The organism is Bradyrhizobium viridifuturi (genome assembly GCF_001238275.1).
Taxonomy (GTDB): Bacteria; Pseudomonadota; Alphaproteobacteria; order Rhizobiales; family Xanthobacteraceae; genus Bradyrhizobium; species Bradyrhizobium viridifuturi.
In genome coordinates this window covers 1-109,602 of the sequence record NZ_LGTB01000002.1, presented here as the reverse complement: position 1 = coordinate 109,602, position 109,602 = coordinate 1, and the positions used below count along the sequence as shown (strand labels likewise).

The following is a 109,602-nucleotide window of genomic DNA, read 5'->3' as shown; positions in this document are numbered from 1 at the left end:
GCAGTGGACCATGGGGTGAGCAAGGAGCAGCTCCAAGACTGGCGCGGGTGCCTGCCGCACAGCGGCCGATAATGGCAGTCGTGCACTGGCGTGAGCTTGGCGATCAGGCCTGATTTTGAAGCTGCAACCCGCCGGCCTCAAGCGGCGGGTCGCGGCCGGAATCAAGTACCCGTGAAATGTGAGGCAATTCACACGCGGCCATCGCGAGTTGGTCTAGCCAAAGGGCGGGTGGCGATCGGTATCGGAGAATTCGTGATGCCGTATTTCAGCAGCCAAAGCTTATCAGTAGGATCCACCGCTTCAGCGCTCAGTATTGTCATCGTTGCCGCGTCTGTCTTTGCAGTCGGCTATGTGGACTGGTCATCCAGCGTCAACCTAAGCCAATTCATGAGCCGCACGGCCACCGCGGATTACTCAGCGCCGAATCCACTTCCCAAGGGGCGAACAGGTTGCCCGCAAGGCAATAAGCCACTGCCGGCGCTTTCCCTACCGGTCGAATGAATCAGCCTAACGACAGGACGACCGAAATAGCCTCCCAAGGAAACTACGCCGCCGGGATCTGAAATACATGCCCGGCGGCGTTCACTCCAAAAACCTGGGCCCTGAAATTCCCAAGCGCGAGCAAACGTCAATGCCTGCCCGCCGGTTGCTTCATTGGCGGAATTTTCGGCGTTTGATCAGTCTGATAAGCGGGCTAGTAACGGTGCCGGAGGCACTATTGGGCTCACATAAATAAGTCCCAGCGCCCCGGGGAAGAGCGCTGGGACTGATGGCGAGGGCAGCGGGCTTGGGGGCGGGGTTGCGCCGTCGCCAATTGCATAATTTTCCCGACGCTGGATCGTTCCTAAGCAATTTTGAGGTCCGCCGGAGGCCTGTCCGGGCAGAACAAATGCTGAAGCGCCGTGGACGATCCGTGTACTATCGACTCAACGGGACTAGACGGGAAAGCCTGGAATTCAAGGGGTTTCCTTAACACGAAATGCGACACGGGATTTATGAGAACAGAACGCGCATCGCATTAAAATAGATGGCGATCCCAGCAGGAGCGCTACGAGCAAATCAATTCAAGAACTTAGACTGGATAACAGCGTTAAGCGCGCTTGCCGCCGTTAAAGGCCTTTCGCGACCGGTGGCTAACGGAGGCAGGCTCTATGCAGAGGCCTCCAACCCGGCACAGCAATCCGAACCGGGATAGCGGCTACCCATGCCCGGCATCTCCGGCGCAGATTCGCCCTGGCTAAACGATCCCACAAGAATTGCCAAAAATATTGCAGGCATCGCTTGGGAATGTCCAAGCACCTTTTTTGAAGAGGGAGCCGGCATGGCAACCATCACACTCTTACGCCGACAGGCAGCCTCCGACTATTTGTTCGCGAAGCACGGCGTCGCCCGATCCCGCCAAACGCTCGCCAAGTACGCCTGCCTTGGAGTGGGCCCGACGTTCCAGTACTTGGGACGGGTTCCCGTCGATACGCCGGCCGCGCTCGATGAATGGGTCGACTCGATGCTCTCGGAGCCGACGCGGTCCAGTTCGAAGGCACCTCCGTCTGCTGCATGCGGAGGGCGGGATGACCGTTGAAGCAACTGCTTCCTGCTCAAACTGTAGGTTCTGGATCAGTAATCCCGCCAAGTTGCGTGAGACGGGCGGAAACTGTCGTCGGGATCCACCGCGGATCAAGGACGGCTGGCTGACTGGCCAGTGGCCGAGGACCGATTGCGACGACTGGTGCGGCGCTTGGGAGATCGGTCCGGAGTCGCACCTATGACAGACGCGAAGCCGATGCTGTACTTTGCTTTGGATTATGCGGCACGCGGGTGGGCTGTTTTCCCTTGCAGCCCTCTCACGAAGCGGCCTCTTGTCGGCCGGGATGAAGTCAACGGAGTCAAGGTCGACGGCACCGGGGGCGTCAAGAAGGCCACGAAGGACCGCCTCCAAATTGAAAAGTGGTGGTGCGATTGGCCCAACGCCATGATTGGTGTTGCGTGCGGCAGCGCTTCGAACATTTGGGCGATCGATCCTGATGCGCCGAAAAAGCTTGGCTTGCCGGACGGCAGAGCAAATTGGGCGGCCCTGCAGCAGAAGCACGGTTGTGCTTGGGTTGGCGACCTCGTCTTGGCCCCAAACCGCGAGCTGCCGCGCGAGTGCCGCTCGAAGTGGCTCAACACGAGGGAGAGCGATCCGACGCTCTCCGAAGGAGCGCTGCAACAAGAAAGCCCGGCTCATCACCGGGCTTCTTAAGTCACTTTTGGTTTTTGCTCTTCGAGTGAGCCTGCTCGCTATGTTGATGGGCAGTTTGGGAGTGTTGCCTCGCGGTGTCGGCGTGCTCCATGCCTTTCGCGTGGTCTCCCTTGCCGTGGTGCTCCGCTGCCGATCGATGCGCTTTGGCGGCGTTCTCGTGATGCTCGGCGGCCTTGTTGTGTTCTTCATTTGCCATGTCGGGAATCCTTCGTTGGTCGTCGCTCCCAACGCATAAGGTCTCCAGCTTGGTTTCGTTCCTATGCGCGCTATCGACCGGCGTTGGTGTCAATCGAGGATGACGAGTCCGATTGAACCCGCCCTCGCCATCATTCCCAACGCTACCTCTCTGGGGCGCTGGGACTTACTACAGCGGATTTTGGGTATTTTGGTGCAAACGCCACAAGGTTCATTCGTGAATGAGCCAAGCCACGGCTGCGATTAAGATTACAAAGGACACCACCGCTACGCTGACAAAGGCTATCTCGATGCCATTGAATTGGCGACGATCCGCGCGCATCGGCGACCTCCTATCTAGATAGGAGGGCGGGGACCGGGAGACATAAGCCAATCGGTCAAATGAGCGGTGGCTTCACTATGCCGCGCCTTTCTCAGGAGCGCTTCCCGCTCTCGACTTGGCGGAAGCGTTCTGGCCCGTTGGCGCAGCTCTTGGGCTTCTAGGGAAAGACGTTCTGCAAGGGGGATAATCTGCTTAACTCGGCGGCGTCGCTTCATGGCTCCTCTCTCCAAAGCTGACCGTGTCGAAAGCGGATTCAAAAAGCACCAAAAGCCAGAAAAGTTCCCCTCGACTTCCTCCAAACCCCTGGTGGGTCTATGCCGCCTAGAAATACTGGAACATCCACAGCTTCCAACGCATCTTCTAAAAATGAGCTCGGAAGATTATCTGGAAAGGGCTGAACACTACCGGCGCGCGAAGGAATCGGCGGTGGACGACTTCACCCGTTACTATTTGGAACGGATGGAGCGCAGCTACCGAGTGCTTGCTGACAGCCACGCCGTGCTAGACCGATCAAAAAAGACCCACAAGCACTAGACGAAGAGTGCGCCAAAAAGGACCAACAGCAACCGGACTGATTGCGTGTCTCAGTCTGAATTTCTTCGCGATATTTCTTGATGCCGCTCGGCAGGCCCACGTCTGCCGGGCTTGTGAGAATGTAATGAAAGAGGCCGTGATCGTCCTGATAAGCGGGCCAAGCCTGGCCAGTCTCCCAGGCATTGCTTTGGCACCGCGATACCCTAATCGCCTTCGGGCTCCTTGTGATTTGCCACGGCTTCATTGACCGTCCGACGGTCAAGCCGATCTTCTGGCGAAAGCCGGGAAACGGGACGCCAGATCTCTACCGGGATTTCCACATGGCCCTCCAGCGGCTTCCTGCCATTCCCACCATTGGTCGAAAGCGTCTGGTTCGAGATTTGCGAATTCACATATGTTATCCACGAAGTCGCCCTTTCCGCTGATGATGGAGAATGGGCGCCCGTCGAAAGAACGCGTGCGTGAGGTCATTCAGGAGGTCGATGCGCTGGACCTTCCCGATGGCGCCCATTGGGCTTTGATCCATGAAAAGCTCGGCCTCAGCTACGGCGAGGTGTTCGACTACATCGCAGAGGACCCTGCGTTCTTCGGCGCAACACCCCATCCCGAGGATTGAGCGGCGTTGGAACTAGGACACTGTTACAAGCGCGCTATTGCGGGAGGCTGAGAGAGGGGCGCAATATCGAGGCTGCCGACCTCCAAGAATTATGATCGGCGGATCAAGTGACGGCCCCCGCACCGGCCTCTCGGCCCCCAGAGGTGCTGGGGCCGCTTCTTTTTGACCACAGGAACAGGCGCGGCACGCCTCGGGTTGTCTGATCTCCCAGCGCAGTCCAGACAGCGTTGGGACGCAAAGTGTAAACTTGGCCCCCGGCGCTTCCAAGCTCTGGGGCCTTTTCTTTCTTTTAGGAACGGGCGCGGCGCGCGCCGAGTTGTTCTTGCGTTCGGGTGCTGCGCCCTGCCGGGCGGCATCTGAACTGATGAGCACAACAGCGGCCTCAGCGTGTGCCCCTCGCTGGGGCCGTTTCTTTGGGGATGGGTTGAACTTATAGCCCACTTTTCCACACAGAATCACAATAGGCGGCCTTACTTTTTTGTGTCGTTGTTCTCCTGACGTCGTCGGTCGGGCTGTTTTTTCTTCGGTGCTGCCTGCTTTGCCAGCTTTGATTTGGCAAGCAACTCGCGCAACCTGGATCTGGTCCGCTTGGCGGAGGTATTTTGCTTCTCGCCCCGTTTGCTACCCATTTGATCTTCTCGATGGAGATCCGGCCATCCTGTATGGGCTCGAACGCTCGGGCGTGCTCCATGATCCTGCGGGCGGCTTTCTCAGGGCCGGAGTAGGGGCGGTCACCCTTCATCTTTGTCATCGGGCCTTACGTATTTCCAGTCAGAGTAACCTTAGATGCCAGCCCAAAGGTGTACGAGCGCTTTGCAATGCTCACAATGAAAGCTTCCTGACTTGCTGATCGGAGCAACGTCGCGCTCCTGGACTGTCGAATATAACGCCCCGCAATCATGGCAATTGAAAAAGACCTTCATCCCCAATCCTTGCCTCGTCCAAAACGCCCTTTAGCCGCGTCCTGGGCGTGGTGCCAGTGCTCGATGTCGTGCGGCGTCAGGCCAGCATAGAACCGCTCCCAGACCTCCCGGAAGGCCGTCTTGGCGCCTTCCAGATCTGGCGCGCCTCCCGTGGCGTTGGATCCCCACGCCGCCGACCCGGCTGGGCTGATCGCGGCTGCCTGTCAAGTCAGCGTCCACCGGGTTCGCAAGGCGCTATCGGTAGCGAGCCAAAGACGTTCATGGAAATGCAAGCCAGGCGAAAGCATCGTGAGTTTTCTTCGAGCGTTTAAAGACAGAAGCATCCGCTGAGTGGCGGGCCTACGCCGAGCATCCCTTCACGAACGGACTGGCAGACGGCTCGCTCCCCGAAGCGGCTTTTCGTCTCTGTCTTGTTCAGGATTACTTGTTCCTCATCGAGTTTGCTCGCGCCTACGTGCTCTCAGTCTACAAGTCGCCCAAACTTGCCGACATGCGCGAGGCAGCGGCCGGCCTTTCGGCCATCCTTGATGTCGAGATGAACCTGCATGTGAAGCTCTGTGCCGGTTGGGGCCTATCCCTGAGCGACCTTGAGCAGACCCCTCCGGCGGCCGAAATGCTGGCATATACACGCTGTGTGCTCGACGCAGGAATGCGCGGCGATCTGTTGGCACTCAAGGTGGCGCTTGCCCCCTGCGTGATCGGCTACGCGGAGATCGCAACGCGGCTCGCCTTGCGCCCCGATGCGGACGCTGCGACGAACCCCTATCGCGCTTGGATCGCCGAGTACGCCGGCGCGCCGTACCAGCAGGTCGCGGCAAAAGCGCGGGCGCACATGGAACGTCTCGCCGATCTCTACGCCACGCCGGCCCGCGAGGCGGAGCTGATTGCGATCTTCAAGGAAGCCACCCGACTCGAGGCAGATGGGCTGGCGCGCGGGCCAGCGTGTTAAATAGCCCTTTCGGCAATCATCAGGCTCGCAACCTGAAGGACATAGGTTCAAATCCCATCGCTGAGGCGGACGCCGCGCAATACCAAGTAGTCTGCTTTTGAGATGGGTTGTATGTAAGCCCCCTCACAGGTGAGAGGGGTCTTTCGGCCTCGTCCGCTGAACTTCCCTTAGCGGCGGATCGAACGAGAAGAATGCGATCAGGCCACCGCGAGCGCCGAAACGGGCAGGGCGGTCACCGACTTGATCTTCTCCATCGCAAATCGCGAGGTCACATTCTTCAGCGCGATCGAACCGATCAGTCTCTTGTAGAACTGATCGTAGCTGTGCATGTCGGCGACGACGACGCGCAGCACGTAGTCGACATCGCCGGCCATGCGATAGAACTCGAGCACCTCGGGCATCGCGCTGACGACTGCTGCGAACTTCTTCAGCCACGTCCCGGAGTGATCATCGCTCTCGACCGACACGAACACCGACAGGCCGAGGCCGATCTTGTTCTGGTCGACCAGTCTCTGTGTTTCCGGGCGAGACGCAATAGTAATCCGTCTCCCTGTGGGCCAGGGATCGCGGCAACCGCGGTTAGCACACGCTCCCACCGCTTTGCCAGTCGCGGCCGTAGAAAGCCTTTGCTTTGACCAAGCCTTCAAAAATGGCCTCAGGCCGGGTTGAGAACGGCAGAAGCTCCAGCCACGGTTCAATAACTCGATCCTTAACAGGGGCGCGACGAATGATCGTCATGTCATCCTCCTTTGCGCGGCAGGGTCACCACACCATCGGTATGCTGAGTGATCGCAATACAGCGCCGCGACACGACATCAATTCGTACCGGACATCTTTTGCCCGCTCTCGAAGAACAAGTCCGACAACTGTTCAACCATCGGTGCCCTCCGTTTCGAGTCTAGCCCGTTCCGTACGCACAATAGAGCTTTGATGGTCGGAAGAGCCGGCAGATAATATTCCTTAGCTCTGATGACAGAGGATGGGATCATGCTTTCGGGCACAGCGGTCAAGCCGATGCCCGCCTCTGCAGCTGCAAGGTTGGCATGATAGTCAAGGCTCTTGAATGCAATCTTGAACGATACCCCGTGCTTGATCAGGGTTCGTATCATCCAGTCGTCTCCTGGCCAAACGAGTATCGGTAACGGCGCGCGGCGCTTATGACAAAATTCCTCGCTCGTATCCACACCAGAGGATCGTTGAATTCCTTCACTGCCAGCTGGTCTATGTCTTCTTCGATCGCGGGGTATTTGTAAAAACAGGCGACATCGATGTAGCCAGCCGATACACCCTTTGCAATCTGGATGGAGTGATCAGCCTGAATAAACGTGTCACCCGGAAATGCCGTTGGACGACTTTGAAGAAACCTTTGCACAAACACCGTGCTTAGACCCAACCTCAAGGGCGTGACGGTTTCAGCGGAACCGCTGAGGCGCAGCAATTGGTCATTGGCCTCCAATATCCTGCGCGCCTGTTGCAGGGCCAACTTACCGAAGTCCGTCACCGTCGTTCCGCTTGCGGTCTTCGTAAACAACTCACCGCCTAGCAAGCTCTGGAGCCGCTTTACTTGGGAGCTTACAGCTGGCTGGCTTAGTCCCAGACGGTCACCTGCTTTGGAAAGACTTCCGGTTTCTGCGATCGCGATGACAGTTCGAACGAGTTCAATGGGCACGTTTTGGTGCCTTCGCCACATCATGCCCACTCCATGACAATCAATCCAAGCGATCCCTTCTCGATCCCTTTGAAATCATCTCCGAATAGATCACAATGGGAAACGACAACGAATGCAACTAAACTCCTAATCAATCCTATCGAGCTGAGTCTGGATCGGCTCTATGGGCGAACGGAATCGGCCAATAGGGCGTCGACTTATGAAGAAGCTCTTTTCGACGACGGATGTTGATCCTCGGCACCGCTTTGACTATTGGCATAGCGTCGCTTGTGACAATCTTGTCGGTCATTCCTCAACGCCTGAATGCCGACAGACGTTCAATGCCGAACTTCGATCCGGCATGCTGGCTGGCACAGGACTTGTGCTGTTCGAGAATTCGGCGATGGACGTAGCCCGTACGGCTAAGCACGTGGCGCAGGCTCAAAGTGACGACTTGTTTATCTGCCATCAGACCGCCGGTTTGCTCACGCTCGAACAGGACGGCCGCCAACTCATTCTTGGTGTGGGGGACGTAACTCTCGTTGATCCAAACTTGCCATATGCAGCAAAATTCTCGGCGGCTTCAAAGTTGCTTGTTGTCAAAGTCGCGCGGGGCGCGCTCGAAGCCCGTGTGGGGAGGATTCGCGATCTGACCGCGATTGCGTTGAGGCCATCCAATCCCAACAATCGTTGGACCTCGTCGTTCCTGGCGATGCTGCCCAGTATCTCGGATCGGCTGACGTTCACCGCACAGGAAATTGCCAGCAATCAGATTGTCGATCTAGTTGCAATGTCGCTACTCGGTACCTACGGCTCATCAAGGTCACGCATTTCTTCGTGGGCGTTGTCGCTGTTGCGCGTGCGTTCAGCAATTGAAGCGCGCTTGAGCGACCCTAAGCTCAATGCCGCGACCGTGGCCGAGGCTGCCGGAGTGAGCGTCCGTCACGCCAATGACCTACTCGCTAAGGAGTGCACCTCGATCATGCGGCTTGTATTGGCCATGCGGCTCCAACGCTGCCGACAAGCGCTGGAAGACCCGCTGCAAAACCATAGGACGGTGAGCGAAATAGCGCGAGGCTGGGGCTTTTCGGACATGACTCACTTCGGCCGAAGCTTCAAGGCCATGTACGGTGTGCTCCCGCGCGACTTCCGGAAGGCGGGAAACCCTAAGCGCAGTCTGCTCACATCTGGAGACTCCACGTCCTGAAGGAGAAGTCCGGCTGCAACGGCAATGCCGGACTGCCGACTCGTCGTCGTGCCGGGCGTCCGCGACTCGGTGAACGTGGAATGCCGCAACGTTACGTTGGACATTATTGCGCCTGGTTCGGTGAAATAGGCGCCCGCGAGAAGTGATAGGCCCGCCCGCAAAAACGTGATTTGTAGATATCCTCGCCGACGGACGAACCGAACGGCGCACGCGGGATCACGGAGCATCATCGGAAATTCAATGAATCTCGAATTGCCGGCCCCGCATGCCGGCTATTTTTACCCACCAGCACAAACGCCTCTCCCAGCGACTCCAGCACCGACGCGATCAGGAAATTGCCGGAAAGGGTTACCAGATTGGCCTCGGAGGGTTTGGTGCTGATGAAAAAGTCTCCTGACTCATCGCATCAAACAGTTGGTGGTAACGCGCGAGCATCGCGTCAACCGGCCGGGATGATGAAAAGCGTGGCTGCCGCCGCAGTCTCCGGACGCCCGAACACAGGGGAGGCGCCATAACCATGGCCGGCTTTGCCATGCGCTCGGTCAGGTGATCGGAAAGCCCTACGCTGATCGTGCTCGTGGAAATGTGGATAGCATTCCGGCGAAGCACGGAAAGCGCGCCGTAGTCTCCGAACACGACGTCCTCAACGGCGGGGTCGTCGGCGAGTATTGTGATGATAATTTCGCCTTGGCAGGCATCGACAACGCGATAGACGATTTGCGCGCCCTCGCGCGCCAGGGTTTTAACGTTGCTACGCGCGCGCGTGCTGAATTGTTCGGCGATCGCCAGGGGTCGATCGTTCGGTGGCAACAATGCTGCCGCTCGTCCAATTTGGAGCGAGTCTGGAGAATCCGTGGGCAATAGCTGAAATTGACGGTCGTCAAGGCGGCGCTTGTTGCATCGAGGTGTGATGAAAGTGAGTTGCTGCCCTCGAAACCGATCAACTGCACCGGGCACAACAATCATCACAGGAGTTCGACCCATGGTGAAATCACCCATTACGGGCGGAGGCGTACGGCTTCGTATCAACGGGTCCGAGCATCTGCTGCAGATCGAGCCTCGGGTCACGCTATTGGATGCGCTGCGAGAATACGTGCATCTCAACGGTACCAAGAAAGGATGCGATCAGGGCCAGTGCGGCGCTTGCACGGTTCACGTCGATGGACGGCGCGTCCTCGCTTGCCTGACGCTTGCGTCGCAGGTCGAAGGGCTGGCGATTACCACGATCGAAGGTTTGGCAGTCAACGGCAGCCTGCACCCGGTGCAGGAGGCGTTCATCCGTCACGATGCCTTCCAGTGCGGATATTGCACTTCTGGTCAGATCATGTCCGCTGTCGGCTGCATTGACGAAGGTCGGACCGAATCGGACACGACCGTCCGCGAATATATGTCCGGCAATCTGTGCCGTTGCGGCGCCTATCCGCACATTGTCGCGGCCGTGCGCGACGCAGCGCAGGCGATGGATTCGGGAGAGGGGCGATCACGATGAATAATTTCGAATATGTTCGGGCCACCGCTATTCCCGACGCACTGAAGGCTGTTGCCCGCCAGACTGGTTCCCGCTTCCTCGCTGGCGGCACCACAATGGTCGACCTCATGAAATGCGGGGTAGAGCTTCCTTCGGCGCTCATCGACATTACACGCTTGCCCGGCCTCGATACCATCGAAGCTGGTCCGACGAGCGTGCGCATTGGCGCTCTCTCAAGAATGAGCGATGTCGCCGATCACCCCACGATCCGAAAGGAATTCCCGGTTCTGTCGGAATCGCTGTGGCGCGGCGCCTCGGCCCAACTACGCAACATGGCCACCATCGGTGGCAATCTCATGCAGCGGACACGGTGCAGCTATTTCCGCGAACCAGGAGTTTACGGCGCCTGCAACAAACGCGATCCCGGTTCGGGTTGCGCAGCCCTTGAGGGCATTAACCGCGGCCATGCCGTCCTGGGCACGAGTCCAAGCTGCATCGCCACTAATCCCGGTGACTTTGCAGTTGCTCTCGTCGCCTTCGACGCTACTGTCCATGTTGAAAATGGAAAGGCACAACGTCGCATCCCGATCGATGACTTCTTCCTCCTGCCCGGCGACACGCCCGATCTTGAGCACCCGCTCTCATCCGACGAGTTGATCGTCGCGGTCGAGGTTCCAACCTCCTCCGCGCTGCGCCGCTCGCACTACCTCAAGGTGCGCGACCGCGAGTCTTACGAGTTCGCGGCGGCAAGCGCCGCTGTCGGCTTGGAACTCGAGGCGGACGGTCGCACGATTCGTGACGTCAGGATTGCGCTCGGCGGCATCGCCACGAGGCCGTGGCGGGCTCGTACCGCCGAAGAGGCGCTCGTCGGACGTACTTTCGACGAGCCGACCGTGCGGGGCGCAAGTCGCCTGGCCATTGAAGGCGCCGTCGACCATGGCGAAAATCGTTTCAAGATCGACTTGGCTCCCCGCGTCGTCGCGCGTGCGCTGCTGACCGTTGGAGGGATCACCTGATGGCTGTCCCAAATTCTGAATCGCTGAAGAGTAACGGAACGTATCTTGGTCGTCGCATCGCGCGTTCCGATGGCGTCGCGAAAGTGACCGGGCGAGCCGACTACGCCCTCGAACACGATTTGGCAGGCACAGTCCATGCCGTGATCGTCGAGAGCACCGTGCCATCGGGGCGCATCGGAAATATCGATCTTGCCGCGGCGCGGACGATGCCAGGTGTGCTGCGGATCTTGACCCATGCCGACGCCCTACCGCTCAAGAGCTGTCCCATGGTTCCCGCAGGTAGCGTGATGGAGAGCTTCTTGCCGCTTCAGGACGATCGCATCCGGTACAACGGTCAACCGATTGCCCTTGTGGTCGCCGATAGCTTCGATCATGCGACCGAGGCTGCAGGCCGCGTGCGCATCGACTACAAGACCGAGCTGGCCGTCGCCGACATCGATGACCCAACGGCTACATTGATCGACGTCCCCGGGGCGCCGTCATCGGGTCTGGCCCGGGGCGACGCAAAAGGTGCACTGGCGGCGGCAGCGGTGCGCATGGACGTCGTCTACACCACGCCGCGCGAATATTCTTGTCCGATGGAGCCGCTTGGAGCAATCGCAGCCTGGGGCAATGACGGCGGTCTGACCGTCTGGATGCCGAGCCAATGGGCAGAGGGTGCACGAAGGGCATTTTCTGACTGGTTTGCAATTCCGATGAACAAGGTGCGCGTCGTTTCACCATTCGTGGGCGGTGGCTTCGGAGTCAAGGTCACAGCTCACGCGGACTCGCTCCTCGCGGCGATGGCTGCGCGCGAAATGCGACGACCGGTAAAGCTGGCGCTGTCGCGTCCACAGAATTTCACTGGCAACGGCTTACGGCCCGCGATACGGCAGAAGCTTACGCTGGGCGCCAGCGAGGACGGAAAGTTGCAGGTGCTCATTCACGAGAACACCAGTGAGACCTCCGTCGATGACGATTATGTCGAGGGTGGCGCGGCCACCGCCAGGGTCATGTATGCCGTACCGAACCTGAGTTCGACGCAGAAACTGGTGCGGGTCAGTTCCTTTACTCCGAGTTGGAAGCGCGCGCCCGGAGAAGCGATCGGTGCCTATGCTCTCGAAAGCGCGATGGATGAACTTGCCTACAAGCTCAAGCTCGATCCGATCGAATTGCGGCTACGCAACTATGCCAGCCAGGATCCTGAATCGGCGAAACCCTGGTCGAGCCGCCGGCTCCGCGAGGCCTATGAAGCCGGCGCGCGGGCGTTTGGCTGGGAGCGACGCTCGCCGGAGCCGCGTTCGATGCGGGATGGCCGTGAATTGATCGGATGGGGCATGGCGGGAGGAGCTTTCCCGAACGTGCACACGCCCGGCGAGGCGAGGGTCACGATTGCCGCCGATGGTTCGATCGAAGTTGCATCGAGCGGCGCGGACATCGGTGGCGGTACCTACACCATCCTTGCTCAGACAGCCGCCGACGCGCTCGGCGTGCCATTCGAACAGGTGCGCGTTCGGCTCGGCGACACCAGCCTGCCGCGCGCACCGGTCGCCGGAGTTTCACAGATTGCCAATCTCCTCACCGGCGCCGTGGACAAGACCGCACGCGCCGCTCGCGAGGAGCTGTTGACGCTCGCGTCCAGTCATGCTGGTTCACCGTTCAAGGCCAAGCGAGTGAACGACTTCACGATCAAGGATGGAAAGATCGCGCCGACGGATGGCTCCGCAGAAGCCGTCATGATTTCTGAGCTGATGCGAATGGTCGGTCGTGATCGGATCGAGGTCACGCGCAACACCATGCCGGCCGAAAAGGCGTCATCCGAAGCAGAGCAGCGCGACGCTTATGATAGCTTCAAATATATGGGTCCACCATCGTCTACCCACGCGACTTATGCATGGTGCGCGCAATTCGTGGAGGTTCGTGTCGACGAGGACTATGGAACCGTGCGTGTCCGCCGCATGGTTGGAGCCTTTGATTGCGGCAGGCTCTACAACCCCAAGCTCGCCGAGAGTCAATGGAAGGGTGGCATGATCATGGGAATGGGAGAAGCGCTTCTCGAAGCCATACACATCGATCGCCGCTATGCGCGAATCACCAACAATAACCTTGCTGATTACGTCGTGCCGGTGAACGCCGATGTACCTGATATCGAAGTCATTTCAGTCGGCGAGCCCGACTTTCACGCCAGCGCCCTCGGCGGCAAGACAGTTGGTGAAATCGGCGTAGTCGGCGCCGCTGCGGCCATCGCCAATGCCGTGTTCCATGCCACCGGCAAGCGGGTACGCGACCTGCCGATCACGATGGAGAAGCTGATGTAGGTGCGCGATCGGCCAATATTGACGCCGCGTCAAGGTGCAAGTCTCCGATATTAATATCGGCTCCATCATATATGCCTTTAGAGGCCGGCCTTCGCATGCGGATTCCCCTGATCGCCCAGATAGGCATTGACCAGCGCGACAGCGACGACGTTGCGTTGCAGAAAATGATACTCGTCGGCGTTGTGTTGACATCCGCGGTTGCGGCGGCACTGTGGGGCTTCGTTTACATTGCCGTCGGAGCACGGACCGCCGGCGCCATCCCCGCGGCGTACAGCGTATTGTCGCTGGCCAACACCGTCCTGTTCGGCATGTTTCGCCGCTACCAGGTCTACCGGTTCACCCAGCTCATGCTGATTTTGCTACTTCCGTGGCTGATGACGATAAGTCTGGGCGGCTTCCATAATTCGAGCGCCGTAATCCTTTGGTCGACGCTTTGTCCTTTGGGCGCCCTTGTCGTCCATGATCTTCGAAGCGCCTCCCGTTGGTTCTGGGTCTTCCTCATTCTGCTCGTCGGCAGTGCGCTTCAACAATCCCCTGGCGCCTCCCTGCCTTCTTCGATGGTCACATTCTTTTATGTACTGAATATTGGCTGCGTCCTGAGCATTGTCTTTGTGATGCTCTACTACTTCGTCGACAAGAAAAACCTGTTCCAGGCACAGTCCGAAATGCTGCTGCTGAATATCTTGCCAATCGAGATCTCCAACATATTGAAAGGTGAGCACCGCACGATCGCCGATCAGTATGACGAGGTGAGTATCTTGTTCGCCGATGTGGTGCAGTTTACCCCCTTGGCCCGGTCAATGTCGCCCATGGAACTCGTAGGGCTGCTCGACGAGGTCTTCATGTGCTTCGACTTATTGGTCGAGAAGTATCGCTTGGAGAAGATCAAGACAATTGGCGATTGCTATATGGTCGTCGCCGGTGTGCCGCGCCCGCGTGCCGACCATGCCCACGCACTGGCGCGCTTGGCGCTCGAGATGCAAGCTTGTGTGGCCGAACGTGAGTTCCGTGGCCGGCGACTGACATTCCGCATCGGCATGAACTCAGGCCAGGTGGTGGCCGGCATCATCGGCCGGAAGAAGTTCATATATGATCTGTGGGGCGATGCGGTGAACATGGCCAGTCGCATGGAATCCTACGGCCAGAGCGAAGCCATTCAGATCACACACGAAACTTACGAACTGATCAAGGATGACTTCGTCTGCGAAACGCGCGGGACGATAGACGTCAAAGGATCGGGTGAAATGGAGATCTGGCACATCTTGGGTGAAAGGCCCAACGTTCCAAAATACTTGCCAGGCATGGCAGCTTAGTGAAGGAGCAGTGATTTCGCCGAGGCGTTCGCCCGGCACGACCAAGGGATGTTGGAGACCGATTGACGCCGATATTGCCAAGGCACTGCTTCGTTTCCGCCCTGAAAGGCGGAGCCGAGGACAGAAATCTTCATGCGCTCATGTCTGGCCATCAAGGGATATCCCGGAATCTCCATTCGCTGCTGCCGACCATTCGCCGCTGCCGAATGGCATGAGCGCGACCCCTCGATCTCTTCCATGCATTTGAACGATCTCGTTCGCCGATATTCTGGCATCGGTCAATGCAGCGCGCTTCTGCTCACGATACAAGCCAAGTGTCTGGTCGAGGTAAACGAGAGGAAGGACATGGCGCGGCCAATTCACGGGTGCCGTACGCATGTGCTACTGCATCCGTTTTTCGTTGGACTGGGGGGCGCGTTGCTCATGGGCGCTCTCTTCACCGACTATATGTATACGAGAAACTCGCTGCCGCAGTGGGCCAACTTCTCGGTCTGGCTGATCACAGGGGGGCTCGTGCTGGCGCTCATTGCCGCGATCTTCTTGGTAATTGACGTGGCGCTCGCAAGGGCCGGGCCGATCCGCTGGCTCGATTTTGGGTTGATTGGGACTGCCGCAATCCTCTCCGTGGTCAACGTCTTCGTTCATTCGCGAGATGCGTGGACTTCCGTTGTCCTGACTGGCATCGCCCTATCCACCATTGTCACGATCCTGCTGCTCGCCGCTGGTCTTCGGGGCTGGTGCGTCACCACCGCCGTAAAGACGGCGGGCCGGGGAGAAAGCGAATGATCGCAAGTCGGGTTCGAGCGACTTCGGAATTGATGTTTCTCGCGCTTCTCGCGGCCTGTAGTGACCAAGGCGGCGATCCATCAAAGCAATATGGACCGAATCCCGACCTTCCTGAAGCTCACCAATATCTCGTGCCGCCCATGAGCGTACCGCAGGCGGTTGGCTGGCAGACCGGGGAAACGCCCACCGTTCCCGCTGGCATGCGCATCCAAGCGATGGCAACCGGTCTGATGCATCCACGCATTGTTTACCCGTTGCCCAATGGCGACATCCTCGTCGTTGAAGCCAACGGTCCCGGCACCAAGCCATTCCGACCCAAGGATTACATCTCAGGCAAAGTGAAGGCACGGGCCGGAGCGTCCGACAAGGGCGGCAATCGCATCACTTTGTTGCGCGATGCCGATGGCGACGGCGTTCCGGAGATGAAGACTGTTCTGCTCGACCACCTGCACTCGCCATACGGCGTCGCATGGGTAGCCGACACTTTGTACGTCGCCAATACCGACGCGATCATCGCCTTTCCTCTCTCGCCGGGCCAGACGGAGATTGTGGCGCCCGGAACGAAGCTTGCCGATTTGCCGGCCGGCCCGATCAATCACCACTGGACCAAGTCGATGGTGGCCAGCCCGGATGGGTCAAAGCTCTATGTCGGAGTCGGCTCTAACAGCAACATCACTGAGAATGGGGTAGACATCGAAGAAGGGCGTGCAGCGATCTACGAAGTCGATCGGCTCACGGGTGCCAAGCGCCTTTTCGCGACTGGAACGCGCAATCCGACGAACCTCGCCATTCAGCCTGGAACAGGGCAGTTGTTCGCTGTGGTCAACGAGCGGGACGAGATCGGACCCGATCTGGTTCCGGATTATCTTACATCCATCAAGGACGGCGGTTTCTACGGCTGGCCGTATAGCTATTGGGGAGAGCATGTGGACGTGCGCGTCCATCCGCAGGACCCTGCGATGGTGGCGAAGGCGATCAAGCCGGATTATGGCCTCAGTTCCCATGTTGCGGCACTCGGCCTTGTATTCAGTCAAGGGGAAACGCTGTCACCGGACTTCACCAACGGCGCGTTCGTGGGTGAACATGGCAGTTGGGACCGCGATCCGCTGAACGGCTATCAGGTGATCTTCGTTCCCTTCGCGAACGAACGGCCGAGCGGGATGCCGACCCCGGTGCTGACGGATTTCCTTGCGCCGGATAAAAAAACGGTTCACGGGCGCCCGGTTGGCGTGGCACTTGACCGGACCGGTGCACTCATCGTCGCGGACGATGTCGGGAACGCGGTGTGGAGAGTGAGCCGCTCTGTCAACGGTAAATGAGCGCGCGATGCCGATATGGACCAAGCGGTGGCTTCGAACAGCAGAAAGCCAGTTTGCAGCGCTCGAATCCGTCTCGAGCGAACGTAATTTTGCGCGCCGGCTACCTTCATCACGTTGTCGCGCGATACTCGGGTTCGGATAATAGCGGCGGGTCCCTGGACATCGCGCGGGAGCAGTCACAGAAAGGAATTCCGAGTGAGCTCGAAGAGCGTTGTCATCGTCGCTGGTGTCCACGGCGTGTCCGGCAGGGCGGCGGCCACCGCGTGGGCCAATACACGGGACACCAAGGTCTACGGCCTGTCCCGCCGCAGCGCCGACCTTCCCGAATATGTCGAGGGCATTACGGTCGACCTGCTCGATCGGCAGGATGTCGAGCGCAAGCTCGGTGAACTCGACGGCGTGACGCACCTCGTCTTCGCTGCCTACATCGAGAAAGCGACTGCGTCCGAGCGGTCCAGAGTGAACGTGGCGATTTTGAAGCACCTCGTCGAGGTCGTCGAGGTGGCTTCGCCGGCTTTAAACCACGTGACCTTTTATCAGGGCGGCAAGGCGTATGGCTCCGACCTCGGGCCGTTCAAGACGCCGGCCCGCGAAGACGATCCGCGCCTGATGCCGCCGAACTTCTACTATGATCAGGAGGATGTCCTCCGGCGCCAGCAGGTCGGAAAGTCTTGGCATTGGACGGCTCTGCGCCCCGAAGCGATCATCGGTTACGCCACCGGCAACCCAATGAACCTGGGCGTGGCGATCGCCGTCTATGCGACAATCTCCAAGGCGCTTGGGATTCCACTGCGCTTTCCCGGCTCGCCCGAGGCCTATCGCGCTCTCTATCAGGCCAGTTCCGCAGACCTTCTTGCTGCGGCGACCGTTTGGGCTGGTTTCACTCCGGCTGCGCGCGACGAAATCTTCAATATCACGAACGGCGACCAATTCCGTTGGCAGTATATGTGGCCGCGCATCGCCCGCATGTTTGAAATGGAGATCGCCGAGCCAGTCCCGATGCCACTCTACTTATACATGACCGACAAGGCCGAGCTGTGGCGTGAGATCGCCACGAGATATGGTCTGCTCGACATCCCTTACGAGAAGCTGGTATCGTGGAACTTTGCCGACTTCATTTTCAATAGCGGCTTTGACAATGTGTCGAGCACGATCAAGGCGCGGAAGGCGGGCTTTGCCGACTGCATCGACAGCGAAGAGATGCTCCGCGCCTTCTTCGTCTCCCTGCGCGACAGGAAGGTCATCCCTTAACATCGGATCTCGCACCGTCGTAGTGATGGCGCGAGATTGGCTGTAAGCCGACTGCGTTGTTGGACTTACGCAGCCCGGCCACCTAACATCGGCCCGGTTCAGCGCGCATATGTTGCGAGGTACCCCATGCTGGGTGACCCATTCGATCGGATGAATGCGGCGTGGCTTAAGGGCGGTGGAGAACTGGGCGCGAGGCCGCGCAGAGATCCTCGTTGAAGTCCTCCTCTGGGCAATAGTTTGATCGCCCCGATCCCGGCCGCTTGCGCCCGGGGCACAACACGTCACGCCACGCCAATCACCTTGTCGAGCGTGATCGGCAGGTCGCGCACCCGCTTTCCGGTCGCGTGGTAGACCGCGTTGGCGATTGCTGCGGCGACACCGACGAGGCCGATCTCGCCCAGCCCTTTCACTCCGAGTGGATTGCAGTCGTCCGGCTCGTCGACAAAGATGACCTTGATGTCATAGACGTCGGCATTCACCGGGACATGATATTCAGCGATGTTGGCGTTCATCACACGGCCGAACCGGTGATCGATCAGCGTCTCCTCCTGCAGCGCCATGCCGATACCCCAGACCACGCTGCCGAGAATCTGGCTCGCCGCGGTCTTGGTGTTGAGGATGCGGCCGGCCGCGACCGCGCTGACCACCCGCGAGACGCGGATCACTCCGAGCTGCTCGTCTACCTTGACCTCGGCAAAGGCCGCCGAATGCGTGTTGTGCGCTCGGTCCTCGTCCTGGACAGGGGACGTGGTCATTTCCTGCTCGATGCGGTCGATGCCGCTATGCCGCATGACATCGGCGATCGCGACCGCGCGCGTCGCATCCTGCCGATTCACGAGCTTGCCGTCCGCGAGCACGACTTCGTCCGGCGCCACGTTGGCAAGCGGGGTGTTCGGCATTGTCTTGGCGATCCGCAACAGGTTGTCACAGATGGCGCCGGCCGTGGTCACGATGCCGTTCGACACCGAGGCCGCGATCCACGAGCCGCCTTCGACCGGCGACTGCGGGAGGGCCGAGTCGCGAGGTGGACGCTGACGTTCTCGAGCGGAAGCCCGAGCGAATCGGCCGCCACCTGGGCCATGATGGTGTAGGTGCCGGTGCCGATGTCGGAGGTCGCGCACGCGACCTCCGCATGGCCGTTGGCGCTGAGCGCGATCCGCACCGTGATCGGCATCTGCATCGCGTCCCACACGCCGGTCGCCATGCCCCAGCCGACCAGGTCCCCGTCGTCGCGCATCGAGCGTGGCGCCGGATTGCGCTTGCCCCAGCCGAAGGCCGCCGCGCCTTGAGCGTAGCATTCGCGCAGCGCCTTGCTGCTGTAGGGTCGGTCGCGGTTCTGGTCGCGATCCGAATAGCACCGCAGCCGAAGGTCGAGCGGATCGATCTTGAGGGCGACCGCGAGCTCGTCCATGGCGCATTCGAGCGCATAGACGGCGGTGGCGGCGCCTGGTGCGCGTTGATCGGAAGAGGTCGGGCGATCGAGCCGCGCGAGCCGGTGCGCGTATTTCGCGGTGGCGGATTTATAGAGCAGGCCCGACCAGCCGGTTCTGGCGGAAAAACGTTTCATTTTGCGAGGTCACGGTGATCGCGTCGTGGGTGATCGCTTCGAGACTTCCGTCGGTGTTGGCGCCGATTGCTATGCGCTGAAGCATCGCCGGCCGGTAGCCAAGCGCGTACATCTGCGGGCGGGTCAGTACGATGCGCACCGGCCGCCGCAGCGCGAGCGCAGCCTGCACCGCCAGCACGACCTCGAAATTCGGGCGCAATCCCGAGCCGAATCCGCCGCCCATGAAGGGCGACAGGACGCGCACATCCTCCGGTTTCATGCCGAGCGCGCCGCAGATATAGCGCTGGACGTTCTGGACGCCCTGCGTCTTGTCGTAGACTGTGAGCTTGCCGCCTGCCTCGTAGACCGCCGTCGCGGCAAAGAGCTCCATCGGATTGTGGTTCTCGATCGGAACGTAATAGGCCCCCTCATGGCGCACGGCCGCAGCGGCGAGCGCCTGTTCGGGCGTGCCGCGCGCTCTCGGCGGCGTGAACAAGGCCTCGGTCGGGTTTGTGGGTGGCGGAACCGGGATGGTCGCGTCGAGCTGCTGGAATAGGTCGGTGACGTGAGGCTCCTGGGCGTACTCGACCCAGACCCGGGATGCCGCGTCGCGCGCGACTTCCGACGTCTCGGCGACAACCAGCGCGATCGGCTGCCCGCTGAACATGACCCTGTCGTCGTAAAGCGGACGAAACGGCGATCCTAGCGGGGCCACGTCGTCCTTGTAGGCCTTGTCGTTATCGGCCATGGACGGACGGTTCTGGTGCGTGATCACGTCGATCACGCCGGCGACGCGCTTGGCACCACTCGTATCGAAGCGCGTGATGCGCCCCTTGGCGATCGTCGATGCGACAATACTGCCGTATGCCAGGCCGGGCATATTGAACTCGGCGGCATATTTCGCCGCACCGGTAACCTTTTTGACGCCGTCGATCCGGGACCGGGAGGTGCCGATATAGGCTGCCATGGCGTTACTCACGCGATCTTCTTATGCGACTGCGACTGCGGCGTGCCGCGCGCGGCCTGGCCAAGCGCGCGCACGATGCAGCGCCGCGCAAGATCAATCTTGAAGGTGTTATATTTGTAGCCGTGGGCGTCGCGCAGCAGCACGTCGGCCGCGCGGGCGAATGTCTCGGCGTTTGCCGGCTGGCCGCGCAGCACGGCTTCCGCCTGCGGATTGCGCCACGGCTTGTGCGCGACCCCGCCGAGCGCGAGGCGTCCCTCCTTGATGGTGTCGCCGTCGAGCTCGAGCCCGGCCGCGATGGCGATGAGGGCGAATGCATAGGAGAGCCGGTCTCGGATCTTCAGGTAGGTATGGTGGCTGGCGAACCCCTTCGGCGGCAACTCGACCGCAGTGATGATCTCGCCGGGGTTGAGGTTGGTATCGCGCTGAGGCGCATCCCCCGGCAGCCGGTGGAAGTCCGCAAACGGGATCGCGCGGTCGCCTGCCGGGCCCGTGACATGCACGGTCGCATCCAGCATCCTCATCGCCACGCACATGTCGGAAGGATGCACCGCGATACAGGCCTGGCTGGTGCCGAGGATTGCGTGGCCGCGGTTGAGCCCCTCGATCGCCGCGCAGCCGGTACCTGGCTTGCGCTTGTTGCAGGGCGTCGCGACATCATAGAAGTAGGCACAGCGCGTGCGCTGAAGCAGGTTGCCACCCGTCGATGCCATGTTGCGCAACTGCTGCGACGCGCCGGCCATGATCGCGCTGCTCAGGATCGGATAGCGCTTCTCGATCAGCGGGTGATAGGCAAGATCGGTGTTGGGCACGAGAGCGCCGATGCGCAGGCCGCCGCCCGGGGTGGGCTCGACCTGGCGGAGCGGCAGTCGCGTGATGTCGATCACCCGCGTCGGCTGCTCGACCTCCATCATCATCAGGTCGATCAGGTTGGTGCCGCCGGCGACGAACCTGGCGCGTGGATCGCTGGCGGTCTGGCGCACCGCGTCCGCCACATCGGTGGCCCGCACGTACTGAAAACTGATCATGATCGGCCCATCGCTTGCTGTATCGCTGCGACGATGTTCGGGTAGGCGCCGCAGCGACAGATGTTGCCGCTCATCAGTTCGCGGATCTCGTCCGGGGTCTTCGCCCGGCCTTCCGACATCAGCCCGGCCGCCGAGCAGAGCTGTCCCGGCGTGCAGTATCCGCACTGGAATGCGTCATGGTCGATGAAGGCCTGCTGCAGCGGATGCAGTGCGCCGTCCGCCGCCAGGCCCTCGATCGTGGTGATCTGCCGGCCGTCAAACATGACCGCGAAGGTCAGGCATGAATTGATTCGCCGCCCATCGAGCAGCACCGTGCAGGCGCCGCACTGGCCCTGATCGCAGCCCTTCTTGGTTCCGGTCAGGTCGAGATGCTCGCGCACCAGGTCGAGCAGCGTCGTGCGCGGATCGATCGTGAGGACATGCTGCGTACCGTTGATGGTGAGGCTCACCGCGACCGGCTCGGACGCCGCTGCCACCGCGGGCGACTGAGCCGCGGCGCCCGGCGGCAACGCCAGGGCGATGGGAACCACGGCACCCGCTGCGATGACGTCGCGGCGCGTCGGGTAGCTCAAGGAATGAAACGTCGGACCGTCTTCGGTATCGACCATCCTCGACTCCACGGGAGAGCGATGCGGGGGTACAACGTTGCATGCCAATCTCTGTCGGGTCTTGAACGAGTGCGCTCAAGATCATGCGCCGATCGAGCGCCCAGCATCCGCGCCGTTTTTTGCATCAGGCGAGGACGGCTGCCTTGATAACCGTCAATTTTTGTCGCGGCGAATGATTCGCGGCGCGCGATCGCGGTACGAATTTCGGCGCAATCGAATGCAAGCGAGTATCCCGACAATGTGGCTCGCGAAAAGGCAGGCGCCTTGGATTGTATCTGATACGCGAAAGCCTGCCGGAATATTGACGGTTGTCATGGCTGCGTAGAGTTAAGCTGCTTCGTTAGAAACTACGGTTGCGAGTTGAACGGGGGCTAACAATGACGCGTTAGTCTGAAAGATTTCGTGCGTTCAGTGTACGCCATCCGGGCCCCTATCCTGCGATTCATAGCTCTTTCGCAGGGCGTAATTGAAAGCTCAACCTTGCGAGGAGTCCTTGCCGAACAAAGAACCGTACATCAGGTTGCCGCATCGCGCTGTTGTTTTTGTCGGAGACGGCTGCAAGGCCCTTTTTCTATTTAATGAAGGGGATGGTCTAAAACCACGCCTGAAAGTCCAACAGGCGCTTAAAGATGAGAACCCACCGACCCATGAACAAGGATCGGACAAGCCGGGGCGAGCGCTGTCGGGCACCGAGCCGAACCGCAGCGCGGTGCAACAGACCGACTGGCATGACGTCGAGAAACATAGGTTCGCGCGCACAGTCGCCGGTGCTCTGGATCGCCTTCTGAGAGAGCTACAAACAGAGCATCTTGTTATCGTGGCACCGCCGCGAACGCTCGCAGATCTGCGTCGATCATTTTCTCCGACAGTCCAAAAGTCCATTGTTGCGGAGCTTGCAAAAGACTTGACCGGCCTGAGCGTCAGCGACATCTCGCAATATCTGGCCGCCCGATCGTAGGGCGGTTGTTATGCATGGTGAAGCAGGGGTGCACGCGGGGTGCCGGTTGACGGATACTTCTATCAGACGCTTAGCATGGGCTTGATCATGAAAATCGGGATCATCGGGGCAGGAAGAGTTGGATCAGCCTGTGCTCTCGCGGCGGTCGTGCGCGGCAGCGCCCGCACGATCGTGATCGTGGACCGAACCCGCAACCGCGCGAAGGCAGTAGCGACCGACCTTCGTTACGGAGCCCCGCTTTGTCCCAAGACCACGGTTGTCGATGGGGATTACGATGATCTCGCCGACTCGGACCTGGTGATGATCACCGCCGGCATCAACGAAAAGGCCGGGGGAGCCACCGACCGCAGCGACCCGCAAGGCAGGTTGCGGCTCCTCCATACCAACGCCGGGATCTATCGCGAGATCGTTCCGCACATTGTACGGGCAGCACCTCGCGCGGTCCTGCTGGCGGTCACCGATCCCCCGGAACCGCTCGCCGATATCACGCGCATCAGCGCGGGGCACGATCGCGTGCTGAGCACCGGCACCTTCCTCGACAGCCTGCGCTTCCGCGTTCATCTAGCAGAGCATTTCGAGCTCGATGCCAATCAGGTGGAGGCGCAGGTGATCGGAGAACACGGAGTCTCTCAGGTATTTCTTTGGTCAAGCGCGCGTATCGTCGGTGTACCGATTGGCGCGCTTGTCGAACGACGCGGCGAAACGCTTGACGGACTGCGCAAGCAGATCGAAGACAGCGTGCGTTACGCCAATATCACGATCATCGAAGGCAATGATGCCAGCCAGTTTGGCATTGGCATCGTGGCGGCACGGATCGCAGAGTTGGTGCTTCGCGATGAGCGAGTGGTCGTGCCGGTCGGAAGTTACAATGTAGGCTTTGGCGTCACCCTGTCGCTTCCGAGCGTGGTCGGACGCGCCGGCGTCATTCAAAGCTTCGAACCGGAGATGTCGGGCGAGGAGCGGCAGGCGTTGGAGGCGAGCGCCGCCAATCTAAAGAAATCGGAGTGCCGAGCCTGAGTCGTTGGCAGGATTTTGCGTCTGCGCGCCGCCCTGACCACGCTAGTTTGACCGTCAAAGCATCCGCAGCCCGCGGCGAAGCCGACCGCGCGGGAAGGCGGCATTGATCCGCGCGGCAGCGGACCGAGCCGCCGTTTTTGGACGCTGGTCCTCGTACAGCGCCGGGCATTATGCGGCATGACGATGCCCACGTGCGCCGCTGAACAACTTGATCGTTTCCCGGTTGAATGCCGGAATATCATCGGGGCTGCGGCTCGTGACCAAGCCCTTGTCCACGACCGCTTCCTGGTCCACCCAATCCGCGCCGGCGTTCTTGAGGTCGGTCTTGAGCGAGGGCCATGAGGTCATGCGCCGGCCGCGCGCCGCGCCGGTCTCGATCACCGTCCAGGGACCATGGCAGATCGCTGCAACCGGTTTTCCGGCATCGAAAAACGCCTTCGCGAAAGCAACTGCTTTCGGCTCTATGCGAAGCGAGTCCGGGTTGATAACACCGCCCGGCAGCAGGAGCGCGTCGAAGTCTTCCGGCTTGGCATGATCGAGCTCCACATCGACCGGCAACTTTATGCTCCAGTCAGTGAAATTCCACGCCCGTACGCTTTGATGTTTGGGCGAAACGATCTTGGTCGTGGCGCCGGCTTCGTCCAGGGCTTTGCGTGGCTCGGTGAGTTCGACCTGCTCGAAGCCGTCGGTGACCAGGATGGCCACCTTGAGTCCTTTGAGGGTGTCTTCTGCCATGATCTAGTGCCTTTCTAATCGTGGTGCTAAGTGAGCGCGTCTTCGTGAAAGTAGTGGACGTGGTGGCGCAATGCCCGGCTGGCGTGCGCGCGAGTCAGCGGTGCCTTGACAATGCGATGCCGCAGGTTGTAGGGGCCAAGCCGGTACGGCATGAACAGCACGTCCGTGTCCGCCGCCTGGATGGTAGGGGCTGCGCGCGCAATCGTGGTCGCCTCGTTCATATTCGCTCCGGCAGCGCAGGACATTGGCAGCCCGCTTGTTCTATTCAAGTGAAAATATTAGGAGCAAAGCGATCTGCCTCAACTGACTGCCGTCAATGCGGAGCGGGATTAGAACCTCCCTAGTAGGCTGGCGCTTGCAAGGTTCGCGCGCGGGCGGACGGGACCGAATATGTGACCAAAATGAACGCGGCCGACGCCATCCCCCTGATTGAGGGCTATGACGCGATACGAATCGAAACGGCTTCGTGGCAAGAGTGGCGGGCTTGAAATGGGCCGACGGCGTGCCCGTCGTTCGGCGATGTGGCAGCACTGGCTGGCGGACGAAGCTTGGTCGCATCTGGCCTGTGCCGGCGCTCCCTTTGGCCGCGAGATTATCTGAAAGCTGGAGATGCCGGTGATTCCCTTCTCGGTTTTGGACTTGTCGCCGATTAATCAAGGCAGCGATGCGGCCCAGGCCTTCCGCAATTCGCTCGATCTGGCGCAGCATGCCGAACGCTGGAATTACAAGCGGTTCTGGCTTGCCGAGCATCACAATATGCCAGGCATTGCCAGCGCTGCGACTGCGGTGGTGATCGGCTATATCGCCGGCGGCACCCGCATCATCCGTGTTGGATCGGGCGGCGTGATGTTGCCGAACCATGCGCCGTTGGTCATCGCTGAGCAGTTCGGTACGCTGGAATCGCTTTATCGGGGTCGCATCGATCTCGGGCTCGGCCGCGCACCCGGCACCGATCAGCGTACCGCGCGCGCGTTGCGCCGGGATCTGGCCACGACCGCAGAGAATTTTCCCCATGATGTCATGGAGCTGCAGGCCCTGCTGGGACCGCTGCAACCGGGCCAGATAATGCGGGCCGTGCCAGGTGCCGGATTGCGGGTTCCGATCTGGCTGCTCGGATCGAGCACGTTCAGTGCACAGCTCGCTGCGATGCTCGGCTTGCCCTTTGCGTTCGCGTCGCATTTTGCTCCATCGGAGCTGCTGCGGGCGCTCGGGGTGTACCGCGCCCGCTTTCAGCCGTCGGAACAGCTTCGTGAGCCTTACGCGATGGTCGGCGTCAATGTCTTCGCCGCCGATACCGACGCCGAGGCGCGCCGTCTTATCACATCGCTGCAACAGCAATTCCTCAGCCTGAGACGCGGCACGCCCGGACCGGTGCCGCCGCCGCTCGACAACATGGATGAACTCTGGTCTCCGCTGGAGCGGAAGGGTGTCGAGGAGGCGCTGGCCTACTCTGTGGTCGGTGCTCCGGCCGCCGTCGAGCGGGGGCTCGAAGCCTTCATCGCCCAGACAGGTGCAAATGAACTGATGTTGACGGCGCAAATCTACGACCACACGGCGAGACTCCGCTCTTTCGAAATCGCGGCCGAAATACGCCGCCGCATCGACTCCCGTCAGCCGACGTCCTTGCTGTGGTCGGATGCTTCCACCCCTTGAATATCCGGACCAGGCTGTGCAGCCCGTACAATTGATCGAGCAGCGGCGATCGAGAGGGGAGAACAGGCAGCCTCAGTCGATCACCTGGACGATCTTCGGCTGCTGGGGGTCAACAAGTACCACCTCGTCGCCGATGGCGAGATAACGATAGTTGGCGAGCTCTGGATGGTTACGCGCCAGCTCTTCCGGCATCGGCTGCAGCGACAGACAGTTCCGCGCGGAGGTTTCGCCTCCGCTGGCCGAAGGCGAGGTCGAGCCGACCGTTGTCGGAGAACTCCGCACCAATTCTCTGAGCCGCCTGCGCGTGTCCTCGCCGATGACGACACGATCGCGCCTGTCGCCGGCCGCCCTGCTGTAACCCGGCCCGTCGTCGAGAATATCCACGACCTCGCGCCGCCGGGGATCAATAATGGCAACGCGGTTGTCGATGACCGTATACTCATAGTCCCGGTATTGCGGCATGATCCGTACGATTTCGGGCGGCAATCGGCGCGCCTCCGCGCCTCGCGGCAACCGCGTGCCGACATTGACTTGAACATTGAGATTCTGGCTGGTGGCAGTCCTGTCGCGACGCAGCTGATCGACGACTTGCCTACGCTGATCGTCGCTGACCGCGGCCGAGCTAGTCTGGCGGCTCGATTGATCCGGCGCTTGACCGGTCCTCTGGGTTTGAGCGTTGTCGGCCGGCCGCGCGCTCTCCTGCGGCGAGGAGGACTTGGAGGACTGGGTGGCCTGATCGCGTTGTTCCTTGCGATCGCGATCGATCTGCTGTTGGGTCTGCTGCTGCTTCGTATCGGCCGGCCTGGCGGCGTCCTGAGAGCGGTCCGGCTTGCCCTGATCCTCGCGGCCCCGCAGCATTTCGTCAGCCTGTTGCTTCCGGTCGGCAGCCGGCTTGGCATCGCGGCCCTGTTGCAGTTCCTTCTGCGCCGTGCCCGAGGGCGTGCGCTCGCCGCGGCTGCGCTGATCCTGGCTCTGCCGGGTCGGCTGCTTGGACTCGCGGCCCCGCGGTTCCTGCGCCTCCTTGCTGCGCTCGGCCGGCGACGGGACCTCGCCGCGCTGCATGTCCTCGGCGCCCCCATTCGGCTCGGACTGCGCGCGCTCCTTGATGCGATCAGCCGCGCCGCCGCGATCGATCTCCTTCGACCGGGCGGGTGGACGGACCATTTCCCTAGATTGAGACGCCGGCGACTGGGCGCGGGGGCTTTCCTCGCGCTTCTGCGAACCTTCCGGCGATTGCGAAATGGCGGGACCGGCGCCAATCACCAACGCCATTGCCGTCGTGTAAAGCCAGTTAATCCTCATGGAAGAATCTCCTCTTGGTTCCCAGCCCGTCTCGCATTCGGCAAACTAGGTTGCGGCGTTTGGTTTCACCATGACGACGGTCAACCCGGACCCAGGGGGCGGTAGGGCGGTCACGCTGCTCGAGTGCGCACAGCTGAAGGCTGTGCGGCAGAACTTATGTCGGACTATCTGCACCGAAATTGAACTAAACGCATCTACGCAAGGTAGTCGCGCCTGCCGCGCTGACCTCGGTCAATTTCTCCGATCAAATGCGCTGCCGCCGATGCACGGCTTATCGAGACCGCGCTGCGTGCCGGTCCGTGGAGGCAGTCTGCGTTGCTTCGCCCAGATCCCACTCCTTGGCATCCGGTGGATTAAGGGATGCCTCGAGGGCATCGTCGACGCGCTCAAGCCACACGAAGCGTATCAGGCCTCGCGCCTTTTCCGGCACATCTTCCAGATCCTTGCGATTGCGTGCGGGCAGCATCACCGTTGCGATGCCGGCCTGGATCGCCGCCAGCACCTTCTCCTTTACCCCGCCGATCGGCAGCACCAAGCCGCGCAGCGAGATTTCACCGGTCATGGCCGTATCGCTGCGGACAGTGCGCCTGGTGAGCAACGACATCAGGGCCATGAACATGGCAACGCCCGCGCTCGGACCATCTTTCGGAATGGCGCCCGCCGGCACATGAATGTGGATATCCGACTTTTGCAGCTCCTTCGGATCGACGCCGAATTCAGCGGCGCGGGATTTCACTAGCGTCAATGCGGCCTGCGCGCTTTCCTTCATCACTTCGCCGAGTTGTCCCGTGAGGATGAGCTTGCCCCTGCCGAGCGTGCTGGACGCCTCGACGAACAGGATATCGCCGCCCACCGGTGTCCAGGCGAGTCCGGTCGCCACCCCCGGCACGCTGGTGCGCATGGCGGTCTCCGGCTCGAAACGTTTCGGCCCCAGGACGGCGCGAAGGTCCCCAACCTTCATGGTGACGCAGTTGGCAGCGCCTTCGGCAATCTGCATGGCGGCGTACCGGCACAGCGCGCCGATTCGGCGCTCTAGGTTTCTCACACCTGCTTCCCGGGTATAGTCGCGGATGATTGCGCGTAGCACGTCGTCGCCGATCCGGCATTGGTCATCGCGCAGCCCCGCCGATGCCAATTGACGCTTGACCAGGTAACGCTTGGCGATCGCCAGCTTCTCATCCTCGATGTAGCCGGGCAATTCGATGACTTCCATTCGGTCGCGCACCGGGCCCGGGATACTGTCGACGACGTTGGCGGTGCCGATGAACATGACTTTTGAGAGATCGAAGAGAAGGCCTAGATAATTGTCGCGGAAGGTCGCGTTCTGCTCGGGGTCGAGGACCTCTAGCAGCGCGGCCGCGGGATCGCCGTGGAACCCAGCACCCATCTTGTCCATCTCGTCGAGCATCATCACGGGATTGCGGGTGCCGGCCTTGTGGATTGACTGAATGATGTTGCCGGGCAGGGCGCCTACATAGGTACGACGATGTCCGCGTATCTCGCTCTCGTCATGAATGCCGCCGAGGCTCAGCCGGACGAATTTTCGGCCTGTGGCATGGGCGATGCTCTGGCCCAGCGAGGTCTTGCCGACGCCGGGCGGGCCGACGAAGCAGAGGATCGGACTGTTGCCGCCCGGATTCAGCTTGCGCACGGCTAGATATTCGAGGATGCGCCGCTTCACTTCCTCAAGTCCGTAGTGATCCTCATCGAGGATACGCCGGGCCTCGGCTATTTCGATGCGTTCGGAATCCGATTTCGACCAAGGCAGTTCGACCAGCCATTCGAGATAGCTGCGCGCCATGCCGTATTCGGCCGCGATCTCCGGCAGCCGCTCGAGCCGCTGCAATTCTCGTTTGGCTTGCTCCTCGACCTCCGGAGGCATGCCTGCCTTGTCGATCTTGTCACGCAGTTCCTTCAACTCGGCTGACTTGGGATCGTCGTCGCCGAGCTCCTTCTGAATCTGACGAAGCTGCTCGCGAAGGATATGCTCGCGCTGCTGCGACGATAGGGTTTGCTGTGTCTGCTCGCTGATATCCTTCGAAAGCTGCAGCACTTGAATTCGTTTGGCAATGAGGCCGAGCAGCTTGTCGAGCAACTGCGTGACGTCGAACGTCTCGAGCAGGTCCTGCTTCTCCTGCACCGGTATGTCCAGAATGCCCGCGAGGAAGTCGGCCAGGGCCGAGGGCGAGTCAATACTCTCGATCGCCGGAGCGATCTCCGGCGGCAGGTTCGGCAACAGCTGGATCGCGTCGCGCGCGCGCGTTTTTAGAAGCTGCATCCGCGCCTCAACCTCCGGCGTGACTACCTCGGAGACGCCGATCTCCTTGACCCGAGCGACGAGAAATGGATAACCCTCGAGAAATTGCTCGACGCGGAAGCGCCGCAAACCCCGGGCAATGACATAGTGGATCTGTTCGGACGTTACGTAGCGGAGGATCTCGGCGACGGCGCCGACGCGCCGCAGATGCTGAGGCTCGGGCTGTTCGATAGTGGGATCGTCCTGCAGCAGCAGGCCGACCTTGCGGCCGGCACGGACCGCTTCCTGGGCGGCTGCGATCGAGGCAGGTCGGCCCAGCGTCAATGGCAGCACCACGCCGGGGAAGAGCAACATATTTCGGATCGGAATGACGATTATTGCATCCGCAGGGATCGGCTGATGGTTTTGACTGGGCCCGGCGCCCGAAATCTCGGTTGCATCCGTCATTGATCTGCCTCCCGTCAAAGGCCTTCAAAAGGCTGCTTAGAGAAGCGAAGCGTGAGATTGCCATCGGCCAGTTCGGATTCGCCAAGCCGAAGAAACATGCCGGGAAGGGCTATCTGGCGCTCGAATCTGCCATACGGAATTTCGAGCCGATGGACTATGCTGCCGGCTGGGATGTTGCTTGGACGTCGCAAGCCGACCACGGAAACCTCGCCGGTACGAGCCGACACTTTGACTGCGCCGGCGTCAACGCCCGGAAGCGCTATAGTAACCAGAACGTCGGTCTCGGTTTCTACAATATCAACCGGCGGTTCCCAATAAAGGTCGCGGACCGGCTCGACCCTTGGCTGGAAGAACTGGCGATGCAACCGTTCGGCCCGATCGATCAGCTCGCAAGCTCTGGTCCACATCAGTGTTCTCGGATCGATCTGGGCCATCAGGCGCCTTCCTTGAATCGGAATCCTGGAGCCGGACCCGGTAGCCCTCCGCACCGCAAGCGCTTCGGCTATCATACTTTCCAGCGTACGGCGGTGGACTGATCGTCACCTTGACGACCGTCAATCAAGTGGGCACAGCGGCGTTCGCAATCTCGTGCGCGATCAACCGAAGGGACCGGCGAAATGCGCTGTGTCCGGAGATGGTGCTGCCCGGCGGTTGCCGAGGGCCGGGAGATTTCGACTGGTCAGACTGAGGGCGGTTCGCCATGCGAAGGCGCAGATTTGAGTCCACGCGTCAGCCGCGACAGAGTAGACAGGTTGCGAATCTCATGCCATCTCAAATTCTGGCAGTTCGATCGAGGCTTGGCCAAATTGCATGTCATAAGCCCCGCGAGCTAACAATGAGGCTGCACGACGTCGCCGGCGCGCCCAAGCGTAGATGCCTGCATTGTCGATGAGAGGCTCACGCTAGTGTTCACCCCAAATCGGAAGCGTCGATCCAATAGTATCTTACTTCCCAATAGTCGTAGACGTCCTGGTTGCGGGCCCGAGTTGTTTTCTCCCAGTCTTCCCCTGGCTCGATCTTCGGGGCGTTCTTGAGCTCCTCTTCGGTGATGTCCAGCTGGAAACCATCGGGCTTTTCGTTGTAGGTGAGCATCGACCACGGTATCGGATAGTGATCGGCGCCGATGCCGAGGAAGCCGCCGAAACTCAGAATCGCGTAGGCGATTTCGCCCGTGACCTTGTCGATCATCAGGCGTTCGACCTTCCCGATGCGCTTGCCGTGTACGTCATAGACGGGCATTCCTTCCACACAGTCGCTAGCGATGAGCGACGAAGTCTGGCCCTGTTGCTGCGGTCCGGGCTGCTCCCAATAACCATAGACTTCTTCGTCGCGGTCCAGATTAGCTTGGTCCCACCCATCCCCTTGTTCGATTTTCGGGGCGTTCTTGAGTTGCTCCTCGGCGACGTCCACTCGGTATTCGCCGAGCTTCTCATCGAAGTCCAACATCGACCAGGGAATCGGATAGTGGTGGGCGCCGATGCCAAGGAAACCTCCGAAACTCAGGACCGCGTACGCGACGCGGCCGCCGGCCTTGTCGATTACAAGCTGCTCGATTTTCGCGATGCGCTTACCGCTCGCGTCATAGACCGCAGTTCCTTCGACGCGATCACTTGCGATCAGGGATGACGTTGTTCCGCGCGCCGCGGTGGGTGCGTGCTGCGTTATAGTCGCCATATTGTCTCCTAGATTCGACTCAGACCAGTTGACTGCACAAGGCAAGTTTAAGCGTGGATTCATTCGCTCCGGAAATTTTTGCTCCGGAGGTCCTGTACTTTAATAAGGTATGCTGCCATCGCGCTCGTTGCATTGACGGTCGTCAGCGCCGGCGTGCGGGTCTTGCAAGCAATCAGGAGCGGCGATGCATTCGGATACGAGGCGTCGCCGCAGCTTATCGTAGGTCGGGTGCTACACCGTCGGCCGCGCTGCTCACGGATCGCACCAACGGGTGTCGATCTCCTCGATCAAAACCGTATCGACATGGCCCGTTTGTGCCGAAGTCGTATCCACTGTGGATCAACCAATTCTCTCATCGATGCACGTGATGTTTTGCACCTTCCGAGAAAGGGGTCATCGATGTCGGACAACGTCGCTTCGGCGGCAACGGCCAGTATAATCGCGCGCCCAAAATTACCACGCTATCAATGCTCGATGGCGGGCTTTCTGCCGCAGCGATGCGCAGTTGGGCCAGGTTTTGATGTGAGGAGGATTGCTGATTAACTATTCTACCCGCTGGATGAGTCGCTGTTGCTGCGGCGGCCGCAATTCGCCATCCATTAATCTGGAAAGATGGGGCCAACGTAGCGGATCGCTCCCCGGGCAATCGACACAAATCAAGTCAAGCCTGCCCGTCGGAGCGATCGCGAAGCGGAACGGCCTTACACATAGGGGACAGCGGATCGGAGCAACGTTTCTCTGCATGTGCTACCCAGGATTTGTATCATGTTGGGCATCTTTAAGATGCGAAGAGTGTGAAGGGCCTTGACGGTCATCAATTGGTCGTTCGGGGGACCCTTGCCGCGCGAGTTTTGCGGCAGCCGGCTCGCTGCTCATCCCGATGCCGCTTGCGAGTCAAATTCACGATCGCATGCTGACGGCCGAGGCATATGGCAGTGATACCAACCGGTCAGCCGCCCCAAGCAATCGGCACCGCAATGCCGCTCTCCATTCCTGAAATTGATAGCGGTCAAGGCGTGCGCGCCTAGAAGCAGCTAGAAGACCCCATTCGACCCTGGATTGGTCATGCCTGGATTGGTCATGCGAGGTTTGGTGCAAGACATCGCTATTGTTTTCGCGCTCACTGTCGCGCCGCCGGCGATCGCCCAAGGCATGCACTACGAGTTGTTCCCCGAGCCGGACGTGGGGGACACCGCGTCCAACCGAACAGCCACGGCCTATGTGGTCGACAAGAAGGAAAATCAATTCTGGGTCTGTTCAGTGCGCTACAGCTATCGCGACCTTACGGCGAACAATGGTTCGTGCGTCAAGGTCGACACGACGATCGGCCGGCCGTCGCTGAACGAGACGTATGTGGCGCATGCCGTGACGGGCTCCGCGACGATCAATCCGTTCCTGCCGGTGATCTGGTTTATCGATCCCGCGAGCGGCGACGTCCAATTTTGCGACATCCGTCACGCGGGGCTATGCGTGAAAATGGGTCTGCAGTGAACGCAAGGGAATCATACCATGACTGTGACTGAGGCCACGCGCACCATCGTGCTCCCTTCAGGGGAGCATGTTCCAATGCTTGGCCAAGGGACTTGGCATATGGCCGAGAATCCGCTGAACCGGACCAACGAGATCAACGCGCTGCGCCTCGGGATCGATCTCGGCATGAGCCTGATCGATACGGCCGAAATGTATGCGGACGGCGGCGCCGAAAGACTCGTCGGCGAGGCTATCAAGGGCCGGCGAGACGAAGTCTTTCTGGTGAGCAAGCTGTTGCCTCAAAATGGTACCCGGCACGGTACGATGGCCGCTTGCGACCGAAGCCTGGCTCGGCTTCGAGTGAATGAGATCGACCTCTATCTTCTGCATTGGCGAGGGCTGATTCCTCTGGAAGAGACTCTCGACGCCTTCGAAACTCTGGTGGGCGCGGGCAAGATCCGGTACTGGGGTGTCAGCAATTTCGACCTCGATGACATGCAGGAACTCGTCGACTTGCCCGATGGTTCGAACGTCGTGGCCGATCAGGTGCTCTATAATCTCGAGCGCCGCGGGATCGAGTACGATCTTCTGCCCTGGTGCCAGCGCAGCGGTGTCCCCGTCATCGCCTACTCGCCGATCGAACAGGGCCGCATGCTGGGTCATGCGGCACTCTTGAAAATTGCGGCGCGTCTTGGCGTGACGCCGGCACAAGTGGCGCTGGCCTGGGTACTGCGCCAGGAGGGAGTTTGTGCGATACCGCAGTCGAGCAAGCCTGAGCATGTTCGCGAAAACCGTGGGGCGCTCGACGTTCGCCTGACGCCACGGGATCTAGCCGACCTCGACAAAGCCTTTCCGCCGCCAGACCGCAAGCAACCTCTTGCGTCGCATTGATTCGGGATACATCGAACCATGAGCGAAGAGGCCCGCCACGTCGTTTGCCCGCATTGCACGAGAATCAACCGTTATCCGGCCAGGAAGGATGCGCGCCGGGCAAAATGCGGACACTGCCACCAACTCCTGTTTACGGGACATCCGACGCCGGCTTCCGCTAGCACCTTTGCGACCCACATCCAGCGCAACGACATTCCCGTCGTGGTCGATTTCTGGGCGGAGTGGTGTGGGCCCTGCAAGGCTATGGCACCGGTTCTCGAGCGAGTCGCTGGCGAGTTCGAACCTGAACTTCGCTTCCTGAAGGTCGACACCGAGGCGGAAGCAGAGTTATCGGCCCACTACAACATTCGAAGCATTCCAACCCTGATGCTATTCCATAAAGGGAATGTCGTCGCGCAACGTGCAGGCGCCATCCCCGCCGAGGCATTGCGCCAATGGTTGCGTCAGCACACACCATCGGCAGCGTCCGCAGTCTGAGCCGCAGAGGGCGCTTCACGCGACCATCACGGTCTTGATGTTGACGAACTCCCGGATGCCGTAGGCGGACAATTCACGTCCATAGCCGCTTTCCTTGATGCCTCCAAACGGCAGTCTCGGATCAGAATGAACGTTGTCGTTGACAAAGACCATTCCCGCTTCGATCTCGGTTTCGGCGATTATTTCTCCACGCGCAAGATCGCCGGTGATCACGGCGCCACCAAGCCCAAACGCGGTGTCGTTCGCGACCGCAATCGCCTCGACCTCGCTTCGGGTCGGAATGATGGCCGCAACCGGGCCGAACAATTCCTCTTCATAAGCCGGCATGCCCTTGCTCACGTCGGTAATGACGGTCGGCGGATAGTAAGCGCCCGGATGATTCGGCACAGTCCCACCAAGAAGCAGGCGGGCGCCCTTCGCGACACTGGAGGTCACTTGCCGGTGTAGCGTGTCTCGCAAATCGTGCCGCGCCAGCGGGCCCATCTCTGTCCCATGCTCGAACGGGTCTCCCATTCTGGTCCGGCTCATCAGCTCAACAAAGCGTTTTTCGAAAGCCGGCCTGACTTTTTCGACCACAATGAATCGTTTGGCGGCAATGCAGCTCTGGCCCGAATTCACCAGGCGGCCTCGGGCGCAGATGGCGGCCGCCAAGTCGGGATCGGCGTCTTCGAGGACCAGATAGGGGTCGCTGCCGCCGAGCTCGAGCACTGTCTTTTTGAGCATGGCGCCGGCCTTGCTCGCGACCGCGCGCCCGGCGGCGCCGCTGCCGGTCAGAGTCACCGCGCGCACGAGCGGATGCTCGATCAGGGCCGCGACCTGCTTGCTTGCGATCATCAACGTGCGGAACAGGTTTTGGGGAAAGCCTGCGTCGCGAAAGATCTGTTCGATGGCGAGCGCGCAACCGGGCACGTTCGAGGCGTGCTTGAGCAATGCTGCATTGCCCGCCATCAGGCTCGGCGCTGCGAAGCGAAAGACCTGCCAGAATGGAAAATTCCAGGGCATGACCGCGAGAACCACGCCGATCGGATTGAACGCTACGAAAGTCGTGCGTGCCTCCGTCCGTATCGGTAGACGTGACAGGAAGTTCTCCGCGTTTTCAGCAAAGTACTCGCAAGCTTGGCACATTTTTCGGCTTCTGCAACGCCTTCTTGCAGGGGCTTTCCCATCTCCTCCGCCATCAGCTTAGCATAGTCGCGCGCATTTCTGTTGAGGATGTCGGCGGCGTTGCGCATCAGCGAAGCGCGGTGGTCGAAACCGGTTTGGCGCCAGGCGAGGTAATCCCGGTGAACCTTACCGACGACGTCTTGCACGACCTCGGTCGGCCATTCATCATACGTTGCAAACGGCTCACCGGTGGTCGGGTTGATGGATTGAAATGTCATGGCTCATTGTCCTCACATCACGCTCGGCCAGGCGGCAGTCTTGGTCATCGCCAGCTTTGGTCGACGCACGGCTTGGGTTGTTCCCCTCGATCCTGGGCCAGCGATGGATAGTCGGTATATCCCTTCTCACCACCGCCGTAGTAGGTGCTGGGATCGTCGGTGTTGAGCTCCGCGCTGAGGCGCAGACGCTCCGGCAGATCAGGGTTGGCAATGAATTTCCGGCCGAACGCGATCAGGTCGGCCCATCCCTCGCGCAGCCACCGCGCTCCGCTCTCGGCATCGAAGCCGCCTGCCGCGATCAGGGTTCCCTTGAATTTCTTGCGAACCAGCTTGGCCATGGCGAGCGCGCGCGGATCCGGGTCCTTTGCGTTCTGCATCTGCTCCAGAGCGGGATTGACCATATGCAGATAGGCGAGTTCGTATTCGCTCAGCCGTTCGGCGACATAACCAAACGTGGCTTCAGGGTTCTGGTCACCGATGTCGTTCAGTTTTCCCATCGGGGATATGCGCACGCCGATACGATCCGGTCCCCAGATCGGCGTCAGGGCCTCAACGATTTCGAACAGCAGGCGGGCGCGGTTTTCCACTGGGCCACCATAGGTGTCATTGCGTCGATTGGTGCCGCTCTCAATGAACTGATCGAGCAGATAGCCGTTCGCCGCATGAATCTCCACGCCGTCGAAATCGGCCGCCACCGCATTCTTTGCGGCGCGCACGTATTGCGCCACTACGTAGGGCATCTCCTCGATATCGAGAGCGCGGGGGCGTACAAAGGGAACGAGCGTGCCTTCGCCGCGCTCATTTTCGATGAAGGCCTTTCCAGCCGGGATAATGGCTGACGGAGCGACGGGCAGCATGTTGTCTGGCTGTAGCGCCGGATGTGAAATACGGCCGACGTGCCAGAGCTGGCAGAACATCAATCCTGCCGACTGATGCACCGCGTCGGTGATGCGCCGCCACGCCTCAACCTGCTCGCGGCTGTGGATGCCAGGTGTCCAGGCATAGCCCTGACCCTGCATGGACACCTGCGTCGCCTCGCTGACAATCAGCGCGGCCGAGGCGCGCTGCGCATAGTAACAGGCCGCGAGCGAGCCCGGCACGTTGCCAGGCTGACGGGCACGCGAGCGCGTCAGCGGCGCCATCACCACGCGATGCGGCAGATTGAATGGACCAAGGCGGTAAGGCTGGAACAGCGGTCCGGCATCCCTCTCCCGGCTCGGTTCTTGCGTTGATATCGTGGTCACCATATCATCCATCGGGCTGCTCCTGGCAAAGGCAAATCTCGCTTGATGCTAGCCACGCGGAAGACGCTCCTCACTGACGATCGTCAACCAAATGGCTCCGAGCCAAATCACGGCCAAGGGGCAAGAGTGTTGCGTCGTGTCAGCCGCCCGTCACGGCGAGCACGGCTTCTTTGATCTTGGCGAGTGCAAAGCGCCCGACCTGCCCCAAATCGACATGAGGCAGGTTGGGCATCTCGTCGGCGACCACCACGGCCTCCACGATCGCTGGTCCTTCGACGGTGAACGCCTCGGCCAGTGCCGACATCAGCTGCGCTGGAGTTCTGGCCACGAAGCCATGACCGCCGCAGGCGCGCGCCAGCGCGGCAAAGTCCGGATTGGGAAACTCGATTGCCCGACGGAACGGCACCAGACCGACGCTCTCGGCCTCCAACGTGATCAGGCCAAGCGCTGAATTGTTGTAGACGACAATCTTGACTGGCAGCTTGTGTTGGACTGCTGTGAGGAATTCGCCCATCAGCATGTTGAAGCCGCCGTCGCCAGTCATCGCGATCACCTGACGCGACCGATCCAGGGCCTGCACGCCGTTGGCCTGCCCAAGCGCTGTCCCGACGGCCGCATTGTTGAAGGAGCCGATGATCCGCTGCGTGCCGGTCTGGCGGATCCAGTTGGCCGACCACAGCGTATTCAACCCGGTATCGAGAACGAAGATCGCATCAGGGCGGGCGAGATCGCCGGCCGCGCGCGCTACCGCCTGTGGATGAAGATTGTCCTTGCTGCGCCGCAGGTCGGCCTGCTTGTCGAGCATCTCGTCCCATTTCCGACGCTCTTTCGTGACTAGGTCCCAGAACAGGCCGTCAGTTTTCGGAGCGACCTTGCCAAGCAACAGCGCCAGCGTCGGCCGCGCCGAGCCAGTGACGCCAAGCGTCGTCGGCGCGCGCCGGCCCAGTACCTGCGGCCGCTCGTCGATCTGAATCACTTTGTCCTGGTCGGGTAGGAAATTGGAGTAGGGGTAATCGGTGCCGACCATCAGCAAAAGCTCGCAATCCTGGACGGCTTCGTAGACCGGCTTGGTCCCGATCATGCCGAGCCCGCCCATCCAGCGGGGGTCGTCATAGGCCATCAACTCCTTGCCGCGAAGCGAATGGACCAGGGGTGCCCTGAGATGGTCCGAGAGGTTACGCAGTTCGTCGATGGCGCCGTGACAGCCGGCGCCGCACATGATCACGATACGGTCGACGGCATCGATGCGGCGCGCCATCGCGGCAATGTCCTGCCCGCTCGCCGCAAATTCGGGCCGCCGTTTGAGCGTGGCGATGCTGGAGACGCTGCCTTCGGCTTTCGCGGCTAGCACGTCCTGGGGAAGCGTCAGATGCGCAACACCAGGCCCGGCATAGGCCGCGGCGATCGCCTGATGAATGACCGCTGGCGCTTGCGCCGCGGTCGCGATGGTTTCGGTGTAAAGCGAGACGTCGCGAAACAAGAGATCGGGCTCGGTACTCTGGATGTAGTCGCTGCCATGGAACCTGCGCGGCATGTCGCCCGAGAGTGCTAGCACGGGCGCATGGTCGCGGCAGGCCTCATAAAGACCGGCAACGAGATGGTTGCTGCCCGGGCCCGTTGTGCCCGCGCATACCGTGAGTTGTCCGGTCAGCTTGGCTTGTCCGGCGGCTGCCAGCGCCGCGCCTTCCTCGTGCCTGACTCCGATCCATTCGATCCTGCTGCGACGCACGGCGTCGGCAAGCGGATTGAGTGAGTCGCCGATCAAGCCGAAGATATGCCTGACGCCGATCTGCTCTAGCGTGCCAACCAGAACGTCCGCGACTGTCCTTGACATCTTGCGCTCCCTTATCGGCAACTCGCTTTTCCGGAGGATGAATAGCCATTTCGTGCCGCGACGATGTTGTATGTGCCTTGATGGGTGTCAACGTCACCTGCGGGTCTGACCTATAAAGCGGAGCAGCAGGACAACTGGTCTGGCCACGATGCAGCCCAATGACACAATCACGCTGGTTGAGGCTTACGATACGATGCGGATCTTCGTGGAGGCTGTATGGCGTCGCGTGGACAGGCCCCAGGAGGAGGTCGCATTCTTGCTCGCCGGGTTGAAATGGGCCGACGGAGCGCCGGTCGATCCAGCCATGTGGCAGGACTGGGTGGCGGCGGTGCACAGCGTGACGAAAGAAGCAATCGACCGACCCTAGTCTATCCGACGCGGTCTGCATCACGCTTGGCCTCGGCCTCGCGCTGGACCTCGCCAAACGGCAGGCGTATCCCAGTCTCAGTGAGACCCTGGTTGGTGATTAGAAGACTGGCAGCGCACAAAGGGCGCTTGCTTGTCTCACCAAGAGCACTCGCTACCAGAGTTTATTGGGATGGCGGCGTTTCCGGACATATCAATTGATAGCCGTCAAGGTACGGCAGGGCATGACGATGTGAGAACGTGGCGGGGTCTGTGATCTTACAAGGGCTCGCATCATGCTCACCACAATCTGTCGTCTCTACGATATTTACGTCGATGCCGACCGCATCATCCTCTTGTTGGAGGTTTCTGGTGCTCCGATTGCAGACAGCAGCCTGATTTCCAACAATTGCGATATCTGGTACCGCGGCCCAGTGGGGCTTCACGTGGTGCCTTTGCGCAAGCAGGGCGAACACGGCAGCGCAGGACTGAGGATCGAGGGTGCTGCGATCGGCGCAAGCGCGGCAATTGCCGCGAGCTTTGTCACCATACTTGCCGTGCCAGGGGTCGGACCTGTGGTCCGGGCCGGTCGGCTCGCGGCAATGCTGGGCAGCAGGGCGATTGGTGGGGCAAGCGGCAGCCTTCCGGGCGTGCTGACGAACGCAGGAATCAACGAAGAAGATGCGCAAGTTCTGGCCGAGGGCGTGAGGCGCGGTGGAACGCTCGTGTCCACGCGGGTAGCGCGGGAAGATGCACCGCGCATCGAAGCGCTGATGAGCCGCAACGCGGCAGATCTTCGCCAGCGGAGTGGAATCTATCGTAAGGCCGGCCGGCTCGCCTTCGATCCCGACGCGGCGCCCTACACCGCCGATCAGGTCCACTGCGAACGCGCTCTGCACGCCCGCCGAGTCGTCTCTTGAGGTGCGAGACGATCGGAAGCGATGTCGTATTGCACCCGCAGCAACGGAGCAAACTTACAGGAGCGAGCTATGAGCTATTATGTCCCTAATGATCCCCGATCATCGTTCGGAATGGCGCCGGAAGCTCGTATCGAAGCCGGGCTGCGCCAGCACATGCAGCGCGTCTACGGCTATATGGCAGGTGGGCTGATAGTGACCGGTCTCGTCGCCTATGGCGCCGCCGTTTCCGGCTTCTATCAGGCCATTGCCGGCACGCCGCTGCTCTGGATCGTCATGCTGGCGCCGCTCGGTTTCGTGCTGGTTTTGAGCTTCGGGATCGAACGCATCAGTACCGGCACCGCGATCTTGCTGTTCTGGATCTACGCCGCCATCATGGGGCTGTCGCTGGGCGGCATCTTTCTGGTCTTCACCGGAACTTCGATCGCACGCGTATTCTTCATCACGGCCGCAACCTTCGGTGCACTGAGTCTCTACGGATTTACAACGGGTGCCGATCTCTCGAGGTTCGGGTCGTTTCTGTTCATGGGCCTGATCGGCATTGTGATCGCCTCGCTGGTGAACATCTTCATCAGATCGGACGCCGTCCAGTTCGTGATCTCGATCGTCGGCGTGATCCTGTTTGTGGGCCTCACCGCCTACGATACGCAGCGCATCAAAGCTATGTATCTGGAATCCGATACGGAGGAGTTGGCTGGCAAGAAGGCCGTGATTGGGGCGCTGGCGCTTTACCTCGACTTCATCAATCTCTTCATGCTGCTGCTGCAATTGTTCGGCCAGCGGCGTCAGAATTGATCCGGGAGCCGGCATAGATGGCGGCGCATTCCGATCGTGCTCGGTCGTTCTATTTCCTCGCTGATGACATGCCTGCTCGTGAGAGCCTACTCAGCCTGGTGCTGTGGGCTCTCAACCTCTGATCGGGGCTATGCTCGTCATGATCCGACATTTATCGGCCCTTCCAAAAAAGTCCAGACGTTCGTTGACGGACGCCAATGCTGAAACGGCTGTGAATCACTAGGCTGGTGCTCCGATGGGTCCGAGACCAGCCAGAATGAGAGTCAGGAGATTCATCGCGGCAATAGCAGGTGGAGATCTTTGATGAAGAAGAACCTAATCACGATCGGGGTGGCCGCCACAGTTGCGGCGGGCGCTGCCATTTCCCCGACGGCCGCGCAGGCGCGATGGCATCGCGGCTTTCCCGTCGCTCCCGTTGTAGGTGGCCTGGCGGCCGGAGCATTGCTTGGCGCCGCCCTCGCTGCGCCGCATTATTACTATGGCTACGAGCCCGCCTACTACGGGTCGCGCTGCGTCTTCCGGCGTGAACGCTTCTGGGATGGATGGGGCTGGCATGTGCGCCGCGTCGAGGACTGCTACTGACACCCGGACACGGTTTGTCTCTTTTGCAGGAAACTTTCGATGATCAAAGACATCATCGTCAATCTGGAGCATGACGTTTCACGGGACCGGGCGCGCGATTTCGCGATCACAGTCGGGGAAACGTTCGACGCCCATATTGCAGGCGTGGCCTTTGCTTATGAACCGGAATTTCCAGGCTATGTCATGCTTGAGATTCCGCCCGATATCGTCGCGGCAATGGTGGAGGACAGCAAGAAAGCCGCTGAGGCGGCAATCAGGCGGTTCGACGAGGCCGCAAGACGGAGCCTGTTGTCGGCGGAACATCGTCTTGTCAGGACCGTAGGAGCGGAAGCTCCCACGTTGTTCGCAGCGCTCGCCCGGCGCTTCGATCTCAGCATATTCCTGCAGTCGAGCCCGGACGGGGCAGCCAATGACGATATAATCGAGAGCTCGCTGTTTGAGACGGGACGTCCGGTCGTCGTTGTGCCCTACATCCACAAGGACGGATTGAAGCTCGACCGCGTGGTGTGCTGCTGGGACGGCGGGCGAGCGGCAGCGCGGGCGATTAACGACGCGCTGCCGCTGCTGGCCAAGGCGGCCAAAGTCGATCTGCTGATCATCGAGAATGACAAGACCAAGAACGAAACCACCGAGATTCGCGGGGTCCAAATGGCAAGCCATTTGGCGCGCCACGACGTCAATGTCGAGATCGAGATCATCCCAGCGCCGGATATAGACGTAGCGGACGCGATCCTGTCTCACGTCGCGGATGAATCGGGAACCCTGATCGTGATGGGCGGCTACGGTCATGCCAAGCTCCGCGAGATCATTCTCGGCGGCGTCACCCGTGCCATCCTTAAGTCGATGACGGTTCCGGTCTTCATGTCGCACTGAATGCACCGTCAGCGATCCGCCGGCTCGGAGGTTTCATGCGGACCGGTCTATATGCATTCGCGATCGCCGCGGCGTTCCTGGGTGCGGCGATCTATATCGGCCTGGTGGAGCATCCGGCGCGGCTCAAGCTCGGCGCCCGTGCCATGATCCGCGAATGGGTGGTGAGCGATCACCGCGGCACGATCTTGCTGACCACTCTTTCGCTGCTTTCGGCGGCTCTCGCCTTCATCCAGTTTCGGATCAGCGGTGACGTGCGCTGGATTATCGGGGGGCTCGCGATCCTGACAAGCTGGCCCTATGAGTACTACGTGCTGGTCCCTTTGAGCATCTGGCTCTACGCCGTTCCGCCCGAAAGGGCATCTGCGCCGGCGCGCAAGTTGATGCGGGATTGGGGCGTGCTCGAATGGGGTTACGCCCTGATAGGGCTGGCCGCCTGCGGCGCATTTGCATGGGCGCTCCAGCCGTTACCGTGATTGACGGTCGTCAACGCTCTTCCGCAACGAAGCCGCGAATATTGCAAAAGCGTTTATCACCCATCGAGGACCCGATGCTTCACATTGATATTCCAACCATTGCGGACTTCAGGGACCTTGCACAGCTCAGAGTCCAGTCTTGTGTTTCCCTGTACATGCCGACGTCCCGCCTTGGCGAGAAGGCCGAATCCAACCGCACGTTGTTCAGGGATCTTGTGAAGGAGGCGCTCGCGCAGCTGAACGATGCCGGCACCGACAAGCGCGTCATCGAGGCGTTCCAAGGGCGCTTCGAGCAACTCGCCGGGGGCGAACGAGACCCGGAGCAGGACAAGGTCCGGCAGCGACAGCGGGCGAAGCCAGACGAGAGCCTTTCGTTCTGGCACCATCAAGCCAACGGGCTTGCGGTGCTTGCCGTCCCCGAAACGTTGCGAACCTTCCGGCTGGCGGAAGCGCCAAAGCCGCTGGCAGAGGTCGCGGATCGTTTCCATTTGACGCCCCTGCTGCGGTCGATGACCTCGCGGCACGATGCTTTCGTGCTTGCGCTGGCGGAAGAAAGCGTCCGGCTGATTCACGTCTTTGTCAATTTCCCGCCGTTGCGGGTACCGGTTCCGGGATTGGCGAAGAATGCGGAGGAAGCGACGCATCGTCCATCGTTTCACGTCCGAGCGCCGCGCGGACACCTGCAGAACCTCGAAGGCGAGAAAGTGCTCCTGCATCAATATGTGGAGAAAGTCGATCGCGCCGTCCGAGAAGCGCTACGCGGACATACGGCGCCGCTCATCCTCGCGGCCGTCGAGCCGCTGGCTTCCATGTTCCGCGTGGTCTGCGATTATCCGGGGCTGGCCGAGGAAGCCTTGGGAGGCAATCCAGATCGAATCACCGATGCCGAGATCGAGGATCGAGCAATCCCGATCCTCGATCGTCTCACTGCCCGGGAAGTCAGCGATTTGATCGCGCGATATGAGGAGCTGAAGCCGCGGCGCGCCACGACGGATGTTTCCTACGCAGCTCATGCGGCGACCGCGGGTGCGATCGAGCAACTACTTGTCGACTTCGATGCGGTGGTGCCGGGGCTCGTCAGCGATATTGACGGCAGCGTCACCTACGCCGCTTCCGATGATGCGGAAGTCTACAGCGTCGTCGACGAGGTGGCGCGGCGGGCGCTATGTACCGGGGCAAGGGTATTGGCGGCATCGCGAGAGGAACTGCCGGAGCGGGCGCCATTGACGGCGATCCTTCGCTATCAATTCCGTTGATCGCGGTCGGCTGACCCGTCTTCGGCTCGCTGTTCCGGTACCAGGACCGGTGGCTCGTCATAGCCCTTGCGGCTGCTGTAGAAGATCAGCGCCATCAATCCGATACCCACGATGAGCGAGAAGATCACGCCGAAGGCCATCGCGACATAGGCGGAGGTCGGAACATCCGCGTTATCGAACGTCAAACCCCGATAAGCCATGAAACCGGCACCTCCGAGCAGTAGCAACAACACTGCAATAACGACCCATCCGCCGACCTTCTTGGGAACCGAGATCGAATGTTTCATCTGTCGAATGATCCCGCGCGTGGAATGACTGCTAAGTCAGCCGTCATCTCGGCCGAATGCCAATGCATCCGCTGTCCGGATATTCTTGAGAAGGGAACGCAGGCCATGCAACTGATCAAGCAGGTGCAGGACGATGGCGATGCCTTCGTCGTTCACCCCAAAATCCACCTTGAGATCCTGGATGAATAGCGCCCGCGCGAGGTCCGCTTCCGAGAAATCGAACCCGGTTCTGACGCCCATCGGCAACAGCCATTCTGCTTCGATCCATGTGTTTACGACCTGCGGGTCGAGATGCGTTCGCTCGATCAACTGCCGCATTTCCATGTCCTATACTCCCATCGACTGCCGCGGACTTTCCTCCGCCGGCTGCCACCGGGCGACAAAGCCTTCGAGCTCCGGATCAGGTTTCTTGGGCAGCACAATCTTGAGCGTCACGTACTCGTCGCCCTTGCTCCCATCGGGACGAGGAACTCCGCGCCCCCTTAGCCGCAGCACGCGGCCGGTGTTCGACCATTTTGGCACCGTGGCTGCAATGGTGCCGCCAGGGGTCGGCACCGCGACCTTCGCGCCCACCACTGCTTCCTTGATTGAGATTGGCAGATCTAAATAGATGTCGTCGCCTTTGCGTTTGAAGTAAGCATGCGGGAGTACGCTGACCTCGATCAGCGCATCGCCCGGCGGGCCCCCGCTCGCAGCCGGCCGGCCCTTGCCCTTCAGCCGCAGGGTCTGTCCGTCCCGCGTTCCCGGCGGAATATTGACTTCTAGATTGCTGCCGTCGGGCAGGACCAGCGATTGCTTTCCACCATTGATGGCATCAAGGAACGAGAGTTCGAGATGATAGCGGACGTCCTGGCCACGCCTGCGGGCACGAGAGGAGCGTCCGAAGATTTCCGACAGGATATCCTCGCTGCTGGCGAAATCACCGAAATCGGCAAAACCGGAGGACGTGGTATAACCTGACCAGTCACCCTGATCGGCAAAATCCCGGTAGTAGCGCTGATGCGGCCGCTCGGTACCGGATGCGTCAATCTCGCCGCGGTCGAACTTTGCGCGTTTTTCAGGGTCGCTCAGGAGATCATAGGCGGCGGTAATCCCCTTGAATTTCTCTTCAGCGCTCGAGTTGCCGGGATTGAGGTCAGGGTGGTGCTTCTTGGCAAGACGTCGATAGGCCTTCTGGAGGTCGGCCTGGCTGACATCCTTTTTCACGCCCAGCGTCGCATAGGGATCTCCGGCCAAGGTCCGCTCCTGTCTCTACGCGCGCGGCTGCAAGGCCGCACAAACGCAACGTCATGGTTCCGTCGCCTGCGGTGGGGACGGCTGAGACTTCGCGACTGCAACGCGTGCCGGCCGCAGCAAGCGGTCGTGCAGCGAGTAGCCGTCCTCCAGCACCCCGACCACGCTGCGGGGTGGTTTGCCGGCTGCATCCACCTCAATGACGGCCTCGTGTCTCGCCGGATCGAATGGCGCATCAAGCGCATTGATCGGCTCTACGCCGAAACGCTTGAGGATTTTTGCGAGCAACTGATCGGTCGCTACGACCCCACTAACCAGGCCATCCGTCTCGGCCTTGGCCGGCTGCGCACCGCTTGCCTCGATCGCCCGATGGAGATTGTCAACAACCTCCAGCAATTCGCGGGCGAAATTGGCTATTGCATAGCGTTGCGCGTCCTCGGCGCGCCGCTCGGCCTGACGACGCGTGTTTTCGGTTTCTGCCAGCGCGCGCACCAACCGCTCTCGCAATGAAGCATTTTCGGCTGCCAGGTCTCTGGTACCCTGGTCGCCTTTCGTGTCATTGTTTGCGGCCTCGCTCGCCTGGTCCGGTTTGTTGTCGCGGACGATGTCATTCGGGTCAGCCTGGTCAACGACTTTGGACTGTCCGGCCATCTCTTGCTCCCTCTTCGCGTGAGCGCGCCTCAGGTGCGGCGCATTTGGCATCACGAGGCTCTGCGATCGCTGGGATTGACTTCCTCAAACTCGGCGTCGACCACGTCATCGCCGCCGGAAGAGCTGCTCCCTTGCGGGCCCTGACCGCCCGCACCCTGCGAAGCCGCCCTGTTGAGTGCCTCCCCGATCTTGGCGGCGGCCTGCTGCAACCGCTGCGTCGCCTGCTGGATCGACGCGACATTTTCGGAATTCAGGCTCTGCCTCGCGTCGGCGATGGCCTGCTCGACCTGCTGCTTGACGTCGGCAGGAATCTTGCCCTCCGCATCCTTGAGCGCCTTCTCCGTGCTGTAGATCGCCGCATCGCACTGGTTGCGCGCTTCGACAAGCTCCTTGCGATGCTTGTCTTCTTCGGCGTGCGCCTCAGCCTCCTTGACCATCTTCTGGATGTCGGCCTCACTCAGGCCGCCGGATGCTTGGATCCGGATGCTCTGTTCCTTGCCGCTGGCCTTATCCTTCGCCGAGACGTTGACGATGCCGTTGGCGTCGATGTCGAATGTCACCTCGATTTGCGGAACACCGCGCGGCGCCGGCGGGATTCCGACCAGATCAAATTGCCCCAACAGCTTGTTGTCCGCCGCCATTTCGCGCTCGCCCTGGAAGACGCGTATGGTGACAGCGGTCTGGTTATCTTCTGCCGTCGAGAACACCTGACTCTTTTTGGTTGGAATTGTGGTGTTGCGATCGATTAGTTTCGTCATCACGCCGCCCAGGGTTTCGATACCGAGTGACAAGGGTGTGACGTCGAGCAGCAGGACGTCCTTGACGTCACCTTGCAGCACCCCGGCCTGGATCGCGGCGCCGATTGCGACGACTTCGTCCGGATTGACACCCTTGTGGGGTTCGCGGCCGAACAACTTCTGCACGGTATCCTGTACCTTCGGCATGCGCGTCTGGCCGCCGACCAGCACCACTTCGTTGATATCGGAGGCCTGCAGACCCGAATCCTTCAGAGCAGCCTGGCACGGTCCGATCGTTCGCTCGACCAAGTCATCGACGAGCGCCTCGAGCTTTGCCCGGGAAAGCTTTATGTTGAGATGTTTGGGCCCGTTCTGGTCGGCGGTAATGAACGGCAGATTAACGTCCGTCTGGGTCGCGCTGGAGAGCTCGATCTTGGCTTTCTCGGCCGCATCCTTGAGCCGCTGCAGCGCCAGGCGATCCTTTCGCAGGTCGATGCCGTTCTCCCTGCGGAACTCGTCGGCGAGATAGTCTATGATGCGCTTGTCGAAATCTTCGCCGCCGAGGAAAGTGTCGCCGTTGGTTGCCTTGACCTCGAACACACCGTCGCCGACTTCGAGAATGGATACGTCGAACGTGCCGCCGCCGAGATCGTACACGGCGATCTTGGCATTCCCTTTCTTGTCGAGGCCGTATGCAAGGGCAGCCGCCGTGGGCTCGTTGATGATGCGTAACACCTCGAGACCCGCGATCCGACCTGCATCCTTGGTTGCCTGGCGCTGGGCATCGTTGAAATAGGCGGGAACCGTAATGACGGCCTGGCTCACCTTGCTACCGAGATTGGCTTCCGCGGTTTCCTTCATCTTTGTGAGAATGAAGGCGCTGATCTGGCTTGGGCTATATTTCTTGCCTCTGACCTCGACCCAGGCATCGCCGTTGTCGCCAGGAACGATGTGGTAGGGCACCATGGTCTTGTCTTTTGCGGTAATCGGATCGTCGTAACGGCGGCCGATCAGGCGCTTAATGGCATAGATGGTATTTTCCGGATTGGTGATGCTCTGGCGCTTGGCCGGCTGTCCTACCAGCACCTCCCCATCATCCGTAAAGGCGACCATGGAAGGCGTCGTGCGCCCTCCCTCAGCATTCTCGATAACTCGCGCCTTGTTGCCTTCCATCACGGCGACACAGGAGTTTGTGGTTCCGAGATCAATCCCGATTGCTTTCGCCATAGCTACTCTCCTTCAACGTCCATTCGGTCGCCTTCTGCGCTTGCGCCAACGCCGCAATGCATTCCCGCGGGACGCGCACTTGGCGCGGAGGGGGCGCGCGCCAGACGCGTCCCGCGAGAAACCGCCCGCCGGGCCTCAGGCGGCTTGCTTCGTGGTTTGCTTTGCATCCTCCTTGACCTCGATCTTCTTCGGCTCCGGTTTGGCCGGTTTCGGGATCGTGATCTTCAGGACGCCGTTCGACATCATGGCTTCCACCTTCGAGGGGTCGACGCCGGCGGGCAGCTGCAGCACGCGCATGAACACGCCGTAGCTGCGCTCGCTGTGCTGGACATTCTTGTCCTTCTGGTCCTCCTCGATCTTCTTCTCGCCGCGAATCGTGAGGGTATCGTCCTCAATGGATATATCGACGTCCTTGCGCTCGAGGCCGGGCATCTCCGCGCTGACCTCGATTGCCTTGTCGGTTTCCGCAATGTCGATATTGGGGATGAGTTTCGCCGGCGCACCATTGGCACCCGTGCCCTGCGCAAATTCGTTGAAGAGGCGGTCGATTTCCCGATGCAGGCCGAACAATCCGAAGCCCGGTTGCATCAGCGCGCCGGTCTCACGAAAGGGGACAAGTGATGGTAGTCTCATGGAGCTCTCCGTTGCTGGTTGGTCTTGCTTGGATCTTGTCGTAGTCAGGTTGTGGTCAGGGGCTGACCACGATCCGGTCTTCGACGTGCGTCACACCGGGCGCCGACCAGGCAACACGCTCGGCTTCTTCTCGCTCAGTCCAGGAGCGGACGGTGCCCTTCAGGATCACCTCGCTGCCTTTTGCTTCGACCGTAATGCGATTGGCATCGACCTCAGCGCTGCGCTTAAATGCTTCCTGAATCTTGCGCTGAATGTCGGTAGGTTGCACCGCCGGCTTCAGCTGAATGACGTTGGTAACATCCTTCACGCCCTTGATCTTCCGCACCGCGTTTTCGGCTGTCGTCTTCTGGTATTGCCATTCGGCTGAGCCTTCGAGCGTGATCCAGCCGTCCTTGACGATCACCTTGATCTTGTCATGAGAGATCGGCAGTTGTGATTTCAACGCGGCAACCGCATCGCGTGCAATATCGGGATCGGGCCGCTGGTCGATTTCGGGGAGGCGCACCTCGATGTCGTTGGCAACGGCATGAACCCCGGCTACTCGCTTCGCGGCGGCTTCGGCCTCAAGGCGATCAGTGTAGCTACGGGTGAAGCCCGCTAGCGTAACGACGCCATCCTTGACCGAGACGGCGATGTTCTCGGCATTGAGATCAGGGGCCCATCGCAATTCTTCAAGAACGTCCCGTTCGATTTCGCTGTCAGACTTCATGATTGGCTCCATAGTGGACTGGGAGGAAGACAACTCGGCCGATGATCCCGCCGATTGAACATTGTAAGAAGGTCCGGAGCGGCGGCCATGACGACCATCAACTTCCGCGTCTCCTAGTTTCTTGGTTCTGCGAATGAGGTGGGAGCTGCACGGCGCCAAGCCGTTCGTCTCCAAGCCAGGGATCCGGCCGAAGCGCGTGTAGCGGAAGATCCTCGGTTGTTTTCGCCAGATCGATTTCGTGGATATGGACGGCTTGCGCGCCATGCCGAACCAGAATTTCCTGGGCGGCGGCTTCCATTTCAGGGGAGCGGACACGGACCCACATCACAAGACCATTCCATTCGGCGATATTCTCCAGGCCCATGTATCGCTCACGCAACAAGCGCCGCCGCACACGGAACACGGCGATGCCCGCTGCGGCAAGGCCGCACAGGACAGCCACAATAGCGATCAGCAGCGGCGCGAGCCCCCAAGCAACGAGCAATGCTGCAACAATGACGGCCGCCGCGCAGCCGGCGACACTTCCTGCAACGGCTTCGGCGCCGATCAGATCATCGCTGCCCGTGAACGGTTGCCGCGGGGCCGTCGGCAGGTCGGCGAGGTCGGCGGGTGGGATCACCTGATAGTTGAGGCGCCGTCCGAGCTCGTCGCTCGAGGCGCTAACATCGACGTCCGCTCGGTCGACGCCGGTCATCAGCAGGTCCTGGGCTGCGAGTTCGAGCGCCTTCTTGGAATGAAAGACGCCCGTGACTTCGCGGGTTCGCGTTCTGTCAAGAACGTCGTACGATGTTCCCGCCATCGTCGTGTTCCGCTTACGAAGTATAGTGGAACTCGGTGAGGTTCTTCAGCGCCTCTTTCGACGCGCCCGGCAGCGTGATCTTTTGTCCCTTGTCGTCAATCACGAGGCTTTCGTAAGGCACTGCTATGAGGTGTCCGCCGAGACCGAGGAAGCCGCCGACTTGCAAGATCGCGAAATTCAGCTGCTTCTTGTCGGAGATCACGTCGTCAAGGGTCCCGATTTTCTCGGATTTATCGTTGACAACGCTGTTGCCGAGCAGCTTGCTCATTCGATAACCCTGCCCCACGACCGCAAGGTCAACTTTTACAAGGGCAACTCCGGCCTGCGGCAGGGCCGGGCTCGCCGCGAAAGCAAGCATGGCCGCGAGACTGAGCCAGACAAGCGTATTGAGACTCGAACGGGGGTCTCGACGGCAGGATGCAGCAGAAGCCGCTTCGCGTTCGCGGTTCGAGTGTTGGAAGATGCTGAAGGCGATCATGACTCTCTCCTGACGTTGGGTTGGCTTTGGTTCATTACGCCAAGCGATCCGTGGGTTGCGCTGACCGTTGTCAATGGAATGCCTAACAAAGCGAGGCTCGCGCATTACTCAGACATGGCTGTCGGCGGTGATGCGCAACTGAATGGCGGAGACGAGCGAAGCAAAATCATAGGCGCCGTCGTGCCGCACGCCGTTGATGAAGAAAGCCGGCGTGCCGTTTACGCCGCTGCGCACGCCGCCCATGAAATCGCCGCGAACCTTGTTTCTGTACCGTCCCGTTGCGAGGGCGTCGCGCAGCTCGATTTCCGGAAGTCGAAGCTTCTCGGCGATCATGAATATGGTTGGGACGCTCAAAATGCTCTGATTCTCGAACAATGCGTCATGCATTTCCCAGAACAGGCCGGCAGCGCCCGCAAATTCTGCGCTCTCGGCAGCGATCCCGGCAATGGGATGCACCTCCGCTAGAGGGAAATGGCGAAAGACGAATCGCAGTGAGTCACGGAAATGGGCCTGCACCTGATTGACGATAGGATGGGCCATGCCGCAATGCGGGCACTGATAGTCGCCGTACTCGACCAGGGTGATAGCCGCCGTCATCGGTCCGCGAACGTGATCACTCTTGCTGATGGGCGTCTTCAAGGTGACCATGGGCGTTCGCCTTCTTCGAGAGTTGCTCGAGCGCGTCGAGAATGCCATCTGCGCCGGGATTGACGGCGATCGGAGAACAATAGCTCCACGCGATCATGCCCTCGCGATCCAGCACAAACAGCGCGCGTTCGCAGACGCCCTCGGTGGCGCGATAAGCCCCGTATTTCCTGGCGAGCTCCCCCTTGGGCTCAAAGTCTGCGAGCAGGGGGAAATGGAGGTTGCGATGGCGTGCAAAGGCTGCGTGGCACCAGACGCCGTCAACCGAGATTCCCAAGATTTCTGCATCGTGCTTGTGAAACTCCGTCAGAAGCTCGTTGTACAGCGCGACCTGATCGCCGCACACCGGAGACCAGTCCGCGGGGTAGAAGACGATGATGACATTCCTTCCCCTGAGATCCGACAGAGTCAGGTTCTGATCGGGCGTTACCCGCAGCGTAAAGTCCGGGGCGACAGTGCCGGCACTCAGGATCGATGCCATCAGTTGTTCTCGCGTGAGCTTGATGCCGAGTTCTTTCCTAGCCGTGCAGCCCCAGGGCGTCACTGACTGCAGTCAATTTCCAGTTTCGGAAAGTAGAGCTGCGGCGCCGCGGCCGATTACGTAATTTTACGATACGCAAGTTTGCTGAATTGGTGGATCAGCGGCGCTATGAAAAGGTTGATATTGCCCGTAGGAACAACGCGAAACGGAAGAACAGAAAAAGGAAGGGCGCGGCCATGAAGGCGAAAACGCACGCTTTGGGCTACTACCGGCGGATGCTAGCCGTACAGGACCACGCGCTGAAGCGAGTGGATGAGCATGCCAAGATCCTGCTGTTTGCGAGGAACCAGGAAATTCCGATTGATTCGGAGCCGATGGCCCATTGGTACTACGTGATTTCGGGCGCGGTCCGGCGTTCCGCGATCCGTTCAGACGGGCGGCGGCAGATTCTGGACTTGATGCTGCCGGGCGATTTCTTCGTCGTCGTCAATAGAAACGACAATCTGACGGTTGAGGCGATCGCCGAGAACACGGCGCTGGCAAGTTACCCCGGTCAAAGGGTTGAGCAGCTGGCGCAACACGACACCGGGTTTGCCCGCGAGGTTCGCGATGTCGCGTTCCAGGCTCTGTCTCGAATTCAGGACCAGTTGCTGATTATCGGCGGCGTGACGGCCGTCGAAAAAGTGGGCTCATTCCTGCTTGCGCTGGCGAGCCGTTCGTCGGATGGCGCGGGTCAGGTCGTATTACCACTGACGCGCTACGACATCGCCGAGTATCTCGCAGTATCGGTCGAAACCGTTTGCCGCTCTTTCACCAGCCTGCAACAACGCGGGGCGATCAGGCTGGCGGGAAAACGCACGGTCAGGATCGTCAATCGAAATGTCTCGAGGAAGAAAGCGATAACGAATTCCTGCGGAAGCTCGGTGGCAGCAATTCCGGATTGACCCCGCTCCAGGCGAGCCCTTCAGGCTGGATGGCCACGAGCTTAGCCGCGCCATGATGCCGAGGCGCTGCCCCCCTGCAAGCTAACGCATGATGCGCGCACGGCGGATCCCGATCGTGCGCACGCTGCGCCCGAGCTGGTGAGCGATCACCTTATTGGAACGACCGCCAATTAATCCTTCCAGGACTTCGCGTTCGCGCGGACTAAAGCTGTCGACGCGCCGCGTGGCATCGGCGATCCCTTCGGCACGAATAGATGCGTCTGCGCCGGCGAAGGCGGCCTCGATGGCGCCTGGGTCTGAGGACCGATCAACGGCCGCCGCGGCGAAGGCCCTTTCGGGTAGGCGGGCCGCCTCGCGTTAAGGTGGTCCACCAGGGCTGACACCGCCAAGCTGGTCACTCGCCGGGAAGCTTTAGCTGGATTATGCTTTGGTCCAGAAACTCTGCACCATGCGCCTTCTAGGCATCACTAGCCAGACGGTCTTTGTGGCGGGCCGGGTTGGCCTGCGTGTGCGTCATAAAAATGTACGTTATGCCGGGGTTCCCGCCGCATTGGGTGTGACCGCGTGCTGATGCCGAGAGCGGAGCTGGAACGACAGAATGATCAAAGAGATACCAAATACGAGCGCATAGGCGCCCATCCACCACGTGAGCACGACCGCACCGATTAGCGGCATAGCGACCAGCAGCGCCCCGTAAATCAGCGAACACACTCCGCCGAGCACCAACCACCACCGTCCATGACTCGTGTTCAGGCGGAACCCGGCCGCCATCATCAATCCACCCGAAATGATTGCCCATGCAGCGACTAAGAGCACGAACGCGACCACGGTGAGGCCGGGCCAGAGGACGGCGGCGATGCCAACAGCGATGTTGAGGAGACCCTCGAAGATCAAGATGCCCCATTGATCCCGGCGGCGCATCGCACGGACCGCGGAAACGATGCCTGCCGCTCCGTCAACCAGCATATAGGCCGAGAACAAGAGTACCAGGGACAACATGGTTGGTCCGGGAAACAACAGCGCAATCAAGCCAAACAGGACTCCGACGACGCCGCGAACCGTGAAGAGCCACCAGTTCCGCGCGAGCCCATCGCTGGCAGCGACGGATGCGGTATCAAAGGCTGAATTCATTGTGGTGCTGGCCATGGCATTCTCCCAACTCGCGACTGCTTTGTGTGATTACTTCGCCAACACCATAGCCCACCGGCCGCTAGCTGCGCCCTGACGACTGTCAACCCATTGGCCGTTTGTCCGAGTCAGAAGTGCAAAGTTGATGGCCATCAACTCCGCCAATGGCGGCGTGCGCGATGATAGTAGAGAGCTTTCGTTGAGCCGCGATCGGAGCGCGATTTGGCTGGTCAGACAAGTATTAGTACCCTTCGAATCGCGTGTGCGGTGATCATGCGGACCATCGTGCTTTCGGTCTTGTGATTGCTCGCTGTCAGGCGTGAGTGCAATATCTTCACGGCACTCAACCTGGGCTCCCCTGATCCAGGTGACGGCCCCATCCACGGCTGGGCCTGCCCTAACGTGATGCGCTGACCAGCTGCTAATAGATTGTTCGCGTGCTCCATCAGCTGCAGGGAGGCTGACTTCCCGTTCCGAAATGGTTGGCGCAGTTTCCGATGGCGGGTGAATACGTCGATACATGATGGCGGAACAATCTCGGCAACCGCAAGAGCTCCGCGAGTGACTTGGTCAGCTCCACATTGAAAGCACTACGATGCGGTCCCGGCGTTCTCAGTGGCTGACATAAACCGGCAGCTTTGCGAGCGCAGTGCGGCTTGCGCCCGGCAGAACGGCATAGTCATGCATATCGTCAAGCTTGAATTGACGGAGTGGAACGGCCACGAGGTGGCCAAACAGGCCCGTCGAATCGTCTACCGCAACGACCACATAAATATTGCCGTCTTTGCCAAAGATGAAGTCGCTGATCCTTCCGATCCTGTCGTGCTTGTCGCCGACCACCGACCGGAGCTTGAGCGCGTCGGCACTATAACCTGTGGAGACTTCCGTTGCCTCCAGAGGCGTCAGCCCGATCTCTTGTGCCGCCGCGTAATCGATCGGCTTCGAAAACGTTATGACGGCCAAGATGGCTACCTGGAGCAACGGGAGGTGGAGCGGCTTCATCAAAAGTCCTTTCGTCTTCAGAATTGCGCCAGGCGGTGGCGAGGCATTAGTGATCCTGCCGATCGTGGTTGCCGGCCGTTGACCCAGTGGTGGCCGGCTCGGTGACAATTTCGGATATCAGCTTGGTGTCGGGGTCGATGAGCAGGATACGATCCGGGAGTTTGACAAAGAGCAGTTCTTTCGTCTCGGGGACTTGGTCACCAACGTTCTGCGGCATGGATTGCGCGGACATAGAATCCGGAACCTTGTCACCGACTTGCGGCTGCACGCCCGATGGCGCAGCTTGCGCGGGCGTGCTGGCGAGGCTGCTGCTGACCATCTGTTGCTTTACCGGGTTCAGGTTCGGGTGAGCGTTGTTGCTCTGAGCGTCGTTCACGCTCTGAGCTAGGCCGGCACCGGCGCTGCCAAGAAGGGCGAGTATTGCCCCAGAAAAGAGAAGTCGTTTCATCGTAGTCTCCTTGATTGTGAAGGATCCGAGCCTTTCCTTTCGGCGCGTCCCATCATTGAATGCGCGGCGCAGGGATCGAGCCTTGATCGTTGTCAGCCGTCGTCAGCATTTTTTTTGAGAGCCCGCCAGAGCGAGCAGCGCTTCGTGAGCGCCCTCAATGAAACGACCCTCACGCAGTCGGCCCAGCTGGCTGCCGTTTAAACTAATGTGCGATGAGCAGGGGGATCGGCGAACGGCGCAGGATCCGACTGGTCGTGCTGCCCGGCAACAATTCATGCAGGCGCGAGTGGCCGTAGCTGCCCATCACCAGCAAGTTTGCACCAAGCGCGCGGCACTCTGCGACCAGCACGTCGGCGGTCTCGTCTTCCTCGCCGACTGCGCGATATTTTACGGCATTTATACCATGATGGCGGAGGTGAAGCACGGCATCATTGGCCTTCAACGCGTCGGAGTCGGTTTGATGTTTACCTTGGATGACCAGCACGCCAACCTTGCTGGCTTGCTGCAGATAGGGCAGGGCTTCGGCGAGCGCCCGCGCCGACTCCCGGCTTCCGTTCCAGGCCACAATGGCGTTGTCCAGCGGCGTCAGTCCCTTCCAGTCGTCAGGAACCAGAAACAGATGACGCCCGGTTCCGTACAGAAGATTTTCGATCAGCTCTTCCGGTTCCTTGGCTCGGCCGTTCGGGCGGAGAGCCACGAAGGCGTCGCCGGTACGCGCCACGAGCAGAGCGGCATCGGGAATGTCAGTATCGCTGCCTACGTCAAACCGGCGCAGGTTGGTTGGCCGTTCAAGCCGTGTGAGGCGCTGAAACACTATGGTTTCAGAAGCGTCACCGGCTTCCTTGGCGGCGCGCAGCCCTTTGGCGTCGACACCATCGAGCCCGTCCGGGATGTGCGACGACAGAACGTTAAAAAATAGCCCGGTGATATGGCTGTCGAAGATTTCGGCGATCTGGTTGGCGGCTGCCAGACGTGCATCGTCCCCAGACGTTCCATCCAGCTGAACCATGACGTCCTTGATCGTCGTCATTGGCGACCTCACACCTTGATATCGAGTTCGAATGACTTGATCAGAGCTGTCGACAGTGCGACTGGATCAACTGTGACTACGCGAAATGTGTGGAGTTTGCCGTCCTGTCCGGTGATCGAGACGTACTCGCCCGGAAAAAATGCGTGTGTGCCGAACTTGTATCCGGCCTCGTCATCGTCATCGTCGACGGAACTGTAGGTAAAAACCCAGCGACCGTGCTCGGCCCCGCCAGGCTTGTGGACGAGATAACCGATCTCGTCGTCTTCGCCTTCCCAAAATCGCCGAACGCGACAGTAGCCCCGATACTTTCTCCACCGCACCGGGTCGATGTGCCCTTGTCGATCGAGGGGTGCGATAAAATCATATCCATGGCGCGACGAGCCGTCGGGAAAATCCCTGGAGCGGGCAAGAGTCAGCAGGATGCGGTCGAGGTCAGATAGTTCAACCAACGCTTCCATGGTGCGATCCCTGATATTTCATTCGAGCAACCAGCCTCGGACCGGCGGAGAACACTATGACAGTTGTCAAATCAACACGCGTTAATTGCGGGACTCGTCCCTGGAACGGCGGGCGGTGTGCGGCGGCGCTGACAGTTGATGGCCGTCAACGTGTGCTGGGGCATCCGTTGTAGCCTCTGGGCAAGAGGATCGTCAGGTATTATGCAACTTCATGAATTCATACCGAGCGATGACGGCGGCGAACTTCGGGCGATCGGGAAGTTAGAGCCGGCTTTCGATTCAGGCGCCCGGGCCGTCGCCCAAGCCGCGATTGCGATCGCAGTAATTCTTTTGGCGCTCTGGGTCGCGCGCGAGTTCCTGGTGGCGCTGACTTGGGCAGCGTTGATCGCCATCACAACCTGGCCGGTCTACATTCGTTTCGCGCAACTGATCTCTGGTCGTCGTTCGTCATTTTTGGCGCCGTTGCTCTTTACGCTCCTGACCGGTCTTGTTCTGCTTGTGCCCGTGATCTTGGCGGCGCATCAGATCGCACAGGGAAGCGACGCCTTCATACGCGCGCTCAACCGTCTGCGTGAGAGTGGAATTGCAGTCCCGGGCTGGCTCGCGCAGCTGCCTATCGCCGGCCAGTATCTCGATCGCTGGTGGCGCACCAACCTCAGCAATCCCGATGTTCTGGTGGGATGGCTTCACGGTGTGAATATCGAAAATATCACGTCTTGGACCGGCGCGCTCGGGGGCGCGTTGGTGCATCGTCTGCTTCTTTTTACAATTACGTTGATCGCACTGTTTCTAGTGCTCCGCGATGGCGTCTGGCTGGCAGATCGCGTACTGACCACCGCTGGCGGCTTACTCGGAGATCCCGGGACACGCTTGATAAGCAGGATCGCCGATGCAATCCGCGCCACCGTGAACGGGACGATGGCGGCTGCGATCTTGAAAGGCGCCGCCATCGGTATCGCGTATGTCGCGATGGGAGTGCCGCATCCGCTTCTGTTCGCGGTTTTGACGACGGCGTTGGCGATGGTGCCTCTTGGCGCATGGATCGCGCTCACCACGGCTGCACTCATATTGGCTGCTCACAGCGGTACGTTGCTGGCGCCAGCGGGCCTGTTTGTTTTCGGCGCAGCGATCCTGCTGATCGGTGACAATTTCATTCACCCGGCACTGATCGGGGGTACTGCGCAGTTGCCCTTCCTGTTGGTGCTGATCGGAATTCTCGGCGGGATGCAATCGTTCGGATTGATCGGTCTCTTTCTTGGTCCGGTGATTATGGCGGCTCTGCTCACCGTGTGGCGTGAATGGATCGGCGTCGGGAATTGATGATCGAATAGATTGTCGAAGCACTCATCGTTTGGGTTCTACTGTTTCCGGTGTCCGCAACCCCCCGCAACTAAACCCGAATAAGAAAAGGACCGCACGGCCTGCGCCGGCGGTCCAAGTCAGGGAGGAAACGCCCGAGGAGGGCAGCGACAAAGGGATTGCCGCCAGCTTAGTCTTGCAAGTCAGAGTGCCACGTGCATTGACGGGGCTCAATTTCTGGTCGGTTTTGATTTCGCGCGGACGCATCACGACCGCGGCGGACGACGACGTCGGGCGTCTATCGTGTCAAGCTCCAGCTTGATCGATTGCCTTGTTCAAGGAGGCATGCTCCCGCGAGCCCGTTAGCCTCCGCGCAACATGGTCGCGCGTCTCCGGCCCGGTCCTTCAGAGACGCGGCTATTCCGAGATCGAATTTGATTGATGAGCCGTCGCCGATTCGGCCCAAGTCAGGGGCCGCGCACGAAATGGTGTCGCGTCTAGATCCTCCGCAATTGTCCGATTTGAACATACCGGTTCGCGACGGCGAGATTGGCTATCACCCGGTGCTTCAGTTGATGCCGCCACGGGCCGTCCGAGTGCCGGGAATCAATGACACCCATCATGGTGCCGATGATCCGCGCGACGCAATGTCACGAGAAACGAAGACTAATATGGAGGCATCGCATAGTGACCGATAGCGGCCTCAAAGCGAGATCGGACGCCGGGGAGCCTAGCACTGCCCGCACGACCTCTAGGCATTCGCCTCAGCTCGATCGGGAAAATCGCCGCGCGGACGCGCCTGACCGGCAGAAAGCACCGGGTGCGTTGCAGAGTCGTTGGCGTCGGCCTCTACTGATCATGGGTCCGGTCGCGCTGATCGTCGGAGCCTTGGGCCTCTATCTGACGACCGGCCGCTACGTCACGGAGGAAGACGCCTACGTCCAAGCCGTAAACGTTTCGGTCAGTCCGCAAGTCGCGGGCCAAGTCGTCGCCATCGCGGCAAAATCCAATACCGCTGTCAAAAAGGACGACCCGCTGTTCAACATTGACCCCGAGCCTTATCGGATCGCGCTGGCCAATGCCGAGGCGCAATTGGGCATCGCGCGTGACCAGGTCCGCAATCTGATCGAGATCTATCGCTCGCGGCTCAAACAGATCGATGAGGCCAAGGCGACGGTCGACTATGCGCAGACCAACTATGATCGTCAGCAACATCTTTTTGATACTGGTGCCGCACCCCGAGCCACGCTCGACACTGCGATACGAGACCTTCAGACCGCCAAAGCCACTCTGGCAAGCCTGGAGCGGGATGCCGCGGCGGCGCGGGCGCAACTTGGTGACAATCCGGACATGCCGACGGACCAGCAGGCCACCGTGAAACAGGCGCGGTCAGCTGTGGACGCGGCGGTACGCAATTTGCGACTCACCTCCATCGTCGCGCCGTTCGACGGCATTCCAAATAATGTCGAAAGTATTGCGCTCGGAGCTTTTCTGAATGCCGGCCAGTCAGCATTTCCTCTGGTATCGACCGATGATCTCTACATTGAGGCTAACATACGGGAGACCGACCTCACCTATGTGCGGCAAGGCAATCCGGCGCGCGTCACGCTCGACGCCTATCCCGATACGCCCCTCAATGCCAAGGCAATCACACTGGCCCCGGCAAGTGGTGCGCTATTTGCCCTGTTGCCGCCGCAAAATGCCACCGGCAACTGGGTCAAGGTCGTGCAGCGCATACCGGTTCGCCTTTCCTTCGATCGTCTTCCTGACGGCCTTGCATTGCGCGCCGGCATGAGCGTCAAGGTCTCGATCGATACCGGTCATCGGCGCTCGCTGAGGGAACTGTGGCGTAATATCGCTGCGATATTCGGGGCCTGACATGGCGAGTACACAGCCGACCAGCGCCGTCATCAACCGGCCGATGATTACCGCAACCGTCATGCTTGCAACCTTGATGCAGGCGCTCGACACCACGATCGCCAATGTCGCCCTGCCTTATATGCAGGGCAGCCTGTCGGCGACCAGCGACGAGATCAACTGGGTGCTGACTTCGTATATCGTGGCAGCTGCGATCATCACCCCGGCAACAGGTTGGCTCGAAGCGAGGTTCGGCCGCAAGCCGTTATTCCTGACGGCGGTGATCGGCTTCATCGTGACATCGATGCTGTGTGGCGCAGCCACGTCACTTACGCAGATCGTCGTCTTCCGGCTGCTGCAGGGCATTTTTGGCGCGCCGCTGGTGCCATTGTCGCAATCCGTGCTGCTCGACACCTATCCTTCCGAGCAGCAGGGTCGCGCGATGGCGGTGTTCGGCATCGGCGTGATGCTTGGACCTATTCTCGGGCCGACACTCGGCGGCTGGCTCACGGACTCCTACAGCTGGCGCTGGGTATTCTACGTCAACATGCCCTTTGGCGTGCTGTGCGCGCTCGGCATCCTGCTGTTTCTCGAACGGCGATCCGATCGCCCCCTGGCTGCACGGCTTGACTGGCTGGGTTTCGCAACACTTGGGCTCGGCATAGGCGCGATGCAACTCTTCCTCGATCGTGGCGAGCGGTTGGACTGGTTCGCTTCGCACGAAATCCAGGCCGAGGCCGCGCTTTGCGTGCTCGGCTTCTACCTCTTTGCAGTCCACTCCCTGTCGACGCCCGATCCTTTCGTCGATCTCGCGCTGTTCCGCGATCGTAACTTCGTGATCGGCATCATCCTGATATTTATCGTCGGCTTCGTTCTGCTGGCCACGCTGGCGATGTTGACGCCCTATCTTGAGAACCTCATGAACTATCCCGTAATGACGGCTGGCCTGGTCCTCGCGCCGCGCGGCGTTGGGACCATGGCGGCGATGACGATTGTTGGGCAACTCATGCGCTACATTGATCCGAGGCTCCTGATCGGCTTCGGCTTTGGAACAACCGGGCTCTCGCTCTATGTGATGACAGGCTTCACACCTGACGTGTCTCAGGGCACTCTGGTCCGCACCGGTCTGATCCAAGGTTTCGGCATCGGTTGCGTCTTCGTGCCTTTGGGCACGGTCGCTTTCGGCACGATCGCACCGACGTTACGCACGCAGGCAACCGGGCTGTTCAATCTGATGCGCAATATCGGGGCGAGCATCGGAATCTCCATCATGAGTTATCTGCTCGTGCGAAATGCGGCCATTACGCAGGCCGCGCTCGTGGAGCACGTTACGCCGTACCGGCAGGTGGTGCGCGACCACGCTCACCAGCTCAGTCTCGTCACTTTCGGCGGACGCGCGGTGCTCGCCCAAACAGTGGCCGCGCAGGCCGAAGCCGTGGCGTTCATCGACAATTTCAAGCTGATGATGTTCGTGTCGTTCCTGGCGATCCCGCTGGTGCTGCTGATACAACGTCCGTATCGATCGGCTGACAAGGAAGGTCCGTCGGGAAGCCATGCAACGAGGTGAGTCCGCAGCGTTTGTCGGAGAGTATGATGCTGCTCATGAAAGAACTGAGAGATGCCAGGCGGCGATTCAGGCTGCTGTCGCTGTATCAGCGGTTCGAACACATCGTTGTGCTGTTCCTGACCGCTTTGATCGCCGTCGTCATTGTTGCCGCCCTGTGGACCTTGAGCCTGAAGATTCTGTTCGGTCTTGTCCTCTCCGGAAGTCTCGACCCGTCCGACTATTCAGCCTTCCAAGCCGTGTTCGGAATGATCCTTACGGTGATCATTGCACTCGAGTTCAAGAAATCGCTGCTGGTGCTGGCCGAACGACGCGACATCATCATCCAGATCCGGTCAGTCGTCATGATTGCACTGCTCGCCGTCTGTCGAAAGGTGATCATTCTCGATCTCACGGAAACGGACGCGTTACACATCCTGGCATTCGCAGCCGCGATCCTAGCGCTCGGCATTGTTTGTTGGCTGATAGGCAATCTCGATCAGCGTACTCGTTAACCGGCCTACGGACCAGCGAACGCCTCGCTCGTCGTTCGCGGATGAAATCCGGCAGTTTTGCCAAGAAAGTGCCAGGCGGCTCGTCAGCGAAAGCCCACTTGGCAGATTGGCCCACGCCATCTTTGTTGATGGCAACTTAGTTCCAGAACGGGATAGATAGCATGCGTACGGCCTTCCTGTTTGATCTCGACGGCACCCTCGTTGATAGCGTCTATCAGCATGTTCTTGCATGGAAGGAGGCGCTCGATGCAGAGGGTATCGAACTCTCGGTTTGGCGTATCCATCGCAAGATAGGAATGAGCGGAGGTTTGTTTACCAGTCAGCTTCTTCGCGAAACCGGGATTGAAGTTTGCGCTGAACGCGTCGAGCGGCTTCGCCAAGCCCATGCGACCGCTTATCGGAAGCAGTCAGATCATATTCGACCTTTGCCTGGAGCTCGCGAATTGTTGAATTGGTTGTCGCAGGCCGACATTCCGTGGGCCATCGCGACCAGCGGCCGAATGGAAACCGCAGTCGTCAATCTGGCTTCGCTCGGTGTCGATCAGAATCTGATTCCAGTTGTGACACGTGATCAGGTCAAATATGCCAAGCCCGACCCCGACCTGTTTCTGGCAGCCGCCGAACGGCTGAGCATACCCATCGAAACCGCAGTGGTTGTTGGCGATAGTATCTGGGACATGTTGGCTGCGATCCGATGTCGCGCGTGGGATTGGGTCTTTTAAGCGGTGGCTATGGGCCCGACGAGTTGCGGCAATCCGGAGCGTTTCGCGTCTATGAGGATCCAGCAGATCTACTGAGCCGCATCGACGAGGTCGGAGGTCGACGCTAAAAGACGGGCGGCGAAGTCGCAAAATGACCTATCGGTCGTTGCAGGGGGCGTGCGGCGTGGGCTCTCCTGGTGGGCACTCCCGCGGCGAGGCACTTTGCGGTCTCGTTCCATTGCAGCCAGCGCGCCCATCAAGGTTAGATACGAGCTCCGGGTACTGAAAGTTGGACCTGGTATCCTTCCCGAACGGCCGATGAAGCAGCAGCAACGGCTGCCTCGAAAGCGGCTTCCTTGGTGTGGTATCTGCCTATCGGTTCACCGTCGTGCTTGACGCGCCAGATACCGCCCGAACCAACAACTTCGTAACTGGCTATCCCCATGATGCATCTCCGATTTGCGCGCGCTCCACAAAGGGGCGGGCAAACGTATCGTTCAATTCAGTTCAGCTTGCGTTTGGCTTGTGGCGCCTCGAACTGCGCAATCTCGGCGGTCTTTGGCGCCCTGCCGTTAAAGGTCAGCACGTTACCTTCCGCCGAAATGACGACGCGATCGCCGTCCTTCACGTCGCCCGTGAGGATCATCTCGGCCAATGGGTCCTGCACGTACTTCTGGATCACCCGCTTCAGCGGGCGCGCGCCGTAAGCCGGATCCCAGCCCTTGGCCGCGAGCCAATCGCGGGCGTCCTTATCCAGCGTGAGCGTGATCTTGCGTTCCTCCAGCAGTTTCTGCAGCCGCGCGAACTGGATCTCGACGATCCGGCCCATCTCGCTCTTCTGCAGACGGTGGAACAGGATGATCTCGTCGACGCGGTTGAGGAATTCGGGCCGGAAATGCGAGCGCACGATTCCCATCACCTGATCGCGCACAGCCGTCGTGTCCTCGCCTTCCGGCTGGCTCACCAAAAACTCCGAACCGAGGTTCGAGGTCATGATGATCAGGGTGTTGCGGAAATCGACGGTGCGGCCCTGGCCGTCGGTCAGGCGGCCGTCGTCGAGCACCTGCAACAGCACGTTGAAGACGTCGGGATGCGCTTTTTCGATCTCGTCGAACAGCACGACCTGGTAGGGGCGCCGCCGCACGGCTTCGGTCAGCGCACCGCCCTCGTCATAGCCGACATAGCCCGGAGGCGCTCCGATCAGGCGCGAGACCGAATGCTTCTCCATGTATTCGGACATGTCGAGGCGAACGAGCGCGGTCTCGTCGTTGAAAAGGAACTCGGCAAGCGCTTTGGTTAGCTCGGTCTTGCCGACGCCGGTGGGCCCCAGGAACATGAACGAGCCCATCGGCCGATGCGGATCCTGCAGGCCTGCGCGCGAGCGGCGCACCGCGGTTGCGACCGCATGCACGGCTTCGGCTTGGCCGACGACGCGCTGGCTTAGGCTTTCTTCCATCTTGAGGAGCTTATCCTTCTCGCCTTCCAGCATCTTGTCGACGGGAACGCCGGTCCAGCGTGACACCACCTGCGCGATGTGATCGGCGGTGACAGCCTCCTCGAGCATTTCGCCGGCTCTTTGCGCAGTGCTTTGCTTGGCTTCGATCTCGGCGAGTTGCTTCTCCAGTGCCGGAATCTTGCCATAGGCGAGCTCGCCTGCCTTCTGGAATTCGCCGCGCCGCTGGGCGTTGGCGAGTTCGACACGCAGTGCATCGAGCTCGGCCTTCAGCTTCGCCGCATTGGAGAGCTTGTCCTTTTCCGCGCGCCAGCGCGAGGTCAGGGCGGCGGACTGCTCCTCGAGCTCGGCGAGCTCCTTCTCTAGCATCTTGAGACGGCTCTTGGAGCCGGCGTCGCTTTCCTTCTTCAGCGCCTCTTGCTCGATTTTCAGGCGGATGATTTCACGGTCGAGCGAGTCAAGCTCTTCCGGCTTGGAATCGACCTGCATCTTCAGCCGTGCCGCCGCCTCATCCATTAGATCGATCGCCTTGTCGGGGAGGAAGCGGTCAGTGATATAGCGGTTCGAGAGCGTCGCGGCTGCGACCAGCGCGGAATCCGTGATGCGCACGCCATGGTGCTGCTCATACTTGTCCTTCAGGCCGCGCAGTATCGAGATGGTGTCCTCGACCGTGGGCTCGCTGACAAAGATGGGCTGGAAGCGCCGCGCGAGGGCGGCATCCTTTTCGACGTGTTTCTGATACTCGTCGAGCGTCGTCGCGCCGATGCAGTGCAATTCTCCGCGCGCCAGTGCAGGTTTCAGAAGGTTGGATGCATCCATCGCACCGTCCGCCTTTCCGGCGCCGATCAGTGTGTGAATCTCGTCGATGAACAGGATGATGCTGCCTTCCGCGCTAGTGACCTCCTGCAAAACGGATTTTAGCCGTTCCTCGAACTCGCCGCGGTATTTCGCACCCGCGATCAGCGCGCCCATGTCGAGCGCAAGCAGCTTCTTGTCCTTTAGGCTCTCCGGCACATCGCCGTTGATGATACGCAGCGCCAGGCCCTCGACTATCGCGGTCTTGCCGACGCCGGGTTCGCCGATAAGCACAGGATTGTTTTTGGTGCGGCGAGAAAGCACCTGGATAGTGCGGCGGATTTCCTCGTCTCGCCCGATCACCGGATCGAGCTTGCCGTCGCGTGCGGCCTGCGTCAGGTCGCGGGCGTATTTTTTGAGCGCGTCATAGGCGTTCTCGGCCGTCGCGGAATCCGCGGTGCGGCCCTTGCGCAGCGATTCGATCGCCGCATTGAGGTTTTCGGCGGTCACTCCGCCCTTGGCCAAAATGCTGCCGGCCTCGCTGTTCTTTTCGAACGCGAGCCCAAGCAGCAGCCGTTCGACCGTGACAAAGCTATCGCCGGCCCTGTCGGCGGTCGTTTCGGCAGCGTCAAACGCGCGCGCGAGCTCGGGTGCGAGATAAGTCTGTCCGGCCCCGCTGCCGGAAACCTTAGGCAGCTTGTTCAGCGCGTCCTCGGTCGCTTTCAGGATCGCACGCCAATTGCCGCCAGCGCGGTCGATCAGACCAGCAGCCAAGCCCTCATTGTCATCCAGGAGCACCTTCAACATGTGCAGTGTAGAGAACTGCTGGTGGTCATCACGCATGGCAAGCGACTGCGCCGACTGGATGAAGCCGCGCGACCGTTCGGTATATTTTTCAATATTCATCAGGGTTTCCTTGGCCTGCGAGACCAGCCCCAAAGGCAATCGCTGTTGGCATCTTTCACTGTAGTTTCGAGGGCCGCACTGACATTCGTCAACCGGCGCCTGCGGTCGCGCCGCCGACGGTTTTGGACCGACTTCGAAGGACGCTTAAGGCTATGCAGCAATGTTTTCGTGGGGCAAGCGCAAAAGGTCTCCCGAGGCGGCGTAACGCGCTAGCCTAAAAAGAAATGGAGTGACCGACCGCTTTCCTGTGAATGCCTTCGCGCCAAGTCCTGGCTGGCTCAAGCACAAGTACGGCGGGCAACCCGTCATCGTGTAGGCAGCTTTGCAGAGCGGCTTAGCCACCGGATGACTTCATGGTCTTGTAGAACTTGCAATCAAAAACGTAATCCAAGCCGGAGGCCGATCATGCGATCGCAGAACCGTCTGCGCTCACCCGCGAGGCGTCTCCACTCGAAGCGAGGGGCTAGCCGCAGGCTCCATCGGTGCAAACACTCGAAACGAAGCCCTGCACTCTCTTTGAATTGTACGGGCTGGAGCGACCGTTCCCGCCGCTCAGTGGCCGGGCAAAGCTCCTTTGATTCAAAAGTCATGAGAAGTTGACGTCAGTCAAGGCCGGTATCCGTTCTGCTGTCCTAGCATTCGATCCACGGCGGAAGGATCGATCCATGGACGTTGGTTTTATCGGGCTGGGCCACATGGGGAGGCCGATGGCGCTGAACCTGCTCAAGGCAGGCCATCGTGTCACCGTCTACAATCGAACGCGCGCGAAGACGCAAGAACTTGCATCCAATGGAGCACAAGTGGCAGAGACGATCGCCGACGCTTGCCATGGCGATGCTCTTGTTACGATGCTGAGTGATGATGCGGCGGTCGAAGGTGTCGTCTTCGGTGAGGAAGGTGCGCTTTCAGCGCTTGGCCGCAAGGCGATTCATATTTCGATGAGCACGATTAGCGTCGCGCTGTCAGACCGATTGGCGGACGAGCATCAGGAGTCAGGGCGAGGTTACGTATCGGCGCCGGTATTCGGACGACCGGAGGCTGCCGCGGCGGCCAAGCTTTTTGTCATCGCTGCGGGGGCAGACCAAATGCTCGCGCGGTGCCAGCCGCTGTTCGATGCGATAGGGCAGGCGACCTTCGTGGTGGGCGCGAGACCCTCGGAAGCAAATTTGGTTAAACTGACCGGAAATTTCCTGATTGCGTCCATGCTGGAAAGCCTCGGTGAAGCGTTTGCCCTGGTGAGAAAGTCCGGCATCGACCCGGATCGCTTTCTCAACATTCTGACCAGCTCGCTTTTTTCGGCGCCCGCTTATCGTACGTATGGAGCCATCATTGCCGAAGGCCAGGATCCTGTCGGCGGATTCAAGATGTCACTTGCGTTGAAAGATATGCGGCTAGCTCTTGCAGCCGCCGACGCGAGGATTGTTCCGATGCCGGTCGCAAGCTTGATCCGAGACCATTTTGTTGAGGCCGTTGCCGGTGGCAACGGCGACGCCGACTGGTCTGGGTTGGGGCGGCTCGCAGCGCGAAGAGCGGGCATTGAGGCTGCAACCCCAAGCCGGAATGCGTAAGGAACCGGCTGGGCTTTCGTCCCATGCAGGCATCCCGCAAAGCTCAAATTGTCGCAACATGGAGGTGGAGACGTGATCGCGCGAAATCCCCAACGCCATGCCGACCGGCGGCACGGACCAGAGCAAGCTTTCCAGAAAAATCAATTGACCCATCCCCCCTTATATGAGGGATTTGACTTGCTGCCGCTTGGCGGCGAGTGGAGGCGTGGCAAATCCCAAAGCAGGTTGGTCGACCGGAATCCATATAATGGCGACATCCTTCTTGAGATCGCACATGCCGATCGAAGTGATCTTGATGCCGCCTATGCGGCGGCCGCCAACGCGCAAGCGGCATGGGCCGCGTCGGCGCCGGCATTGCGCGGGACTGTGCTGTCGCGCGCAGCGGAAATCATGACCGCACGGAGGGACGAGATCGTCGACTGGCTGATCAGAGAATCAGGCAGTACGCGGCTCAAGGCAAACCTCGAATGGGAAATCAGCCACGCCGTCATGCTATGGGCGGCGTCAGTACCGCATGCGGTCGAAAGCCAGATCATTCAGTCCGACATTCCCGGCAAGGAAAATCAGGTTCGGCGCAAGCCGGTCGGCGTGGTCGGTGTGATCAGCCCCTGGAACTGGCCACTTCATCTCAGCAATCGCACAGTTGCCCCGGCGCTGGCGGTCGGTAACGCGGTAGTGGTGAAGCCCTCAAGCGACACGCCCGTAACTGGTGGACTATTGCTCGCCAAGGTCTTCGAGGAAGCCGGGTTGCCGCCTGGTCTGCTCAATGTCGTGGTCGCCGGCGGCAGCGAAATCGGCGAATCATTTGTGAGCCATCCAACTCCACGGGTGATTTCGTTTACCGGCTCGACACCGGTCGGCCGCTCCATCGCCGAATTTGCGGCCAAAGCATCGATCATCAAGCGCGTCGACCTCGAGCTCGGTGGCAATGCACCATTCGTTGTACTCGACGATGCGAATTTGGATCAGGCGGTGGAGGCTGCTGTCTTCGGCAAGTTCCTGCACCAGGGACAGATTTGTATCGCCATCAACCGCATTATCGTCGACAACGCGGTGTACGGCACCTTCGTAGATCGCTTTGTCGAGCGAGTTAAGACAATCAAAGCCGGTGATCCCGCCGATGGCGAAACGATAGTCGGCCCGATCATCAATGATGCGCAATTAAATAAGATCGTAGACCGTATCCGACGCGCGCGCACGGCTGGCGCTAAACAACTGTTTGGTGACGAACCGCAGGGATCGGTGCTTCCGCCCCACGTGTTCGTAAACGTCTCCAACGATATGGAACTTGCGCGGGAGGAAATCTTTGGTCCGGTGGCGCCGATCCTTCGCGTCGACGGCCCCGAACAGGCCTTGGCGGTCGCCAACAACACAAGCTTCGGGTTGTCGGGTGCGGTGTTCACGCGCGATCTTCATCGTGGCGTGCACTTTGCCCAGCGGATGCAGGTAGGTATGGCCCACGTCAATGATCAGCCCGTGATCGACCTTCCGACCTGCCCATTCGGCGGCGAGAAGAACTCGGGCATCGGCCGATTTAACGGACGGTGGGCGATCGAGGCCTTCACAACCGATCAATGGTTGACCGCTCAGCATGCGCCCCGAGGCTTTCCGTGGAATGCCAAAGCCGTGCGGGGTCCGTGGTCGTAAAGGCCAAGTCTTACAGGCGCATTTTTTGGTTCTTCAATCTCGGATGTCCCCGGATGCACCGCTCTCGATTCGGATACGAACCACCCTGCCTCAATGGAAAACAGCCTATGGGTACACCGCGAATCGAAACGAACCTGCAATTTGCTTCAATGCGCCAGATACACGCCGCAATTGAGCATCTGGAAAGGGGTGATTTCGAGTGTGCTATTGCTCTGGCCGATGAGGCAGAGGGCACCTTAGCGGGCGCGGACGAGGTACACTTCCTCCAGATACTGAAAGGGATTAGCAGGTTTCATGAAGTTGGGGCTGCAGCAGAAAGAACTGACGGGTTGAACGATCGCATGCATTGGCTCAAACACGCTCGGCTCATCCTGCATGGGCCAAGAATCGAGAAGGCAATCATCACCAATGTCGAGCTGACGGCCACGATTCGAAAGGCGATCGCGAGATTCCGCGCGGTGTATGCTGAAGTAAAGACGCCACAGATGCTGAGCTTCGAGAACGGGGCGGGATCGGGGTCGGCCACCGGTAACGAATAGCGAACCTCAACGGAACCAAACACACGGGCGGATGTTTCCGTCCTCTGCCAACAGGGCCATCGGCGTGGACGATCGGCATACGCCTGTTAAAGAACGTTTACCGGCGTTTTCAAAGGATCAACTCTCGGCAGAGAGCTTCGAGGACGAGCAGTCCTGAGCCCTATCATCCAACGGCGGCCATTCGCCCATAGCCGGCTGACCTGCCGGGCCACTTAAGTAGATCTGCGGACCCAGGGTTGGTCGCAGAAAATGGCTGAATGGAACACCATACCGTGAGACGCGCAGCTAGGCACGTTCGGTCATCAAGCATTCCATCACCATCTAATTCATGCCTCGGCTGGCTACCTTGCGGCGGGGCCAGGTGACGCCGAGGTGACGGGCCAGAGTGTGCGGATATCTTTTGGCAAAGACTGAACGACGTCGCCGATCTCTCCGGCGGAAACATGATTTTCGAAGGTCTGGAAGACGGCGCGTGCCGCATCTTCGCGGTTGGTGCGCGCTGTCGGCGGGAGGCGGCTCTCGATCCAGGCAAGAAGGTCCTCGCGTGAACGAACCCGTTCCGGCTTGCCAGCCAGCCGCCACGCTTCATAGTAGATACCGCGTATCAGCATCGGGAGTTGGTCACCGAGATGAGCTGACTCGTCCGTTGTCAAGCGATCGCGTAGGCAATGCAGCACCGCGCGCAATGGCTGATATGCACCGCGACGATCAGAGCCTAGCCTCTCCCGATTTCCTTGAGCCAGGCATTCGTCTTTTGCAGTGCTCCGTCAAACACGTCCAGGCCGGTCGAACTGATGATGGTTTACCTCGTGAGCCTAAATGACATTCCGTTGCTGGTAATTTTTGGCCGGGCAGGTGCGGTCTCTGTAGGGCATGGCGCCGATTTGGCGCAGGCCGCGGCCAGCTTGAGCCCGAGTTATCGCCCGAATAGCTTGGATACCCATCCTTTCATGAAGCTCTTGCGCGTGGTTCTTCCGTCAGGAGCTTAACGACCAGGTCGATCGCCCGCTCTTGCGCAATCTGTTGGGCGACAAGCTCTGCTGCTTCGCGCGTCGCATAATGAGCGACTTCATCACCGGTGTCGGTTCGCACGATCCAGTCGTCGAAATCGGCGTCAGGAACGACGTAAACCGCGGCATCTGGCATCGTTTGAAGTCCAGGTGGGAAGCCAAAAGCAGGATAGAGCGAAATCCTGGAGGCACGCTGACGAATGTCAATCATTCGTCTCCGCGAAGAAAGTTGGAAAAGGCTGATACCCGTCAATGAGACGCCGATCAGTGCGCCGCACGATTGTGTAAGGAGCCGGATCTCATGATTTCCACCGAAGCGAGCAGCAACGTCGTCGGCCACGTCATGAGCGTCTCGAAATTCGAACGCTTGTTCCGCCGGGCGGCAGGTCTCGACGTCGATAAGCAGGACCTCAAGCGATACGGCGATTTCACCAATCACAAGATCTATGACTTGATGCTACGAGCGCAGGCAAGCGCAGAGGCGAACGGTCGAGACATCATCGAGCCGTTCGATCTGCCGATTACCAAGGGCCTGCAGGAAAGCATTCACGCCTTTAGGAAAATCGACGAAGAGATCGAGCTGCAGCCTATTCTCGATCATCTCACGGCCCGACCGCCGCTCGATCTCGCCTACAGCGATGAAACCGAAAGCCGATTGCCCGAGGTCGCAGGTGGCTTGAGTGTGGCTCTTGCGCACACATTCAAGCTCCTCGACAGCAAGCTGAAGAACCCTCGCAGCGAGCACTGGGAGCGGTGTTTTCGTATTTTCGATCTACTCCTGTAGTTCAATCAATCGAGGCGTGCGTTTTTGAGGCCGGAGGCAGCGATGATCAGGGACGTCATGGTGTGGCTGGACGGAGGCGTCGGCGACGAAATTCGCCTGACGGCCGTGGAAGACCTGGCCAGGCGGCTCGAGAGCGAGGTGGTGATCGGCTTGTACCTGAATCCTTTGCCGCTGCCGGGAGCGATCGAGGGTGATATCACGGCTGATATTCTTGATCGCGCGCGAAAAGTCGGCGATCTGACGGAGGCCGCCTTAGCAAAACGGCTCAGCCTGATCGATCGTCCGGTTGAGATCCGGCGTTTCGATGTGTTGACTAACGATCTCGCCAATGTAGCTGCACGAGAGGCGCGCTCTGCAGATACGTTCGTAGCTCTTCGTCCCAATGGCTCAATGGACCCGGACGATCTGGTCGAGGGCGTCTTGTTCGGGTCCGGACGAAGCATCTTCCTGGTGCCTGAAACGGAGCGTCCCAGGATCACCTTCGATCGTATCCTTGTGGCCTGGAATGGCAGCCGGGAAGCTGCCCGTGCGTTGGGCGAAAGCATGCCGTTCTTGCATAAGGCCGCCGAGGTTGCGGTTGTAGTAGTCACGGCTGAACACCCGACCGAAGAGCAGGCGGTCATGGGCGTTGATACCGTCGATCATCTCAAGCATCACGGGATCGACGCGGTGCTGCACCGTGTCGGGAGCCGCCGTCGCGAAGTCGGAGCCAAACTGCGCGAGGAAGCCGAAAGGCGAAAGGCGGACCTGATCGTGATGGGAGGCTACGGTCATCTTCGCCTGCGCGAACGGCTGCTCGGCGGGGTAACCTATGATCTCATGCACGACGCGCCGGTTCCGCTGCTGATGGCGCACTAATACTGCAACGATCAAATCAAAACGACGGGCTCAAAATGTCGACGATCGATGAAAAGCGCCAACAAATGTTCCCAAAGCTTGCGTCGGATGAAATCGATCGGCTGCGCCGATTCGGGCAAATTCGGCGGTATGCAGCGGGCGCAGCTCTCCTTGTGACTGGAGAAGTCGCTCCCGGCATGTTCGTGCTGATCAAGGGAAGAGTAAGTGTCGCTCGCCGCGATCCTCTAGGTCACGAGACTCCGGTCGTGGAGCAGGGACCGGGTGAGTTCGTCGCCGACGTGGGGCAATTGTCAGGTCAGCCGGCGTTTGTTGACGTTCACGCGATCGATGATGTCGAGACTCTGTTGATTCCGCCGGAAAATCTGCGCGCTCTGATGATTGAAGAGCCCGAAATCGGCGAACGGATCATGCATGCGCTGATCCTGCGCCGCGTTGCCTTGATCGAGGCCGGCGCCGGAGGTCCGGTGCTGATTGGCGCCGAAAACAGTCCGGATGTCGTTCGTCTACAAGGCTTCCTGGCGCGCAATGCCTACCCCCATCAGCTGCTCGACCCCGCACAGGATCTGGACGCAGCGAAGCTGGTTGAGCAATACGCCCCGAATCCGTCGGATCTGCCGCTGGCAATATGTCCGAAGGGGACCATCCTGAAAAATCCGAACGAAACCGAATTGGCGCGCGCGCTCGGAATGGTGCCGATTGACGAGCGCGATCGGACCTATGATGTCGCGGTCGTCGGCGCAGGACCAGCCGGTCTCTCGATTGCGGTCTATGCCGCATCGGAGGGTCTTTCGGTGATCGTTTTCGATACGCGCGCATTCGGTGGGCAAGCCGGAGCCAGTGCGCGTATCGAAAACTATCTCGGGTTTCCAGCCGGCATTTCCGGCCAGTCGCTCACCGGCCGTGCTTACGTCCAGGCGCAGAAATTCGGCGCCAGGGTGATGATACCCTGCGAAGTTGTACGGCTCGATCGGACTGAAACGGAGCTTGGGCTTCATCTCACGGATGGCCGGCGGGTCAAGGCCGCGACCGTGGTCGTGGCGACAGGTGCGCGCTACCGACGCCTCGACGTTCCAAACCTCAGTGATTTCGAGGGGCGTGGAGTCTGGTACTGGGCTTCGCCGATCGAGGCGCGGCTTTGTCGTGATGAGGAAATCGTTCTGGTCGGCGGTGGCAACTCGGCGGGACAGGCCGCCGTCTTCCTGCGCAGCTTCGCTAAAAGAATCCGGATGTTGGTGCGTGGTCCGAGTCTGGCGGAGAGCATGTCACATTACCTCATCGACCGCATTAAGGCGATTGACAATATCGAGGTGTTGACCCGAACGGAAATCGTTGCCCTCTATGGCACCCGCGAGAAGCAACTGGAGCGCGTGCGCTGGCGCAACAATGTGAACGGCGAAGAGACGGAAAAGCCGATCCGCCATGTCTTCTGCTTCATCGGCGCGGAACCGGCAACGGGCTGGCTCAGGGATAGCGGGGTCGCTCTGGATGGCAAGAATTTTGTGCTGACTGGTTCGGACGCTCCATCCGGCGCACGCCCGTCGAACAACGGATCCCGTCGTCCGCTGCCGCTGGAAACCAGCATGCGTGGAGTGTTCGCCTCCGGCGATGTGCGGTCTGGATCGGTCAAGCGAGTCGGAGCGGCCATCGGCGAGGGGGCTGTCGTCGGGGCGGAATTGCACGTGGCTCGCGCAGATGGCGCAGCTGAATCGTCTGGGGACGTGGAAAAGGATTCGGCGATAATTGAGAGCGTGGGTGCGATAGGTATGCGGATCGAATCCGCACCGCACGCAGGATTCAGGCGGCGAATGTGAGCATCAAGATCCCTGTCCTCGGCTCCGCCTTTGGCATTCTCGCAGCGGCATTCACCGGTGCGGTGCAAGCCCGCGACGACGGCCGCTATTCCCTGTCGCCGCTCAAACCATGGTTTGACAGCCTCAGATCCGGCAAGGGGCCATGCTGTTCGGATGCAGATGGTTTCGCTGTTCTGGACCCGGATTGGGAATCCAAGAGTGGCCATTACCGCGTACGGATAGACAATGAATGGATCGAAGTTCCTGACGATGCCGTGATCACAGAGCCGAACCGGGCCGGTAGGACGATGGTGTGGCCTATCAAGGGATCTCTCGGAACCTCCATTCGCTGCTTCATGCCAGGCAGTATGACATGAGCAACGACCACCATCTGCTCCCAATTATATTGAAGCGATCGCGTCCGGCGATATCTTGACATCGGTCAACGCGGTGCGCGTGTTCTCACGATATTATCATTGACGAAGCCGATTGGAGGCTGGCCGACACTCGCGAATATCAGAACAGGAGAGCAGAATGACAAAGTTCGCGCTGTACGTTCCGCTTGAAGCCAAGCCCGGCAAGGAGAAGGAGGTCGCGGACTTTCTGCGCTCGGCGCTTCCTTTGGTGAACGACGAACCTGGAACGATCTCGTGGTATGCGATTCAGGAAGGACCCTCCTCTTTCGCGATCTTCGATACGTTCGACGACGAGGCTGGACGCGACGCGCATCTCAACGGAAAGGTCGCCGCGGCGTTGATGGAGAAGATCAAGGCAGGAGACATGTTCGACAAGAAGCCGGAAATTCACAAATTGGGTATCATCGCGAACAAATCGGCGAAGTAAGACATGGCGATATTTTGCAGACATCTATCAGCAATTCGCGACGTCGTTCCGAGCGCGCCAGGGTGTGAGGAATGCCTGAAGTCGGGAGACCCCTGGTTGCATCTGCGGATCTGCCGCACCTGTGGCCATGTCGGTTGTTGCGATCAGTCGCCGAACCGGCACGCAACAAAGCATTTTCATGCGACCCGCCACCCCATCATCGAGGCCTATGATCCGCCGGAAGGCTGGGGCTGGTGCTACGTCGAGGAAGTGATGTTCGATCTTTCGGGCCGACAGACACCGCATTTGGGGCCGATTCCGCGATTTTACTGAGGCGCCGGGAGGCGATTGGACGCTGACGCGTCGGCCGCGAACCGGGCCCTGAACCGCGACAGGTATGGCGCGGTGCGGCTTATGAACGACCCGGCGACCTCGGCAGGCGTGCCGAACGCCACCACATGACCGCCTTCGTCACCTGCACCAGGGCCGATATCCATGACCCAGTCGCTGCCGGCGCTAACGCGCATGTCGTGCTCGACCACGATGACGGTATTGCCGGCGTCGACCAGCCCGTCGAGTTGCGTGATGAGCTTCTCGACGTCTGCCGGATGTAGTCCCGTGGTGGGCTCGTCAAGGACGTAGAGCGTCTGACCACGTTGAGTCCTCTGCAACTCGGTAGCAAGCTTGATCCGCTGGGCCTCTCCGCCGGAAAGCTCCGTGGCGGGCTGGCCAAGTCGAAGATAGCCGAGGCCCACCTGCCGCAGCACATCGAGGGACCGGCGCACCTGTGCTTCCTCAGCAAAGAACGCGAAGGCGGCATCGACCGTCATTCCCAGTACGTCGGCGATGTTCTTATCGCGGTACTTGATTTCAAGGGTTTTGGCGTTGTATCGAGCGCCATGACAGGTTGGGCACGGTGCATACACACTGGGCAGGAACAGCAATTCGACGCAAACGAAGCCTTCGCCCTCGCAGGTCTCGCAGCGGCCCTTGGCAACATTGAAGGAAAAGCGTCCAGCGTCGTAGTGACGGGCGCGCGCCGACTTTGTGGCCGCGAAGATTTTGCGAACGTAATCAAACAGCCCCGTGTAGGTCGCGAGGTTGGACCGTGGTGTGCGTCCGATCGCCTTTTGGTCGACGACCACCAATCGCTTGACGCCCTCCATTCCGCTCGCGATCCGGCCGCCGAGTGTGGTCACGACGGTCCGCTCGAGTTCGTCGCCTTCATCGTCGATCGAGGGGAGGGGATGACCGAGCTGGCTTGCAACCAATTCCACCAGGACCTGGCTCACCAGGCTCGACTTGCCTGAACCGGAAACGCCAGTCACGGTGGTGAATACTCCCAACGGAAAATCGACATCGAGTTCACGGAGGTTGTTGCGGCTGACGCCACGCAGCCGCAACCAGCCCTTGGGCGAGCGCGGCGTTCGGTTTGGCACGCTGTAGCCGCCGAACAGGTAACGGCGCGTTTGCGAGTTTTCTACCTGCTTGAAGCCTTGCAGTGGACCACTATAGAGTACATGGCCACCGAGTTCGCCGGCGCCAGGCCCGACATCGACAACCCAATCCGCGTGCCGGATCACGTCGATCTCGTGTTCGACCACGAATAGCGAATTGCCGGAGGCTTTCAATTGGGCGAGCGCTGTCAACAGCGCCTCGGTGTCCGCGGGATGAAGTCCGGCGGACGGCTCGTCGAGCACATAGACGACGCCGAACAGATTGGAACGCACCTGGGTTGCCAGTCGCAGGCGCTGCAGTTCGCCTGGAGAAAGTGTCGGGGTACTCCGCTCCAGCGAAAGATAGCCCAGCCCGAGGTCAAGCAGAACCGTGAGGCGGCCACCGAAGTCCTCAGCGATCCGCTGCACCACCAACGCCTTCTCCGGATGCTGCGCCTTAAGCTTGGTCAGGGTAGGGCCGGTGGCCTCCGCATAGGGGCGCAAGAGATCAGCCAGCGTAGCCAACGGAATCCTGGAGATATCGGCAAGATCGAAGCCGGCGAACTTGACCGACAGCGATTCGCGGCGAAGCCGCTTGCCACGACAGAGCGGGCATTCGGTACTTACCATATAGCGCGATACCCGCTTCTTGATCGACGCGCTTGCGGTGGTGGCAAAGGTGTTCAGCACATATCGCCTGGCGCTGGAGAAATTGCCGCGGTAGCTGGGCTCCTCCTTGCGTCTGATCGCCCTTCGCGCCTCATCCGCGTCATACCCGATGTAAACCGGGACCACCGGTTGCTCGTCGGTGTACAGGATCCAGTCGCGGGCTTTCTTCGGCAATTCGCGCCACGGACGATCGACGTCGTAGCCGAGCGAAGTCAGCATGTCGCGCAGGTTGCCGCCATGCCAGGCGGGCGGCCAGGCTGCAATCGCCCGCTCGCGAATGCTTTTGGAATCATCCGGCACCATGGAGCGTTCGGTCACCTCGTAGACCCGACCGAGCCCATGGCATCGGGGACAGGCTCCCGCCGGCGTATTGGGCGAAAAAGCCTCGGCATCGAGATGCGCCTGGTGCCGGGGATAGTCGCCGGCGCGCGAGTACAGCATTCGTAGCAGGTTGGATAATGTAGTGACACTGCCGACGGAAGAGCGCGTGGTAGGCGACCCGCGCTGCTGCTGCAAGGCCACTGCCGGCGGCAAGCCATCGATTTCGTCAACCTCGGGAACCGCCATCTGGTGAAACAAACGCCGCGCATAAGGCGAGACAGATTCGAGATAGCGCCGCTGCGCCTCCGCGTAGAGCGTTCCAAAGGCCAGCGACGATTTGCCCGAGCCGGACACGCCGGTAAACACCACTATGGCATCGCGGGGAATGGCGAGATCGACACTCTTCAAATTATGCTCGCGTGCTCCACGCACGCGGACGAAACCCCGCAGATCCTCGCCCGCGACTTCTTGAGAACGAGGCTTGTTGATTTCTAACATCTGGCGAAAACGCTTGACAGCCGAGTGGAGTTCCGTCCTGAGCGGGCGTTCTTGATCATCATCGTTCCCGTTGTACCGGCCGGAATGCAAGGAGGGTTGATCCGGCGAGCCCTCTTGTCATTGACGATGGTCAAGAAGCGACGGCAGCTCAGCGACAGTCATGAACTTGAGGCTTCGTCGAGCTATGCCCGATAGGACTGGTTTGGTCCGATTCGCGACTGCACTTCGCGGATAAAATCCTGCGGGCTCGAGAAGAACGAGTTCTCGATCAAGACGCCGCCGAGGATGACCATAGGGTGCGTTCGCAAAATATCGAAGGCATGCGGCGCCGTCAGCAGATTGGCGTCGAAGGTGCAAATCACCGGGTCGTCGTAATTCGGCAGCACGCTATTGAGTCGCATCTCGTATTCGGCCCACTCGACGCCGCTCTTCCAGTCGTCCACGGCCGTTTCTGCGTGCGCGATCATTCGCGTCAGTGGAAAGCCGAGCTCGGCGCCGGCCTTCAACGCGTCCTGGATCAGGACGAGCATGGCGTCCTTGTCGAAGCGTCCGGTCTTGAGATAGGTATCCTCCGGCAACGCGACTTCGAGCTGGCGGCTTTTCATCGTCTTCTCCACGTCTACGCCGGCGTTGCGCAACCAGTTGAGGTGCTCCTCCCTGTGCTGGGAAGGGAGGACATGATACGCGCGCTGGCCGCAGTTGATGCCGTCGCAAATGAACGGCAGCAACGCGTCGTATTCCTCCACTGCCGAACTGAAGAACGCGCAGACATGCCGGTGCTCGCGCAGCATGGATCGTCCAAAAGGAATGGGCTCGGCAACTGAATTCATGTCAGCCTCCCGGTTCAAAGTCCTCTGGGACCTGCTTGCCGTGAAAGTGCTGGCGGCACCAGGCCTTCTCGTTGCTCCAGGCTGTCCGCCACCTGGACGGCGAGCCGATCCAGCTGAACATGATCGAACTCGCTCTCTATCTGCGGTTCGCGAAAGTGTGTTGTGAACACGCCCCAGAGGTGGCCGTTGCTGCTGATGAGCGGCGTGGATTGTACGGCAGCAATGCCGCTGGCACGCAGCATATCGAGCTCGCGCGTGCCCACGAACAGATAGCTCGTGGAGATATCCTCGACAAACACACGCATGCGTCGCATGAGCGCGGCGGCGCATGTGGTGTTAGTGTCGCGGCGCACAACGCTGAAAAAAGTCAGGGCTTCGGCCGAGAATCCGCGGCTGGCAACAATTGTCAGGCAGTCGGCTCTTTCATCGAAACGCTGCAGTGTGCCCATGTCGGCACCCGTTATACCGATCGCGATATCGAGGACCTGCAGCAGGTCCGCACCCACATCCTCGGAATTCCTCAGCCGCTGCAGGGCGGCGATTCGTTGCCCAGTTGCAGCGTCGAGCGGCTTCTTGAGGTTCGCCATCGCTTTTGCTCCCGCGGGCCGTGCCGCGGCAACATTGTCGCGCCAAACGATGCGCAAATGTAAGAGGAGATAATGGCCAAGCAGATTAAGTAATTCTACGTAGTCAGTTTTGCTATTCCTGCCAGCGCGATCCGACGGGCATCAAAGCGCGTTCGCGCGACATCTTGCTGGTCAGCCCCTCCCCGCGTGACCGCCCCATTACTCGCTGGGTGACTGAATCCTACTCAGTTTCCCAAGAAACTGTCTGTCCGTCAGGAACTAAATGCTTGCTGGCTATTTCGGATCAGCAGGGCTAACATTGCTATCACTGAGAGACTTCATGGCATCAGTGGCTGAGAGACGCTCCTGCGCTCCTGCCAAACTTACACAGGGAACCTCGTCATGTCTCAGTGCGCCAATCGCATTCGCAACGCATTCCCGCAGAGGTCTTTCCAGGCATTTAGTCGCACCTCCAGCCCGTGAAGCCGTGCTTTGCAGAGGGGGGCGCCGACAACGATCGGTGCGATGGCACAATTGTAGTTCCCTTCTGCGGTGTTGCGGCGGATTGGATCGGGAGACATGCCTTGGGTCGATAAGCTTTCCGAGCCGCAAGAGCTCAGGCGCTGCATCCGCGATCTCGTCGCGCTGTCGACGCTGCCGGCAATCTGGAAGGACTACAATTCGCGGCAGATCGCCGACAGCGCGGCGGCCGCCTTGCTCTCGATGCTTAATGCCGACGTCATTTGCGTGACTGTGCCGGGGTTGCGCGACGAACCGGTGGCCGAGGTGATGCGCACGAGCCAAGCGGTATCCACTGCATCGTCTGGTCACATTGAACACATCCTCCGCGGTGCGTCGCGCGAAAGGCGCGAGCAGATATGCGTAATCGACAACCCGCTCGGGAAGGGAACGTTACGGATCGTGACGGCGCCGATGGGCTTTGGCGGAGACGCCGGGATCGTCGCAGGTTCCGTCAATCCGCAATTTCCGAGCGAGACGGACCGGCTCCTTCTCGGAATTGCGGCGAACCATGCAACGCTCGCTATCCAACGCTGGCACGCCGAGGCGGAGCAACGGCGTCTGGCGAGCGTAATTGAGCGATCATCCGAGTTCATTGGTTTCGCCGATCTAGAGGGCACGCCGCAATACGTCAATAAGGCGCCTTGGACCTCCTCGGTCTTTCCGGCACTGAGGAAGCGCAGCGGCTTAGCATCTTCGATTTCATGGCCCCCCATGAGCGGCGTCGGGCGCTTGGCGAGGCGCTTCCAACGGTGATGGGAACCGGACGCTGGCTCGGCGAACTCCACTTCCGCCACTTCAGAACGGGTGAAATCATTCCATTCCTGGTCGATTGGTTCCGCATCGACGACACGCGCACGGGCCATCCTACTAACATGGCGACCGTCAGCCGAGATCTGAGGCCTCAGAAAAAGCTGGAGAGTGATCTCCGACGCCTCAACGAGTCGTTGGAGCAGCGGGTGACGGAACGGACATCGGCATTGGCGGCAGCGCTCGAACGACTGACGCTCGAAGCTGAGGAGCGCGTACGCGCGGATGTCCGCGCGCAGCAGACACAAGCGGAGCTCTATCATGCGTCCCGGCTGAGCGCAGCGGGTCAGATGGCCGGCGCGTTGGCGCATGAATTGAACCAGCCGCTGACTGCGTTGACCAATCTGGTTAACGCCGGGCGCGAATGATGGCAAATGGTGCGCCACACAAAGTCGACACTGTGCGCGATGTGCTTGGCGAAGCCGCCGATCAGGCGCTGCGCGCCGGCGAGATCATTCGGAGGCTGCGAGACTTCGTTACGCGCGGCGAGACAGAAATGCGGATCGAAAACCTGCCCGAGCTGATCCGTGAAGCCACTGATCTTGCCTTGGTGGGAACCGGGCCGCACGGTGTGCAGGTCCGGCTGCGCTTCGATCCGCGCGCCGATGCGGTACTTGCAAACCGGGTTCAACTGCAGCAGGTCATGCTTAACCTGATACGCAATGCGCAGGAGGCGATGGCGCAGAGCGAGTGGCGCGAGCTGGAAGTCGTCACGGCGCGCCTCGATCACAAGTCGATTGAGGTCGCTGTGGCAGATCGTGGCTCGGGGCTGCCGGACGGCATTGTCGAACACCTCTTCGAGCCATTCCACACCACAAAAATCGATGGCATGGGACTGGGCCTCTCGATCTGCCGCTCGATCGTCGAGGCCCATCGCGGAGAGCTGAGGTATGAACCCAATCGCGGCGGTGGAGCAATCTTTCGCATGACGCTGCCCGTCCCGCTGGAACAATGAGTCAATCGGTGGCAGCCGAACGTTTCATTTACGTTATTGATGACGACCCGGCGATCCGCCGATCGCTGGAGCGGCTGCTGGATGCGGTCGGTTTCCAGGTGACATCGTATGCAACACCAAAATCGTTCCTCGACGTCGCGGGCAGCTTACCCGGCGGCTGCGTTCTGCTGGATCTTCGTATGCCGGAGACGGACGGCTTCGAGGTTCAGGCTTGCCTTCGGCTGGTAAACCCGGACTTGCCGGTCATTGTGGTGACGGCTCAAGGCGACGTGCAGACCGCGGTCCGAGCGATGAAGGCAGGAGCTGCGGACTTCATTGAAAAGCCCTATAGCGACGACGACCTGATAGTGGCGATTGAGTCCGCGCTGAAGACCGGCGCGGCGGCGGGCCGGATCGATGATATTGCTATGGCGGCAGCGTTGATCGGTAAGCTCAGCCCACGCGAGCGGCAGGTTCTTGAGGCGCTCGTGGCCGGGGAGCAAAACAAGGTCATTGCCTTCGATCTTGGTATCAGTGTGCGTACGGTCGAGATTCACCGCTCACGTATGATGGACCGGTTGGGTGTGCACCAGGTCGCCGAGGCTGTCCGGCTTTGGGTCTTGGCGAGCTTTGCAGGGCGGGCGTGAGCCGATATTTGCTGTGCCGGAGATGCCCGCTCCAGCACATCGTCATGCTCGCCAAACACTGAAAGGCGCGCCTAGGTCGTGCGCGGCCTCTGCGCGCCAATGCGGAGCCGCTCAGGCAGGTCTGGAATGGCGATAAACTCGCTGCCAAATGCGATCGCTTGCCGATCAAACGATGCGGGCCTATTGGCGGTCGGCTGTGGAAGCTGCAAGAAGGGGCGTTCGACCGCGGTCCATTCCAGCGGTCATTCGGAAAGTTTGCTGCGACTGATGAGAGTTGCTCGGCGGGCCTTTCCGAATTGAAGGCGTATGCCTGTTTCGGTCAGCCCCTCACTGGTAATGCCGTAAAAGACCGGCAGCGCAAGAAAGATTAGCAGGGCGACTTTTGGCGTTGATAGCCAACCCGCCGCGCCCGCGACCGTATAGGCGATAACACCAAGCGTGGCACGCACGCGCTCTCTGGGAAAGAAGCCTTGGTCTACGCCAGTCTCGACCAAGTAGGGATGGATGCTTAGAACATGAAACAGGGTGAGCCAGGCCAAACACATGGCTCCGGCGATGCCGGCATAGAGGGCGACTGCTATTCTGGCGTCAAATTCGTTGCCACTCTGGATAGCCGTCGAAAGGATCGCTGTAGGAAAGGGGATCAGCGCCGACGTGAATAGCAGGAAGAGGTTAGCCAGATGAAGGCTGCGGTCGCAATAGCGCACTCGCGCAAACACCGCACGATGGTTTAGCCAGATGACGCCGGTGTAGCAGAACGAGGCTAGAAACGCGATGTAGCTTGCCCACTGGGCGGCGAGCCTTTCCAAAAGCTGGCCGGGACCGTGTTCGGGCCGGACGATCTCGGCGACAAGAAGGGTAATCGTGATCGACAGAACGCTGTCGCTGAACGTCTCAAGCCGATCAGTCTCTGCCAACCGCACATGGGGCCACGGCGAACTCTGTTCGACCCCGGCGGTCCGGCCTGCTTCCTGCTGGTTGGTGTTCATCGGGTCTTACCAAGCGCGTGACCCCGTTTCAGTCCATGACAGCCGTCAACAGCTTCTGGAAGTGGTGCCTAGAGACCTATCCGGATTCGGCCAATTTCCCGACCCTGCCGGTCAGCCACGACGACGTAGAAACCATGCCAGGTGCCATCCTCTGCGAGTTCCCTCGCAAGGGCAACTCCATTGGCCATCGCGTCTTCAAGGGAAGAAAAAGTAGATCCCGTCTCGTCTGGGTATCGGCTGCCGTTCTCAATGTGGAAATAGTACCTGTTCGCTCCAGCTGCGGCCTTCGTTTGGGACTGACCGAATGGTTTCCATCGTGGCGGCGCAAGACGTTCGACATGACGTAAGGCCGCATGCCTCAGCGAGACGTTGACGAGATCGATGACCCGCTCGACCTCGCCGGAAAAGCTGCGGCCGATCCGCTGGTGAATACCGAAGATGACCCGATGATGCGGCGTTTCCGCCAGCCGGACGCCGAGGATATCGGATACCCCGCACGTCAGCACGAAATCATTGTACCACTCGCTTATCCGCAGCGTCGAGGCTGGAAGACATTCAGAAAGCCTTGTCCAATTTGTGTCGATCATTGGCGCGTAGGGATCCACGGCAGCGTAATGTCGAACGTAGTCGGATCTGAACCCGGCGCTAAGCCGGAAAAGCAGGCCTCTTCTACCAGTCGAGTGGTCTTGTTCGAAATGATTAATGCAGCGCCACCGACGCCGGCCGCCTCAGTCAACGTGTTTAACGCTTCCGGCCACGCCTCGGGCGAGGAGGCTGCGTCGTTGATGATTGAAACAAGGGAGGTCTTCGGCAATCGTATCCTCCATCATTAATAAGTGAAGACAAGACAAGGCGCGCGAAATACCGCGTGCACAATGATCGGCTGCTTCTTTAACACTGAGTACATCGAAATCCGCGACATTCCGTTGATGAGCGTCAACGATTAGAGGGCGCATAGTGCAGATGTTTCCACGCGAAGGAACCGCGGCACGCTTCCTTCTTGCCTTTCATCGCGATTCTCAGCTGTGCCGCAGTGGGCCTATTCATGTGCCGTGGATTGCGAGCACAATCTTGCCCAGCACGTGGCCTTCCGCAAGGCGCTGATGCGCTTTCCCAGCCTTGACGAGCGGATAGCATTCGGCGATCGGGATCTTGAGCCTTGCAGCTTGAACAGCCGAGCCGAGACGCTCGAATTCGCGAACCCCGGCAACTGCGTCGTATCGGATCAAAGTCATGCCGCGCCGCTTCTTTGGCGCTGGCTCGATGCCATTCGGATGGGCCAGACGGCCGTCAGGCCGGAGCACATTGAGGCATTGCTCCAGCGCGTCGCCGCCGGCAAACGCCAGCACGGCATCAACGCCATCGGGTGCAAAACGCCTTGCGGCGTCGTCGATGTGGACACGTTTTCCATCGACCGCCGCATGGGCTCCCATTTCTTGCACCAGCTCGACGCCTTCCTTGCCCGATGCCGTGGCAAACACGCGAGCGCCGCGCAGTCTTGCAAACTGTATAGCGAGGGTTCCCGCCCCTCCTGACGCCCCGTGAATGATCACGATCTCATCCTTCTTCAATCCGAGCGCATCATCGATGCCTTGGAGGGCGGTGAGCCCGGTAATGGGAATAGCGCCGGCGTGCCGCAGGTCGAGCCGCTTCGGAATCGGCGCCACGTTATCGGCGGCCACCGCGACATATTCAGCATAAAATCCGCCTTTCGGATTCTGCCAGCTATAAGAATAGACCTGATCGCCGGCCCTGAGCCGGCGAACCCCGGCTCCGACGGCAGCGACAACGCCGGCGCCGTCGAAGCCCAGCACAAGAGGAAAATGCGGCTTGCGAGGGGCATATAGTCCGTCGCGGATATCGGCGTCCCATCCCCCGACGCCGGCTGTATCAACGGCGATCAAAACTTCGCCGGCATCCAACGTTGGCACTGGCAGCGCGTGACCGGTGATCAAATCGGGGCCGCCGAAACGGTCGATGGCCGCGGCGAACATCGTCCGGGGAACAGACATCGAATGATGCTTTGGAAGCGCGGCACGGCGCGTGCGATCGAGCATGACGACGGTCCTCATTTTGACAGATCGGTATGCGTGAACGAGATAACCGGCGGCGGCGCTGACGTTGGTCAATTTTGCGATTCAAATGGCGCTTGCCACCTTCCGCGCTGTCGCCGGGGGCGCTGACGGGAGTCAAGTCTGGCGTGCCCGGAAGTCTCGATCCGATTGTCAGACTGTCGCGAGTGGTCCGAATCCGTTCAATCGCGATGATTGCGGATGGATGAATTGGAGCGCAACCTCGCCGACTTCGCGGCGGCAATCGACCGGCACGTTGCCGTCTAGCTCTGCGGGCTTCCCCGCAGCGGTTTGTTGATTGCGTGTTTCTTGATGACTGCCAATGATCGGGTGTGCGCGTCGGCGCATGCTGACTGCCAATGACGGCAACCAGGAGACTTCGATCATGAAAGGATTCAGGCCGTTGCAGGATCGCGTCCTGGTGCGACGTATCGAAGCCGAGGAGAAGACGCCCGGCGGCATCATTATCCCGGACATCGCAAAGGAGAAGCCAGTGGAAGGCGAAGTGCTCGCGGTCGGAGCCGGCACGCGTGACCAGAACGGCCGGATCGTTCCGCTCGACGTCAAGGTCGGCGATCGCGTGCTATTCGGCCAATGGGCCGGCACCGATATAATGGTGGACGGTGAGGACCGGCTCATCCTCAAGGAGGCCGACGTCCTCGGTGTGATCGAAGGAAAGGCTCGCGCGCAGGCCAAGGCGGCGTAGTGCGCAGACGTCGACGGCATCGATTTCGTCTCCAGGGAGCAAGCCCATGGGGAGTCCGGTTCATCGGTGAAGCGGTGTCGAACTCGCCCTCATCGCGGTGGTGGCGAGACCATCGCGCCACACCCCGGCCAACCCGCAGTACTATTCAGGCGCTCCGAGCCGAGGTTGCCATCTTTCGGGCCTGTCGCTTGATTTGTAATCGATGAAGTAAAGCGTTGGCGACAGCTGCCGAGGATGCTGGATTTTGGCCGGTAATCAGATCGCCATCGGAGACCGCATAGGGTTGCCACTTCCTGTTCCGGGAATAATTGCCGCCGTTGCTCCTCAACATATCTTCGACCAGGAAGGGTACGACGTCCGTCAGCTCAATTGCAGCCTCCTCGAAGTTGGAAAATCCAGTGACGGATCTTCCGGCGACGAGGGGACGGCCATTTGGCGCCATCGTGTAACGCAACGCGCCCGGGCCATGGCAGACGAGCGCTAAAGGACGCCCCGTGCAGAACATGGTTTCAATCAGTGCGATTGAATGAGGGTGATTGGCGAGGTCCCACAACGGGCCGTGGCCACCTGGATAGAACGCGGCATCATGGTCGCGCGCCGAAATGCTCGACAGCATCCGGGTGTTCGCCAACTCAGTTTGCGCGTGACTGTCGCTCTGAAAGCGAATCGTCGCTGCAGTTTCCGCCTCGGCCCACTCGCTTCTCGGATCGACCGGGGGCATGCCTCCCTCGGGAGATGCAAGTGTGAGAACGATGCCGGCGTCCTTGAAGATGTAGTAGGGCGTAGCGAATTCATCGAACCAGAAGCCGGTCTTCTTGCCGGTGTCCCCGAGTCGACTGTGCGAGGTTAGTACCATCAATATCCTCATCTCGGGTTTGCTCCTCAGATTAGCACCTCCTTGGTGGCACTGAGCATCGGGCATCGTTGCTCGATGTTCATTGAGGGTCATCAGTTTTGCCGTCAAAGTTCAATGAGCCCCGTCGGTCGCGCGACTATGTCGCCCCTGGCGAGCCCAGGATTTTTCATGGCGTGGCACCCCATCCGCTCTGAACGTCACCTCCAATGCATATCGGCACAGGCCTTTGGCATTGCTGCGGTCCTGTTCTGGCGAGGGATAATCCGTGCATCCTTCTCGGTTGACCGTAGTAGGTGGTTGGATCGTGCGGCGCACGTTCTTGACCACAATGGATCATCCTGCGGTCCGGCGCGTTGATCGAAACTCCCGCAACAAAGGAGCAAGCGATGCCCGAGCTAACCGTTTCACGCGATAAGGTCGGCTTTCTGATCGAAAAAGCGCATGAGTTTGATGTCAAGGATCTGCCGGCCGACGAGGAGTCTGGATCGAATCCTATTGACGATGCTGAAGTCGACGTATTGCAGGACGACGGCAGCGATTCTGTCGCTGCCGAGGTGGCGAGCTTCATTAGGGCGTTGAACGAGGACGAACAGATCGACCTTGTCGCGTTGATGTGGCTTGGACGTGACGATGGCACGATCAACGAGTGGGATGATCTGCGTAGCCAGGCAGCCGAGAGGCGGAGCGGATACCGCAATCCGCGGTGGGAAACCGTCCGTTACCTGCTCGGGGAGCCGCTGTTGGGCGATCTCTTGGCCGAGGGCCTCGACAAGTTCGGGATATCATGGGTCGATGAGGCGCCCGCGCCCTGATAAGAATTCGAAAACCCAAATAGAGGGTCATCGCGATCACTCGGTTGAACATATTGGTTTCGTTCAAGAACGTGGAAGCTCAATTGGGCGAGCTCAGAAGCCGTATTGCCGTTCTGAAGCCGCTCACTCAGAGGTGAGGGTCGATTGCGTCCGATTATCGAAGACTAGGGCCCTTCTCGGCGCGAAGCGGACAATTCGCTTGAGCTTGACGTCGGAGATGGGCCATTTCCGGACTCATGCACCGCGGCATGGAACATCGAGTTCAGTGACGCTTCGCTACAAACTCGTCCATGTAGCGCAGTAATTTTCGCGCGTCATTTTTGCGCAGGGCGTCAGAAAGGACCCTGTCAATATGGGTGGCCCAGCCCGAATAAGCCAATACCCAACGCCCGTACCTTCTTTTTTCGACAGGGTCTGTTGGCAGCGTCACAATGCCCGTATGCCTATGATCGCGACAAATCGAAGTCTTCATGATATGTAGATTAGGCTCTGTGCCTTCAAGAAACTGAGCAAAGTGGCGTCCGGACAACAGCAAAACACCCGTCAGCCGAAGTTCAGAATTTCGAGCTTCCGCGATACTTCGAATATTGGCGATCTCGGCGTCAGCATTCTGCGTTAGCAAACTGGAGCTGACGTAGAGCCACGTTGCGAACATCGGTCTTACCGCTGTTCAACGATGACTGTTCCCCTCACTATAAATAGGGTGTGCTTGCCGTCCGTTACCTCGGTGGCGACATAGGTATTGCGGGAACGCACCGCAGCTCGTTTCAGGGCGGCCGGCATACGCTGTTTGGCTCGATGACATGCCGCTGCGTTTGACGGGAATAGTTCCCCACGCTCATCTTCAGTCTTTTCGCCGCGCACATGCTGATGAAAGTAGTAACGGGACATTGGGGCTCTCCATTCATGAGTCAACAGACGGAAGAGCGGATTGGTTCAAAAGTGAATATCCGGGTAGGGTGGGAAACTCCGAGCCGAAAACGCCGCAGCCGCAGTGGCATTGGACGCCCGGTGCAATGCGATTATCCGCTCAGGGTCTTGGTCTTGTGCAAACGGATAAGGCAACGCGCAGCCGCGGGTCGCCGGCCGATGTTCTCGCGTCGGATCGTCCATGGCCGTCCAAAGTGGTTGTCGCGACGCGGTATTGCGCTTTTGGACGCGCTTTCTGGCCGTCAGGCGGCACGGATGGCTGCGATCAGGCTCTGTTTGCCGAGGATGTTCATCACCGGTGTGAGGTTATAGGCGAGAACATGCAGCGCCATCTCGGCAGCGACGTTCCGTAGGCGCTTCATCAGGAAGTGGGGCGTGCCCATACGGGCTTTGATCGTGCCGAAGGGATGCTCGACCGTCTCGAGCCGTGTCCGCATGGCGTCGGGATTGGAATCGAGCCGTCTCTGGACCTCCTCGACCACATGCTCATGCTCCCAGCGCGTGATGCGGCGCTCCTTTGACGGCGTAGATTGGCTCTTAATCGCGCAGTCTTGTCACGCTGCTGTCGACCAGTAACGGCGCAGCGTCATTCCCGTGCTCGATGTTGGTGTAGCAAGATACTCCTGGGAGTAGCGATCTCCGACGCTCGCGTTCGGGGATCGCTGGTGTAGTCCGGCCCAATACCCGACCGGCGTCGCCTTGTCCTGGTAGAGCATCGGTGCGTTGATCTTCTCAATTGATCCGGCCATCTACCACGGGCTCAAACGCCCGCGCGTGCTCCGTGACCCTGCGGGTAGCTTTGTCGGGGGCGGAATAGGGGCGATCTGAGGTTAGTTTCATCGGCGGGAATCACGACTTCCGTCCCGGACTGAATGGCATCCGATGACCGACCATGCGAATTCCGGTGAGCCCCATTAAGCGCCGAGGTCGTTCTCCCGAAAATAGAAACGCCGGGAATAATTTGGGTAATTTGGTTTTCAATGACGGATTGAGGCCAACTGACGTTTTTACCGAACTGTCTCGCTTGGTTTGGCCGAGGCTTAAGGCCGGCCGAAGAGCCTCGGACGCGCGCGGCGAGCGCCAAGCTTCGCCATCTTTGATGGCCGGTGGACCTCCGCCCAGCCCTCGGCTTCGGCGGGAGCGCGAGATCCTTCCATAGGCCGTCGCGCCACCCTTCATCGAAGACCGGGAGAAGGTCCTTAAGCTTTGCCCGCGCCACGGTGTCGCGGCGGGCTATCTCCATGCCGGCGGCGCACGCGTCGGGCGCATCCTCCGTTAGTCGCGACCAGCCTCGACGAATTTCTCGGCCAAGGCCATCGGATTGGTGAACATGACCTCATGACTGCCCAAGCTCAACTAGGAGGGGATCATCTCGAAGAAGACGGATGCGCTATACCGGTCCGACCGCAACGAGGCCTGGCTCAAAATTAAAGCCGTTCAGCATAAAAAGACCCGTCCGGTCTCGCGGCGCTTTAGCTCGGCAAGCAGAGAGGCAAGGGTCCGGTCTACATGGTAAGGTCGGCACGGGCTGGAATCGGACGACCTTGGCAAGCATCCGCAAAGCATTAGACAGCGTAGCTGGCCCAAAGAGCAAATTGAGTAAGTCCCTCAGGAAACCGAAAGCAACGTGGGTCGAGCCTGTTTTTTCAGTGGAAATTGAATACCGCGACATCACGTCGGAAGGATTGCTACGCGCCAGTTCGTTCAAGGGGATTTCAAGAAAGTAACTTAGGTTGTGGAAAATATCGTGTTCCGACCCTACGTTCGATCCACCACCGTGAGATCCAAGGCAACCACCGGTGATGAGATCGCCCATCACAGCGCTCCCGCCCCACACCAACAGGGAGCAGCGCCATGAAGAAGCGGCGTCGTTTCAAACAAACAGAAACCCTTCAGGAACGGCTCAGGAAGTTCGCGGCGGATAGCCGCGAACAAGCTAGCCAGATGCCGGCAGGTGAAGAACGAGACCAGCTCGTGAAGAAGGCCCGGCAGGCTGACACCGCAGCCCACCTCGACGAGTGGATGAGTTCACCGGGCTACAGTCGCCGAAATAGGGCTCGAGGCATTTTCCTTCCTCCAAGTCCTAGGGGCCCCCCGTATCCGGCGGGGGCCTTTTGCTTTAGGAACGGCGCACCTCAAGTCACGTTGTCTATTCATGAGTGAACTACATATCCTGGTCGAAGAATCTGTCCAGATCGCTTGGGATTTCCTCGAACGCTCTGGCGAGATCATCGATGGCTACGAGACCAGCCAGTTTCTTGTGAGCGCCGTTGGCCGAATGGCGCTCGCTGGTGAGCGACGCAAGCTCATGCTGGCCAACCTCGCCATCGACGTCTACCGGGCGACCAGGCGAGAGGCCGCATGAACAAGCGGGTCGATGAGGCCGTTGCCGCCCGCGCTTACGAGCTGTGGGAGAAGGCGGGAAAACCGGAAGGGCGGGATGAAGAGTTTTGGTGCTTGGCCGAGCAGGAGCTATTGAACGAGGATAAGTCCTCGCCGCTGCGGACACCCGACACGCTGTGATCAACCCCAACGGCCCCATTTGCCATAGTCTCGGCTGGTGTGCGAAAGCCATCCGCATCTGGCCTAGACCGCCGAGCCCGGGGGATGCCGATGGGGCGCCGGAATGCCCCGCGCGTGAAACCGGTCGGACAACATTGACGCCGGCATCGAGGCGCCTGATGTTGGCCACGTGGTCAACGGCGAACTACCGAGCAGGCATTAACGGCTTGGCGCTTTACGACTTCACCCCGAAAGACTCGAACCCAGCCCAAATCACTCAGCGGCTTTATCCGCTCAACTGATCTTGTGCACATCTCCAGGCTGAAGATCGAGTTCTTCGAGCATTTTCTGCTGCTCTGACGTCACGCTGATGTCCAGAACTTCTGCGGTCCAACCTTCCGGAACAGAAGCGAGTATCAACGTGATCGCCTGACGGGGCTTGGCCCGCGCAATCCAAATTTGCGTCGTCCTTGTGTCGTCTGCAAACACTTCGACGACCGTGAACTTGTTGCCGAACGACTCTGCCATGCCTTCCAATTCGGAGGCCCGACGCTGGTTGCTATCGTCTTCAATCTAGCGGCTACTGCAGCCGCAGGCCATAAGCTTGGATCTCTATTTCCGAGGAGCGGGCCTGTCGGCAATCTTCGGCTTTGGGCTATAATATCGTTATCAGTCACAGACCATCCGAGCACACTGAAGGCCGGTTCCCTTGCGAGAAGGGCCACGTTCCCTGCAATTGGCTGGGGAGGCTAGATGCCAATTGGTCGGTTGTTCGCTTCGACCTTATCGCCATCGGCATCAAGGTTCTGGATTGCCACGCCGCGGAAGGAGCACCAAGTCGGCCGCTTCCTCGGCGTCTTTGACCTGCTCCTTGCGCGAGAAACCCATCTGCGCCGCATGGTCAGAGCGCGGCCAAGGTCTGGCTCGCGCGCACGGCTACAGGAAAGTCTGATGGACTTTCTCCGGCGGCGATCGCGTCCCGGAATCGGCCTTCCACTAGCGCCGCGCCGCCTGCGGCGGCGCTTTGCAGGAACTTCCGGACTTCAGCGTCGTCCACGAGCGGCGCGACGCAAATCAAAGGCAGCCCCGTGCGGACCCTTTCTCGGTCGCACTTTCGACGGCGCACCTCAGAAAGGCCGCGATCGAATCGCGGAGACTCTATGGGGAGAGGAGCGCCTTCGCAGCGCGAGCGTCCTTCCTCTCGGCATCGCCTTGAGGGCACGCAAGAACATCGCACGGTTGTCGCCGAAGACAGCGTCAGGCTCGTCGTCCCACACCATTCCGGCGACCAAGTCGCCAATCGTCACGCCGTCGTAGGACCGCAGGCGAGAAGGGCGACGCACCGCAAGCTGAGGCTTACGGTCGCGTCGCTTCCGGACCGTTGCTGGAGATCGGCGCGCCACGTAAGCTGCCGGCATTGTCAGGAAGCAGGAGCGTCTCATGAACAGGCGGTATGCACTCGGACTCTTCGCGGCGGCGACGATTTCGATTGTAGGATTCCCGGAGGACGGAATTTGCCAAGGCAAGACTCTCAAGGATCAGGTGGTAGGCACCTGGATATACGCATCGAGCACCGCCACGCGCGAGGATGGTAGCGCCGTAGAGCGGCCAAAGCTGCAAGGCGCAGTCACCTATACTGCCGAAGGGCGTTTTCATTTTATTACCGTGCGCTCTGACGCTCCGAAGTATTTATCGGGCGACTCCGCGCGCCCCTCGCCGGAGGAGGCCATGGCCATCGCGTCGGGTGTCATCGCATATACCGGCACGTACACTCTGGATGAAGACACCAAGACGATCCACGTCAACATCGAGACGAGCTCGTTCCCCAATCTCGTCGGAGCACCAAATCAACGACGGGTAATAACCTCGATCAGCGACGATGAATTGAAATTCACGAACCCGCGCACCCCGGCCGGCATTACGTTGGGGTTCGTGTTCAAGCGGGCAAAGTAAGCCCGCCGCCGAGCCCTCCCCACTGGAATCCCTAATGCGTGCAAATCGCCCGGAACGAGCGGGCGGCGGAAAGATTCATCCAGGCAGAAGTGATCTCGGTGCTGATGACGAAAGAGCGACCGAAAGCGATCCGAACGGTGCGAGGCTGGGTTATCAACGTGCTGCAGGAGGTGGGCGCCATCCACGAATGCGAGGAGCACGGGGCCAAGGACCGAGGCGACCCGCACGCCCGCGATCGCGCCGTCGATCTGGCCAGGCAACAGCCGCCCGAAGGCGTGCCGGCTGACGAGGCGACTGCCGCGCTTCGCAACGTGCTGGAGAGCCTCGTCGAAGGCCTCCTGATCCCTGAATATTGCCCCATGAGTAGTCCCACTTCCTCACTCGGCTCCCTCGGTTGCAGTTTCTCTCGATCGGCCGCATCGAGGTGGTTGAACTGCGAGTTGGATACGCCTTCGTCCTCCGTCCCGACATGGAGGAGAAGGCTATGAACAACGAGATTGCGAACGGGCGTCTTCGCTTTTGCGGCAATGCTGCTCCCGGCGGTTGCCTAGAACCTGGAGAGTCCCTCAAAGTAGATGCCCGAGCGCGCGAACTACCACCGCTTCCGTCCAGCCCTATCTGGATTCGATTGAGTGGATGAGCCGGGAATGCAGCCTTCAGCCCTGGCTCTCGAGGGCAGCGAGGCTGTGGCTCAACCTCGCTGTCCGAATTGCGGGCTCGGGCGCATAAGTCGCTTAGTACTCGTTAGAGGCGGACGTCAGCGGGGACCAAGCCCTAAAAATTTTGGGATCCCCTCTTGAAACCAAAAACGACTTTGCTAATTTTTCCGTCACCACCGGACGGTGGTGCCTGGGCGCCCCATGGGTTCAGGCCGTAGAGACGGGCACCGGAAGTGTCCGGTGCCGCTCGTAACCATCTTGCTCTTTGGAGGATTTGGCTATGCGCACTTATGATTTCTCGCCCCTCTGGCGTTCGACCGTTGGCTTCGACCGCCTTTTTGACCTTGCGGAAATGGCCCAACGGGCCGGCGAGGACAACTATCCGCCCTACAATATTGAACGACTGACTGAGGACCGCTACCAGATTTCGTTAGCGGTCGCGGGTTTTGCGCCCAACGAGATCGCGATCACGGCCGAACAGAACGTGGTCACCGTTGAGGGCAGCAAGTCGGAGAAGGCCGAGCGCGATTTCCTCTATCGCGGCATCTCAGCCCGGAGCTTCAGGCGGCAGTTCAGCCTGGCGGACTACGTTCAGGTCAAGAGGGCCGCATTCGACAATGGCTTGCTCAAGATCGAGCTGGTCCGGGAAATCCCGGAAGCCATGAAGCCGCGCCGTATCGCAATCAGTGGCGTGTCGACCGACAACGTCCAGAAATTGGAAGCCAAGGCAGCCTGAGCGGGCTCCGACCGGCGCCGCGCGAGGCTTCGCGCGGCTGCCGCTCGTCGTCAATGCAAAGGAGGTTACCATGCGGCCGACGACCGCTGACGACAACGTGTTTCACTTCAACGCGCTCCTGCATTCTGTCGCCGCTTTCGAACGCCCCAGGGATGTCGTGTGCCACGCCGGCCTGACGACGGCCGAGAAGCGGGCAATTTTGGCAGCCTGGGCGTCCAACGCATCGGCGATAGCGTCGTGCCCGTCGCTCCGTTCGCCCGCCGGACTGAAGAAGCCCGTATCGATCGACGAAATCCTCGAGGCGCTGCGCGAACTCGACGGCGGCCCCCGAAATCCTCCGGGAGGAAAGCCTTGTCGGTTGCGCTCAACCGAACGTGCCTTGGCCGCCTGAGCCGAAGGGGACGAGTTATGATCGAGGGAAATCTTGAACGCCTGCGTGCCCATCGCGCAAATATTCGGCGCTACCGCAGGCTGCTCGCGACGCGGCTCTCGGACCTGGAGCGAACCTATATCGCACGCCGGATAAGCGAAGAGCAGCGTTCGGTGGAGGCTCTTTTGCACGAGACGTTTCCCGATCGCCTCTCGCTGCAGATGGATCGCCGGACAACGAACTTGGAGATGGCCGGGCTGCTACATTCAGCCGAGGCTTTCGGTCATCCAATGGACGTTGTGGATGACTGCGACCTTACATCGTACGAGAAACGGGCCATTCTGTCGTCCTGGGCCGCGGATGCTTGCGCAGTGAAAGACGATCCAGAATCGAACCAGACAATCGATGGCGCTGTGAGTTTCGACGACATCGTGGACGCCTTACGCCTTCTGGAGTTGGGTTTGCATCGGAGGATCGATCGCTCCAACCGAAAAGGCCGACGTTTTGGCAGCCATGAGGCGAACGATAGTCCCGCCCCGTAGATCGATCCTTATTGTTGCTCTGCCGCGACTCCGACGAGAGCGCGGCAGGGGTGGAAATATCTTCCAGCACTGCGAGGGGAAATGTCTCAAACTGTTTCTCAGAAATTGCCGTTGCTCGGCAACGGGCTGACCAACTATTTGGCGCAGATTAGAAAATTTCCCATCCTCACTCAGGATGAAGAGACCACCCTTGGCCGCCGATTGCGAAACCACGGTGATCGCGAAGCGGCTTATCGCCTGGTGACAAGCCATCTGCGTCTCGTCGCGAAGATCGCCATGAGATATCGAGGCTATGGACTACCTGTTGCCGATATCATTTCCGAGGGCAATGTCGGCCTGATGCAGGCCGTGCGACGATTCGATCCGGAGCGAGGCATCCGCCTTTCCACCTATGCCGTGTGGTGGATCAAGGCAACGATCCAGGATTTTGTTCTTCGCTCTTGGTCGCTGGTGAAGATCACGGCGGACGCTGCTCAGAAGAAGTTATTCTTCAAACTGAGGCAATCGAAGAGTGCGATCTCCGCGTTGGGGGACGGGGATCTGAGGCCAGAACAGGTCAAGGCGATCGCCACTCACCTCAAGGTACCCGAACGTATAGTCGTGAATATGGACCGTCGCCTGCGTGGCGACCTGTCCCTGAATTTACGTCACAACGATGCCGGGGACGTCGGCGATGCCCTTGAACGGCTGGTTGATCCGTCGCCCACTCATGACGTGACGTTGGCCGAGAACCAGGAATTGGCTCTACGGCGCGAAGCTTTAACAGCAGCCATTGAGAAGCTAAGCCCCCGTGAAAGGCATATCTTCACGGCGCGCTATTTGAGTGAGGATCCCCTGAAGCTCGAAGCGCTTGCTTTGAAGTACGGAATATCGCGCGAACGTGTCCGCCAAATCGAGCAACGGTCATTTGAAAAGGTGCAGTCCGCGATGCTGGCAGGAGGAGCCTGTCTGAAAAGTCCAGATGGCATTCGAAGGAACGGTAACCACACTTTCGGCTCAGCCGCTTGACCGAGCGATGTTAACGCAATTCATTCTTTGTCTAATGACCGCGAACAGCATGGCCGGGGCGGGAGCCATCTGCGCGGCACGACCTATCGCGGGATTTAGCGAGCGGCCGTCGCACCTCCACCAGATCCGCTCTTGCGCAGATGAAGCAGACTTCAGCGTCCGTACAGCAGGCGATGCAGGGGATTGAAGCCGACCAAAAAGGTAGGCAGCTCATCGGTAACATTCAGCAGAAGGTTGCCGCCGAGCAGGGTGAGCGAAAGGTAATATCTGACCAACTCGGTGCGCTGAGCGCGCGCGTCAACTCGCTGGAATCTGTAAGGGCTGAAAGCCGAGCGCAGGCACCGCCGGCGCGCAAAGACGCATCAAACGACAGGCGGTTCGGTCAGACGCGTGAGCGGCGCCGACCAGCCTCTGCCAAGTTGTAGGTCCTTGCTATGACTGCGGAGAGGACGAGGTTCATTAGGGCCGCGGCTTTCGAAACGGGACCACGACACCATCGGCTGCGCGGATCGCAACTTTGGCCAATTCTAGGGCATCGAACTTGAGATTGACCAGCGTATCAGCGATGCCTTGGCGGTCCAGCTCACGGACGATCGCCTCGGTCACCCTCATCAGTCTGGCGGTGTCAGCTTCGGTCATGTGCATGGGCGCTGGCTAGGGCATGGGGGAGGAAAAGGTGTATCAGGGTTGTGGTTTTCGAAACGGGATCACATCTCTTTCTGCCGCGCGGATAACCACCTTGGCGAGCTCCATCACGTTGAACCCGAGATCGGCAACGGCGTCGGCAACTCCCTGACGGTCCATTTCGTACACGATCGCCTCGGCGATCTTCATCAGGCGGGCTGCCTCGGCTGTGGGGTCGTTCATGAGCGATCCCCGAGCTTGTCGCCCGCTATATCGGAGAGGCCTAGGAAATCGTTCATTCCTAGAGGTTACAGGAGTGCAAGTGGCCGGGGCAATCCTCGCCATCAGCACCCTATTGATGGCCGAAGCCTCTATCGCGGCGCGCGAGATCCTTCGCCGGGGCCGGCGGCAGTGGCCCGACCCCAGCCCAGTCAAACCGCCATAGCTCGCCCTCAGTGCAAGTTGAAGTCGGCTTCTGTCCTTACGAGTTCAATTGATCGAAGGTGCCGATATCGTGGCGAGCACGCGCATATCTACACCGCGCACCGTGACGGAGCGCCCGGTTTCCTGAGCAATCTTAGCGGCCACATTCATGGCGTCGTCCTCGGCCGTGCCCTCGAGCACGATGATGCTGCCGCCGCGTGAAACAGCGGTGGGACTCGACACGCTAAGGACGATCGACGGACGCTTTAAGTTCATTGCGGACTCAACACCAACAGAGACGCCAGGACGGCCGAAAAAACGAACAGCCCAAAGATGGCGAACTGAAGCAGGCGCTCGGGTTTCACTGCGCTCCCCCACGAAATGCTCCGAACCCGCGTAACGCCGGCCGATGCGATTAGTTCCTCAATATACGACCTCGTCGCCTCGGTTCGCCGTGAAGCTTATGACTGGCTAGTGGTATCCACAGGTGGCTCGGTCGCGGGAGATGATCAGAATTGAGAGGGCCTCAGCGTCGCTGATCGGAAGCCCCCTGGTCGGGAGTGTCGAAAACGAGCAAAGCTTGGCCTCTCGCAGTAACATAGGCTCATTCCGACACTGCAAATGCTGCAACTAGATTTGCTCCTGGCCCTTGGGTGTCAGTACCGGCAACTCGCCTACGACTTCGACATAGCCCATATCGCGCAGGGTCTCGATGTCAGACGAGCTAACCGGGCTAAGGGTAAACCGCTTGGCTCGAATGTCCCGTAATACCCACCGAAGCCGAATGACTTCATCAAGCGGAAGTGCTGTCAAATCACTCATTGGGTAGCTCTTGTAGCGATGGTGATCGAGCCCACCGCCGTGAATGCCTTCCGTTCTTCGGCAAAGCGGCTTTGAATATAAATCTGCTCGACATCCGATATCTGGGTTTGGAGAAGTCGGCGGTAGCGGCCGATATTGTCGTCGTGCGCTCGGAGGCGCACCGTTTGCTCATCGGTCATCATCGTCACTCTGAAGGTGGAATATCGGTCCTGCGATGCAAGTGTCCACAAGACGTAGAATGCGCGCTTTTGCTGTCAAGACTTCGGCTGAGCTCATAGTTAACACCCAGATCCCCCAATGCTCGGGGTGTGTTCTGAGTGCCAACCTTGAAGACCTCAGCATAAATGCCGATCGCGCTTGTCCAGCAGAACGGCCGGCTCGATCTCGGGCCCTGTCGCAGTAAAGGTCTCCATTGGCATTACTACGCCGTAGCCCGACTGGACGATGGGTCTCCATACTGGATATCGTATTGAGGGCATGACGGCTGCCTCGATCTGCGCCCACTGCGAGCGCCTATTCGGTTCGTTACTTCGCTGGTGAATGCCACAAGCTGCAGCATTTTTCGCAAATAGCCGCGCTGACGTGGTCCATTCGGCTGAGTGAGGAGGGACTGTAGACAATTACGTTGACCGATCGCGCCAAGGAATGGGCCGGCGTGGTCTTCGGAGCGGCCTAGCAGGCGGCGGCGTGCTCGCCTAGCTGACTGCGGCGCGGATCTTGGCAGCAAAGGGCGCGGCCGGCGGCCTGCGCCTGGCCCGATTCGGGCGATCGTGATCGGTGTTGCCGCCCCGGTCGTGGTCGCGGGCGCCGACGTCCTGCGTCTGGCTGTTGCCAACACGCTCGAGCAGCGCCGCCGGGCCGACTATCGCGGGGAGAGACACGCAGAGCTGGGTCGTCGGAACCTGATGCGCCTGGCGGCGGTGGCCGGCGTCAGGTTCTTACTGTTTGCCGCCCGCGCGCATGTCTGCAACGTCGGCTTTAGCTCGGCCTCGGTGCCGCGAGAGGGCGTCGTGCTTTATCGTGGTGCAAATAGACGCACCGTCGTTCTGTGGAACTATACTGAACACCGGAATCCTACGGCGGTTTGACTGCCACCACCTATGCTAACGTGGTCCAGCAGCGCAAGGCAGACTTGGAGTGCTTCGCAATGACGCGATATTTCTTCGATCTTCGAGACGCTGATGGACTGGTCCTTGACGAGGAGGGGCTGCTGCTGTCGAGCATGCAGGCGGTCCAGCTCGAGGCGGCGAAGTCGCTAGCCGATATGGCGCGCGATGTAATATGGAGCTCTACGCCTGTCAGCGAGCATGACATGTCCATTGAGGTGCGCGACGACGTTGGCCCTGTGATGAAACTCAAGTTCACATTTGGCCTCGAGAAGGTTATTCAATGAACAATCATCGGGAATAACTGGCACCGCTTGTCGATTGTCAAGCAACCGCATCCTGTCGGCGAACTTCCAGCGATCTCGGGTTCGACTTCCTGTCGAATAAGGGGATCCACCCGCGCCGGTCGTCCCTTGTGGCGGAGACGACCGCGCGAGCTTGGGCCGGGCGTCCCGTGCTGAGTGAGATGGCCGGCCTAGCTTCAATTGTAACACGGTAATCTTTAGGAAGCATCTCAGTGCGTGATTTGCACGATGATGCGCATCTCGAACGGAGCCCTCTTATTTTGCTATCTCCCGGTCTGGCCTTTCCGGGTGCAGTTTCGATTTTCTTGACTGGAGCTTGCCCAACAGGGCTGCAATGACATCCAGGGCAAGTTGATCCGAGGTGCGTCCGGAAAGCTCCGTGTACCGCGCAATGTCCCTATCCAGCTCAATGCATTTCTCGCACATGCAACGTCCTGGAGGCGAGCGGCCCCAGCAACCTATGGGGGCCTAGGGGCAGTTGCTGGGGCCTTCTACCGGCTCGTGTGGCGCGTGCGAGCCAGGTCGTGCTTACTGCGCAAACATCGCTATGCCGATGATTACGAAGGGGCTCAGTCCAAAAAGGACGATGGAGAAGTTTTTGAGGAGCTCGCTGCCCATGGCTCAACTCCGGGATATGGGCGCTTCAGAATACCGCTGACAGGCGTCGAGCACATGTGCAATTTGTGCCATGGCATCTCCGTAAAACTACGGGCTTAACCGAGGAGGCCTCCGCCGTGGTTCGTTCACCAGTCGGTTCGCAATTCATACCGATGCTTTAATCTGAACTCCGTGGCTCCTGTGGCGTGCTGGATTCGCTCGAGATCGGCGCCGTCCCTGACTGTGGCATGAAGTTTCCAATCCGGATTCGCCTGAACGACCTCCACGTGGCACACATGTTCGCCGCCGGGAAAGCTGCGAATCTCGCGTAAAGCGACCAACTCCAGGTCCCTTGCCGATATCGGCGTTCTCATGGTCTGACCCTCGCCATCCATGTTCGCGTGGGATGATAACCGATCAGGCCGCTTGCGCTGGCTGAGCGAACTCGGCAAGCAGCCGTTCCAGGTTGCGCTTCTCCTCGTCGATCCTTTCCGTAAACTCCTTCCGCTCCTGCTCCGTTTTCGCCCTGTCGAGCAAAAACCGATAGTGGCCGATTATCTTCTCGCTTCCATGAATCAGAAACTGCGTCGTGCTCATGGTGAGGCACCTTCTGGTTCGATGCCGGCGTCGAGCAGGGGCTGCTGACGAACGAGAAGGGGAATCTCAGCAACCAGATATTCTATCGCCGAGGATTCCTCGGAGAGACGTCGTTCGATGAAGTTGCGCTCAAGGTCGTTCAGCTTTGTGCTGAGCAGCCACCGATAACGTCGGACGTTGTTGCGACGTGCCCGCAGTTGTTCGAGTTGGCGATCCACGATCTCGCGCCTTTTTGTTGTCGAGGGCCGCCGAGCGCACCAGCGGGCCTCGATTCTGTCCACGATGTGTTTCGGAAGGTTGATGTCGTCCATGTCACCCTCCTAGGCTGCCAGAGGACGAAAGGTTGACCGAAGACGATAGGGCTTGCCTCCCGGCGGATGGTGGGGATCGTTGTCAAGACGGCAAAGGGCGTCGAGAATGACGTCGATCTTGACCGGTGATCTTAAATCCGCAGGCGCCCGTAAGCCCGGACAGGATGGGACCGCGGCGGCATCAGATGCCCAGGACGCCAGGAGTGCGCGCTTTTCCTCCTTGGTCATAGACAGGTCTGCCAGGACATCGAGGGGATGATTGAATTGCGCCTCGTTGCGGTGAGATACATTCAGCGAAAAGACATTGGCGGTCGTCGGCCGCATGTTTGCCTCCGTTCCAAGACGAAAATTGCTGTGGTTGAAGCCGCGTGCGGCGAATGCGGACGCGGCTTCGCGCGTGTCAGGCCGCGGCGGATTCGAGCTGGTGAGGGCGGCTCGGCTGCGTCGCGTTGATTGCGATCCGACGCGGCTTCATCGCCTCCGGAATTTCGCGCGCGAGCTCGATCTTGAGCAGGCCGTTGTCGAAGGCGGCATTCTTCACCAGCACATGGTCAGCCAAGCTGAATTGCCGCCGGAATCGACGGGTCGAGATACCTTGATAGAGGTAGTCGCGTTCAGCTTTTTCGACCTTGTTGCCTTCGATCGTAAGGACGTTCTGCTCAGCGGTTACTGAGATTTCATCCGGTGAGAAGCCTGCGACCGCAAGCGCGATCTGGTAGCGATCTTCGGAAAGTCGTTCGATGTTGTAGGGAGGGTAGTTGTCTTCGGTGGCCCGCTGAGCTGTTTCAGCCAAATCGAAGAGACGGTCGAACCCGATCGTCGACCGGAAGAGGGGAGAGAAATCGTACGTGCGCATAGCCAAATCCTCCAAAGAGCAAGATGGGTATGAGAAGCACCGGACACGACCGGTGCCCCTGTCCTGGACCCGATTGGCGCCCAGGATATCGGACCATGATGGACCGACGAGCAACGAATTAGATTAGGATTTGGCAGTGTCAAGGGGAGTACGAAGAAAATTCGACTAGCGGAAAATGGGGCTGTGGAGCCGGGCTGAGGAGTTGGCGAAGGCAGTCGGACAGTTGGCCGTCCGCAAGTGTCGCTCTTCGGTAAGGGAACAATGGTTTTCTGGCTGCGTTAGGCGGTTTTCGGGAGAGTTCACGTGGAAAACATCGTCGAGCGGGTCATCCGCACTTATGGGTTGATGATTAGCCTTAGCCCTGAGGAAGAAGCTGCAGCCAGACAGCGGGTTGTCGAATTTGTTAAGGGCAGAATAGGGGATGAAAACACGATAGCGGTTGAAGCCATCAAGCATCTACGAGGACCAAAGCCTTCGCGTCGGCGGCGCGCCCGTCGAGCCACAGAGCTGTCGGCCTGATGCTGGCCGATGCAGGGCGGCAAGCAGTCACCGTCAGCCCCGATGCCGGTGTCAGCGAAACCTCATGACGCAACGGGCCTTAACAGTGAAAGCGGACCGGCCGCGGAGACGTCTGCTGGGAGGCAAACCGTGGCGGAAGGACCGTGAACCAAGCACGGTGGCCCGCTGAGCTGTTTTCCGCCAAGCCGAAGAGACGATCGAATTCGATTGTCGATCGGAACAGGGGCGCTTCCGCTGTCAATCTGGGTTGGGAAGCGAAAGACATCCAATCGTGTCCGCGAACGGATCGAATTTGCGCACTTCTAAAGAAACGCATTCTTGACTGGATCACTTTGTCTGCTTTTGATGCTGTGGACGGCTCCTCCACGGGCACGAGAGTGCCAAGGAGTGGGCGTCGTTTGAGGCTCCCACGATTCGGAGGAGCAGCCTATGCAGTCAGTCTCGACGATTGGTCTGGATATCGCGAAGTCGGTCTTTCAAACGCATGGCGTCGATGCAGTCGGTCAGGTGGTGATCCGCCGCCAGCTTAAACGTCGTTTCGTGCTGTCCTTCTTTAAAAAGTTGCCGGCGTGCCTGGTGGGGATCGAGGCTTGCGCGTCATCCCATTATTGGTCCCGCCAACTGCAGGCGTTGGGGCATACGGTGCGGTTGATGCCTCCGGCCTATGTGAAGCCCTACGTCAAGCGGCAGAAGAACGACACCACGGACGCGGAGGCGATTTGCGAGGCGGTAACGAGACCCAACATGCGGTTCGTACTCCAAGACTGTCGAGCAACAGAGTTGTCTGATGCTTCATCGAGCGCGCCATCTCTTCATCCGCCAGCAGACTGCCGTCACCAATTCAATCCGCGCCTATCTTGCTGAGTTCGGGATTGTTGCCCCGGTCGGGCGCCGGGGTGTCGAGCAACTGCTGGAAGTCGTCGCCGATACAGCTGACCGGCGGCTCCCAGAGGTGGCCCGTGCGTGTCTTGCGGCTCTCGGCAGTCAGTTGCGGGCACTGAAGGCAAAGATCCTGGAGTTCGACCGACGCATCATCGCCTGGCATCGATCAAGCGCGACGAGCAAACAGTTGGAAGCGATCCCTGGCGTCGGGCCGGCGCTGGCAACAGCGCTAGTTGCGAGCGTTGCCGATGCCAAGGCCTTCCGATCGGGCCGGGATTTCTCCGCCTGGGTTGGGCTCGTGCCGAAGCAGAACTCGAGCGGAGGCAAGGATAAGCTTGGCAGTATCAGCAAGCAGGGTGATCGCTATTTGCGCAGCCTATTCACGGCAGGCGCACTCGCCGTGATCCGCTATGCCAAGATCCATGGCACGGGGCATCGGCCCTTGGCTCACCGCGCTGCTGGCGCGGCGACCCACCAAGGTCGCCGCCATCGCGCTCGCCAATAAGCTGGCCAGGATGGCCTGGGCGATGATGGCCAGGAACGAACGCTACGAGGAACCCGCCGCTCTCACGGCGTAAACGAGATCACAGCCGGACACGCCGGTGTGACGTAACGGTTGGAAGGGCGAACAGCACTTAATGCAGCGCCGATCGCTCCGGCGATCAGGACAACCCACATGGGCCATGGCATCTTCGAATGCGTGCTTTTGATCGGGACCTGATCCGCGGAGGGCATTATGGCCAGCGGTCAAGTGAACCGCGCAAACAGGCCGAACACATGGCCGCTCCGACCAACGCCGCAAAGTGAAGATTCTCCTTGCCAACCAGGAGCCGTCCACACATGGCCCTTAGCTGACGGTCTGCATGACCGTCGAGGACGTCGGCTCATGCGGGTGAACTGGAAGTGCTCGGCTCGGTCGCCATGGCGGCTCTTGACCCAATCCGGACTCGTTCGCCGTACTCAACTTGTTCTCATTAGGTAGGGGCTGTCCATATTTGACCCCGCGTATCCTAATTTGAATCCGCTAGTGTCCTAAGTCGCTTAGCCGGAACGTCTGGACTGCTACGCACCGTCTTGGGCATAACGCGCTTCTATAGCGCGGCAAACTCGTTCCTTACGTGGTTCTCCTTAAGTGGAACCACGGTCTGTCACGATGCCTTGATTCATTTAAGGATGAATGCGCGCATCAAAGCGCGCGGAACTTTGCGGCCCTAGGACGTACCGCGCCTAGGGCCGTCTCTTTACGGCCCAGCGTGTATCTAACGAGCATGGAACTGGAGAGGGAAAAGCGGTCGATCGAGCGGAAGCTGGCGCACTGCCGCAAGCTAGCCGAGCAATATCCGGATGGCCCGACAGCTCAGCACATCCGGGAGCTAGAGGCCGAGCTACGCGAAAGCCTCTATAAGCTGGAATTTCCTACCGATAAGTAAGGCCGTCTCAGTTGGCGGCCTCAAACGGAAAAGCCCCGCCACGCTGAGAACGTGACGGGGCCGAATTCCAATTCCAAGGCATCACTATGCAGGTGGTCTGGACGGGCAAGGTCCAGACGAGCGGTAAGGTAAACCTGATACCTTAATCGATTCTTATGAAGATATCGGAATACCACCCGGGTTATTGCGGGTCGCCCGTAAGGTTGGTGTCAGCCGGAAATGTTTGGATACACGGGCAACATGGAGAGAACAGTTACCGCCCGGCGGCTTCGGTTGCCGGGCGTTGTTCGTTCGGTTGAGCGAATGGCAGACCTTAGAAAGCTATCGGATGGACGATGATACGCCTGCAACAGAAACTACTCTGAGCGCATGGCGAAAGAACCTCCATCGCCTTGCGGACTGGATGACGCGCAGTAATCGGAATCCGGAACCGTCCCGCCCTGCGGACCCAGCGCGTACCGAAACACCAAGCCGAACAGAAGTCCCGTCGCGTCAGCCGACACGCCCGCGCACCTAAGGCCGCCTCAGTTGGCGGCCATTCTCCCGCCTCCGCCTTTGACGTCCATCAAAGCTAAACCGATCCTGGCCGGGCACATTCCAAACACGTTGCAAAGACTGGCCAGATCCAATTTGCCCACGATTGCGCAACGGAGGATCGCTTTATTTTAAGCAGGTCCGGTGGAGGCCGCCGTAGCGTACGCATCCGACGGGCGCCGTCTTGTCTGAGGCGCTGTAATTGGCCAAGCGTGTAACCTTAAGTCTAGCTTTAAGGTCATCAGGCGATGCGGGTCGAGGTTTTAGGCGGGCTGGAGCGGCGGCGGCGCTGGTCGCAGGATGACAAGGCGCGGATTGTCGAGGAGACGTTGGCGCCGGGCGCAAAGGTCACTGCGGTTGCGCGTCGCAACGGCGTAGCGGCCAGCCTGGTGTTCACCTGGCGTCGACAAGCGCGGACATCCGAGCAGGCCGTACCATCTTTTGTGCCGGTGCAGATCGCCGCTACGGAAGCGGAGGAAACTCCGAAGCTCTTATCTGCGGGTGATAGCCGAGGGCGGTCTGTGGCAGCCGCGCGTATTGGATTGATCGAGATCGACCTTGGCAACCGGCGACCCATCCGAGTGGACGCGCACGTCGATCCGGAAGCGCTGGCGCGGGTCCTCGAGGTGCTTGAGCGCCGATGATTGCTATACCGGGTAATGTGCGAGTGTGGCTTGCGACCGGCCACACCGATATGCGCCGCGGCTTCCCGAGCCTCGCGCGGCTGGTCCAGGAGAGCTTGAAGCGTGATCCGCACGCTGGTGATCTCTACGTTTTTAGGGGCCGCCGCGGCGACCTGATCAAGATCATCTGGCATGATGGCCAAGGCGCGTGTCTGTTCACGAAGCGGCTGGAGCGCGGGCGTTTTTTGTGGCCATCGCTGGCGGACGGCGTTGTGACGATCAGCGTTGCGCAGCTATCGTATCTTCTGTCCGGAATTGATTGGCGGATGCCGCAGGCAACCTGGCGTCCACAGGCTTCCGGTTAAATCGAGCGGGATTTTTTGCGACGAATATGGTTGATTCGTCTTCGTGACGACGCCCGCCGATCCGCTTCCCGCCGACCTTGCCGCTGCGCATGCGATGATCATTGCGCAGCGCGAACAGCTGACGCCGGCGAAGAGCGAAGTGACCGTCGGCCGGCTGGAAATCGAGCGGCTGAAGCTGATGCTGGCCAAGGCACGGCGAGAGCAGTTCGGGCAATCTTCTGAACGCGGCAAGCTGCTGGTCGAGCAGCTCGAACTCGCCATCGAGGATCTTGAAGAGACCCAGGCGGAGCAGGAAACCAAGGCCGAGTTCGCAGCGCCGGAAGCCGCCAAACAGCAGCGCGCGCAAAATCCACGGCCGCCGCGACGTCCGTTGCCGGACAATCTGCCCATCGAACGCGTCGTCGAACCCGCGCCTTGCGTATGCGGCAAGTGCGGCGGCGACCGACTGCACAAGCTCGGCGAGGTGGTATCGAAGACCCTGGAGTGCGAGCCGCGGCGCTGGAAGATTATCGAGCATGTCCGCGAAAAGTTCTCCTGCCGAGATTGTGAGGCGATCACAGAGGCTCCGGCGCCCTTCCATCCGATCCCGCGAGGCTTCGCCGGGCCGAGCTTGCTGGCGATGGTGCTGGTCAACAAGTTCCTGCTGCATCAGCCGTTGAACCGACAGAGCAAGACCTATGCCCGTGAGGGGATCGAGATCGACGTCTCGACCTTGGCGGATCGGGTCGGCGCCTGCATGGTCGCACTCGATCCCATTATTGAGGCCATCCGGATCCACGTCATGAGCGCGGAACGCATCCACGCCGACGACACGACGGTGCCGGTACTGGCCAAGCTTAAGACGGTTACCGGCCGGATCTGGACCTATGTTCGCGATGACCGGCCGTTTGGCGGCGCGGATCCGCCGGCGGCCCCGTTCTACTACTCACGCAACCGGGCTGGAGAGCACCCGCAAAGCCATCTTGCCGGCTATGTGGGCCTGATGCAGGCCGATGCCTTTGATGGATATAACCAGCTCTACAAGGCCCAAAGGAAGCCGGCTCCGATCCTTGAAGCGGCCTGTCGGAGCCACGGTCGCAGAAAGTTCTTCGACCTGGCGAAATCTGGAGAGGCGCCCATTGCCAGCGAGGCCGTGCGACGCATCGATATCCTGTTCGAGATCGAGCGCACCATCAACGGCAAAACGCCAGAACAGCGACTTGCGGTGCGTCGAGAGAAGTCCGCACCAATCGTTGCTGATCTCGAGATCTGGATGCGCCAGCAGCGGACCTTGCTCTCCTCAGGCAATGATACCGCAAAAGCGATCAACTACCTGCTCAACCGCTGGGCGGCGTTCACTCGCTTCCTGGACGACGGCCGCATCTGCCTCTCGAACAACGCTGCCGAACGCGCGTTACGCGGTGTGGCCGTCGGAAGACGAAATTGGACATTCGCCGGTTCAGACGCTGGCGGACGTCGCGCCGCCGCCATCTATACGTTGATCGAAACCTGCAAGATGAACGACGTTGATCCGCAAGCCTGGCTCGCCGACGTGCTGGCCAGGCTTCCAGGTCACCCCGTCAACAGAGTCGTCGATCTACTCCCGTGGAATTGGAAGGCGACCCGACGGTCCAAAGCGGCTGCCGCCTGAGCGCCACCGCAGATCCGCAGACCGGCGCGCCTGCCCGGGGTGCTGGTCGGATGCGTACGCCGTAGCTGGCGGCCTCTTTCATTTTCAAAGTGCGGCCGAAAGATTTACCAGCAAGTAGAAACATTTGCTTATGTCAGTCTCCGAGAACACTGTGCGCATAATCGGCACTAACGACCAGCGCTTGATCTAGATCCAAGAACGAATGAGCTTAGTCGGCTTATTTTTGTAGCGGCTTTATGCATGAAAGGTCTTTTCTCATGCCCCGCCTTGCGACATTGGGATTGTGCGTAACCGCCTCTATGATGATCGTGTCCGTAGCTATTGCCCAGAACTCGCCGCCGACATACCAAGCCGACCCTGACACATATAAGGTCATTTTCGAGGACCAGAATTTCCGTGTTATCGCAGCGACCTGGAAAAAGGGTGTGACCGACAAGCCGCACTCGCACCCACTGCCGTTCGTAATTTATGCTCTCGACGACTGCACGCTGCGTATCCACAATCCGGACGGTTCAACGCGCGACCTCCCGGGTAAGGCCGGAGCGGTTACCTCAGGTCCGGTGACCGCCTCGCATTCAGCTGAAAATGTCAGCGGCGCCGACTGCCACGGGATTTTGGTTGAACGCAAATGAGCGAAAACTCTTGGCAAAGCGATTAACGAACGCCTAGTGATCGAATAGGCGTCGCTTCGCTGCGGTGCATAAGTCTGGAAGTGGCCCGTGGCTGACCTCAGCCCAGAGCGCGGCGATGTCCGCTTCCGAGAGGTGACCCGACCAAGGGCATGCTGGCTGCCGAGGGCTGCCTTGACCCACGACAGAGGCCGAC

123 protein-coding genes, 1 tRNA gene and 7 pseudogenes (1 of these 131 only partly in view) are annotated in these 109,602 nt (G+C 60.0%); 69 read left to right on the top strand and 62 right to left on the bottom strand.

Going from position 1 to position 109,602, the window contains the following annotated elements; genetic code table 11:
- The 4 genes from ALC15_RS02585 to ALC15_RS02580 form a co-directional block, all read left to right on the top strand.
- Positions 1-19, top strand: the 3' portion of a protein-coding gene (locus tag ALC15_RS02585; RefSeq protein WP_050625935.1) for a hypothetical protein. Its footprint begins 254 nt before the window's first position; 19 of the gene's 273 nt are visible here — the last part of the coding sequence; its start codon lies off the left edge, out of view; the stop codon is at positions 17-19.
- 236 nt (positions 20-255) lie between these two features.
- Positions 256-501, top strand: a complete 246-nt coding sequence (locus tag ALC15_RS43065; protein WP_128089417.1) for a hypothetical protein — start codon at positions 256-258, stop codon at positions 499-501.
- Between the two features lie 703 nt (positions 502-1,204).
- A complete protein-coding gene (locus ALC15_RS45390) occupies positions 1,205-1,579 on the top strand; it encodes a hypothetical protein (RefSeq protein WP_210168575.1) in 375 nt (124 codons plus the stop codon).
- A gap of 183 nt (positions 1,580-1,762) precedes the next feature.
- Positions 1,763-2,239 carry a bifunctional DNA primase/polymerase gene (locus tag ALC15_RS02580; protein ID WP_050625934.1) on the top strand — a complete coding sequence of 159 codons (477 nt, stop codon included), beginning with the start codon at positions 1,763-1,765 and terminating at the stop codon, positions 2,237-2,239.
- A 1-nt stretch (position 2,240) separates the two neighbouring features.
- Here ALC15_RS02580 and ALC15_RS02575 read toward each other — a convergent pair whose 3' ends face one another.
- On the bottom strand, positions 2,241-2,435 hold the full coding sequence (locus ALC15_RS02575) for a hypothetical protein (RefSeq protein WP_050626101.1): 195 nt from the start codon (positions 2,433-2,435) through the stop codon (positions 2,241-2,243).
- Between the two features lie 534 nt (positions 2,436-2,969).
- Between ALC15_RS02575 and ALC15_RS43055 the strand changes: the two genes are divergently transcribed.
- Positions 2,970-3,290 (top strand): hypothetical protein, encoded by a 321-nt coding sequence (locus ALC15_RS43055; protein WP_128089415.1) that lies wholly within the window; start codon positions 2,970-2,972, stop codon positions 3,288-3,290.
- Positions 3,291-3,493: 203 nt separating this feature from the next.
- Here the strand turns inward: ALC15_RS43055 and ALC15_RS43050 are convergent, their stop codons facing one another.
- Positions 3,494-3,682, bottom strand: a complete 189-nt coding sequence (locus ALC15_RS43050; RefSeq protein ID WP_128089414.1) for a hypothetical protein — start codon at positions 3,680-3,682, stop codon at positions 3,494-3,496.
- A 2-nt stretch (positions 3,683-3,684) separates the two neighbouring features.
- On the opposite strand from ALC15_RS43050, the gene ALC15_RS02570 reads away from it, so the two are divergent.
- The 3 genes and pseudogenes from ALC15_RS02570 (at position 3,685) to ALC15_RS44000 (ending at position 5,843) form a co-directional block, all read left to right on the top strand.
- Entirely contained in the window at positions 3,685-3,906 is a 222-nt protein-coding gene (locus tag ALC15_RS02570; RefSeq protein WP_050625933.1) for a hypothetical protein, read from the top strand.
- A 1,218-nt stretch (positions 3,907-5,124) separates the two neighbouring features.
- Positions 5,125-5,782: pseudogene (locus ALC15_RS02565) on the top strand (TenA family protein); the annotation flags it as partial.
- Positions 5,767-5,843: transfer RNA gene (locus tag ALC15_RS44000), tRNA-Ala, on the top strand. The pseudogene ALC15_RS02565 and the gene ALC15_RS44000, both read left to right, overlap by 16 nt.
- Before the next feature lie 132 nt (positions 5,844-5,975).
- Here the strand turns inward: ALC15_RS44000 and ALC15_RS02560 are convergent.
- The 4 genes from ALC15_RS02560 to ALC15_RS45840 form a co-directional block, all read right to left on the bottom strand.
- The gene (locus ALC15_RS02560) at positions 5,976-6,425 is read right to left on the bottom strand and encodes an Lrp/AsnC family transcriptional regulator (RefSeq protein ID WP_430649134.1); all 450 of its coding nucleotides are present in this window, start codon (positions 6,423-6,425) and stop codon (positions 5,976-5,978) included.
- On the bottom strand, positions 6,358-6,516 hold the full coding sequence (locus ALC15_RS45850) for a hypothetical protein (protein ID WP_244485894.1): 159 nt from the start codon (positions 6,514-6,516) through the stop codon (positions 6,358-6,360). The genes ALC15_RS02560 and ALC15_RS45850 overlap by 68 nt, the downstream gene beginning before the upstream one ends.
- 77 nt (positions 6,517-6,593) lie before the next feature.
- Complete coding sequence (locus ALC15_RS45845; protein WP_244485893.1) at positions 6,594-6,887, bottom strand: type 2 periplasmic-binding domain-containing protein; 294 nt, start codon at positions 6,885-6,887, stop codon at positions 6,594-6,596.
- Complete coding sequence (locus ALC15_RS45840; RefSeq protein WP_244485892.1) at positions 6,884-7,447, bottom strand: LysR family transcriptional regulator; 564 nt, start codon at positions 7,445-7,447, stop codon at positions 6,884-6,886. The genes ALC15_RS45845 and ALC15_RS45840 overlap by 4 nt, the downstream gene beginning before the upstream one ends.
- Positions 7,448-7,646: 199 nt before the next feature.
- On the opposite strand from ALC15_RS45840, the gene ALC15_RS02550 reads away from it, so the two are divergent.
- Entirely contained in the window at positions 7,647-8,633 is a 987-nt protein-coding gene (locus tag ALC15_RS02550) for an AraC-like ligand-binding domain-containing protein (protein WP_063781771.1), read from the top strand.
- A 348-nt stretch (positions 8,634-8,981) separates the two neighbouring features.
- On the opposite strand, the gene ALC15_RS02545 is transcribed toward ALC15_RS02550, so the two are convergent.
- Complete coding sequence (locus ALC15_RS02545; RefSeq protein WP_128089413.1) at positions 8,982-9,632, bottom strand: NAD(P)-binding domain-containing protein; 651 nt, start codon at positions 9,630-9,632, stop codon at positions 8,982-8,984.
- On the opposite strand from ALC15_RS02545, the gene ALC15_RS02540 reads away from it, so the two are divergent.
- From ALC15_RS02540 to ALC15_RS02510, 7 genes are all read left to right on the top strand, one after another.
- A complete protein-coding gene (locus ALC15_RS02540; protein ID WP_050625930.1) occupies positions 9,616-10,122 on the top strand; it encodes a (2Fe-2S)-binding protein in 507 nt (168 codons plus the stop codon). The two genes, ALC15_RS02545 and ALC15_RS02540, sit on opposite strands and share 17 nt — an antisense overlap.
- Positions 10,119-11,117 (top strand): FAD binding domain-containing protein, encoded by a 999-nt coding sequence (locus ALC15_RS02535; RefSeq protein WP_050625929.1) that lies wholly within the window; start codon positions 10,119-10,121, stop codon positions 11,115-11,117. The genes ALC15_RS02540 and ALC15_RS02535 overlap by 4 nt, the downstream gene beginning before the upstream one ends.
- Positions 11,117-13,414 (top strand): xanthine dehydrogenase family protein molybdopterin-binding subunit, encoded by a 2,298-nt coding sequence (locus tag ALC15_RS02530; protein ID WP_050625928.1) that lies wholly within the window; start codon positions 11,117-11,119, stop codon positions 13,412-13,414. Before ALC15_RS02535 ends, ALC15_RS02530 begins: the two co-directional genes overlap by 1 nt.
- Positions 13,415-13,509: 95 nt before the next feature.
- The gene (locus ALC15_RS02525) at positions 13,510-14,727 is read left to right on the top strand and encodes an adenylate/guanylate cyclase domain-containing protein (protein WP_157860854.1); all 1,218 of its coding nucleotides are present in this window, start codon (positions 13,510-13,512) and stop codon (positions 14,725-14,727) included.
- Between the two features lie 132 nt (positions 14,728-14,859).
- Positions 14,860-15,513 (top strand): DUF2231 domain-containing protein, encoded by a 654-nt coding sequence (locus ALC15_RS02520; protein ID WP_244485891.1) that lies wholly within the window; start codon positions 14,860-14,862, stop codon positions 15,511-15,513.
- On the top strand, positions 15,510-16,832 hold the full coding sequence (locus tag ALC15_RS02515) for a PQQ-dependent sugar dehydrogenase (RefSeq protein WP_050625926.1): 1,323 nt from the start codon (positions 15,510-15,512) through the stop codon (positions 16,830-16,832). Before ALC15_RS02520 ends, ALC15_RS02515 begins: the two co-directional genes overlap by 4 nt.
- A gap of 195 nt (positions 16,833-17,027) precedes the next feature.
- Positions 17,028-18,083: an SDR family oxidoreductase gene (locus tag ALC15_RS02510; protein WP_050625925.1), complete on the top strand. Its 1,056-nt coding sequence runs from the start codon at positions 17,028-17,030 to the stop codon at positions 18,081-18,083.
- A gap of 281 nt (positions 18,084-18,364) precedes the next feature.
- On the opposite strand, the pseudogene ALC15_RS02505 reads toward ALC15_RS02510, so the two are convergent.
- The 3 genes and pseudogenes from ALC15_RS02505 to ALC15_RS02495 form a co-directional block, all read right to left on the bottom strand.
- Positions 18,365-20,596 (bottom strand): annotated as a pseudogene (locus ALC15_RS02505) (xanthine dehydrogenase family protein molybdopterin-binding subunit).
- A gap of 8 nt (positions 20,597-20,604) precedes the next feature.
- Complete coding sequence (locus ALC15_RS02500) at positions 20,605-21,621, bottom strand: FAD binding domain-containing protein (protein ID WP_050625924.1); 1,017 nt, start codon at positions 21,619-21,621, stop codon at positions 20,605-20,607.
- Positions 21,618-22,229 (bottom strand): (2Fe-2S)-binding protein, encoded by a 612-nt coding sequence (locus tag ALC15_RS02495; protein ID WP_094193619.1) that lies wholly within the window; start codon positions 22,227-22,229, stop codon positions 21,618-21,620. Before ALC15_RS02495 ends, ALC15_RS02500 begins: the two co-directional genes overlap by 4 nt.
- Before the next feature lie 493 nt (positions 22,230-22,722).
- Here ALC15_RS02495 and ALC15_RS41370 point away from each other — a divergent pair, with 493 nt between their 5' ends.
- Positions 22,723-23,187, top strand: a complete 465-nt coding sequence (locus ALC15_RS41370) for a host attachment protein (protein ID WP_094193618.1) — start codon at positions 22,723-22,725, stop codon at positions 23,185-23,187.
- Between the two features lie 75 nt (positions 23,188-23,262).
- Complete coding sequence (locus ALC15_RS02490; protein WP_210168574.1) at positions 23,263-24,204, top strand: lactate/malate family dehydrogenase; 942 nt, start codon at positions 23,263-23,265, stop codon at positions 24,202-24,204.
- Between the two features lie 168 nt (positions 24,205-24,372).
- Here ALC15_RS02490 and ALC15_RS02485 read toward each other — a convergent pair whose 3' ends face one another.
- Complete coding sequence (locus tag ALC15_RS02485; protein WP_050625923.1) at positions 24,373-24,939, bottom strand: type 1 glutamine amidotransferase domain-containing protein; 567 nt, start codon at positions 24,937-24,939, stop codon at positions 24,373-24,375.
- Between the two features lie 26 nt (positions 24,940-24,965).
- Positions 24,966-25,160, bottom strand: coding sequence for a hypothetical protein (locus tag ALC15_RS02480; protein WP_094193649.1), 195 nt, complete (start codon positions 25,158-25,160; stop codon positions 24,966-24,968).
- A gap of 394 nt (positions 25,161-25,554) precedes the next feature.
- Here ALC15_RS02480 and ALC15_RS02475 point away from each other — a divergent pair, with 394 nt between their 5' ends.
- Positions 25,555-26,592 (top strand): LLM class flavin-dependent oxidoreductase, encoded by a 1,038-nt coding sequence (locus ALC15_RS02475; RefSeq protein ID WP_050626097.1) that lies wholly within the window; start codon positions 25,555-25,557, stop codon positions 26,590-26,592.
- Between the two features lie 72 nt (positions 26,593-26,664).
- Here the strand turns inward: ALC15_RS02475 and ALC15_RS02470 are convergent, their stop codons facing one another.
- The 5 genes and pseudogenes from ALC15_RS02470 to ALC15_RS45830 form a co-directional block, all read right to left on the bottom strand.
- Positions 26,665-27,864 (bottom strand): DUF1236 domain-containing protein, encoded by a 1,200-nt coding sequence (locus tag ALC15_RS02470; protein ID WP_157860853.1) that lies wholly within the window; start codon positions 27,862-27,864, stop codon positions 26,665-26,667.
- 301 nt (positions 27,865-28,165) lie between these two features.
- A complete protein-coding gene (lon, locus tag ALC15_RS02465; protein ID WP_050625920.1) occupies positions 28,166-30,598 on the bottom strand; it encodes an endopeptidase La in 2,433 nt (810 codons plus the stop codon).
- Positions 30,599-30,612: 14 nt separating this feature from the next.
- Complete coding sequence (locus ALC15_RS02460) at positions 30,613-31,032, bottom strand: Hsp20/alpha crystallin family protein (RefSeq protein WP_050625919.1); 420 nt, start codon at positions 31,030-31,032, stop codon at positions 30,613-30,615.
- A 475-nt stretch (positions 31,033-31,507) separates the two neighbouring features.
- Entirely contained in the window at positions 31,508-31,837 is a 330-nt protein-coding gene (locus ALC15_RS45835; protein ID WP_128089428.1) for a PRC-barrel domain-containing protein, read from the bottom strand.
- Positions 31,838-31,903: 66 nt separating this feature from the next.
- Positions 31,904-32,272, bottom strand: a pseudogene (locus ALC15_RS45830) (PRC-barrel domain-containing protein); the annotation flags it as partial.
- Between the two features lie 1,065 nt (positions 32,273-33,337).
- On the opposite strand from ALC15_RS45830, the gene ALC15_RS02450 reads away from it, so the two are divergent.
- The 3 genes from ALC15_RS02450 to trxC are packed head-to-tail and all read left to right on the top strand — an operon-like array spanning position 33,338 to position 35,110.
- The gene (locus ALC15_RS02450) at positions 33,338-33,763 is read left to right on the top strand and encodes a hypothetical protein (RefSeq protein WP_128089412.1); all 426 of its coding nucleotides are present in this window, start codon (positions 33,338-33,340) and stop codon (positions 33,761-33,763) included.
- Positions 33,764-33,787: 24 nt separating this feature from the next.
- A complete protein-coding gene (locus ALC15_RS02445) occupies positions 33,788-34,633 on the top strand; it encodes an aldo/keto reductase (RefSeq protein ID WP_430649133.1) in 846 nt (281 codons plus the stop codon).
- 18 nt (positions 34,634-34,651) lie between these two features.
- Positions 34,652-35,110: a thioredoxin TrxC gene (trxC, locus tag ALC15_RS02440; protein ID WP_050625916.1), complete on the top strand. Its 459-nt coding sequence runs from the start codon at positions 34,652-34,654 to the stop codon at positions 35,108-35,110.
- A gap of 15 nt (positions 35,111-35,125) precedes the next feature.
- On the opposite strand, the pseudogene ALC15_RS02435 reads toward trxC, so the two are convergent.
- The 3 genes and pseudogenes from ALC15_RS02435 to ALC15_RS02425 form a co-directional block, all read right to left on the bottom strand.
- A pseudogene (locus ALC15_RS02435) lies at positions 35,126-36,492 on the bottom strand (NAD-dependent succinate-semialdehyde dehydrogenase).
- 44 nt (positions 36,493-36,536) lie between these two features.
- Entirely contained in the window at positions 36,537-37,739 is a 1,203-nt protein-coding gene (locus ALC15_RS02430) for an alkene reductase (protein WP_050626095.1), read from the bottom strand.
- Positions 37,740-37,875: 136 nt separating this feature from the next.
- A complete protein-coding gene (locus ALC15_RS02425) occupies positions 37,876-39,570 on the bottom strand; it encodes a thiamine pyrophosphate-dependent enzyme (RefSeq protein WP_050625915.1) in 1,695 nt (564 codons plus the stop codon).
- A gap of 148 nt (positions 39,571-39,718) precedes the next feature.
- Here ALC15_RS02425 and ALC15_RS02420 point away from each other — a divergent pair, with 148 nt between their 5' ends.
- From ALC15_RS02420 to ALC15_RS02390, 7 genes are all read left to right on the top strand, one after another.
- Positions 39,719-39,937 (top strand): hypothetical protein, encoded by a 219-nt coding sequence (locus tag ALC15_RS02420; RefSeq protein WP_050625914.1) that lies wholly within the window; start codon positions 39,719-39,721, stop codon positions 39,935-39,937.
- A 274-nt stretch (positions 39,938-40,211) separates the two neighbouring features.
- Positions 40,212-40,835, top strand: coding sequence for a hypothetical protein (locus ALC15_RS02415; RefSeq protein ID WP_050625913.1), 624 nt, complete (start codon positions 40,212-40,214; stop codon positions 40,833-40,835).
- 69 nt (positions 40,836-40,904) lie between these two features.
- Positions 40,905-41,627, top strand: a complete 723-nt coding sequence (locus ALC15_RS02410) for a Bax inhibitor-1/YccA family protein (protein ID WP_063781770.1) — start codon at positions 40,905-40,907, stop codon at positions 41,625-41,627.
- Positions 41,628-41,930: 303 nt separating this feature from the next.
- On the top strand, positions 41,931-42,209 hold the full coding sequence (locus ALC15_RS02405) for a hypothetical protein (protein WP_050625911.1): 279 nt from the start codon (positions 41,931-41,933) through the stop codon (positions 42,207-42,209).
- A gap of 39 nt (positions 42,210-42,248) precedes the next feature.
- The gene (locus tag ALC15_RS02400) at positions 42,249-43,082 is read left to right on the top strand and encodes a universal stress protein (protein ID WP_050625910.1); all 834 of its coding nucleotides are present in this window, start codon (positions 42,249-42,251) and stop codon (positions 43,080-43,082) included.
- A gap of 35 nt (positions 43,083-43,117) precedes the next feature.
- The gene (locus tag ALC15_RS02395) at positions 43,118-43,555 is read left to right on the top strand and encodes a DUF1772 domain-containing protein (RefSeq protein WP_050625909.1); all 438 of its coding nucleotides are present in this window, start codon (positions 43,118-43,120) and stop codon (positions 43,553-43,555) included.
- A 74-nt stretch (positions 43,556-43,629) separates the two neighbouring features.
- Positions 43,630-44,811: a baeRF11 domain-containing protein gene (locus ALC15_RS02390; protein ID WP_063781769.1), complete on the top strand. Its 1,182-nt coding sequence runs from the start codon at positions 43,630-43,632 to the stop codon at positions 44,809-44,811.
- Here ALC15_RS02390 and ALC15_RS02385 read toward each other — a convergent pair.
- The 11 genes from ALC15_RS02385 to ALC15_RS02335 form a co-directional block, all read right to left on the bottom strand.
- Positions 44,799-45,098, bottom strand: a complete 300-nt coding sequence (locus tag ALC15_RS02385; RefSeq protein WP_050625907.1) for a hypothetical protein — start codon at positions 45,096-45,098, stop codon at positions 44,799-44,801. The genes ALC15_RS02390 and ALC15_RS02385 overlap by 13 nt on opposite strands.
- A 36-nt stretch (positions 45,099-45,134) precedes the next feature.
- Positions 45,135-45,422, bottom strand: coding sequence for a chaperone modulator CbpM (locus ALC15_RS02380; RefSeq protein WP_050625906.1), 288 nt, complete (start codon positions 45,420-45,422; stop codon positions 45,135-45,137).
- 3 nt (positions 45,423-45,425) lie between these two features.
- On the bottom strand, positions 45,426-46,334 hold the full coding sequence (locus ALC15_RS02375) for a DnaJ C-terminal domain-containing protein (RefSeq protein ID WP_050625905.1): 909 nt from the start codon (positions 46,332-46,334) through the stop codon (positions 45,426-45,428).
- A gap of 51 nt (positions 46,335-46,385) precedes the next feature.
- Complete coding sequence (locus ALC15_RS02370) at positions 46,386-46,982, bottom strand: nucleotide exchange factor GrpE (RefSeq protein ID WP_157860852.1); 597 nt, start codon at positions 46,980-46,982, stop codon at positions 46,386-46,388.
- 50 nt (positions 46,983-47,032) lie between these two features.
- Entirely contained in the window at positions 47,033-48,946 is a 1,914-nt protein-coding gene (dnaK, locus tag ALC15_RS02365) for a molecular chaperone DnaK (RefSeq protein ID WP_050625903.1), read from the bottom strand.
- A gap of 135 nt (positions 48,947-49,081) precedes the next feature.
- A complete protein-coding gene (locus tag ALC15_RS02360; protein ID WP_063781768.1) occupies positions 49,082-49,579 on the bottom strand; it encodes an Hsp20/alpha crystallin family protein in 498 nt (165 codons plus the stop codon).
- A gap of 55 nt (positions 49,580-49,634) precedes the next feature.
- Positions 49,635-50,288, bottom strand: coding sequence for a BON domain-containing protein (locus ALC15_RS02355; protein WP_050626094.1), 654 nt, complete (start codon positions 50,286-50,288; stop codon positions 49,635-49,637).
- Between the two features lie 97 nt (positions 50,289-50,385).
- Entirely contained in the window at positions 50,386-51,087 is a 702-nt protein-coding gene (locus tag ALC15_RS02350; RefSeq protein WP_050625901.1) for a hypothetical protein, read from the bottom strand.
- Between the two features lie 13 nt (positions 51,088-51,100).
- On the bottom strand, positions 51,101-51,565 hold the full coding sequence (locus ALC15_RS02345; protein ID WP_050625900.1) for a PRC-barrel domain-containing protein: 465 nt from the start codon (positions 51,563-51,565) through the stop codon (positions 51,101-51,103).
- 108 nt (positions 51,566-51,673) lie between these two features.
- Entirely contained in the window at positions 51,674-52,213 is a 540-nt protein-coding gene (locus ALC15_RS02340; RefSeq protein ID WP_050625899.1) for a DsbA family protein, read from the bottom strand.
- Positions 52,179-52,691, bottom strand: coding sequence for a redoxin domain-containing protein (locus tag ALC15_RS02335; RefSeq protein ID WP_050626093.1), 513 nt, complete (start codon positions 52,689-52,691; stop codon positions 52,179-52,181). Before ALC15_RS02335 ends, ALC15_RS02340 begins: the two co-directional genes overlap by 35 nt.
- Positions 52,692-52,927: 236 nt before the next feature.
- Between ALC15_RS02335 and ALC15_RS02330 the strand changes: the two genes are divergently transcribed.
- Positions 52,928-53,635, top strand: coding sequence for a helix-turn-helix domain-containing protein (locus ALC15_RS02330; protein WP_128089411.1), 708 nt, complete (start codon positions 52,928-52,930; stop codon positions 53,633-53,635).
- 81 nt (positions 53,636-53,716) lie between these two features.
- Here the strand turns inward: ALC15_RS02330 and ALC15_RS47100 are convergent, their stop codons facing one another.
- The 6 genes from ALC15_RS47100 to ALC15_RS02305 all read right to left on the bottom strand — a co-directional run bounded on the left by ALC15_RS47100 (position 53,717) and on the right by ALC15_RS02305 (position 57,701).
- On the bottom strand, positions 53,717-53,872 hold the full coding sequence (locus ALC15_RS47100; protein WP_283806233.1) for a LuxR C-terminal-related transcriptional regulator: 156 nt from the start codon (positions 53,870-53,872) through the stop codon (positions 53,717-53,719).
- Between the two features lie 291 nt (positions 53,873-54,163).
- Complete coding sequence (locus ALC15_RS02325; RefSeq protein WP_050625897.1) at positions 54,164-54,781, bottom strand: HdeD family acid-resistance protein; 618 nt, start codon at positions 54,779-54,781, stop codon at positions 54,164-54,166.
- 594 nt (positions 54,782-55,375) lie between these two features.
- Complete coding sequence (locus ALC15_RS02320; protein WP_050625896.1) at positions 55,376-55,765, bottom strand: PRC-barrel domain-containing protein; 390 nt, start codon at positions 55,763-55,765, stop codon at positions 55,376-55,378.
- A 46-nt stretch (positions 55,766-55,811) separates the two neighbouring features.
- Complete coding sequence (locus tag ALC15_RS02315; RefSeq protein ID WP_050625895.1) at positions 55,812-56,213, bottom strand: hypothetical protein; 402 nt, start codon at positions 56,211-56,213, stop codon at positions 55,812-55,814.
- A gap of 202 nt (positions 56,214-56,415) precedes the next feature.
- Positions 56,416-57,243, bottom strand: a complete 828-nt coding sequence (locus ALC15_RS02310) for a universal stress protein (RefSeq protein WP_050625894.1) — start codon at positions 57,241-57,243, stop codon at positions 56,416-56,418.
- Between the two features lie 8 nt (positions 57,244-57,251).
- Positions 57,252-57,701 (bottom strand): LSm family protein, encoded by a 450-nt coding sequence (locus ALC15_RS02305; protein ID WP_050625893.1) that lies wholly within the window; start codon positions 57,699-57,701, stop codon positions 57,252-57,254.
- Between the two features lie 138 nt (positions 57,702-57,839).
- Between ALC15_RS02305 and ALC15_RS02300 the strand changes: the two genes are divergently transcribed.
- The 5 genes and pseudogenes from ALC15_RS02300 (at position 57,840) to ALC15_RS02280 (ending at position 63,744) form a co-directional block, all read left to right on the top strand.
- The gene (locus ALC15_RS02300) at positions 57,840-59,021 is read left to right on the top strand and encodes an AI-2E family transporter (protein WP_094193615.1); all 1,182 of its coding nucleotides are present in this window, start codon (positions 57,840-57,842) and stop codon (positions 59,019-59,021) included.
- Positions 59,022-59,858: 837 nt separating this feature from the next.
- Positions 59,859-60,878 (top strand): HlyD family secretion protein, encoded by a 1,020-nt coding sequence (locus ALC15_RS02295; protein WP_050625891.1) that lies wholly within the window; start codon positions 59,859-59,861, stop codon positions 60,876-60,878.
- Position 60,879: 1 nt separating this feature from the next.
- Positions 60,880-62,424 carry a DHA2 family efflux MFS transporter permease subunit gene (locus ALC15_RS02290; RefSeq protein WP_050625890.1) on the top strand — a complete coding sequence of 515 codons (1,545 nt, stop codon included), beginning with the start codon at positions 60,880-60,882 and terminating at the stop codon, positions 62,422-62,424.
- A 26-nt stretch (positions 62,425-62,450) separates the two neighbouring features.
- On the top strand, positions 62,451-62,915 hold the full coding sequence (locus tag ALC15_RS02285) for a phosphate-starvation-inducible PsiE family protein (RefSeq protein WP_094193646.1): 465 nt from the start codon (positions 62,451-62,453) through the stop codon (positions 62,913-62,915).
- A gap of 161 nt (positions 62,916-63,076) precedes the next feature.
- A pseudogene (locus tag ALC15_RS02280) lies at positions 63,077-63,744 on the top strand (HAD family hydrolase).
- 134 nt (positions 63,745-63,878) lie between these two features.
- Here ALC15_RS02280 and ALC15_RS41360 read toward each other — a convergent pair.
- Positions 63,879-64,061 carry a DUF2188 domain-containing protein gene (locus tag ALC15_RS41360; protein ID WP_094193613.1) on the bottom strand — a complete coding sequence of 61 codons (183 nt, stop codon included), beginning with the start codon at positions 64,059-64,061 and terminating at the stop codon, positions 63,879-63,881.
- A gap of 57 nt (positions 64,062-64,118) precedes the next feature.
- Positions 64,119-66,770, bottom strand: coding sequence for an ATP-dependent chaperone ClpB (gene clpB, locus ALC15_RS02275; RefSeq protein WP_050626091.1), 2,652 nt, complete (start codon positions 66,768-66,770; stop codon positions 64,119-64,121).
- Between the two features lie 665 nt (positions 66,771-67,435).
- Here clpB and ALC15_RS02270 point away from each other — a divergent pair.
- The 3 genes from ALC15_RS02270 (at position 67,436) to ALC15_RS02260 (ending at position 70,524) form a co-directional block, all read left to right on the top strand.
- Positions 67,436-68,338, top strand: a complete 903-nt coding sequence (locus ALC15_RS02270; RefSeq protein WP_050625889.1) for an NAD(P)-dependent oxidoreductase — start codon at positions 67,436-67,438, stop codon at positions 68,336-68,338.
- 72 nt (positions 68,339-68,410) lie between these two features.
- Positions 68,411-69,985, top strand: a complete 1,575-nt coding sequence (locus ALC15_RS02265; RefSeq protein WP_244485890.1) for an aldehyde dehydrogenase family protein — start codon at positions 68,411-68,413, stop codon at positions 69,983-69,985.
- A gap of 107 nt (positions 69,986-70,092) precedes the next feature.
- Positions 70,093-70,524, top strand: coding sequence for a hypothetical protein (locus ALC15_RS02260; RefSeq protein WP_128089410.1), 432 nt, complete (start codon positions 70,093-70,095; stop codon positions 70,522-70,524).
- Positions 70,525-70,865: 341 nt separating this feature from the next.
- Here ALC15_RS02260 and ALC15_RS02255 read toward each other — a convergent pair whose 3' ends face one another.
- Positions 70,866-71,267 carry a DUF2267 domain-containing protein gene (locus tag ALC15_RS02255; protein ID WP_200914641.1) on the bottom strand — a complete coding sequence of 134 codons (402 nt, stop codon included), beginning with the start codon at positions 71,265-71,267 and terminating at the stop codon, positions 70,866-70,868.
- A gap of 205 nt (positions 71,268-71,472) precedes the next feature.
- Entirely contained in the window at positions 71,473-71,745 is a 273-nt protein-coding gene (locus tag ALC15_RS02250; protein WP_128089409.1) for a DUF2188 domain-containing protein, read from the bottom strand.
- Positions 71,746-71,835: 90 nt separating this feature from the next.
- On the opposite strand from ALC15_RS02250, the gene ALC15_RS02245 reads away from it, so the two are divergent.
- The 6 genes from ALC15_RS02245 to ALC15_RS41355 all read left to right on the top strand — a co-directional run bounded on the left by ALC15_RS02245 (position 71,836) and on the right by ALC15_RS41355 (position 76,121).
- Positions 71,836-72,318 (top strand): DUF1931 family protein, encoded by a 483-nt coding sequence (locus tag ALC15_RS02245; protein ID WP_050625885.1) that lies wholly within the window; start codon positions 71,836-71,838, stop codon positions 72,316-72,318.
- Positions 72,319-72,360: 42 nt separating this feature from the next.
- Positions 72,361-73,176, top strand: coding sequence for a universal stress protein (locus ALC15_RS02240; RefSeq protein ID WP_050625884.1), 816 nt, complete (start codon positions 72,361-72,363; stop codon positions 73,174-73,176).
- Between the two features lie 35 nt (positions 73,177-73,211).
- Positions 73,212-74,987, top strand: coding sequence for an FAD-dependent oxidoreductase (locus ALC15_RS02235; protein WP_094193612.1), 1,776 nt, complete (start codon positions 73,212-73,214; stop codon positions 74,985-74,987).
- Between the two features lie 8 nt (positions 74,988-74,995).
- Positions 74,996-75,343: a hypothetical protein gene (locus ALC15_RS02230; protein WP_430649132.1), complete on the top strand. Its 348-nt coding sequence runs from the start codon at positions 74,996-74,998 to the stop codon at positions 75,341-75,343.
- 157 nt (positions 75,344-75,500) lie between these two features.
- Positions 75,501-75,809 carry a putative quinol monooxygenase gene (locus tag ALC15_RS02225; protein WP_050625882.1) on the top strand — a complete coding sequence of 103 codons (309 nt, stop codon included), beginning with the start codon at positions 75,501-75,503 and terminating at the stop codon, positions 75,807-75,809.
- Between the two features lie 3 nt (positions 75,810-75,812).
- Complete coding sequence (locus ALC15_RS41355; protein WP_198960817.1) at positions 75,813-76,121, top strand: UBP-type zinc finger domain-containing protein; 309 nt, start codon at positions 75,813-75,815, stop codon at positions 76,119-76,121.
- Here the strand turns inward: ALC15_RS41355 and uvrA are convergent.
- The 3 genes from uvrA to ALC15_RS02210 form a co-directional block, all read right to left on the bottom strand.
- A complete protein-coding gene (gene uvrA / locus ALC15_RS02220; RefSeq protein WP_050625881.1) occupies positions 76,115-78,712 on the bottom strand; it encodes an excinuclease ABC subunit UvrA in 2,598 nt (865 codons plus the stop codon). The genes ALC15_RS41355 and uvrA overlap by 7 nt on opposite strands.
- Positions 78,713-78,894: 182 nt before the next feature.
- Positions 78,895-79,542 (bottom strand): MEDS domain-containing protein, encoded by a 648-nt coding sequence (locus ALC15_RS02215; protein ID WP_063781765.1) that lies wholly within the window; start codon positions 79,540-79,542, stop codon positions 78,895-78,897.
- A gap of 14 nt (positions 79,543-79,556) precedes the next feature.
- Entirely contained in the window at positions 79,557-80,129 is a 573-nt protein-coding gene (locus tag ALC15_RS02210) for a GAF domain-containing protein (protein WP_050625879.1), read from the bottom strand.
- Between the two features lie 558 nt (positions 80,130-80,687).
- Here ALC15_RS02210 and ALC15_RS02205 point away from each other — a divergent pair.
- The 4 genes from ALC15_RS02205 to ALC15_RS02190 are packed head-to-tail and all read left to right on the top strand — an operon-like array spanning position 80,688 to position 83,018.
- Positions 80,688-81,383, top strand: coding sequence for a hypothetical protein (locus ALC15_RS02205; RefSeq protein WP_050625878.1), 696 nt, complete (start codon positions 80,688-80,690; stop codon positions 81,381-81,383).
- Positions 81,383-81,805 (top strand): sensor histidine kinase, encoded by a 423-nt coding sequence (locus ALC15_RS02200; protein WP_050625877.1) that lies wholly within the window; start codon positions 81,383-81,385, stop codon positions 81,803-81,805. Before ALC15_RS02205 ends, ALC15_RS02200 begins: the two co-directional genes overlap by 1 nt.
- Entirely contained in the window at positions 81,805-82,392 is a 588-nt protein-coding gene (locus ALC15_RS02195) for a sensor histidine kinase (RefSeq protein WP_050625876.1), read from the top strand. Before ALC15_RS02200 ends, ALC15_RS02195 begins: the two co-directional genes overlap by 1 nt.
- Positions 82,393-82,400: 8 nt before the next feature.
- Positions 82,401-83,018, top strand: a complete 618-nt coding sequence (locus ALC15_RS02190; protein ID WP_200914633.1) for a response regulator transcription factor — start codon at positions 82,401-82,403, stop codon at positions 83,016-83,018.
- Between the two features lie 242 nt (positions 83,019-83,260).
- On the opposite strand, the gene ALC15_RS02185 is transcribed toward ALC15_RS02190, so the two are convergent.
- Together ALC15_RS02185 and ALC15_RS47790 are read right to left on the bottom strand one after the other, a co-directional pair.
- Positions 83,261-84,007, bottom strand: a complete 747-nt coding sequence (locus tag ALC15_RS02185) for a TMEM175 family protein (RefSeq protein ID WP_094193610.1) — start codon at positions 84,005-84,007, stop codon at positions 83,261-83,263.
- A 68-nt stretch (positions 84,008-84,075) separates the two neighbouring features.
- Positions 84,076-84,258 (bottom strand): DUF6894 family protein, encoded by a 183-nt coding sequence (locus ALC15_RS47790; protein WP_430649131.1) that lies wholly within the window; start codon positions 84,256-84,258, stop codon positions 84,076-84,078.
- 102 nt (positions 84,259-84,360) lie between these two features.
- On the opposite strand from ALC15_RS47790, the gene ALC15_RS45380 reads away from it, so the two are divergent.
- The gene (locus ALC15_RS45380) at positions 84,361-84,840 is read left to right on the top strand and encodes a hypothetical protein (RefSeq protein ID WP_128089406.1); all 480 of its coding nucleotides are present in this window, start codon (positions 84,361-84,363) and stop codon (positions 84,838-84,840) included.
- A 210-nt stretch (positions 84,841-85,050) separates the two neighbouring features.
- Here the strand turns inward: ALC15_RS45380 and ALC15_RS02175 are convergent, their stop codons facing one another.
- Positions 85,051-86,064 carry an NADP-dependent oxidoreductase gene (locus ALC15_RS02175; protein WP_198960815.1) on the bottom strand — a complete coding sequence of 338 codons (1,014 nt, stop codon included), beginning with the start codon at positions 86,062-86,064 and terminating at the stop codon, positions 85,051-85,053.
- A gap of 168 nt (positions 86,065-86,232) precedes the next feature.
- On the bottom strand, positions 86,233-86,466 hold the full coding sequence (locus ALC15_RS43025; RefSeq protein WP_128089405.1) for a hypothetical protein: 234 nt from the start codon (positions 86,464-86,466) through the stop codon (positions 86,233-86,235).
- Here ALC15_RS43025 and ALC15_RS02170 point away from each other — a divergent pair.
- Positions 86,465-86,785: a co-chaperone GroES gene (locus tag ALC15_RS02170; RefSeq protein WP_050626089.1), complete on the top strand. Its 321-nt coding sequence runs from the start codon at positions 86,465-86,467 to the stop codon at positions 86,783-86,785. The genes ALC15_RS43025 and ALC15_RS02170 overlap by 2 nt on opposite strands.
- A 145-nt stretch (positions 86,786-86,930) precedes the next feature.
- Here the strand turns inward: ALC15_RS02170 and ALC15_RS02165 are convergent, their stop codons facing one another.
- Positions 86,931-87,653, bottom strand: coding sequence for a type 1 glutamine amidotransferase domain-containing protein (locus tag ALC15_RS02165; protein ID WP_050626088.1), 723 nt, complete (start codon positions 87,651-87,653; stop codon positions 86,931-86,933).
- A gap of 374 nt (positions 87,654-88,027) precedes the next feature.
- On the opposite strand from ALC15_RS02165, the gene ALC15_RS02160 reads away from it, so the two are divergent.
- The gene (locus ALC15_RS02160) at positions 88,028-88,453 is read left to right on the top strand and encodes a DUF3775 domain-containing protein (protein ID WP_050626087.1); all 426 of its coding nucleotides are present in this window, start codon (positions 88,028-88,030) and stop codon (positions 88,451-88,453) included.
- Positions 88,454-88,715: 262 nt separating this feature from the next.
- On the opposite strand, the gene ALC15_RS02155 is transcribed toward ALC15_RS02160, so the two are convergent.
- From ALC15_RS02155 to ALC15_RS02150, 3 genes and pseudogenes are all read right to left on the bottom strand, one after another.
- Complete coding sequence (locus ALC15_RS02155; protein WP_050625873.1) at positions 88,716-89,108, bottom strand: BLUF domain-containing protein; 393 nt, start codon at positions 89,106-89,108, stop codon at positions 88,716-88,718.
- Between the two features lie 5 nt (positions 89,109-89,113).
- Complete coding sequence (locus tag ALC15_RS43020) at positions 89,114-89,344, bottom strand: DUF6894 family protein (protein WP_128089404.1); 231 nt, start codon at positions 89,342-89,344, stop codon at positions 89,114-89,116.
- Between the two features lie 281 nt (positions 89,345-89,625).
- Positions 89,626-89,995 (bottom strand): annotated as a pseudogene (locus ALC15_RS02150) (transposase); the annotation flags it as partial.
- 773 nt (positions 89,996-90,768) lie between these two features.
- On the opposite strand from ALC15_RS02150, the gene ALC15_RS41350 reads away from it, so the two are divergent.
- The 3 genes from ALC15_RS41350 to ALC15_RS41340 all read left to right on the top strand — a co-directional run bounded on the left by ALC15_RS41350 (position 90,769) and on the right by ALC15_RS41340 (position 91,906).
- A complete protein-coding gene (locus ALC15_RS41350) occupies positions 90,769-91,110 on the top strand; it encodes an ATP dependent DNA ligase (protein WP_244485889.1) in 342 nt (113 codons plus the stop codon).
- Between the two features lie 428 nt (positions 91,111-91,538).
- On the top strand, positions 91,539-91,748 hold the full coding sequence (locus ALC15_RS02145) for a hypothetical protein (RefSeq protein WP_050625871.1): 210 nt from the start codon (positions 91,539-91,541) through the stop codon (positions 91,746-91,748).
- Complete coding sequence (locus ALC15_RS41340) at positions 91,745-91,906, top strand: DUF2934 domain-containing protein (protein WP_094193608.1); 162 nt, start codon at positions 91,745-91,747, stop codon at positions 91,904-91,906. The genes ALC15_RS02145 and ALC15_RS41340 overlap by 4 nt, the downstream gene beginning before the upstream one ends.
- A gap of 273 nt (positions 91,907-92,179) precedes the next feature.
- On the opposite strand, the gene ALC15_RS02140 is transcribed toward ALC15_RS41340, so the two are convergent.
- Positions 92,180-92,413 (bottom strand): hypothetical protein, encoded by a 234-nt coding sequence (locus tag ALC15_RS02140; protein ID WP_094193643.1) that lies wholly within the window; start codon positions 92,411-92,413, stop codon positions 92,180-92,182.
- Positions 92,414-93,325: 912 nt separating this feature from the next.
- On the opposite strand from ALC15_RS02140, the gene ALC15_RS02125 reads away from it, so the two are divergent.
- The 7 genes from ALC15_RS02125 (at position 93,326) to ALC15_RS45375 (ending at position 97,578) form a co-directional block, all read left to right on the top strand.
- Entirely contained in the window at positions 93,326-93,838 is a 513-nt protein-coding gene (locus ALC15_RS02125) for a lipocalin-like domain-containing protein (RefSeq protein WP_050625867.1), read from the top strand.
- Positions 93,839-93,876: 38 nt separating this feature from the next.
- Positions 93,877-94,326, top strand: a complete 450-nt coding sequence (locus tag ALC15_RS47480) for a hypothetical protein (protein ID WP_063781764.1) — start codon at positions 93,877-93,879, stop codon at positions 94,324-94,326.
- Between the two features lie 451 nt (positions 94,327-94,777).
- Entirely contained in the window at positions 94,778-95,233 is a 456-nt protein-coding gene (locus tag ALC15_RS02115) for an Hsp20 family protein (protein ID WP_050625866.1), read from the top strand.
- Positions 95,234-95,303: 70 nt separating this feature from the next.
- Positions 95,304-95,624, top strand: coding sequence for a hypothetical protein (locus tag ALC15_RS02110; protein WP_050625865.1), 321 nt, complete (start codon positions 95,304-95,306; stop codon positions 95,622-95,624).
- Between the two features lie 17 nt (positions 95,625-95,641).
- Positions 95,642-96,145, top strand: coding sequence for a hypothetical protein (locus tag ALC15_RS43015; RefSeq protein WP_050625864.1), 504 nt, complete (start codon positions 95,642-95,644; stop codon positions 96,143-96,145).
- Between the two features lie 81 nt (positions 96,146-96,226).
- A complete protein-coding gene (rpoH, locus tag ALC15_RS02100; protein ID WP_050625863.1) occupies positions 96,227-97,153 on the top strand; it encodes an RNA polymerase sigma factor RpoH in 927 nt (308 codons plus the stop codon).
- 140 nt (positions 97,154-97,293) lie between these two features.
- Positions 97,294-97,578 (top strand): hypothetical protein, encoded by a 285-nt coding sequence (locus ALC15_RS45375; RefSeq protein WP_210168573.1) that lies wholly within the window; start codon positions 97,294-97,296, stop codon positions 97,576-97,578.
- A gap of 34 nt (positions 97,579-97,612) precedes the next feature.
- On the opposite strand, the gene ALC15_RS02095 is transcribed toward ALC15_RS45375, so the two are convergent.
- The 5 genes from ALC15_RS02095 to ALC15_RS02075 all read right to left on the bottom strand — a co-directional run bounded on the left by ALC15_RS02095 (position 97,613) and on the right by ALC15_RS02075 (position 99,201).
- Positions 97,613-97,792 carry a hypothetical protein gene (locus ALC15_RS02095; RefSeq protein ID WP_128089403.1) on the bottom strand — a complete coding sequence of 60 codons (180 nt, stop codon included), beginning with the start codon at positions 97,790-97,792 and terminating at the stop codon, positions 97,613-97,615.
- 42 nt (positions 97,793-97,834) lie between these two features.
- Entirely contained in the window at positions 97,835-98,020 is a 186-nt protein-coding gene (locus ALC15_RS02090) for a hypothetical protein (protein WP_050625861.1), read from the bottom strand.
- Positions 98,021-98,266: 246 nt separating this feature from the next.
- Positions 98,267-98,476 carry a hypothetical protein gene (locus ALC15_RS02085; RefSeq protein ID WP_050625860.1) on the bottom strand — a complete coding sequence of 70 codons (210 nt, stop codon included), beginning with the start codon at positions 98,474-98,476 and terminating at the stop codon, positions 98,267-98,269.
- A gap of 354 nt (positions 98,477-98,830) precedes the next feature.
- Positions 98,831-99,022 (bottom strand): hypothetical protein, encoded by a 192-nt coding sequence (locus ALC15_RS02080; protein ID WP_050625859.1) that lies wholly within the window; start codon positions 99,020-99,022, stop codon positions 98,831-98,833.
- Positions 99,019-99,201 (bottom strand): hypothetical protein, encoded by a 183-nt coding sequence (locus tag ALC15_RS02075; RefSeq protein WP_063781778.1) that lies wholly within the window; start codon positions 99,199-99,201, stop codon positions 99,019-99,021. The genes ALC15_RS02080 and ALC15_RS02075 overlap by 4 nt, the downstream gene beginning before the upstream one ends.
- Before the next feature lie 591 nt (positions 99,202-99,792).
- On the opposite strand from ALC15_RS02075, the gene ALC15_RS43010 reads away from it, so the two are divergent.
- Both ALC15_RS43010 and ALC15_RS02065 read left to right on the top strand, forming a co-directional pair.
- The gene (locus ALC15_RS43010) at positions 99,793-100,110 is read left to right on the top strand and encodes a hypothetical protein (RefSeq protein WP_128089402.1); all 318 of its coding nucleotides are present in this window, start codon (positions 99,793-99,795) and stop codon (positions 100,108-100,110) included.
- A complete protein-coding gene (locus ALC15_RS02065; RefSeq protein WP_347336266.1) occupies positions 100,107-100,415 on the top strand; it encodes a DUF6894 family protein in 309 nt (102 codons plus the stop codon). Before ALC15_RS43010 ends, ALC15_RS02065 begins: the two co-directional genes overlap by 4 nt.
- A 1,032-nt stretch (positions 100,416-101,447) precedes the next feature.
- On the opposite strand, the gene ALC15_RS02055 is transcribed toward ALC15_RS02065, so the two are convergent.
- The 4 genes from ALC15_RS02055 to hspD form a co-directional block, all read right to left on the bottom strand.
- Positions 101,448-101,627, bottom strand: coding sequence for a hypothetical protein (locus tag ALC15_RS02055; protein WP_050626085.1), 180 nt, complete (start codon positions 101,625-101,627; stop codon positions 101,448-101,450).
- Complete coding sequence (locus ALC15_RS45090) at positions 101,624-101,938, bottom strand: hypothetical protein (protein WP_200914631.1); 315 nt, start codon at positions 101,936-101,938, stop codon at positions 101,624-101,626. The genes ALC15_RS02055 and ALC15_RS45090 overlap by 4 nt, the downstream gene beginning before the upstream one ends.
- A 9-nt stretch (positions 101,939-101,947) precedes the next feature.
- A complete protein-coding gene (locus tag ALC15_RS41320) occupies positions 101,948-102,262 on the bottom strand; it encodes a hypothetical protein (protein WP_094193607.1) in 315 nt (104 codons plus the stop codon).
- 76 nt (positions 102,263-102,338) lie between these two features.
- On the bottom strand, positions 102,339-102,794 hold the full coding sequence (hspD, locus tag ALC15_RS02045; RefSeq protein WP_050625855.1) for a small heat shock protein HspD: 456 nt from the start codon (positions 102,792-102,794) through the stop codon (positions 102,339-102,341).
- Between the two features lie 303 nt (positions 102,795-103,097).
- On the opposite strand from hspD, the gene ALC15_RS43005 reads away from it, so the two are divergent.
- The 6 genes and pseudogenes from ALC15_RS43005 to ALC15_RS02020 all read left to right on the top strand — a co-directional run bounded on the left by ALC15_RS43005 (position 103,098) and on the right by ALC15_RS02020 (position 109,409).
- The gene (locus tag ALC15_RS43005; protein WP_128089401.1) at positions 103,098-103,313 is read left to right on the top strand and encodes a hypothetical protein; all 216 of its coding nucleotides are present in this window, start codon (positions 103,098-103,100) and stop codon (positions 103,311-103,313) included.
- A 429-nt stretch (positions 103,314-103,742) separates the two neighbouring features.
- A pseudogene (locus ALC15_RS02040) lies at positions 103,743-104,773 on the top strand (IS110 family RNA-guided transposase).
- Positions 104,774-106,407: 1,634 nt separating this feature from the next.
- A complete protein-coding gene (gene tnpA, locus ALC15_RS02035; RefSeq protein WP_050625854.1) occupies positions 106,408-106,803 on the top strand; it encodes an IS66-like element accessory protein TnpA in 396 nt (131 codons plus the stop codon).
- A 23-nt stretch (positions 106,804-106,826) separates the two neighbouring features.
- Positions 106,827-107,147 carry an IS66 family insertion sequence element accessory protein TnpB gene (gene tnpB, locus ALC15_RS02030; RefSeq protein WP_016845823.1) on the top strand — a complete coding sequence of 107 codons (321 nt, stop codon included), beginning with the start codon at positions 106,827-106,829 and terminating at the stop codon, positions 107,145-107,147.
- 94 nt (positions 107,148-107,241) lie between these two features.
- The gene (gene tnpC / locus ALC15_RS02025) at positions 107,242-108,777 is read left to right on the top strand and encodes an IS66 family transposase (RefSeq protein WP_162240467.1); all 1,536 of its coding nucleotides are present in this window, start codon (positions 107,242-107,244) and stop codon (positions 108,775-108,777) included.
- Positions 108,778-109,034: 257 nt separating this feature from the next.
- Positions 109,035-109,409, top strand: a complete 375-nt coding sequence (locus ALC15_RS02020) for a cupin domain-containing protein (RefSeq protein ID WP_050626084.1) — start codon at positions 109,035-109,037, stop codon at positions 109,407-109,409.
- Positions 109,410-109,602: the final 193 nt, after the last annotated feature.

Bases quoted from the DNA above. Each gene is read 5' to 3' on its own strand.
- ALC15_RS43065 (WP_128089417.1), top strand. From the start codon at position 256: ATGCCGTATTTCAGCAGCCAAAGCTTATCAGTAGGATCCACCGCTTCA.
- ALC15_RS45390 (WP_210168575.1), top strand. From the start codon at position 1,205: ATGCCCGGCATCTCCGGCGCAGATTCGCCCTGGCTAAACGATCCCACA.
- ALC15_RS02580 (WP_050625934.1), top strand. From the start codon at position 1,763: ATGACAGACGCGAAGCCGATGCTGTACTTTGCTTTGGATTATGCGGCA.
- ALC15_RS02575 (WP_050626101.1), bottom strand. From the start codon at position 2,435: ATGGCAAATGAAGAACACAACAAGGCCGCCGAGCATCACGAGAACGCC.
- ALC15_RS43055 (WP_128089415.1), top strand. From the start codon at position 2,970: ATGGCTCCTCTCTCCAAAGCTGACCGTGTCGAAAGCGGATTCAAAAAG.
- ALC15_RS02570 (WP_050625933.1), top strand. From the start codon at position 3,685: ATGTTATCCACGAAGTCGCCCTTTCCGCTGATGATGGAGAATGGGCGC.
- ALC15_RS45850 (WP_244485894.1), bottom strand. From the start codon at position 6,516: ATGACGATCATTCGTCGCGCCCCTGTTAAGGATCGAGTTATTGAACCG.
- ALC15_RS45845 (WP_244485893.1), bottom strand. From the start codon at position 6,887: ATGATACGAACCCTGATCAAGCACGGGGTATCGTTCAAGATTGCATTC.
- ALC15_RS02550 (WP_063781771.1), top strand. From the start codon at position 7,647: ATGAAGAAGCTCTTTTCGACGACGGATGTTGATCCTCGGCACCGCTTT.
- ALC15_RS02540 (WP_050625930.1), top strand. From the start codon at position 9,616: ATGGTGAAATCACCCATTACGGGCGGAGGCGTACGGCTTCGTATCAAC.
- ALC15_RS02545 (WP_128089413.1), bottom strand. From the start codon at position 9,632: ATGGGTGATTTCACCATGGGTCGAACTCCTGTGATGATTGTTGTGCCC.
- ALC15_RS02535 (WP_050625929.1), top strand. From the start codon at position 10,119: ATGAATAATTTCGAATATGTTCGGGCCACCGCTATTCCCGACGCACTG.
- ALC15_RS02530 (WP_050625928.1), top strand. From the start codon at position 11,117: ATGGCTGTCCCAAATTCTGAATCGCTGAAGAGTAACGGAACGTATCTT.
- ALC15_RS02525 (WP_157860854.1), top strand. From the start codon at position 13,510: ATGCGGATTCCCCTGATCGCCCAGATAGGCATTGACCAGCGCGACAGC.
- ALC15_RS02520 (WP_244485891.1), top strand. From the start codon at position 14,860: ATGCGCTCATGTCTGGCCATCAAGGGATATCCCGGAATCTCCATTCGC.
- ALC15_RS02515 (WP_050625926.1), top strand. From the start codon at position 15,510: ATGATCGCAAGTCGGGTTCGAGCGACTTCGGAATTGATGTTTCTCGCG.
- ALC15_RS02500 (WP_050625924.1), bottom strand. From the start codon at position 21,621: ATGATCAGTTTTCAGTACGTGCGGGCCACCGATGTGGCGGACGCGGTG.
- ALC15_RS02495 (WP_094193619.1), bottom strand. From the start codon at position 22,229: ATGGTCGATACCGAAGACGGTCCGACGTTTCATTCCTTGAGCTACCCG.
- ALC15_RS02490 (WP_210168574.1), top strand. From the start codon at position 23,263: ATGGGCTTGATCATGAAAATCGGGATCATCGGGGCAGGAAGAGTTGGA.
- ALC15_RS02485 (WP_050625923.1), bottom strand. From the start codon at position 24,939: ATGGCAGAAGACACCCTCAAAGGACTCAAGGTGGCCATCCTGGTCACC.
- ALC15_RS02480 (WP_094193649.1), bottom strand. From the start codon at position 25,160: ATGAACGAGGCGACCACGATTGCGCGCGCAGCCCCTACCATCCAGGCG.
- ALC15_RS02470 (WP_157860853.1), bottom strand. From the start codon at position 27,864: ATGGCGTTGGTGATTGGCGCCGGTCCCGCCATTTCGCAATCGCCGGAA.
- lon (WP_050625920.1), bottom strand. From the start codon at position 30,598: ATGACGGATGCAACCGAGATTTCGGGCGCCGGGCCCAGTCAAAACCAT.
- ALC15_RS02460 (WP_050625919.1), bottom strand. From the start codon at position 31,032: ATGGCCCAGATCGATCCGAGAACACTGATGTGGACCAGAGCTTGCGAG.
- ALC15_RS45835 (WP_128089428.1), bottom strand. From the start codon at position 31,837: ATGCCCGTCTATGACGTACACGGCAAGCGCATCGGGAAGGTCGAACGC.
- ALC15_RS02450 (WP_128089412.1), top strand. From the start codon at position 33,338: ATGCCTGGATTGGTCATGCGAGGTTTGGTGCAAGACATCGCTATTGTT.
- trxC (WP_050625916.1), top strand. From the start codon at position 34,652: ATGAGCGAAGAGGCCCGCCACGTCGTTTGCCCGCATTGCACGAGAATC.
- ALC15_RS02430 (WP_050626095.1), bottom strand. From the start codon at position 37,739: ATGGTGACCACGATATCAACGCAAGAACCGAGCCGGGAGAGGGATGCC.
- ALC15_RS02425 (WP_050625915.1), bottom strand. From the start codon at position 39,570: ATGTCAAGGACAGTCGCGGACGTTCTGGTTGGCACGCTAGAGCAGATC.
- ALC15_RS02420 (WP_050625914.1), top strand. From the start codon at position 39,719: ATGCAGCCCAATGACACAATCACGCTGGTTGAGGCTTACGATACGATG.
- ALC15_RS02415 (WP_050625913.1), top strand. From the start codon at position 40,212: ATGCTCACCACAATCTGTCGTCTCTACGATATTTACGTCGATGCCGAC.
- ALC15_RS02410 (WP_063781770.1), top strand. From the start codon at position 40,905: ATGAGCTATTATGTCCCTAATGATCCCCGATCATCGTTCGGAATGGCG.
- ALC15_RS02405 (WP_050625911.1), top strand. From the start codon at position 41,931: ATGAAGAAGAACCTAATCACGATCGGGGTGGCCGCCACAGTTGCGGCG.
- ALC15_RS02400 (WP_050625910.1), top strand. From the start codon at position 42,249: ATGATCAAAGACATCATCGTCAATCTGGAGCATGACGTTTCACGGGAC.
- ALC15_RS02395 (WP_050625909.1), top strand. From the start codon at position 43,118: ATGCGGACCGGTCTATATGCATTCGCGATCGCCGCGGCGTTCCTGGGT.
- ALC15_RS02390 (WP_063781769.1), top strand. From the start codon at position 43,630: ATGCTTCACATTGATATTCCAACCATTGCGGACTTCAGGGACCTTGCA.
- ALC15_RS02385 (WP_050625907.1), bottom strand. From the start codon at position 45,098: ATGAAACATTCGATCTCGGTTCCCAAGAAGGTCGGCGGATGGGTCGTT.
- ALC15_RS02380 (WP_050625906.1), bottom strand. From the start codon at position 45,422: ATGGAAATGCGGCAGTTGATCGAGCGAACGCATCTCGACCCGCAGGTC.
- ALC15_RS02370 (WP_157860852.1), bottom strand. From the start codon at position 46,982: ATGGCCGGACAGTCCAAAGTCGTTGACCAGGCTGACCCGAATGACATC.
- dnaK (WP_050625903.1), bottom strand. From the start codon at position 48,946: ATGGCGAAAGCAATCGGGATTGATCTCGGAACCACAAACTCCTGTGTC.
- ALC15_RS02360 (WP_063781768.1), bottom strand. From the start codon at position 49,579: ATGAGACTACCATCACTTGTCCCCTTTCGTGAGACCGGCGCGCTGATG.
- ALC15_RS02355 (WP_050626094.1), bottom strand. From the start codon at position 50,288: ATGAAGTCTGACAGCGAAATCGAACGGGACGTTCTTGAAGAATTGCGA.
- ALC15_RS02350 (WP_050625901.1), bottom strand. From the start codon at position 51,087: ATGGCGGGAACATCGTACGACGTTCTTGACAGAACGCGAACCCGCGAA.
- ALC15_RS02345 (WP_050625900.1), bottom strand. From the start codon at position 51,565: ATGATCGCCTTCAGCATCTTCCAACACTCGAACCGCGAACGCGAAGCG.
- ALC15_RS02340 (WP_050625899.1), bottom strand. From the start codon at position 52,213: ATGGTCACCTTGAAGACGCCCATCAGCAAGAGTGATCACGTTCGCGGA.
- ALC15_RS02335 (WP_050626093.1), bottom strand. From the start codon at position 52,691: ATGGCATCGATCCTGAGTGCCGGCACTGTCGCCCCGGACTTTACGCTG.
- ALC15_RS02330 (WP_128089411.1), top strand. From the start codon at position 52,928: ATGAAGGCGAAAACGCACGCTTTGGGCTACTACCGGCGGATGCTAGCC.
- ALC15_RS02325 (WP_050625897.1), bottom strand. From the start codon at position 54,781: ATGGCCAGCACCACAATGAATTCAGCCTTTGATACCGCATCCGTCGCT.
- ALC15_RS02320 (WP_050625896.1), bottom strand. From the start codon at position 55,765: ATGAAGCCGCTCCACCTCCCGTTGCTCCAGGTAGCCATCTTGGCCGTC.
- ALC15_RS02315 (WP_050625895.1), bottom strand. From the start codon at position 56,213: ATGAAACGACTTCTCTTTTCTGGGGCAATACTCGCCCTTCTTGGCAGC.
- ALC15_RS02310 (WP_050625894.1), bottom strand. From the start codon at position 57,243: ATGACGACGATCAAGGACGTCATGGTTCAGCTGGATGGAACGTCTGGG.
- ALC15_RS02305 (WP_050625893.1), bottom strand. From the start codon at position 57,701: ATGGAAGCGTTGGTTGAACTATCTGACCTCGACCGCATCCTGCTGACT.
- ALC15_RS02300 (WP_094193615.1), top strand. From the start codon at position 57,840: ATGGCCGTCAACGTGTGCTGGGGCATCCGTTGTAGCCTCTGGGCAAGA.
- ALC15_RS02295 (WP_050625891.1), top strand. From the start codon at position 59,859: ATGGGTCCGGTCGCGCTGATCGTCGGAGCCTTGGGCCTCTATCTGACG.
- ALC15_RS02290 (WP_050625890.1), top strand. From the start codon at position 60,880: ATGGCGAGTACACAGCCGACCAGCGCCGTCATCAACCGGCCGATGATT.
- ALC15_RS02285 (WP_094193646.1), top strand. From the start codon at position 62,451: ATGCTGCTCATGAAAGAACTGAGAGATGCCAGGCGGCGATTCAGGCTG.
- ALC15_RS41360 (WP_094193613.1), bottom strand. From the start codon at position 64,061: ATGGGGATAGCCAGTTACGAAGTTGTTGGTTCGGGCGGTATCTGGCGC.
- clpB (WP_050626091.1), bottom strand. From the start codon at position 66,770: ATGAATATTGAAAAATATACCGAACGGTCGCGCGGCTTCATCCAGTCG.
- ALC15_RS02270 (WP_050625889.1), top strand. From the start codon at position 67,436: ATGGACGTTGGTTTTATCGGGCTGGGCCACATGGGGAGGCCGATGGCG.
- ALC15_RS02260 (WP_128089410.1), top strand. From the start codon at position 70,093: ATGGGTACACCGCGAATCGAAACGAACCTGCAATTTGCTTCAATGCGC.
- ALC15_RS02250 (WP_128089409.1), bottom strand. From the start codon at position 71,745: ATGATTGACATTCGTCAGCGTGCCTCCAGGATTTCGCTCTATCCTGCT.
- ALC15_RS02245 (WP_050625885.1), top strand. From the start codon at position 71,836: ATGATTTCCACCGAAGCGAGCAGCAACGTCGTCGGCCACGTCATGAGC.
- ALC15_RS02240 (WP_050625884.1), top strand. From the start codon at position 72,361: ATGATCAGGGACGTCATGGTGTGGCTGGACGGAGGCGTCGGCGACGAA.
- ALC15_RS02235 (WP_094193612.1), top strand. From the start codon at position 73,212: ATGTCGACGATCGATGAAAAGCGCCAACAAATGTTCCCAAAGCTTGCG.
- ALC15_RS02225 (WP_050625882.1), top strand. From the start codon at position 75,501: ATGACAAAGTTCGCGCTGTACGTTCCGCTTGAAGCCAAGCCCGGCAAG.
- ALC15_RS41355 (WP_198960817.1), top strand. From the start codon at position 75,813: ATGGCGATATTTTGCAGACATCTATCAGCAATTCGCGACGTCGTTCCG.
- uvrA (WP_050625881.1), bottom strand. From the start codon at position 78,712: ATGTTAGAAATCAACAAGCCTCGTTCTCAAGAAGTCGCGGGCGAGGAT.
- ALC15_RS02215 (WP_063781765.1), bottom strand. From the start codon at position 79,542: ATGAATTCAGTTGCCGAGCCCATTCCTTTTGGACGATCCATGCTGCGC.
- ALC15_RS02210 (WP_050625879.1), bottom strand. From the start codon at position 80,129: ATGGCGAACCTCAAGAAGCCGCTCGACGCTGCAACTGGGCAACGAATC.
- ALC15_RS02205 (WP_050625878.1), top strand. From the start codon at position 80,688: ATGCCTTGGGTCGATAAGCTTTCCGAGCCGCAAGAGCTCAGGCGCTGC.
- ALC15_RS02200 (WP_050625877.1), top strand. From the start codon at position 81,383: ATGGGAACCGGACGCTGGCTCGGCGAACTCCACTTCCGCCACTTCAGA.
- ALC15_RS02195 (WP_050625876.1), top strand. From the start codon at position 81,805: ATGGCAAATGGTGCGCCACACAAAGTCGACACTGTGCGCGATGTGCTT.
- ALC15_RS02185 (WP_094193610.1), bottom strand. From the start codon at position 84,007: ATGAACACCAACCAGCAGGAAGCAGGCCGGACCGCCGGGGTCGAACAG.
- ALC15_RS45380 (WP_128089406.1), top strand. From the start codon at position 84,361: ATGCCTCAGCGAGACGTTGACGAGATCGATGACCCGCTCGACCTCGCC.
- ALC15_RS02175 (WP_198960815.1), bottom strand. From the start codon at position 86,064: ATGCTCGATCGCACGCGCCGTGCCGCGCTTCCAAAGCATCATTCGATG.
- ALC15_RS02170 (WP_050626089.1), top strand. From the start codon at position 86,465: ATGAAAGGATTCAGGCCGTTGCAGGATCGCGTCCTGGTGCGACGTATC.
- ALC15_RS43025 (WP_128089405.1), bottom strand. From the start codon at position 86,466: ATGATCGAAGTCTCCTGGTTGCCGTCATTGGCAGTCAGCATGCGCCGA.
- ALC15_RS02165 (WP_050626088.1), bottom strand. From the start codon at position 87,653: ATGAGGATATTGATGGTACTAACCTCGCACAGTCGACTCGGGGACACC.
- ALC15_RS02160 (WP_050626087.1), top strand. From the start codon at position 88,028: ATGCCCGAGCTAACCGTTTCACGCGATAAGGTCGGCTTTCTGATCGAA.
- ALC15_RS02155 (WP_050625873.1), bottom strand. From the start codon at position 89,108: ATGTTCGCAACGTGGCTCTACGTCAGCTCCAGTTTGCTAACGCAGAAT.
- ALC15_RS43020 (WP_128089404.1), bottom strand. From the start codon at position 89,344: ATGTCCCGTTACTACTTTCATCAGCATGTGCGCGGCGAAAAGACTGAA.
- ALC15_RS41350 (WP_244485889.1), top strand. From the start codon at position 90,769: ATGCGCTATACCGGTCCGACCGCAACGAGGCCTGGCTCAAAATTAAAG.
- ALC15_RS02145 (WP_050625871.1), top strand. From the start codon at position 91,539: ATGAGTGAACTACATATCCTGGTCGAAGAATCTGTCCAGATCGCTTGG.
- ALC15_RS41340 (WP_094193608.1), top strand. From the start codon at position 91,745: ATGAACAAGCGGGTCGATGAGGCCGTTGCCGCCCGCGCTTACGAGCTG.
- ALC15_RS02140 (WP_094193643.1), bottom strand. From the start codon at position 92,413: ATGGCAGAGTCGTTCGGCAACAAGTTCACGGTCGTCGAAGTGTTTGCA.
- ALC15_RS02125 (WP_050625867.1), top strand. From the start codon at position 93,326: ATGAACAGGCGGTATGCACTCGGACTCTTCGCGGCGGCGACGATTTCG.
- ALC15_RS02115 (WP_050625866.1), top strand. From the start codon at position 94,778: ATGCGCACTTATGATTTCTCGCCCCTCTGGCGTTCGACCGTTGGCTTC.
- ALC15_RS02110 (WP_050625865.1), top strand. From the start codon at position 95,304: ATGCGGCCGACGACCGCTGACGACAACGTGTTTCACTTCAACGCGCTC.
- ALC15_RS43015 (WP_050625864.1), top strand. From the start codon at position 95,642: ATGATCGAGGGAAATCTTGAACGCCTGCGTGCCCATCGCGCAAATATT.
- rpoH (WP_050625863.1), top strand. From the start codon at position 96,227: ATGTCTCAAACTGTTTCTCAGAAATTGCCGTTGCTCGGCAACGGGCTG.
- ALC15_RS45375 (WP_210168573.1), top strand. From the start codon at position 97,294: ATGAAGCAGACTTCAGCGTCCGTACAGCAGGCGATGCAGGGGATTGAA.
- ALC15_RS02095 (WP_128089403.1), bottom strand. From the start codon at position 97,792: ATGACCGAAGCTGACACCGCCAGACTGATGAGGGTGACCGAGGCGATC.
- ALC15_RS02090 (WP_050625861.1), bottom strand. From the start codon at position 98,020: ATGAACGACCCCACAGCCGAGGCAGCCCGCCTGATGAAGATCGCCGAG.
- ALC15_RS02085 (WP_050625860.1), bottom strand. From the start codon at position 98,476: ATGAACTTAAAGCGTCCGTCGATCGTCCTTAGCGTGTCGAGTCCCACC.
- ALC15_RS02080 (WP_050625859.1), bottom strand. From the start codon at position 99,022: ATGAGTGATTTGACAGCACTTCCGCTTGATGAAGTCATTCGGCTTCGG.
- ALC15_RS02075 (WP_063781778.1), bottom strand. From the start codon at position 99,201: ATGACCGATGAGCAAACGGTGCGCCTCCGAGCGCACGACGACAATATC.
- ALC15_RS02055 (WP_050626085.1), bottom strand. From the start codon at position 101,627: ATGAGCACGACGCAGTTTCTGATTCATGGAAGCGAGAAGATAATCGGC.
- ALC15_RS45090 (WP_200914631.1), bottom strand. From the start codon at position 101,938: ATGGACGACATCAACCTTCCGAAACACATCGTGGACAGAATCGAGGCC.
- ALC15_RS41320 (WP_094193607.1), bottom strand. From the start codon at position 102,262: ATGCGGCCGACGACCGCCAATGTCTTTTCGCTGAATGTATCTCACCGC.
- hspD (WP_050625855.1), bottom strand. From the start codon at position 102,794: ATGCGCACGTACGATTTCTCTCCCCTCTTCCGGTCGACGATCGGGTTC.
- tnpA (WP_050625854.1), top strand. From the start codon at position 106,408: ATGCGGGTCGAGGTTTTAGGCGGGCTGGAGCGGCGGCGGCGCTGGTCG.
- tnpC (WP_162240467.1), top strand. From the start codon at position 107,242: ATGATCATTGCGCAGCGCGAACAGCTGACGCCGGCGAAGAGCGAAGTG.
- ALC15_RS02020 (WP_050626084.1), top strand. From the start codon at position 109,035: ATGCCCCGCCTTGCGACATTGGGATTGTGCGTAACCGCCTCTATGATG.